The 113574-nt window shown below is 63.3% G+C and carries 109 protein-coding genes (1 of these 109 only partly in view); 41 read left to right on the top strand and 68 right to left on the bottom strand.

The features are described from left to right. Together C266_RS16285 and C266_RS16280 are read right to left on the bottom strand one after the other, a co-directional pair. Positions 1–882: the 5' portion of an ABC transporter permease gene (locus C266_RS16285; protein WP_010807180.1), read on the bottom strand. The gene continues 27 nt to the left of window position 1, outside the view; 882 of the gene's 909 nt are visible here — the first part of the coding sequence; its start codon is at positions 880–882; its stop codon lies off the left edge, out of view. A gap of 10 nt (positions 883–892) precedes the next feature. Further along, positions 893–1693 carry an ABC transporter ATP-binding protein gene (locus C266_RS16280; protein ID WP_010807179.1) on the bottom strand — a complete coding sequence of 267 codons (801 nt, stop codon included), beginning with the start codon at positions 1691–1693 and terminating at the stop codon, positions 893–895. A 227-nt stretch (positions 1694–1920) separates the two neighbouring features. On the opposite strand from C266_RS16280, the gene C266_RS16275 reads away from it, so the two are divergent. Both C266_RS16275 and C266_RS16270 read left to right on the top strand, forming a co-directional pair. Then, positions 1921–2583: a response regulator transcription factor gene (locus tag C266_RS16275; RefSeq protein ID WP_010807178.1), complete on the top strand. Its 663-nt coding sequence runs from the start codon at positions 1921–1923 to the stop codon at positions 2581–2583. Further along, positions 2580–3947 carry a sensor histidine kinase gene (locus tag C266_RS16270; RefSeq protein ID WP_010807177.1) on the top strand — a complete coding sequence of 456 codons (1368 nt, stop codon included), beginning with the start codon at positions 2580–2582 and terminating at the stop codon, positions 3945–3947. Before C266_RS16275 ends, C266_RS16270 begins: the two co-directional genes overlap by 4 nt. Before the next feature lie 56 nt (positions 3948–4003). On the opposite strand, the gene panB is transcribed toward C266_RS16270, so the two are convergent. The 6 genes from panB to hda are packed head-to-tail and all read right to left on the bottom strand — an operon-like array spanning position 4004 to position 8989. Continuing rightward, positions 4004–4822 (bottom strand): 3-methyl-2-oxobutanoate hydroxymethyltransferase, encoded by an 819-nt coding sequence (gene panB / locus C266_RS16265; protein ID WP_010807176.1) that lies wholly within the window; start codon positions 4820–4822, stop codon positions 4004–4006. Positions 4823–4875: 53 nt separating this feature from the next. Further along, positions 4876–5532: a deoxynucleoside kinase gene (locus C266_RS16260; protein WP_010807175.1), complete on the bottom strand. Its 657-nt coding sequence runs from the start codon at positions 5530–5532 to the stop codon at positions 4876–4878. Beyond that, entirely contained in the window at positions 5529–6041 is a 513-nt protein-coding gene (gene folK, locus C266_RS16255; RefSeq protein WP_010807174.1) for a 2-amino-4-hydroxy-6-hydroxymethyldihydropteridine diphosphokinase, read from the bottom strand. Before folK ends, C266_RS16260 begins: the two co-directional genes overlap by 4 nt. Further along, entirely contained in the window at positions 6038–7570 is a 1533-nt protein-coding gene (pcnB, locus tag C266_RS16250; protein ID WP_010807173.1) for a polynucleotide adenylyltransferase PcnB, read from the bottom strand. Before pcnB ends, folK begins: the two co-directional genes overlap by 4 nt. After that, positions 7567–8247 (bottom strand): HAD family phosphatase, encoded by a 681-nt coding sequence (locus C266_RS16245; protein ID WP_010807172.1) that lies wholly within the window; start codon positions 8245–8247, stop codon positions 7567–7569. Before C266_RS16245 ends, pcnB begins: the two co-directional genes overlap by 4 nt. A 31-nt stretch (positions 8248–8278) precedes the next feature. Further along, positions 8279–8989, bottom strand: coding sequence for a DnaA regulatory inactivator Hda (gene hda / locus C266_RS16240; protein WP_036663352.1), 711 nt, complete (start codon positions 8987–8989; stop codon positions 8279–8281). A 146-nt stretch (positions 8990–9135) separates the two neighbouring features. Here hda and purM point away from each other — a divergent pair, with 146 nt between their 5' ends. Continuing rightward, entirely contained in the window at positions 9136–10182 is a 1047-nt protein-coding gene (gene purM / locus C266_RS16235; protein ID WP_010807170.1) for a phosphoribosylformylglycinamidine cyclo-ligase, read from the top strand. Positions 10183–10279: 97 nt separating this feature from the next. Here the strand turns inward: purM and C266_RS16230 are convergent, their stop codons facing one another. Continuing rightward, complete coding sequence (locus tag C266_RS16230; RefSeq protein ID WP_010807169.1) at positions 10280–11857, bottom strand: MFS transporter; 1578 nt, start codon at positions 11855–11857, stop codon at positions 10280–10282. Positions 11858–12039: 182 nt separating this feature from the next. On the opposite strand from C266_RS16230, the gene C266_RS16225 reads away from it, so the two are divergent. Continuing rightward, complete coding sequence (locus tag C266_RS16225; RefSeq protein ID WP_010807168.1) at positions 12040–12921, top strand: LysR family transcriptional regulator; 882 nt, start codon at positions 12040–12042, stop codon at positions 12919–12921. 21 nt (positions 12922–12942) lie between these two features. Here the strand turns inward: C266_RS16225 and C266_RS16220 are convergent, their stop codons facing one another. The 9 genes from C266_RS16220 to mutL all read right to left on the bottom strand — a co-directional run bounded on the left by C266_RS16220 (position 12943) and on the right by mutL (position 23818). Then, positions 12943–13857, bottom strand: a complete 915-nt coding sequence (locus tag C266_RS16220) for a LysR substrate-binding domain-containing protein (RefSeq protein WP_010807167.1) — start codon at positions 13855–13857, stop codon at positions 12943–12945. Between the two features lie 52 nt (positions 13858–13909). Next, positions 13910–15151, bottom strand: a complete 1242-nt coding sequence (locus C266_RS16215; RefSeq protein ID WP_010807166.1) for an amidohydrolase family protein — start codon at positions 15149–15151, stop codon at positions 13910–13912. A gap of 74 nt (positions 15152–15225) precedes the next feature. Next, on the bottom strand, positions 15226–16422 hold the full coding sequence (locus C266_RS16210; protein ID WP_010807165.1) for a Xaa-Pro peptidase family protein: 1197 nt from the start codon (positions 16420–16422) through the stop codon (positions 15226–15228). A gap of 121 nt (positions 16423–16543) precedes the next feature. Further along, entirely contained in the window at positions 16544–17455 is a 912-nt protein-coding gene (locus tag C266_RS16205) for an ABC transporter permease (RefSeq protein ID WP_246189869.1), read from the bottom strand. A 26-nt stretch (positions 17456–17481) separates the two neighbouring features. Then, positions 17482–18546 carry an extracellular solute-binding protein gene (locus C266_RS16200; RefSeq protein WP_010807163.1) on the bottom strand — a complete coding sequence of 355 codons (1065 nt, stop codon included), beginning with the start codon at positions 18544–18546 and terminating at the stop codon, positions 17482–17484. Between the two features lie 65 nt (positions 18547–18611). Further along, positions 18612–19664 (bottom strand): ABC transporter ATP-binding protein, encoded by a 1053-nt coding sequence (locus C266_RS16195; RefSeq protein WP_010807162.1) that lies wholly within the window; start codon positions 19662–19664, stop codon positions 18612–18614. A gap of 1 nt (position 19665) precedes the next feature. Continuing rightward, positions 19666–20526, bottom strand: a complete 861-nt coding sequence (locus C266_RS16190) for an ABC transporter permease (protein WP_371257108.1) — start codon at positions 20524–20526, stop codon at positions 19666–19668. 267 nt (positions 20527–20793) lie between these two features. Further along, the gene (miaA, locus tag C266_RS16185; RefSeq protein WP_010807160.1) at positions 20794–21741 is read right to left on the bottom strand and encodes a tRNA (adenosine(37)-N6)-dimethylallyltransferase MiaA; all 948 of its coding nucleotides are present in this window, start codon (positions 21739–21741) and stop codon (positions 20794–20796) included. A gap of 7 nt (positions 21742–21748) precedes the next feature. Further along, on the bottom strand, positions 21749–23818 hold the full coding sequence (mutL, locus tag C266_RS16180; protein WP_010807159.1) for a DNA mismatch repair endonuclease MutL: 2070 nt from the start codon (positions 23816–23818) through the stop codon (positions 21749–21751). A 241-nt stretch (positions 23819–24059) separates the two neighbouring features. Here mutL and C266_RS16175 point away from each other — a divergent pair, with 241 nt between their 5' ends. Beyond that, positions 24060–24728, top strand: coding sequence for a VTT domain-containing protein (locus tag C266_RS16175; protein ID WP_010807158.1), 669 nt, complete (start codon positions 24060–24062; stop codon positions 24726–24728). An 87-nt stretch (positions 24729–24815) separates the two neighbouring features. On the opposite strand, the gene C266_RS16170 is transcribed toward C266_RS16175, so the two are convergent. Then, positions 24816–26294: an N-acetylmuramoyl-L-alanine amidase gene (locus tag C266_RS16170; protein WP_036663250.1), complete on the bottom strand. Its 1479-nt coding sequence runs from the start codon at positions 26292–26294 to the stop codon at positions 24816–24818. After that, positions 26276–26800, bottom strand: coding sequence for a tRNA (adenosine(37)-N6)-threonylcarbamoyltransferase complex ATPase subunit type 1 TsaE (gene tsaE, locus C266_RS16165; protein WP_010807156.1), 525 nt, complete (start codon positions 26798–26800; stop codon positions 26276–26278). The genes C266_RS16170 and tsaE overlap by 19 nt, the downstream gene beginning before the upstream one ends. Positions 26801–26808: 8 nt before the next feature. Here tsaE and queG point away from each other — a divergent pair, with 8 nt between their 5' ends. Both queG and xerD read left to right on the top strand, forming a co-directional pair. Beyond that, positions 26809–28065, top strand: a complete 1257-nt coding sequence (gene queG / locus C266_RS16160; RefSeq protein WP_081636309.1) for a tRNA epoxyqueuosine(34) reductase QueG — start codon at positions 26809–26811, stop codon at positions 28063–28065. A gap of 200 nt (positions 28066–28265) precedes the next feature. After that, positions 28266–29153 (top strand): site-specific tyrosine recombinase XerD, encoded by an 888-nt coding sequence (xerD, locus tag C266_RS16155; RefSeq protein WP_051126374.1) that lies wholly within the window; start codon positions 28266–28268, stop codon positions 29151–29153. 27 nt (positions 29154–29180) lie between these two features. Here xerD and C266_RS16150 read toward each other — a convergent pair whose 3' ends face one another. Further along, a complete protein-coding gene (locus C266_RS16150) occupies positions 29181–30746 on the bottom strand; it encodes a class I adenylate-forming enzyme family protein (RefSeq protein WP_010807153.1) in 1566 nt (521 codons plus the stop codon). A 115-nt stretch (positions 30747–30861) separates the two neighbouring features. On the opposite strand from C266_RS16150, the gene ybaK reads away from it, so the two are divergent. Both ybaK and plsY read left to right on the top strand, forming a co-directional pair. Beyond that, the gene (ybaK, locus tag C266_RS16145; RefSeq protein WP_010807152.1) at positions 30862–31356 is read left to right on the top strand and encodes a Cys-tRNA(Pro) deacylase; all 495 of its coding nucleotides are present in this window, start codon (positions 30862–30864) and stop codon (positions 31354–31356) included. A 137-nt stretch (positions 31357–31493) separates the two neighbouring features. Further along, a complete protein-coding gene (gene plsY, locus C266_RS16140; protein WP_010807151.1) occupies positions 31494–32096 on the top strand; it encodes a glycerol-3-phosphate 1-O-acyltransferase PlsY in 603 nt (200 codons plus the stop codon). An 87-nt stretch (positions 32097–32183) separates the two neighbouring features. Here the strand turns inward: plsY and C266_RS16135 are convergent, their stop codons facing one another. Next, positions 32184–32669 (bottom strand): YajQ family cyclic di-GMP-binding protein, encoded by a 486-nt coding sequence (locus C266_RS16135; RefSeq protein ID WP_010807150.1) that lies wholly within the window; start codon positions 32667–32669, stop codon positions 32184–32186. A gap of 233 nt (positions 32670–32902) precedes the next feature. Between C266_RS16135 and murB the strand changes: the two genes are divergently transcribed. Continuing rightward, positions 32903–33919: a UDP-N-acetylmuramate dehydrogenase gene (murB, locus tag C266_RS16130; RefSeq protein WP_010807149.1), complete on the top strand. Its 1017-nt coding sequence runs from the start codon at positions 32903–32905 to the stop codon at positions 33917–33919. On the opposite strand, the gene C266_RS16125 is transcribed toward murB, so the two are convergent. The 3 genes from C266_RS16125 to argF all read right to left on the bottom strand — a co-directional run bounded on the left by C266_RS16125 (position 33909) and on the right by argF (position 36978). Beyond that, positions 33909–35261, bottom strand: coding sequence for a patatin-like phospholipase family protein (locus C266_RS16125; RefSeq protein WP_144265844.1), 1353 nt, complete (start codon positions 35259–35261; stop codon positions 33909–33911). The genes murB and C266_RS16125 overlap by 11 nt on opposite strands. Positions 35262–35348: 87 nt before the next feature. After that, on the bottom strand, positions 35349–35672 hold the full coding sequence (locus tag C266_RS16120; RefSeq protein ID WP_010807147.1) for a pyrimidine/purine nucleoside phosphorylase: 324 nt from the start codon (positions 35670–35672) through the stop codon (positions 35349–35351). A gap of 379 nt (positions 35673–36051) precedes the next feature. Beyond that, a complete protein-coding gene (gene argF, locus C266_RS16115; protein WP_010807146.1) occupies positions 36052–36978 on the bottom strand; it encodes an ornithine carbamoyltransferase in 927 nt (308 codons plus the stop codon). A 352-nt stretch (positions 36979–37330) separates the two neighbouring features. On the opposite strand from argF, the gene C266_RS16110 reads away from it, so the two are divergent. Further along, the gene (locus C266_RS16110) at positions 37331–37645 is read left to right on the top strand and encodes a DUF3579 domain-containing protein (RefSeq protein ID WP_010807145.1); all 315 of its coding nucleotides are present in this window, start codon (positions 37331–37333) and stop codon (positions 37643–37645) included. A 452-nt stretch (positions 37646–38097) separates the two neighbouring features. Here the strand turns inward: C266_RS16110 and rpsT are convergent, their stop codons facing one another. Beyond that, on the bottom strand, positions 38098–38370 hold the full coding sequence (gene rpsT, locus C266_RS16105; protein WP_010807144.1) for a 30S ribosomal protein S20: 273 nt from the start codon (positions 38368–38370) through the stop codon (positions 38098–38100). A 179-nt stretch (positions 38371–38549) separates the two neighbouring features. Between rpsT and murJ the strand changes: the two genes are divergently transcribed. After that, entirely contained in the window at positions 38550–40100 is a 1551-nt protein-coding gene (gene murJ / locus C266_RS16100; protein WP_010807143.1) for a murein biosynthesis integral membrane protein MurJ, read from the top strand. 46 nt (positions 40101–40146) lie between these two features. Continuing rightward, on the top strand, positions 40147–41013 hold the full coding sequence (locus C266_RS16095) for a SirB1 family protein (RefSeq protein ID WP_010807142.1): 867 nt from the start codon (positions 40147–40149) through the stop codon (positions 41011–41013). A 97-nt stretch (positions 41014–41110) separates the two neighbouring features. On the opposite strand, the gene C266_RS16090 is transcribed toward C266_RS16095, so the two are convergent. The 8 genes from C266_RS16090 to C266_RS16055 all read right to left on the bottom strand — a co-directional run bounded on the left by C266_RS16090 (position 41111) and on the right by C266_RS16055 (position 46771). Continuing rightward, positions 41111–41605, bottom strand: coding sequence for a DUF962 domain-containing protein (locus C266_RS16090; protein ID WP_010807141.1), 495 nt, complete (start codon positions 41603–41605; stop codon positions 41111–41113). A gap of 169 nt (positions 41606–41774) precedes the next feature. Further along, entirely contained in the window at positions 41775–42533 is a 759-nt protein-coding gene (locus tag C266_RS16085; protein ID WP_010807140.1) for an SDR family NAD(P)-dependent oxidoreductase, read from the bottom strand. A 130-nt stretch (positions 42534–42663) separates the two neighbouring features. Then, positions 42664–43329, bottom strand: coding sequence for an adenylate kinase (gene adk / locus C266_RS16080; protein WP_010807139.1), 666 nt, complete (start codon positions 43327–43329; stop codon positions 42664–42666). 305 nt (positions 43330–43634) lie between these two features. Continuing rightward, positions 43635–44426, bottom strand: coding sequence for a 3-deoxy-manno-octulosonate cytidylyltransferase (gene kdsB, locus C266_RS16075; RefSeq protein WP_010807138.1), 792 nt, complete (start codon positions 44424–44426; stop codon positions 43635–43637). Further along, a complete protein-coding gene (locus tag C266_RS16070) occupies positions 44423–44629 on the bottom strand; it encodes a Trm112 family protein (protein WP_010807137.1) in 207 nt (68 codons plus the stop codon). Before C266_RS16070 ends, kdsB begins: the two co-directional genes overlap by 4 nt. Then, a complete protein-coding gene (lpxK, locus tag C266_RS16065; protein WP_051126372.1) occupies positions 44610–45626 on the bottom strand; it encodes a tetraacyldisaccharide 4'-kinase in 1017 nt (338 codons plus the stop codon). Before lpxK ends, C266_RS16070 begins: the two co-directional genes overlap by 20 nt. A 53-nt stretch (positions 45627–45679) precedes the next feature. Further along, positions 45680–46141, bottom strand: coding sequence for a biopolymer transporter ExbD (locus C266_RS16060; protein WP_010807135.1), 462 nt, complete (start codon positions 46139–46141; stop codon positions 45680–45682). 15 nt (positions 46142–46156) lie between these two features. Then, the gene (locus C266_RS16055) at positions 46157–46771 is read right to left on the bottom strand and encodes a MotA/TolQ/ExbB proton channel family protein (RefSeq protein ID WP_010807134.1); all 615 of its coding nucleotides are present in this window, start codon (positions 46769–46771) and stop codon (positions 46157–46159) included. Between the two features lie 450 nt (positions 46772–47221). On the opposite strand from C266_RS16055, the gene xseA reads away from it, so the two are divergent. The 3 genes from xseA to C266_RS16040 all read left to right on the top strand — a co-directional run bounded on the left by xseA (position 47222) and on the right by C266_RS16040 (position 50350). Beyond that, positions 47222–48595 carry an exodeoxyribonuclease VII large subunit gene (gene xseA, locus C266_RS16050; RefSeq protein ID WP_010807133.1) on the top strand — a complete coding sequence of 458 codons (1374 nt, stop codon included), beginning with the start codon at positions 47222–47224 and terminating at the stop codon, positions 48593–48595. Positions 48596–48798: 203 nt separating this feature from the next. Next, positions 48799–49377 carry a superoxide dismutase [Fe] gene (gene sodB / locus C266_RS16045; protein WP_010807132.1) on the top strand — a complete coding sequence of 193 codons (579 nt, stop codon included), beginning with the start codon at positions 48799–48801 and terminating at the stop codon, positions 49375–49377. A gap of 241 nt (positions 49378–49618) precedes the next feature. Further along, positions 49619–50350, top strand: coding sequence for an HD-GYP domain-containing protein (locus C266_RS16040; RefSeq protein WP_010807131.1), 732 nt, complete (start codon positions 49619–49621; stop codon positions 50348–50350). Between the two features lie 24 nt (positions 50351–50374). Here the strand turns inward: C266_RS16040 and C266_RS16035 are convergent, their stop codons facing one another. The 4 genes from C266_RS16035 to C266_RS16020 all read right to left on the bottom strand — a co-directional run bounded on the left by C266_RS16035 (position 50375) and on the right by C266_RS16020 (position 52191). After that, on the bottom strand, positions 50375–50785 hold the full coding sequence (locus tag C266_RS16035) for a DUF192 domain-containing protein (protein WP_051126370.1): 411 nt from the start codon (positions 50783–50785) through the stop codon (positions 50375–50377). 204 nt (positions 50786–50989) lie between these two features. Continuing rightward, positions 50990–51196 carry a hypothetical protein gene (locus tag C266_RS16030; RefSeq protein WP_010807129.1) on the bottom strand — a complete coding sequence of 69 codons (207 nt, stop codon included), beginning with the start codon at positions 51194–51196 and terminating at the stop codon, positions 50990–50992. Between the two features lie 127 nt (positions 51197–51323). After that, entirely contained in the window at positions 51324–51548 is a 225-nt protein-coding gene (locus tag C266_RS16025) for a hypothetical protein (RefSeq protein ID WP_010807128.1), read from the bottom strand. Positions 51549–51600: 52 nt separating this feature from the next. Then, entirely contained in the window at positions 51601–52191 is a 591-nt protein-coding gene (locus tag C266_RS16020; RefSeq protein WP_010807127.1) for a pseudouridine synthase, read from the bottom strand. 277 nt (positions 52192–52468) lie between these two features. Between C266_RS16020 and icd the strand changes: the two genes are divergently transcribed. Further along, positions 52469–53722, top strand: a complete 1254-nt coding sequence (icd, locus tag C266_RS16015; protein ID WP_010807126.1) for an NADP-dependent isocitrate dehydrogenase — start codon at positions 52469–52471, stop codon at positions 53720–53722. Positions 53723–53821: 99 nt separating this feature from the next. On the opposite strand, the gene C266_RS16010 is transcribed toward icd, so the two are convergent. Together C266_RS16010 and C266_RS16005 are read right to left on the bottom strand one after the other, a co-directional pair. Beyond that, positions 53822–54250 carry a hypothetical protein gene (locus tag C266_RS16010; RefSeq protein ID WP_144265843.1) on the bottom strand — a complete coding sequence of 143 codons (429 nt, stop codon included), beginning with the start codon at positions 54248–54250 and terminating at the stop codon, positions 53822–53824. Positions 54251–54410: 160 nt separating this feature from the next. After that, positions 54411–55322, bottom strand: a complete 912-nt coding sequence (locus tag C266_RS16005; protein WP_010807124.1) for a LysR family transcriptional regulator — start codon at positions 55320–55322, stop codon at positions 54411–54413. 162 nt (positions 55323–55484) lie between these two features. On the opposite strand from C266_RS16005, the gene C266_RS16000 reads away from it, so the two are divergent. From C266_RS16000 to C266_RS15985, 4 genes are all read left to right on the top strand, one after another. Next, positions 55485–56498, top strand: a complete 1014-nt coding sequence (locus C266_RS16000; protein WP_010807123.1) for a 2Fe-2S iron-sulfur cluster-binding protein — start codon at positions 55485–55487, stop codon at positions 56496–56498. A 174-nt stretch (positions 56499–56672) separates the two neighbouring features. Further along, positions 56673–57869: an aromatic ring-hydroxylating dioxygenase subunit alpha gene (locus tag C266_RS15995; protein WP_051126368.1), complete on the top strand. Its 1197-nt coding sequence runs from the start codon at positions 56673–56675 to the stop codon at positions 57867–57869. Positions 57870–57881: 12 nt separating this feature from the next. Next, positions 57882–58355 carry an aromatic-ring-hydroxylating dioxygenase subunit beta gene (locus C266_RS15990; protein WP_010807121.1) on the top strand — a complete coding sequence of 158 codons (474 nt, stop codon included), beginning with the start codon at positions 57882–57884 and terminating at the stop codon, positions 58353–58355. A gap of 13 nt (positions 58356–58368) precedes the next feature. Next, positions 58369–58683 (top strand): non-heme iron oxygenase ferredoxin subunit, encoded by a 315-nt coding sequence (locus C266_RS15985; protein WP_010807120.1) that lies wholly within the window; start codon positions 58369–58371, stop codon positions 58681–58683. Positions 58684–59261: 578 nt separating this feature from the next. On the opposite strand, the gene cspD is transcribed toward C266_RS15985, so the two are convergent. Then, positions 59262–59468: a cold shock domain-containing protein CspD gene (gene cspD / locus C266_RS15980; RefSeq protein WP_010807119.1), complete on the bottom strand. Its 207-nt coding sequence runs from the start codon at positions 59466–59468 to the stop codon at positions 59262–59264. A gap of 441 nt (positions 59469–59909) precedes the next feature. On the opposite strand from cspD, the gene clpS reads away from it, so the two are divergent. After that, on the top strand, positions 59910–60224 hold the full coding sequence (gene clpS / locus C266_RS15975) for an ATP-dependent Clp protease adapter ClpS (protein ID WP_010807118.1): 315 nt from the start codon (positions 59910–59912) through the stop codon (positions 60222–60224). Further along, the gene (clpA, locus tag C266_RS15970) at positions 60221–62518 is read left to right on the top strand and encodes an ATP-dependent Clp protease ATP-binding subunit ClpA (protein WP_010807117.1); all 2298 of its coding nucleotides are present in this window, start codon (positions 60221–60223) and stop codon (positions 62516–62518) included. Before clpS ends, clpA begins: the two co-directional genes overlap by 4 nt. Before the next feature lie 89 nt (positions 62519–62607). On the opposite strand, the gene dut is transcribed toward clpA, so the two are convergent. From dut to C266_RS15935, 7 genes are all read right to left on the bottom strand, one after another. Beyond that, positions 62608–63054 (bottom strand): dUTP diphosphatase, encoded by a 447-nt coding sequence (gene dut, locus C266_RS15965; RefSeq protein ID WP_010807116.1) that lies wholly within the window; start codon positions 63052–63054, stop codon positions 62608–62610. Positions 63055–63125: 71 nt separating this feature from the next. Continuing rightward, on the bottom strand, positions 63126–64166 hold the full coding sequence (locus C266_RS15960) for an LLM class flavin-dependent oxidoreductase (RefSeq protein WP_010807115.1): 1041 nt from the start codon (positions 64164–64166) through the stop codon (positions 63126–63128). 54 nt (positions 64167–64220) lie between these two features. Next, a complete protein-coding gene (locus C266_RS15955) occupies positions 64221–65441 on the bottom strand; it encodes an MFS transporter (protein WP_081636307.1) in 1221 nt (406 codons plus the stop codon). Positions 65442–65636: 195 nt separating this feature from the next. After that, positions 65637–66848, bottom strand: a complete 1212-nt coding sequence (gene coaBC, locus C266_RS15950; protein ID WP_010807113.1) for a bifunctional phosphopantothenoylcysteine decarboxylase/phosphopantothenate--cysteine ligase CoaBC — start codon at positions 66846–66848, stop codon at positions 65637–65639. Positions 66849–66983: 135 nt separating this feature from the next. Next, positions 66984–67526 (bottom strand): signal peptidase II, encoded by a 543-nt coding sequence (gene lspA / locus C266_RS15945; protein ID WP_010807112.1) that lies wholly within the window; start codon positions 67524–67526, stop codon positions 66984–66986. Next, the gene (ileS, locus tag C266_RS15940; RefSeq protein WP_010807111.1) at positions 67526–70363 is read right to left on the bottom strand and encodes an isoleucine--tRNA ligase; all 2838 of its coding nucleotides are present in this window, start codon (positions 70361–70363) and stop codon (positions 67526–67528) included. Before ileS ends, lspA begins: the two co-directional genes overlap by 1 nt. 158 nt (positions 70364–70521) lie before the next feature. After that, positions 70522–71514, bottom strand: coding sequence for a bifunctional riboflavin kinase/FAD synthetase (locus C266_RS15935; protein ID WP_036663243.1), 993 nt, complete (start codon positions 71512–71514; stop codon positions 70522–70524). A gap of 222 nt (positions 71515–71736) precedes the next feature. On the opposite strand from C266_RS15935, the gene purN reads away from it, so the two are divergent. From purN to nadC, 6 genes are all read left to right on the top strand, one after another. After that, positions 71737–72387: a phosphoribosylglycinamide formyltransferase gene (gene purN / locus C266_RS15930; protein ID WP_010807109.1), complete on the top strand. Its 651-nt coding sequence runs from the start codon at positions 71737–71739 to the stop codon at positions 72385–72387. A gap of 194 nt (positions 72388–72581) precedes the next feature. Then, complete coding sequence (locus C266_RS15925; protein WP_051126366.1) at positions 72582–73853, top strand: RsmB/NOP family class I SAM-dependent RNA methyltransferase; 1272 nt, start codon at positions 72582–72584, stop codon at positions 73851–73853. A gap of 49 nt (positions 73854–73902) precedes the next feature. Further along, positions 73903–75297, top strand: coding sequence for a mechanosensitive ion channel family protein (locus C266_RS15920; protein ID WP_010807107.1), 1395 nt, complete (start codon positions 73903–73905; stop codon positions 75295–75297). A gap of 304 nt (positions 75298–75601) precedes the next feature. Further along, entirely contained in the window at positions 75602–76798 is a 1197-nt protein-coding gene (locus C266_RS15915) for an acyl-CoA desaturase (RefSeq protein ID WP_010807106.1), read from the top strand. Between the two features lie 93 nt (positions 76799–76891). Further along, on the top strand, positions 76892–78025 hold the full coding sequence (gene nadA / locus C266_RS15910; RefSeq protein WP_010807105.1) for a quinolinate synthase NadA: 1134 nt from the start codon (positions 76892–76894) through the stop codon (positions 78023–78025). 14 nt (positions 78026–78039) lie between these two features. Continuing rightward, positions 78040–78927 carry a carboxylating nicotinate-nucleotide diphosphorylase gene (gene nadC, locus C266_RS15905; protein ID WP_010807104.1) on the top strand — a complete coding sequence of 296 codons (888 nt, stop codon included), beginning with the start codon at positions 78040–78042 and terminating at the stop codon, positions 78925–78927. A 90-nt stretch (positions 78928–79017) separates the two neighbouring features. On the opposite strand, the gene nadB is transcribed toward nadC, so the two are convergent. The 4 genes from nadB to radC form a co-directional block, all read right to left on the bottom strand. Then, complete coding sequence (nadB, locus tag C266_RS15900) at positions 79018–80622, bottom strand: L-aspartate oxidase (RefSeq protein WP_010807103.1); 1605 nt, start codon at positions 80620–80622, stop codon at positions 79018–79020. Between the two features lie 242 nt (positions 80623–80864). Next, positions 80865–81032 (bottom strand): 50S ribosomal protein L33, encoded by a 168-nt coding sequence (gene rpmG, locus C266_RS15895; protein ID WP_010807102.1) that lies wholly within the window; start codon positions 81030–81032, stop codon positions 80865–80867. Between the two features lie 15 nt (positions 81033–81047). Further along, the gene (gene rpmB, locus C266_RS15890; RefSeq protein WP_010807101.1) at positions 81048–81281 is read right to left on the bottom strand and encodes a 50S ribosomal protein L28; all 234 of its coding nucleotides are present in this window, start codon (positions 81279–81281) and stop codon (positions 81048–81050) included. A gap of 222 nt (positions 81282–81503) precedes the next feature. Then, positions 81504–82178 carry a DNA repair protein RadC gene (gene radC, locus C266_RS15885; RefSeq protein WP_010807100.1) on the bottom strand — a complete coding sequence of 225 codons (675 nt, stop codon included), beginning with the start codon at positions 82176–82178 and terminating at the stop codon, positions 81504–81506. Between the two features lie 164 nt (positions 82179–82342). Between radC and C266_RS15880 the strand changes: the two genes are divergently transcribed. The 7 genes from C266_RS15880 to C266_RS15850 all read left to right on the top strand — a co-directional run bounded on the left by C266_RS15880 (position 82343) and on the right by C266_RS15850 (position 89533). Beyond that, entirely contained in the window at positions 82343–82798 is a 456-nt protein-coding gene (locus C266_RS15880; protein WP_036663241.1) for a peptidylprolyl isomerase, read from the top strand. Positions 82799–82806: 8 nt separating this feature from the next. Then, the gene (gene ispH, locus C266_RS15875) at positions 82807–83781 is read left to right on the top strand and encodes a 4-hydroxy-3-methylbut-2-enyl diphosphate reductase (protein ID WP_010807098.1); all 975 of its coding nucleotides are present in this window, start codon (positions 82807–82809) and stop codon (positions 83779–83781) included. A gap of 721 nt (positions 83782–84502) precedes the next feature. Continuing rightward, positions 84503–85711: a branched-chain amino acid ABC transporter substrate-binding protein gene (locus C266_RS15870; RefSeq protein ID WP_010807097.1), complete on the top strand. Its 1209-nt coding sequence runs from the start codon at positions 84503–84505 to the stop codon at positions 85709–85711. Between the two features lie 211 nt (positions 85712–85922). Further along, the gene (locus C266_RS15865; protein ID WP_010807096.1) at positions 85923–86873 is read left to right on the top strand and encodes a branched-chain amino acid ABC transporter permease; all 951 of its coding nucleotides are present in this window, start codon (positions 85923–85925) and stop codon (positions 86871–86873) included. Between the two features lie 18 nt (positions 86874–86891). Beyond that, positions 86892–88025: a branched-chain amino acid ABC transporter permease gene (locus C266_RS15860; protein ID WP_010807095.1), complete on the top strand. Its 1134-nt coding sequence runs from the start codon at positions 86892–86894 to the stop codon at positions 88023–88025. A gap of 21 nt (positions 88026–88046) precedes the next feature. Beyond that, positions 88047–88820, top strand: a complete 774-nt coding sequence (locus C266_RS15855; protein WP_010807094.1) for an ABC transporter ATP-binding protein — start codon at positions 88047–88049, stop codon at positions 88818–88820. Next, complete coding sequence (locus C266_RS15850) at positions 88820–89533, top strand: ABC transporter ATP-binding protein (protein ID WP_036663236.1); 714 nt, start codon at positions 88820–88822, stop codon at positions 89531–89533. The genes C266_RS15855 and C266_RS15850 overlap by 1 nt, the downstream gene beginning before the upstream one ends. Positions 89534–89629: 96 nt before the next feature. On the opposite strand, the gene C266_RS15845 is transcribed toward C266_RS15850, so the two are convergent. The 4 genes from C266_RS15845 to C266_RS15830 form a co-directional block, all read right to left on the bottom strand. Beyond that, a complete protein-coding gene (locus C266_RS15845) occupies positions 89630–90109 on the bottom strand; it encodes a GNAT family acetyltransferase (RefSeq protein WP_010807092.1) in 480 nt (159 codons plus the stop codon). Further along, positions 90106–90603, bottom strand: coding sequence for a GNAT family N-acetyltransferase (locus C266_RS15840; RefSeq protein WP_010807091.1), 498 nt, complete (start codon positions 90601–90603; stop codon positions 90106–90108). The genes C266_RS15845 and C266_RS15840 overlap by 4 nt, the downstream gene beginning before the upstream one ends. A gap of 106 nt (positions 90604–90709) precedes the next feature. Continuing rightward, entirely contained in the window at positions 90710–91978 is a 1269-nt protein-coding gene (locus tag C266_RS15835; RefSeq protein WP_010807090.1) for an acetylornithine transaminase, read from the bottom strand. 274 nt (positions 91979–92252) lie between these two features. After that, entirely contained in the window at positions 92253–93287 is a 1035-nt protein-coding gene (locus C266_RS15830) for a CDP-6-deoxy-delta-3,4-glucoseen reductase (protein ID WP_010807089.1), read from the bottom strand. Between the two features lie 15 nt (positions 93288–93302). Here C266_RS15830 and C266_RS15825 point away from each other — a divergent pair, with 15 nt between their 5' ends. Continuing rightward, positions 93303–94397 (top strand): epimerase, encoded by a 1095-nt coding sequence (locus tag C266_RS15825; RefSeq protein ID WP_010807088.1) that lies wholly within the window; start codon positions 93303–93305, stop codon positions 94395–94397. 22 nt (positions 94398–94419) lie between these two features. Here C266_RS15825 and C266_RS15820 read toward each other — a convergent pair whose 3' ends face one another. The 4 genes from C266_RS15820 to C266_RS15805 form a co-directional block, all read right to left on the bottom strand. Further along, positions 94420–95913: an efflux transporter outer membrane subunit gene (locus C266_RS15820; RefSeq protein ID WP_010807087.1), complete on the bottom strand. Its 1494-nt coding sequence runs from the start codon at positions 95911–95913 to the stop codon at positions 94420–94422. A gap of 101 nt (positions 95914–96014) precedes the next feature. After that, positions 96015–98042 carry a MacB family efflux pump subunit gene (locus C266_RS15815; RefSeq protein WP_010807086.1) on the bottom strand — a complete coding sequence of 676 codons (2028 nt, stop codon included), beginning with the start codon at positions 98040–98042 and terminating at the stop codon, positions 96015–96017. Then, positions 98039–99193, bottom strand: coding sequence for a macrolide transporter subunit MacA (gene macA / locus C266_RS15810; protein ID WP_010807085.1), 1155 nt, complete (start codon positions 99191–99193; stop codon positions 98039–98041). The genes C266_RS15815 and macA overlap by 4 nt, the downstream gene beginning before the upstream one ends. A 124-nt stretch (positions 99194–99317) precedes the next feature. Further along, positions 99318–99950: a hypothetical protein gene (locus C266_RS15805; protein ID WP_010807084.1), complete on the bottom strand. Its 633-nt coding sequence runs from the start codon at positions 99948–99950 to the stop codon at positions 99318–99320. A gap of 279 nt (positions 99951–100229) precedes the next feature. Here C266_RS15805 and C266_RS15800 point away from each other — a divergent pair, with 279 nt between their 5' ends. Continuing rightward, positions 100230–101087: a response regulator gene (locus C266_RS15800; RefSeq protein ID WP_010807083.1), complete on the top strand. Its 858-nt coding sequence runs from the start codon at positions 100230–100232 to the stop codon at positions 101085–101087. Between the two features lie 130 nt (positions 101088–101217). Here C266_RS15800 and ppk2 read toward each other — a convergent pair whose 3' ends face one another. After that, positions 101218–102138, bottom strand: coding sequence for a polyphosphate kinase 2 (gene ppk2, locus C266_RS15795; RefSeq protein WP_010807082.1), 921 nt, complete (start codon positions 102136–102138; stop codon positions 101218–101220). Between the two features lie 324 nt (positions 102139–102462). Here ppk2 and C266_RS15790 point away from each other — a divergent pair, with 324 nt between their 5' ends. Beyond that, a complete protein-coding gene (locus tag C266_RS15790) occupies positions 102463–103479 on the top strand; it encodes a transporter (protein WP_010807081.1) in 1017 nt (338 codons plus the stop codon). 84 nt (positions 103480–103563) lie between these two features. On the opposite strand, the gene C266_RS15785 is transcribed toward C266_RS15790, so the two are convergent. Next, positions 103564–104427 carry a helix-turn-helix transcriptional regulator gene (locus C266_RS15785; RefSeq protein ID WP_010807080.1) on the bottom strand — a complete coding sequence of 288 codons (864 nt, stop codon included), beginning with the start codon at positions 104425–104427 and terminating at the stop codon, positions 103564–103566. 98 nt (positions 104428–104525) lie between these two features. Between C266_RS15785 and C266_RS15780 the strand changes: the two genes are divergently transcribed. Then, complete coding sequence (locus C266_RS15780) at positions 104526–105416, top strand: SDR family oxidoreductase (RefSeq protein ID WP_010807079.1); 891 nt, start codon at positions 104526–104528, stop codon at positions 105414–105416. Here the strand turns inward: C266_RS15780 and C266_RS15775 are convergent. Together C266_RS15775 and C266_RS15770 are read right to left on the bottom strand one after the other, a co-directional pair. After that, the gene (locus tag C266_RS15775) at positions 105413–106690 is read right to left on the bottom strand and encodes an autotransporter strand-loop-strand O-heptosyltransferase (RefSeq protein WP_010807078.1); all 1278 of its coding nucleotides are present in this window, start codon (positions 106688–106690) and stop codon (positions 105413–105415) included. The genes C266_RS15780 and C266_RS15775 overlap by 4 nt on opposite strands. 131 nt (positions 106691–106821) lie before the next feature. After that, a complete protein-coding gene (locus C266_RS15770; RefSeq protein WP_036663308.1) occupies positions 106822–107784 on the bottom strand; it encodes a LysR substrate-binding domain-containing protein in 963 nt (320 codons plus the stop codon). 204 nt (positions 107785–107988) lie between these two features. Here C266_RS15770 and C266_RS15765 point away from each other — a divergent pair, with 204 nt between their 5' ends. Further along, the gene (locus tag C266_RS15765; protein ID WP_010807076.1) at positions 107989–110277 is read left to right on the top strand and encodes an NADP-dependent malic enzyme; all 2289 of its coding nucleotides are present in this window, start codon (positions 107989–107991) and stop codon (positions 110275–110277) included. Here the strand turns inward: C266_RS15765 and C266_RS15760 are convergent. The 4 genes from C266_RS15760 to C266_RS15745 all read right to left on the bottom strand — a co-directional run bounded on the left by C266_RS15760 (position 110255) and on the right by C266_RS15745 (position 113446). Next, entirely contained in the window at positions 110255–111115 is an 861-nt protein-coding gene (locus C266_RS15760; RefSeq protein ID WP_010807075.1) for an amino acid ABC transporter permease, read from the bottom strand. The genes C266_RS15765 and C266_RS15760 overlap by 23 nt on opposite strands. A gap of 34 nt (positions 111116–111149) precedes the next feature. After that, positions 111150–111872, bottom strand: a complete 723-nt coding sequence (locus C266_RS15755) for an amino acid ABC transporter permease (protein WP_010807074.1) — start codon at positions 111870–111872, stop codon at positions 111150–111152. Between the two features lie 78 nt (positions 111873–111950). After that, positions 111951–112796 carry an ABC transporter substrate-binding protein gene (locus C266_RS15750; protein ID WP_010807073.1) on the bottom strand — a complete coding sequence of 282 codons (846 nt, stop codon included), beginning with the start codon at positions 112794–112796 and terminating at the stop codon, positions 111951–111953. Positions 112797–113017: 221 nt separating this feature from the next. Further along, positions 113018–113446: a YXWGXW repeat-containing protein gene (locus C266_RS15745; RefSeq protein WP_010807072.1), complete on the bottom strand. Its 429-nt coding sequence runs from the start codon at positions 113444–113446 to the stop codon at positions 113018–113020. Positions 113447–113574: the final 128 nt, after the last annotated feature.

Here is a 113574-nt window from a genome sequence, read left to right as displayed (position 1 = left end):
TGTGCGTTTCTCGATGCGGGCGAACAGCAGGTTCTCGACCGCGAGCCCGATCAGGATCACGAAGAACAGCCCGGCGAAGACGTTGGCCGTCTCCAGCGAATTGCGGTTCTCGAAGATGTACCAGCCGAGGCCGCCCGATCCCGAGGACACACCGAACACGAGTTCTGCGGCAATCAACGTGCGCCACGCAAACGCCCAGCCCACCTTCAGCCCGGTGAGAATGCTCGGGAACGCGGCCGGAATGAGCACATGCCGCACCAGCGCGAAACGCTTGAGTCCATAGTTCTGACCGACCATGCGCAGCGTTTTCGATACGCCGCGAAAGCCGCTGTGCGTGTTCAGTGCCACGGCCCACAGCACCGAGTGCACGAGCACGAAGATCACGCTGCCGTTGCCGAGCCCGAACCAGATCAGTGCGAGCGGCAGCAGCGCGATGGCCGGCAGCGGATTGAACATGGCGGTGAGCGTCTCAAGCAGGTCGTTGCCGATCTTGGAACTGATGGCGACGGTGGTGAGCACGGCGGCAAGCGCAATGCCGATGCCGTAGCCGACGAGCAGTGTCTTGAGCGAGATCGCGGCGCGCAACAGCAGCACGCCGCTCGTCAGACCGCTCGCGAACGCGCCGAGGGTGTCGGTGAAGCTCGGAAAGAGCAGTGCGTTGTCGAGCCAGCGGCCGTAGATTTCCCAGATGATGGCGAGCACGCACAGGATCACGGTCTTGCGCAGCCAGCTCAGGCGGTAGAGGGTCTCGAAGGTGGAGAGCGGGCGCTGAATCGAGGACAACTCGGCCGGCGTCGGCTCCAGCACGATTTCGGGCCGGTACACCGGTTCGATGGGCGCTTGCGCGGACGACGTGGGGTGTTGCGAGGCGATGGCGTTCATGAGCGTCTCCTCAGTGGGCCGCGAACAGCAGTTGATCGATGCGCGTCTCGAGCGCGCTCTGGTGCGCCGTGCCGAGTTGCTCGGGCGCGATGCTGTTGAGTTCGGCCTTGACCTGACCGGGGTGCGGCGAGAGCAGCAGAATGCGCGTGCCGATGCGAATCGCTTCGTCGATGCCGTGCGTGACGAACAGCACCGTGAAGCGTGTGTCGTCCCACAAGCGCAGCAGTTCGTCCTGCATCTTGCGGCGGGTGAGGGCATCCAGCGCGGCGAAGGGTTCGTCCATGAGCAGGACGTCGGGCTCCATTGCCATGCCGCGCGCGATGGACACCCGCTGCTTCATGCCGCCGGAGAGCGTGTGCGGATAACTGTCGATGAATTTCGCCAGACCGACTTTTTCGATGTAATACGCCGCCCGCTCGGTGGCGTCACGCCCCTTCAGGCGGCCGCTCGCGGTGAGTGCGAATTCCACGTTCTGGCGCACGGTCTTCCACGGCAGCAGTTGGTCGAACTCCTGGAACACCATCATGCGATCGGGGCCGGGTTCGGTGATCGTGCGGCCTTTGAGGCGAATCTCGCCATGCACCGGGGGCAAATAGCCGCCAATCGCCTTGAGCAACGTCGATTTGCCGCAGCCGGACGGCCCAAGCAGCACGAACCGGTCGCCGGGGTAGACGTTGAAGCTCACTTGCTGCGCGGCGGTGACGAGGTAGTCGTCGGTCTTGTATTGCAGCGTGACGTGATCGATTTCCAGCAATGGCGGCACCGCGGGCGCAATCGTCCCGGCGGCGCCCGCAAGGGGGGCGTCATGCATTGCGTGTCTCCTGAAGGATGCTTTTATAATCGGCTCGATACTAAGCAGCGAAGCTGTAGCGAAGCTGACATACCGGGCAGGGGGCGCCCGAATTCAGGGGAAACACCGAGGAAGTTGCCGGCGAATTCCGAGAGAATCGCGGGCATACGCCGGGAGATTCACGGCGGCACGGCGTTCGGGAAGACTTCTCGCGCCCGGCGATACAAAAAGAAGGAGACTCAGGAACCATGCGCATCATGCTGGTGGAAGACACTGCCGATGTCGCCGAAGCGATTGCCACCCAGTTGCGCAAGCTTGGCCATGCGCTCGATTGCGAGTCGGACGGCGCGGCCGCAGCGGCGCGTATCGGCGACGACTACGACCTGCTGATCCTCGACGTCATGCTGCCGCACGTCGATGGTTTCGAACTGCTCAAGCGAGTTCGCGAACGCGGCTTGTCCACCCGGGTGCTGATGCTCACCGCTTGTGCCGAGATCGAAGAGCGGGTGCGTGCCCTCGATCTCGGGGCCGACGATTACCTCACCAAACCCTTCGATTTTCGCGAGCTGGAAGCGCGCGTGCGAGCCCTCATGCGCCGCACCGGGCAGGACGCCACGAACCGGTTGACGTGTGCGAATCTCTCGCTCGATCGCAAGCGCCGCGGCGTGGAGATCGATGGGCTGCCGATCGAGCTTACGCGCCGCGAAGTGACGTTGCTTGAAATCCTCGCGGCGCGTCCGGGACGCATCTTCGGCAAGGACGAACTCATGGATCGCCTGTACGGCGACGAGCCCGCCCCGAATGCGAACGCCATCGAGCAATACGTCGCCCGCTTGCGCAAGAAGCTGGCGACGGCGCAATTCCAGATTCGCACGTTGCGCGGACTGGGCTACCAACTCGTGCTGTCATGATCGTTCCCGGCCGGTCACTGTATCTGCGGCTGGTGGTGCGCATGGGCGCCGTACTGGCGCTCGCGGTGGCGGCGGTGTTGCTCGGTATCTGGTTCTCGACCCGCGCTGCCGTCGACCGTGCGTATGACCGCTGGCTGCTTGGCAGCGCACTGCAAGTGGCCGAGAACACCTGGTATCAGAACGGCGAAGTGAATGTCGACGTACCGCTCGCCGCCTTTTCCGCGCTTGCGCCGGGTGATCAGATCTTCTACACCGTGCTCGATCCGAATGGCCGTTCCGTGGCCGGAGATTCCGAGTTCCATCCGGCCATTCCGTGGGACAAACTGGCCGATGGCCCCATCGTTGTCGACGGCACCTATCAGGAGATGCCGATCCGCATCGCGATCGTCGGGCGCCGCATGCCGGTGGCTGCCCCCCATCCGTGGGCGGTAGTGGCGTTGGCGCATACGCAGAATGCCCGGGTGCGATTCACACGCGGGCTGGCGGACAACACGCTGCTCATCACCATCGCAACAGGGGTGCTGACGATGCTCGCCGCCCTATGGACCTTGCGTCAGGCGCTCTTGCCGCTCAAGCAGATCGAGGCGGCGATTCGGGCGCGCGATTCGAACGACCTCAAGCCATTGGCGGTGACCGTACCCGCCGAGACGCTGGCGCTCGTGGGCGCGATCAACGACTTCATGCGACGGCTCGCGACATCGCGTGCGCTGATGCGACGCGTGATCGGTGACGCGGCGCATCAATTGCGCACACCGGTGACGGCGCTCACGGCGCAGGCGGAATTGCTCACGCAGACACAGGACGCCGCCGCGCGCCAGACGCACATCGCACGCATTCAGAAGCAGGCACGCGGACTGGGCGGACTCATCCACCAACTGATCAATCACGCGATGGTGCAGCATCGGGCCGACAGCGTGGCGCCGGTGCCTGTCGAGCTGAACGAGTTATTGCAGACGGCTATGCGCGAGACGCTCTCTTATGCCACGCGCGACATCGACGTTGCGCTTCAGGCGCCGGAGACACCTTGCATGATCCTTGGTGACCCGCTGAGCCTGCGCGAAGCGATCAAGAACGTGCTGGTCAATGCATTGGCCTACGGTGCGCCGCATCGGCTTCATGTCGACGTGACCGGCACGCAAGATCAATGGCGTTTGCGCTTCTTCGACGACGGGCCGGGTATCCCGGAGGCGGAGTGGCAGCGCGTGCGCACGCCATTCTCTTCGCGCGCGGATGGCCGCGAAGGGGCAAGTCTGGGACTGGCGATGGTTGCCGAAGTGATTCAGGCACACGGCGGGCAGATGACCTTCGAGCGGGTGGAAGGCGAGGGCTTTGCGGTGGTGCTGACGTTGCCGATGACGGCATGAAAAAATCGGCTCGTCTCCGAACCGATTTTTCTACCACGCAGCGGCGAGGCCGACGCTCAGAAGGAATGCTCTTGCGTCGGGAACGTGCCGTGCTTCACCGCCTGCACATACGCTTCGATGGCCGCTGCGATGCTCGGCTGGCCATCCATGAAATTCATCGAGAACTTCGGCGACTTGCCGGGGAACACGCCCAGCATGTCCTGCAGCACGAGCACTTGCCCGTCGCAGTCGGGGCCGGCACCGATGCCGATGGTCGGCATTGTCGGCAACTCCGGCGTGACACGCGCCGCCACGGCGGCCGGAATCGCTTCCAGCACGACCAATTGCGCACCTGCTGCCTGCAACGCGCGGGCATCGTCGAGCAAACGTGCCTGAGCGGCATCTTCGCGCGCCTGCACCTTGAAACCGCCGAAGGCGTGCACCGACTGCGGCGTCAGCCCCAGATGGGCACACACCGGAATGCTGCGCTCGACCAGGAAGCGGACTGTCTCGGCAAGCCATTCGCCGCCTTCGATCTTCACCATCTGCGCACCGGCCTGCATGACGGACACCGCGCTCTGATACGCCTGTTCCTTCGTGCCATACGTGCCGAACGGCAGATCGGCCAGCACCACGGCCTTGTTGACGCTGCGCGCCACACACTCGGTGTGATAGCAGATGTCGCGCAACGTGACGGGCAGCGTCGTGCGCTGGCCCTGAATCACGTTGCCCAGCGAGTCGCCAACGAGAATGGCATCCACGCCCACGCGGTCGAGCAGCGCGGCAAAACTCGCGTCGTAAGCCGTGAGCATGGCGATCTTCTCACCACGTTCGCGCATCTGGGCCAGTCCGGGAACGGTCACGGCCTTGCGGTTGGATTCTTGCAGATAACTCATGTCAGCCTCGGTTCAGGAGGGGTCGCTGGCGCGACGCTCGGGTCTGGAGACGCTCAGGGACGAGCGCCCTTGACGAAGACTTCCTTGCGCCCGCGCATCTGATCGATGCGTTCGACCAGCAGGGCGAAGTCATTGTCATCGTGGGCCGGGTCGAATTGTTCCGTATCGACAGTCAATACCGGCGCAGCGGCGTAATGATAGAAGAATTCGCCGTAGATGTCGCACAACGCGCGAAGATAGGTGTCCGGAATTTGCTGTTCCATCGGAATCGCGCGCTTCTGAATGCGCGCGAACAGCGTCTCGGGACTCGCTTGCAGATGAATGACGAGATCCGGCGCCCGGTGCGGCCGCTCGATATGCGCGACGAGCTTGCGGTACAGCTCAAGTTCGTCGGCGGCGAGTGTGAGCCGCGCGAACAGGCCATCTTTCTCGGGAAGGAAGTCGGTGAAGATCGGCTTGCCGTCGATATCGCGCCGCGCAATTTCCGTCGCTTCGTCCACACGTTGCAGACAGAAGGACAATTGCGCAGGCAGTGCATGCCGTGCACTGTCGCGATAGAAGCGTTCGAGAAAGGGATTGAGCGCAGGCTGTTCGAGCATCACATCGGCACCGGCGGTATCGGCGAGTCGCCGCGCCAGCGACGTCTTGCCAACCGCGATGGGGCCTTCGACGGCCAGATAGCGAAAACGCCCGAGGACGGCCGATCTCATGATGCGTAGGCTCGTTTCGTCGGGCAGCAGCACTGCTCGACGCGCTCGATGCGCTGGTCTGCGACATTCGCCAGCAGGGCGCTCACGCGCCCCACGCCGGGAATGTCGAGTTCGGGTGCCAGATCCGCGAGCGGGCGCAGCACAAAGGCGCGTAGCGCGAGGCGCGGATGCGGCACGATCAGATCGGGCTCTGCAATGCGCTCGTCGCCGTACAACAGCAGATCGAGATCGAGCGTGCGTGGCGCGTTCTTGTACGGCCGCTCACGCCCGAAATGCAGTTCGATCTTCAGACACATCGTGAGCAATTGGCGGGCGGTCAGGCTTGTCTCGACGGCGACGGCGCAGTTGAGATAGTCGTCACCGCTCGACTCGATGGGAGCGGTGCGATACAGGTCGGACTTGGCCGTGATGGTGATGCCAATCTGCTGTGCAAGACAGATGATGGCGTCCTTGATCGCTTGGCGGGCGTCGCCGAGATTCGCACCGAGCCCGATATAGGCAACAGTCATGAAGCACCTTCGGAACCATGCTGTGGCGATGATACCCGCTTGCCATGATTTTCGCTGGCAGCATTCTCAGCGCCGCCACCGCCGTCTCCACGATCGCCGCCCGAGCCCTCGCCACCCCCGCCACCCGACGGTTTGCGACGGCGGCGGCGACGCTTTGCCGCCGGCGCCGTACTTCCCGATCCGCTGCCCTGAGCGAGCAACGCGTCGCGCGTCGCGGCGTCGCCTTCGAGGAAGTCCGTCCACCACTGACCGGCTTCGGCAGGGACTTCACCCGACTCGCAACGCAGCAGCAGGAAGTCGTAACCGGCGCGCAGACGCGGATGCTCGAGCAGTCGCAGCGGCGTGCGGCCCACCCGCTTGTCCAGACGCACCTGCAAGCCCCAGATTTCCTTCATGTCGGCGACGAAACGGCGCTGGATCGCCAGCTTGCCGGTTTGCGCGTCGAGTACATCGTCCATGGCCAGATGCAACGCCGGAATCGGATATTCGCCTGCACTCTGATAGGCCTGCCACTTTTCGAGCACGAGGTGCCACAGGAGTGCGGCGAACAGGAAGCCCGGCGAGACCGGTTTGCCCGCGCGAATGCGCGCGTCGGTGTTGGCAAGCGCCAGCGCGACGAACTTCTCGCCCAGCGGCTGCTCCAGCACGACATCGAGCAACGGCAGCAAGCCGTGATGCAGCCCTTGCGTGCGCAGTTGCTGCACGCATGCCCAGGCATGCCCCGAGAGCAGCAGCTTGAGCATCTCGTCGAACAGACGCGCCGCCGGCACGTTGTCGATGAGCGGGGCCAGGTGCGGAATCGGTGCGGCCGTGGCTTCGTCGATCTTGAAGCCGAGCTTGGCCGCGAATCGAACCACGCGCAGCATGCGCACGGGGTCTTCACGGTAGCGCGTGGCGGGGTCGCCGATCATGCGCAGCACGCGCTTCTGAATGTCTTCCCAGCCGTGGTGATAGTCGTGCACCGTCTGAGCCGCCGGGTCGTAATACATGGCGTTGACGGTGAAGTCGCGCCGCGCGGCGTCTTCATCCTGCTCGCCCCAGACGTTGTCGCGCAGCACGCGGCCCGATTCGTCGGTGACGTGCGTCTTGCGGTCCAGTTCGCCTTTTTTCGGACGACGCGTACCGATCTGCTCGCTGTCGACGGCATCGACCAACGCCCGGAACGTGGAGGTCTCGATGATCTCCTGCCCGAACTGCACATGCACGATCTGGAAGCGGCGGCCGATGATGCGCGCACGTCGGAACAGGCGTTGAACCTGTTCGGGCGTGGCGCTCGTGGCGACGTCGAAGTCCTTGGGGGCGATGCCCAGCAGCAGATCGCGCACGGCGCCGCCGACGATGAACGCCTTGAAACCGGCTTGCTGCAACGTGTCGGTCACGCGTACGGCATTCTTCGAGAGCAGGCTCGGATCGATACCGTGGACCGAGGCCGGGATGACGACCGGCAGGCCGGCGGCGGGCGGGTCGCCTGCGACGCCGGCGCTCTGGCTGTCTTTGCCTAACAGTTTCTTGATGAGTTTGCGGATCACTGGAACAACTCGAGAATGGGCCAGCGACGCGCCAGCGCAATGCCGCGCAGCGCCTCATCGGGGTTCGTTGCCACCGGATGGTTCACTTTCTCCATCAGGGGGACGTCGTTGGCGGAATCGCTATAGAAAAATGCGTGGTCGAAATCGCTCCACGTCTTGCCCAGGCTCGCGAGCCAGGCTTCGGTGCGTGCGATCTTGCCCTCGCGGAAGCTCGGTGTACCGACATATTCGCCGGTATAACGCGCATTCGGATCGTCACCCGCAGTCGCCGGCTCGGTGCCGATCAGATGATCGATGCCGAACGCCTTGGCGATCGGCCGCGTGACGAACGTGTTGGTGGCCGTCACGATAGCGCACAGGTCGCCCGCGTTGCGGTGCACGTCGAGCAGTTCGAGCGCTTCGGGACGGATATGCGGCAGGATCGACTCTTCCATGTACTGTGTGTGCCATGCGTCGAGCTGGTCACGCGGATAGCGTGCGAGCGGCGCGAGGCAGAAACGCAGATAGGCCGGCATATCGAGCCGGCCTGCGCGGTAGTCCTGATAGAAGGCCTCGTTGGCCTGCGCGTACGAGTCACGCTCGACCGCGCCCTGGCGCACAAGGAAACGACCCCACTCTTTGTCGCTGTCGGTTGGCAGCAGGGTGTGGTCGAGATCGAAGAGAGCTAAATTGGTCATTGCGCGAATTTTACCTGAAGCTAGGGTCTGCCTAGTTTTTACCGTCGGGGGTGACGGGGTCGGTGTGGGTGAGCATCTGGCGCAGTAACGGTAAGGTCACCGCGCGTTTCTGTTCCATCGAAAAACGATCCAGGCGATCGAGCAAAGCCATCAGGCTCGACATATCGCGCTGGAAATGAGTGAGCAGGTAGGCGGGCACGTCGGCTGCCAACTGCAAACCGCGCTCACGGGCGGCATTCTGTAACGCTTGTTTCTTGCCGTCATCGTCGAGTCCCACAATGTGAAAAACGAGGCCCCAACCGAGACGGGTGCGCAGATCTTCGCGCAACGGCATGTCGACTGGCGGCTGCGAACCTGCTGCCACGAAGGCGCAATGCGGACGGGCGCGCGTCTCGTTGAACAGATTGAAAGCCGCAATCTGTTGGGTGGGCGAGAGGTTGTCGCAGTCGTCGACGCAATAGACCGTGCTCTGGTCGTCGAACGTGAAGGCCGCCAGCGGGCTGTTCGGGCGCAGATAGCGTGCGCTCGGGCCGACGGCATGGCACAGCGCCTCCATCAGGTGGGTGCGGCCGGACCCGGCAGCCCCCCAGAGGTAGATGCCGCGGTCGCGTGCCGTGCCGGCCGAGAGTTCGGCATTCAGGCCGGCGAGCATCAACGCCGGCTCGCGATTGGGCCCGACAATGAAATTGTCGAACGTAGCGGGCGGCGGTGTGCCGAGGTCGAGATACAGTTGCTGGATCACGAACGAAGAAAGCCGGCGGAAGGCCGGCACAGTACGGTTTGCAGGGCACGACGGCCTTCGCCGGCGTCCGATATCCGGTTTGCGTGCCGAAAGGACACGCGCATCGGGTAAAATCGCATTTTACCGAACCTTGATGCATTCCCGTCATGTCACACCCTAACGAAACTTCCGGCCTTTCCTATCGCGACGCTGGCGTCGACATCGAAGCGGGCGACGCATTGGTCGAAGCGATCAAGCCGTTTGCCAAGAAAACCCTGCGCGACGGCGTGCTGGGCGGCATCGGCGGCTTTGGCGCGCTGTTCGAAGTGCCCAAGCGCTACAAGGAGCCGGTACTCGTTTCGGGGACCGACGGCGTGGGCACCAAGCTCAAGCTGGCCTTCACGCTGAACAAGCACGACACGGTTGGCCAGGATCTGGTCGCCATGAGCGTGAACGACATTCTGGTGCAGGGCGCCGAACCGCTGTTCTTCCTCGACTACTTTGCCTGCGGCAAGCTGGACGTGGCCACGGCTGCGACCGTCGTCAAGGGCATCGCCCAGGGCTGCGAACTGGCCGGTTGCGCGCTGATCGGCGGCGAGACGGCGGAAATGCCGAGCATGTACCCGGACGGCGAGTACGATCTGGCCGGTTTTGCGGTCGGCGCGGTCGAGAAGAGCAAGATCATCGACGGCACGACCATCGTGCCGGGCGACGTGGTGCTGGGCCTGGCTTCGTCGGGCGCGCACTCGAACGGCTATTCGCTGGTTCGCAAGATCATCGAAGTCGCCAAGCCGGATCTGGACGCCGACTTCCACGGCCAACCGTTGCGCGACGTGCTGATGGCGCCCACGCGTATTTACGTCAAGCCGCTGCTGGCGCTGATGCAGACGCTGCCGGTCAAGGGCATGGCCCACATCACGGGCGGCGGTATCGTCGAGAACATCCCGCGCGTACTGCAAGACAATCTGACGGCCGACATCTCGAAGGACGCGTGGACGCTACCGCCGCTGTTCCAGTGGCTGCAAGCCCACGGCAAGGTGGCCGACGCCGAAATGCACCGCGTCTTCAACTGCGGCATCGGTATGGCGGTCATCGTTTCGGCGGCCGATGCCGATGCGGCCGTCAAGCACCTCGAAGCGTCGGGCGAGACGGTCTACCGTTTGGGCACGATCCGCGAGCGCAAGGAAGGCGAGGCGCAAACGATCGTGTCGTAAGACATAGGGAGGGCGATGCCCTTCCGGCATTAGGAATGCACTGAAAGCCCGCCGGGGACTGCCTCGGCGGGCTTTTCTTTTTGACGCGCAAGCGAGGTCAACGCAGGGCCGTGTCGGCCGACTCATCCAGATCGGCGGCGTGGGTGCGCGGTTTGCCGCTGAGGCAGGCCAACACGACGGCGGCGCACAGCAGGGTGACGATCGCGAGCCCGTCGAGCAAGGTCGCGAAAGCGCGTTCGTAAGCACTACGTAATGCTGCCTCGCCCCAAGCCGGGACGCTTGTCGCTGCCCCATGCAGATCCCCCGCGACGAGTCGATTGATGGCCGCACGTGCTACGTCGGACGTCACCGTGCCATGCAGGTCGGGCAGTTGTGTGCCGATCATGGCAATCAACACGGCGCCCACGATGGCGAGCGCCACGCCTTCACTGGCCACACGCGTCGTATTGAAAATGCCCATGGCCATGCCTGCGCGATCCGTCGGCACGACACTCACCGACAGCCCGTCCATCAGGCCCCACGGTATCGCGCTTCCGGCGCCGATCAGCAGCATAGGCCACAGAGAGGGACTCAACACGCCCGCCTCCGGCGAGCCGGCCGTGCGTGCCAGCCACGCCAGACCCGCTGCGGCCAGCACCAACCCCGTACTGCACAGCACGCCTGCGGGCATGCGTCGCGCCAACTGCGTGGCGATGAAGGGCACCACGAGCACCGGCAGCGACAAGGCCATCATGCGCAAGCCGGCCACGACCTCGCTGTCGCCATGCACGCCGATGAAGCGCAGAGGAAGCAACACCAGCAGCACGATGTAGCAACAGCACGTGGCGATGGGCAGCATCTGCACGCCGATGAAACGCACGTAGCGAAAGAGCGACAGGTCGAGCATCGGATGCGCCACGCGCCGTTCGATGACGACGAACGCGAAGGCCAACATCACCGCGAGCACAAGCGCGGCGACGACCTCCGGCGCCGTTGCCCCGAGCGCAGGCGCCTGAATCGCGCCGTAGGTGAAGCACGAGAGCGCACCGGTGAAGGACAGCGTTCCGGGCCAGTCGAGCCCTGCTGCTGACGCATCGCGCGATTCGCGCACGCCGCACATGCCGATGCCCAGCGCGAGCGTTGCGACGGCTGCGGTGGCGATAAACACCCCTTGCCAGCCGAAGTGCGCGATGAGCGTCCCGGCGAGTAACGGCCCGAAAGCCAGACCCGCACCGAAGGTCGTGCCCAGCAGACCGTAGGCGCGCGCACGGGCGTGTCCGTCGAAATCCTGCGCCAGCGAGGCGCCACCGCCTGCGAGCGTTGCCGCCGCCGCCACGCCTTGCAATGCGCGGAGCCAGTCGACACCGAGCGCAGTGCGGGACGTGGCGAGCGCCAGTGATGTGAGCAGCAAGCACCCCACACCCAGCAGGAAGATGCGTTTGCGCCCAAACGCATCGGCGCACGCGCCGGCGGCCATCAGACAGCCGCCGAACGCCAGCATGAAGGCGCTGGTGATCCAGCGCATCTCGAGCGCGCTGCCATGCAATGCTGCACCGATGGCCGGTGTGGCAACCGCACCGCCCGAGAAGCTCATGGGCAGGAGTACTGCGGCGAGACACACGGAAAAGAGGCCCAGCAGACGGCGGCGCAACGAGGCGCCCGCGTGCGGCGGGAGCCGGGAAGCCTTGTTCGACATGGAAAAAGTCCTGATGAAGACGCGCTGACGCGTGTCGGAAGTGGAAAGGGAACGTTGGCCGACGTCGCGTCATACATGCTAAAAAATCGTCAATGCAAAATAAAGAGCCGATGGGTTCGTAGATTAAGGAATAAAATTCCGTAATTGATGATGGGCGGCGAACTGCACAGGAGCGCGTGACGATGGACAATCTGGCGGAAATCTCTGCGTTCGTGAGCGCGGCCGAGGCGTTGAGTTTCGTGGCGGCGGGGCGGGCGATGGGGGTGTCGGCGTCGGCGATCGGCAAGCAGATTGCACGGCTCGAAGCGACACTCGGTGTGCGGCTTTTCCAGCGCAGTACGCGACGCGTGAATCTGACGGAGGCGGGCCAACTGTATTACGAGCGCTGCCGGCGAGTGCTCGACGAACTGGCCGACGCGCGCGCCATGCTCTCGCAGGTATCGCAGACGCCGCGCGGCAAATTGCGCGTCGGGCTGCCTGTCACGGCTTACCGGTTTGTGATGCCGTTGCTGCCGGCGTTCACCGAAAAGTACCCGGACGTCGAGCTCGATCTGGATTTCGACGACCGCATCGTCGATCTGATCGAAGGCGGTCTGGACGTAGTCATTCGCAGTGGCGACTTACCGGACTCGACGCTCATGTCGCGTCGTGCGGGGCCGTTTCGTTTCGTGCTGAGTGCGTCGCCCGCCTATCTCGCGCGGCATGGCACGCCGCAAACCCCAAGCGATCTCGAAACGCACGCATGCATCCGCTTTCGGTTTCCGACGTCGGGAAAGTTGCAGCCTTGGGCGTTCGTGTCCGAGGTGACGCGCGAGCCCAAGCTGCACACCCACCTCACATGCAACAACATGGAAGCGTTATTGAGTGCAACGACGCACGGGCTGGGCATCGCGTACATGCCTGACTTTCTCGCGCGCGACGGGCTTGCCGCAGGCGACCTTCAGGTGTTTCTCGGCGACTATCTGGAAAACCCCGGCCAGTTCTGGATGCTGTGGCCGTCGAGCCGTCACCTCTCGCCCAAGCTGCGGGTGTTCGTCGACTTCATGTGCGACCGGATGCTGTAGGGAGAAGGCGCTGGCCTTGCGTCAGCGCTTCATGCGGGCTTCGACGGCACGCATGACATCCTCGAGCGTGGTCTCCATCATCCGCACGAGGTCGTCGAGTTGCGCGTTGGGGGCGGCGGCGCGCGGCGTGATGCGCAGCGTGTGAAACGGCATCGACGGCTCGAAGCGGCGCAACACGAGATCGGAGTCGAGAAAATCATAGGCGGACACCGGGTGCAGCAAGCCGATGCCGACGTTCTCTTTGACCATCGTGCCGATATTGACGGAATAACGCGCCGTGGCGACGACCTGCTGATGGAGGTTGCCGTCCGCGAAGAGCTGATCCATGCCCCAGCGCACCATGTCGGTCGGCTCGTACGACAGAATCGGCTGCCCTTTCAGATCGGCCAGACGGATCACTTTCTTGCGGGCGAGCGCATGGCCCGATGGCAGGGCGCAAATCGCGTCGAGCTTGGCGAACGAGACGGCGTCGGTTGCGGCGACATCGATGGTGTTGGTCACGAGACCTAGCGCGAGTTGGTGCGCGACGACCTGATCGCGAATGAGATCCGACGCGCCCGTGGTCAGCGCGAGTTGCACGCTCGGATGCAGCGCCCGGTAGCCGGCCATCACGCGCGCGAAGAAGCCGAGGCCGAACGACAGCACGGACCCCACGCGAATGACGGCCTTATCGGGGTTGCGCAGATTGAGCGCGAATTCACGGATGTTATCGAGCCCGGCGTAGCGGCGCTCGACTTCCTCGAAGAGCGCGAATGCTTTGGCCGTGGGCTCGAGCCGGCCGCGCGCGCGATCGAACAGCGTGAGACGCGTCGAGCGTTCGAGATCGGCCACGAGACGGCTGACCGCAGACTGCGACGTGCCGAGCACCTGTGCCGCTTTGGTGGTCGTGCGCGTGAGCATCAGCGCCCGAAAGGCGTCGATGTGCCGGAAATCCATCGATTCTCCACGGAAGGTTTGCGCTTGTGCCGCACCGCGTGCGGCACTCGCCTTACAGCGCGAAAGCGTGGATTCTACCGCCCTTCATTACCATCGGAATCCGCTCCCCCTGACCGAGCAGGCAGTCCAGCGACGCAAGCGGATTGCCGTCGACGATCAGCACATCGGCGTGCGCACCGGGCACGATCTCGCCCAACTGCCCGGACTGGCCGAGCACCTCGGCGCCGACGACCGTGGCGCTTCGCAGAATCTCCGCCGGGGAGAGCACCTCGGCGCGCAAACGGAATTCGTCGCTTTGCAGACGCTGCGACTCGCCCAGCAGATCCGAGCCGTACCCCATCTTCACACCCGCTTCGCGGAAGATCTCCAGCGAGCGCAGCCCGGCCGCATGCACATCGGCGATCTTCGCCACGCTATCGTCCGGCAGACCGAGCGACTTGCCTTCGTTGGCGAGGGCGTCGTAGGTCACCAGCGTGGGCACCACGTAAGCGCCCTGGCTGGCCATGTAGCGCGCAGTCGGGGCATCGACGAGATTGCCGTGCTCGATGGTGCGCACGCCGCAACGCACGGCGCGCTCGATGGCTTGCGCCGTGTAGGCGTGTGCGAGCACATAGGTGCCCCGTGCGCGCGCTTCGGCGACGATGGCGCGAATCTCGTCTTCGGAATAGCCCCACGCCCCGACGGGATCGGTGGGCGACGCCACGCCGCCCGAGGCCATGATCTTGATCTGGTCGGCCCCCATCTGAAGTTCTTCGCGCACGGCACGGCGCACTTCATCGACGCCGTCGGCCACGCGCGACAGGGCGCCCACGCGCACGCAGCACGGGCAGGGGCCGTCGGTGCCGATGTAGTCGGTGCGTGGGCGTCCGTCGCCGTGTCCGCCGGTCTGACTGATCGCGCGGCCCGACACGAACAGGCGCGGTCCTTCGGCCAGACCGCTGTCGACCGCTTGTTTGATGGCGTACCCCGCACCGCCCGCATCGCGCACGGTAGTGAAGCCGCGACGCAACATGCCTTGCAGTATCGGCACCGACTTGAGCGTGACGAGCACGTTCGGAAGATGCGCTTGCGCAGCGAGATTGAGTTGCGTGGCGTGAACGTGCACATGCAGATCGATCAGGCCCGGCATGACGGTGCGTCCGTGCGCGTCGATCTCGCGCGCGGACTGGGCGCGAATCGGTTTGTCGGACACTTCCTTGATGCGGCCGTCCTCGATCAGAACAGCGTGGTCTTCGCGCAGCTCGCCCTTGACCGGGTCGAGCAACGCGCAATTCGACAACAGAATCGACTCCATGACCTCTCCTCCGGGATGATGTGTCTGGTCTGCCACTCAGGCCACTCGGCCTGGCCAGCAAACGTGTCTTATGCTCAATCGATCGTGGCGTGGGCGAGCGTGCGCGGCGTGTTGGTCAGCATCACGGGGGTGTCGCCTGTGACGACCGAGTCGTCCAGGCGGAAGCCGCCGAGGCCGTAGACATAGATGCCCGGCTCTGCCGAATAGACTTCGTTGTCCAGCAGCGGACGATGATTGAACGCCATGTCGTCCGGGTACTCGTGGCCGATGATGCCCATGCCGTGTCCTGTGCGATGACGGATGTACTCGCCGCAACCGGCCTTCTCGATGACGGCCTGCGCGGCGGCGTCGATGCCGGACACGGGTTTTCCGGTCACGGCGGCGTTCACGGCGGCTTCATTGGCCGCACGCGCGACCTCATAGAAACGTGCCTGCTCGCTCGACGGCTTGCCGCAGAACCATGTGCGTTCGTTCTCGATGACGAGACCGTTCAGGCGCGGGATCACGATGTTGACCATGCCGTCGCCCGCGCCGATGCGCGCGCCGCACGATGCGCCGTCGCCGTGCGGCGAGGCCGAGGCAGGGCCGGAGAGTGTCCAGCAGCGCATGACTTCGAGGTTTTCGCCGGGAAAGCGCTTCGCGCCTTCGGTGACCATCAGTGCGGCCATCGCATAATCGAGTTCCTGCACGAGACGCCCCGGACGAATGTTTTCGCGATAGCGGTCTTGCACCCAGTCGGCCAGTTCGGCAGCCGCGCGCATGACGGCGATTTCCTCTTCGTGCTTGACCCAGCGCAGCGCGCGCATCTCGGCGAGCATCGGCACGAGTTTCGCGTCGGGCAGCAACGCACCGGCGCGCCCGAGCGGACCACCGGCCGCGTCGACACCGATGCGCGAGCCGGCGAGACCGGCAGCACGCAGCGTATCGGCGATCAGGGCGGGAACGTCGGCGAGCAGCGGCTGGCGTTGTGTCACACGCGGATGCTCGGCGTAGAGCGTGACGAGATCGAGATCGAGCCAGAGATGGCCGCGTTCGCGGGCCATCATCAGGTGGTGCGTGGACAGTTCGTTCATTACCGCGAAAGGCTCGCCGTTACGCGGCACGCAAATGGCAATCGGGCGCTCCCATGTCTGCACGTCCACGTGAAAGTTCGTGGCCCACTGGAAGAAGTCTGCGGCGGTAAACACGAGCGCATCGACGCGAGTGCGGTCCATCAACTCGTTCATCAGACTGCGACGGTACTGGCGTGTGGCGTGAGAGAGTGTCGGCATGGCGAAATCCTTGTCTGCAAAATGTTGCGCAATGTCAGGGAGCGCAGGCGCGACGCACGGCGCGGGCGAGATGCGAGCGGGGCCGGCTGGGCGCACGGGGCGGCAAGCGCAGTCGGGGAACTCAGGTCATCATCGTCTTCGCATAACGGCGGTGGATGACCCAGTGCGAGGCGATGGCCAGTGCGAACGTCACGACCATCGACACGATGGAGAGCACCGCGCCGAACGGCCAGTTGTTCGCCTTCGCGATCTGGTCGTAGATCGAGGGCGTCATCATCGTGATGCCGGTGCCGCCGAGCAGCACGGGCGTGGCATAGGCATTCATGCAGAGAATGAACACGAGCATGGTGCCCGCCGCGATGCCCGGCGCCGCCATCGGCAGAATCACGCGCGTGAGCGTCTGCCGGAATGTCGCCCCCAGATTGCGCGCGGCTTCCTCGACGGAAAAGTCCATGCCTTCGAGCACGCTCTGCAACGTGAGGATCATGTAGGGCAGCACCACGGCCGTGGTGCCTACGACAACCGCGAACGGGGTGTAGAGCAGGCGAATCGGTTGCGGCACGATGCCCAACGACACGAGCAACGAGTTGATGAATCCGGCGTTGCCGAGCATGACCATCCACCCGGCCGCGCGCACCACGTTGCCCACAAGCAGCGGGAAGACCAGCAGCATCACGAGCAGGCTCTTGAAGCGGCTTTGCGTGCGGGCGAGCACGTACGCGACGGGAAAGCCGAACACGAGCGCGAGCGCGGTACATAGCGAGGCGACCTTGATCGTCGTCCACAACACCGACAGGTAGTACGGATCGGTGAAGAACTTGAGATAGTTCGCGCCGGTCAGTGCCGCCTGCATCATGTCGACGGGATCGAACCGGTTGAAGCTGTAGCGCACCAGTTGCAGGCCGGGCAACACGATGACGAGCAACACGACAAGCGTGGCCGGCGCGGCGAGCGAGCCGCCCGTGAATGCACCGCGCACCGCGCGTGCGGTGGCGGCCTGGGCGGCTCGGGAGGACGGCGGATGCGAGGTCATCGCGGGCTCGGGAGTGTCGGCAACGTTCACAGCCCCACCTTGAATTCCTTGTTCCAGAAGTCGAGCAGCGCGGGCTTGTCGGCGGTGAATTTCGCATAGTCGAGCTTGACCATCCGGTCGAGTTCGGCATTCGTGAAGCCCACGCTCTGTTGCAGCGACGGCGGCAGATTCGCGTTCTTCACGGTAGGCGCGTAGCCCATCGTCTCCGCGAAACCGATCTGCGCGCGCGGGTCGAGCATCGCGTTCAGGTAGTTGAAGCCGCACGGCTTGGACTGCGAGTTCTTGGGCACAGCGGCTTCGAACGTCACCGGCACCGCGCCTTCCTTGGGAACGACATAATCGATGGGCACGCCGGCCTTCTTCCATTGCAGTGCGCGGGCCTTCCACATGCAGGTGAACCAGATGTCGCCGCTCTTGAGCGCAGAGGCCACCGCTTCGTTCGACGGATAGACCTTCGGTTGCTGCGACTTGCGCAACTCGCGCAAGAACTGCATGCCCCCGGCGGTATCGCCGTCTTTATGGCCTGCGGCGAGCGAACTGCTCACCACGTTGAAGTTGTAGAGAATGTCGGAGAAGCCGACCTTACCCTTGAGTTTGGGGTCGAGCGCAGCCATGAACGAGTCGGGCTTCGTGCCGAGCTTTTCCGGGTTGTACACGATCACCATTGCGCTGAAGATATGCGGAATCGAGTACGGACGGCGCAGCGTTTCGAGCGTGTTGGCAAGGTTCGGCACGAGCTTCGCATCGACGGGTTCGAGAATGCCCGAGCGGTTGATGTCGTACATATCGAGATCGGCCAGACACGCCACGTCGAGCGAGCCGCGACGCGAGGCTTTCTCGGCGCGCAGCTTGGTCATGCGCGCGACCTGATCGGCCGAGTCGTAAGTGACCTTGCCGCCTGCGGCTTCGATGATCGGCTTGCCGATGTTTTGCTCAAGCAGATTCAGATAGTCGCCGCCCCAGGTGCCGACGACCACGTTCGGGCACGCGTCGGCCGCCTGCGCCGAGAGCGCGTCGAGGCCTAGCGCGGGAGCGATCACCAGACCGGAAGCGGTCTTCAGAAACGTGCGGCGATTCAGGGCGTGCGTCATGTCGTCATCCTTCAAAACGTTGGCCAGTTCATAGGCCGAGGCAAGGGGTGAGTGAGGCGGTGTCGTCAGGCGTTGAAAAATAGGCAGTCGGTACTTGCGAAACAGGCTTTGAGCGCACGGCCGGGGGCATAACGGCCCGCGTCGTCGCGTGCGGTGTTTTGCACATGTGCCACGAGCATCTCGCCTTGGGGGCTCTTCAGACGCAGTTCGAGCGTGGAGCCCAGGTAGATCGTCTGATCGACCGTGACCGGCAAGGCCGTTTCGTCCGGCGCGGGCGTGTCGGTCAGGCGCAGGCGTTCGGGACGGATGCCGAGGGTGGTGGCATCCGGCGAGGCGGCCGCCAACGCCAGGTGTTCCCCCTTCGCGGTCACAAAGTGGCCATCCGTCATCCGGCCCGCGAGAAAATTCATCTTGCCGAGGAAGTTCGCCACGAAGGGATTGGCCGGACGTTCATAGAGCGCGTCGGCGGTGCCGATCTGCTGCACGCAGCCGTCGTGCATGACGGCCAGACGATCGGCAATCGCCAGGGCTTCTTCCTGATCGTGTGTCACGAAGATCGTCGTGAGTCCCAGCCGGCGTTGCAATGCGCGGATCTCTTCGCGGACTTCGGTGCGCAGCTTGGCGTCGAGATTGGAGAGCGGTTCGTCGAGCAAGAAGACATCGGGACGGATGGCGAGGGCTCGCGCGATCGCCACACGTTGCTGCTGACCGCCGGAGAGCTGGCGCGGGTAGCGATCCGCCAGCGGCGTGAGACGCACCATGTCGAGCGCTTCACGAATGCGCGTGGTGCGCTCTGCGCTCGACACGTGTCGCATCTCGAGCCCGAACGCCACGTTCTCGGCCACCGTCATGTGGGGGAAAAGCGCGTAACGCTGGAATACCATGCCGGTGTTGCGGCGATTCGGCGGCAGGCGCGAGACCTCTTTGCCGCCGATCCAGATCTCGCCGGCCGTCGGCTCGACGAAGCCTGCAACCATGCGCAGCGTCGTGGTCTTGCCGCAGCCGCTCGGGCCGAGGAACGCGACGAGTTCGCCTTCGGCAATCTCCAGCGAGAAGTCCGCCACGGCAGCGGCATTGCCGTATTGCTTGCGCAGTCCGCGAAGGGAAACGTTGGCCATGTCAGATCACCTGGCTGAGTTTGACGAAGCGATCGGTGATCAGCATGACGATGCCGAGCAACACGATCTGCGCGGCGGAGACCGCTGCAATCGTCGGGTCGAGGTTGAATTCGAGGTATTGCATGATCGCGATGGGCAGCGTGGTTTTACCGGGCCCGACGAGCGGCAGTGTGAGTTCGAGGTTCTCGAATGACACGATGAAGCTGAACAACACGGACGCCACGATGGCCGGTCGCAACATCGGCAGCGTGACGCGCCAGAACGTGCGCCACGGACCGGCGCCGAGGTTGCGGGCGGCTTCTTCGATGGTGTCGTCGATCTGCGCGAGACTCGCGCCCACGAGGCGCATCGTCCACGGAATGGTCAGGCAGATGTGCGCGACCACAAGGCCGCCGAAGGTGCCGACGATGTCCACGTCGAGGGTATTCTCCGCGCGCAGATAGAAGAGGTAAGTGGCAATGCCCGCGACGATGCCCGGCACCACGAGCGGCAACAGCAACACATTGCCCAGCGTGCGGCGGCCCGGAAAGCGATATCGCGCGAGGGCGAGAGAGGCGGCCACACCGAGGATCACACCCCCAACGGCGGCGCAGGCAGCGAGTTGCAGCGACAGCAGGAAACCGTTGGCGAACGCGGCGTTGCGCCACGCATTCAGATACCACGACACCGTATAGCCGCTCGGCGGGAACGTGATGATCGCGTCCTTGAAGAAGCTCAGCCAGACGACGAAGATCAGCGGGCTGAGCATGAACAGGTAGATCAGCGTGACCCCTGCGCGCACCGCCCATTTCGCGACCGGCAAGCGCCGTGATCCGCCTGCCGGCAGCCTCAGCACATCACCCGTCACCCCACTCGGCTCCATCGACGTCTGCGTCATTGGCGTTCATTCCGGTATCGTGGATTCGATGCAAATTTGCATTGGTCGAAACGTTGATATGCAAATTAGCATATCAAAATCATCGTGCAAACCGAAAAGCTGTCAGGGTTTCAACGGAGGCGGGTGCGCGTTGGGGGCGCGTTCGACGCATGCTCGGCGCAGGTTTCGACTGGTGCGAGGCGGGCGCGACGTGTGTGATGAAGCGTGGATGGACGCTTCGCCGCTGCGGCAGCGAAGCATCGATGGCGGTGCTCAGGGGCGCCAGAGGGCGCGCACCGTGGCGAGGGCACGTTGCGCGGCGTCGGTGGCAGTGCAGTCGACGATGTGGCGCTCGGGCATCGAGCGCAGCCATGTGAGCTGACGCTTGCACAACTGACGCGTGGCGAAGATGCCCTTGTCGCGCATGGTGTCGTAGTCGATCTCGCCGTCGAGGTATTCCCACACCTGGCGATAGCCGACGCAGCGCATCGACGGCAACCCTGGATCGAGATCGCCGCGCGCGCGCAGGCGTTCGACTTCTTCGACGAAACCGGCCGCGAGCATCAGACGAAAGCGTTCGGCAATGCGCGCGTGGAGCACTGAACGGTCGCCCGGCTCCAGTGCCACCGGCACGAACGTGTGGGCCGAAGGCGTGTCGGGTGTCTGCGCCTGTTCGGCCAGCCACTGCGACATGGGTTTGCCCGACAGTTCGAAAATCTCCAGCGCGCGCTGAATGCGTTGCGAGTCGTTCGGCGCGAGGCGCGCGGCCGTCACGGGGTCAACGCCGGCGAGCCGTTCATGCATCGCGGGCCAGCCTTCGCGGGCGGCGTCTTCGTCCAGTCTGGCGCGCACTTCGGCGTTGGCCGACGGCAACGGCGAGAGGCCTTGCGTGAGCGCCTTGTAGTACAGCATTGTGCCGCCGACGAGCAGCGGACGATGGCCGCGTGCGGCGATTTCATCGACAAGCCGCAGCGTGTCTTCGCGGAATTGTGCGGCGGAATAGGCGTCGCGCGGATCGATGATATCGATCAGGTGATGCGGCACGGTGGCCCGCTCGGCGGCGCTCGGCTTGGCCGTGCCGATATCCATCTCGCGATAGACGAGGGCGGAGTCGACGCTGATGATCTCAAGCGGTGTGTCTTGCGCCAGCGCGAGGGCGGCGGCCGTCTTGCCGGATGCCGTCGGGCCCAGCAGACAGACGATCGGGGGATTTGCCTTCATGAACCGCTCAACGTCCGCGCATGAACAACTTGTCGAGGTCGCCGAGCGTGAGCTGGTACCAGGTGGGGCGGCCGTGGTTACATTGATCGGCGCGTTCGGTGGCTTCCATCTGTCGCAGCAGGGCGTTCATTTCCTCGTGGGTGAGACGCCGGTTGGCACGCACGGCCGTGTGGCACGCGAGCGTGCCCAGCAATTCGTGCTGGCGCTCCGTGAGCACGCGCGAGCCACCGTACTGACGCAGGTCGGCCAGCACGGCACGCGCGAGCGCTTGCGCATCGGCACCGTCGAGCAGCGCGGGAATGGCGCGCACGGCGAGCGTGGTCGGCGACACGGCGGCGAGGTCGAAGCCGAGTGCGGTGAGCGTCTCCTGATGCTCTTCGGTCGTGCCGATTTCCACCGGGTCGGCGAAGAACGTCACCGGAATGAGCAGCGGCTGCACCGGCACGCTGCGCTCTACCAGGGCCTGCTTGAAGCGTTCGTACAGAATGCGCTCGTGCGCCGCGTGCATATCGACCAGCACGAGACCGTGAGCGTTCTGCGAGAGGATGTAGATGCCGTGCAACTGACCGAGCGCGAAGCCGAGCGGATGCTCCAGCGACATGGCGTCGGGGGTGGCGCCGGCGCTCGCAGGCAATGCCTCGGGCCCGCCGCCCGGCGCCGCGCCGTCTTGCGTCGCACCGGCGGTGCCGTAAGGGGGCGAGGGCGCATCGGTGACGCCCGGCTGACCATACGGACGCGGCGCGGGCGGTGCGGCACGCCCGAACAGGGTGTCGTAGACGGACAGCGGTTGCGCCATCGGCAGAGAACCCTGCTGCATGCGCGGATTCCAACTGCTACCGCCCGGTGTGCCGAAGCCGGCCGCCGGACGCGCGGCCATGAAGCCACTTCCGCTGCCGCCACCGGCGGCACCCGGCCCGGCGGCGAGACCGCCGCCTTCGCTCAGATGCGCCGCGTGCGTTGTGCCACCGCTGCCCGCCGCGCGCGCCAGTGCACGTTGCACGGCGTGGAACACGAACTGGTGGACGCTGCGCGCATCGCGAAATCGCACTTCGATCTTCGACGGGTGAACGTTCACGTCGACCAACTGCGGTGGCAATTCGAAATACAGCACGTAAGCAGGATAGCGGTCGCCGTGAAGCACGTCCTCGTACGCGGCGCGCACCGCGTGAGTGAGCAGCTTGTCGCGAACGAAGCGGCCGTTCACGAAGAAGAACTGCTGGTCGGCGCGGCCCCGGCTGGCCGTCGGCAGACCGACGAAACCGGACAGGCGCAACTCGGCCGCGCCTTCGTCGAGCGCGAGGTGGGCATCGGCGAAATCGTTGCCGAGCACGCGCGAGACACGCGTGGCGGCGCCCGAGGCGTTCCAGTGCTCTACCGCCCGGTTGTTGTGCAGGATCGAGAAGCCGACGTCCGGCCGCGCCAGGGCGCTGCGTCGAATGACGTCCATGCAATGGCCGAATTCGGTTTGCTCGGTCTTCAGGAATTTGCGACGTGCAGGGGTATTGAAGTACAGGTCGCGCACGTCGACCGTTGTGCCCACGGGGCCGGCTGCGGGCGTCAGCGCGCCCGTATTGCCGTCGATAGCGGTCGCATGCGGGGCATCGGTCTGGCGGCTCGACAGGGTGAGCTGAGCGACCGACGCGATCGAGGCGAGCGCTTCCCCCCGAAAACCGAGCGTGAGCACCGATTCCAGTTCGTCGAGCGTGCGAATCTTGCTGGTCGCGTGACGGGTGAGCGCGAGCGGCAATTGCTCGGCGGACATGCCGCCGCCGTCGTCGGTAATCGCGATGCGGCGCACGCCGCCTTCCTCCAGCTTGATCTGGAGGGCTCGCGCGCCCGCGTCGAGTGCGTTTTCGAGCAATTCCTTGACGACAGACGCCGGGCGCTCCACCACCTCGCCAGCGGCGATCTGGCTGATCAACTGATCGGGGAGGACACGGATGGCGCGAGCCGGTGCGAGGCCCGCCGGCATGGGGCCGGGGCGGCGCACGGGGGCGTCGGTGCTGGCGTCGCCGGGCGCGGCGCCCAGGTCTTGCGCCGCAGAGGCGGAGGTCGGAGTGGCAGACATGGGAACCATTATAAAGGTTGCCCTCAAAGACATAAGTCGATCGACGTTTCAGCCTGCAATACCCATCAAAATGCGATTGTCTCCCATCATGGGAATGGTCAAGGGCGCAGGGCGGGCGATCGGCGCGCCCTTGGCAGGTCGAGGCCGGCTGTCACGGGGACTTAACGACGCCCGACGTCTGCGCTGGTATGATGCGATTCGTCGTGCGCCCGCGGGGACGGGCCGGCGTCCTTTATCTTGAGGAATCGTCTTGGATACTCTGTTGCAATTGCTGGAGATGGTGCTCCACATCGATAAACACCTGGGGGTGTTCATCGATCAGTACGGAAACTGGGTGTATCTGTTCCTGTTCACGATTGTGTTCGTGGAAACAGGATTGGTGCTCTTTCCGTTCCTCCCGGGCGATTCCCTGCTGTTCATCGGCGGCGCCTTCGCCGCCACCGGTGCAATGGATCCGTGGCTGCTCGGCGTGCTGCTCTTTATCGCCGCCGTGAGCGGTAATACGCTGAACTTCTGGATCGGCTCGAAGATCGGGCCGCGCGTGTACGAGAAGAACTGGCGTTTTCTCGATCGCGACGCGCTGCGCAAGACGCATGACTTCTATGAGCACCACGGCGGCAAGACCATCGTGATGGCACGCTTCGTGCCGGTCGTGCGCACGTTCGCCCCGTTCGTGGCGGGCGTGTCGGCCATGTCGTGGACGCGCTTCCAACTCTATAACCTGGTCGGTGCACTGATCTGGGTGGTGATGCTCGTGGGGGGCGGCTACCTGTTCGGCAACCTGCCGGTCGTCAAGCAGTATCTGAACATCATCGTGCTGGTCGGAATCTCGGCGGCTGTGGTGCCAATTGCCCTCGGCGCCCTCTGGAAGCTCTTCACGCGCGGTCGCCGCGGCGTGGCGCCGGGCCAGAGCGAGTAAGCTCGACCCCGCCGGGGTCAATAAAAATGGCGCGTCCCGTTACCGGGTCGCGCCATTTTCATTTGGGGCGTGGTTTGTGGCCGACGATCAGGCCGTACGATTTTTCGCGATGGGCGGATTCTTGGCGAAGTAAGCCTTGATGCCCTTGAGGAGTGCGTTGGCGAGCCGTTCCTGATACGCGGGGTCGTTCAGATATTGCTCTTCCTTGGGGTTGCTGATGAAGGCTGTCTCGACCAGCACCGAGGGGATATCCGGCGCCTTGAGCACCGCGAAGGAAGCCTGTTCGACGTTCTTGCTGTGCAGCCGGTCCGCAACCGTGCCGATCTCGGCGAGTAATGCCGAACCGAACACCTTGCTGTCGCGAATCTGCGCGGTCGTCGACATATCGAGCAGCGCGTGCGCCACGGCGCGGTCGTTGGTCTTGATGTTGACGCCGCCGATCAGGTCCGACGCGTTTTGCGTCTTTTCCAGCAGACGTGCCGTCGCACTCGTCGCGCCGCGCTCGGACAGCGCGAATACCGACGCACCGTTCGCGGATGGCGACGTGAACGCGTCGGCATGAATCGACATGAACAGATCGGCGTCCACCCGGCGGGCCTTCTGCACGCGCACGCCCAGCGGCACGAAAAAGTCCGCATCGCGGGTCATCATCGCGCGCATGTTGGGCTGAGCGTCGATCTTCTCGCGCAGCCGCTTTGCGATCTGCAACACCACCACTTTTTCGTACGTGCCGCTGCCGCCGATGGCACCCGGGTCTTCCCCGCCGTGACCGGGGTCGAGGGCGATGGTAAGCAGGCGCGCCGTTTTCGGGCCACGCGACGGCAGCGGCGTGGACAGACCGTCGTCATCGTCGTCCTTGCGCTGGGCGAGCGGCGGTGTCTTGTCCGGTGCCGGCGTGGGCGCCGTGCGCGAAGGGCGTGGCCCTTGTTCGCGCTGTGCATAACGCTGGAAGAACGCTTCGCTTTCTTCCGTACTCGGTGTGCCTGCACCCGATGAGCGCGGTGCGGACGAGGCGGGAGGCGTGTTTTGCGCCAAGGCTTCGGCCTTGTGGCCGGACTTGGCGAGCAGTTCCATGAGCGGATCGGGTTCGACGGCCGGATACAGATCGAACACGGTGCGGTACTTGTAGCCCGCGACCGGCGGCAACGTGAAGGACTGCGGTTTCACGCCGGCCTTCAGGTCGAAGACCATACGCACGACGCCGGGTTTGAACTGCCCCACGCGCACCTGCATGATTTGCGGGTCGTTCGGCTGAATCTTCGAGACGAGGTCGCGCAGCGCCGGATTCAGATCCACTTCGTCGAGATCGATGACGAAGCGGTTCGGACTCTCCATCAGTTGCTGCTGGAACTTGACCGGGTTGTCGGTCTCGAGCGTGACGCGTGTGTAGTCCCTGGCCGGCCAGACACGTACCGCCACGATGGCATTGGCGAACGCGAGGCGGGGGCCGGTGAGGGCGAGAATCAGTGTCGATGCGCCGGCGCGCAGTGCGCGGCGGCGGCCGGCATTGGGCGATGAAGCGTCGTCGGTACGGGCGAAGCGTTTGATCAGCATGAGTTCAGACAAGCAAGACCGGCTGGCGTATAGGCGCTCGTTGTCAGACGGCGGCTATTGCCAACAGGTTCCAGCCAAAGGCTCAAATCGGGGGTGCCCAGGAGACCTTCGGCTTTCTCCGGCCACTCGACGAGGCACAGGGCGTCGCCTGCAAAGTGCTCGCGAAAGCCCGTGTCATGCCATTCGGCCGGATCGGCGAAGCGGTATAGATCGAAATGATAGACCGGCAGCACGCCTTGTGGTGTGTCGATGTTGTATGGTTCACACAGCGCGTACGTGGGGCTTTTGACGCGACCCGTGTGGCCCAGCGCACGCAGTAGCGCACGTACGAGTGTGGTTTTTCCCGCGCCGAGATCGCCCGAGAGCTGCACATGCAGGCCCGCGTGCGCGGTGTCGGTGTGTGCCATGCGCGCCAAAACGGCGCGCGCAAGCGCCGCAGCGAAGGCCTCGGTGGCGGCTTCGTCCGGCAGCGCGAAGACGCGCTCGCCCAGCGGTGACGGCGTCGATGGATCGGGCATTGCGTAAAATGGAGTCAATGAAAGCTTCCGTGATTTTCCCCGCTACCGCCGCACAAGTCGAGCTATCGGCGCTTCCGACTCCCTCGGAAGTGTCTCCCTCGCGCGACAATGCGACGCCTCAGGCGCTCGATGCCGAGCGCCTGAACGCCCTTGCCAACCAGATTCGTGCGTGGGCGGGCGAGCTCGGTTTCGGCAAGGTCGGCATCACGGACACCGACCTCGTGCATGCCGAAGCGGGCCTGCAACAGTGGCTCGACGACGGCTGTCACGGCGATATGGACTACATGGCCGCGCATGGCATGAAGCGCGCTCGGCCTGCCGAACTGGTTCCCGGCACGGTGCGCGTCATCAGCGCGCGCATGAACTATCTCCCAAGCGATACCGATACGGCGAGTTGGCGTCAGCGCGAAGCGGCGCGTGCGGCAATGCCCGCCGAGGCGGTCGTCTCGGTCTACGCTCGCGGACGCGACTATCACAAGGTCATGCGCAACCGGCTGCAACAACTGGCCGATCGCATTGCGCAGGCCGTTGGGCCGTTCGGCTACCGCGCGTTCACCGATTCGGCGCCGGTGCTTGAAGTCGAACTCGCGCAGAAGGCAGGGCTAGGCTGGCGCGGCAAGCACACGCTGCTGCTTTCGCGCGACGCCGGTTCGCTCTTCTTTCTCGGCGAAATCTTTGTCGACATCCCCTTGCCGGTGGATGTCGATGACGCGATGGCGCCGAACGAAGGCGAGCGCGGCATGCAACGCGGCGAACACTGCGGGCAGTGTCAGCGATGCCGGGATGTCTGCCCGACAGGCGCAATTACCGAAGCGTTCCGTGTCGATGCGCGCTTGTGCATCTCGTATCTGACCATTGAGCACAAGGGCGCGATTCCCGAGGGCCTGCGAGCGAAGATGGGCAATCGCATCTACGGGTGCGACGATTGCCAACTCTACTGCCCGTGGAACAAGTTTGCCCAGCCGTCGCCGCTGACCGATTTCGCCCCCCGCAACCGGCTCGACTGCGCCTCGCTCGTCGAACTCTTTGCGTGGAGCGAAACGGATTTCATGGATAAGCTGGCGGGCAGCCCGATTCGTCGCATCGGTCATGAACGATGGCTGCGCAATCTGGCCGTCGGGCTCGGCAACGCGTTGCGCGAGACGGCGGACATCGGCGAGCGCATCCCCCTGCGCGACGCCTTGCTGGCCCGGCGTGATCACCCCTCTGCGCTCGTGCGCGAACATGTCGAATGGGCGCTGGCCCAGGAAGGAGTCACGGTTTGAGCACGCGAGCACGCCAATCGGCCGGTACCGTCGCAACGAGCGACGAGATCGACAACGTGAACGATCGCGCGAGCGATGCCGGTTTCGACACGTTCGACGACGCCGACGAACCATTCGAACAGGCGGCGCTCGACGCCGCTCACGGCCGTGCCGGCGCCCCGTCATCCCCGCTCGAATTCGATCCCGACAGCGCCGCGTTCGTGCGCAGCATCGCGCTCATCGACCCGTTTTGCGACACGATCTGGCTCGAAGATGGGCTCTCGCGCAATACGCTCGATGCCTACCGCCGTGATCTGCGTCTCTTCGCAGAGTGGCTGGCGGCCAAGCGCGAGACCGCACTCGATGGCGTGGACGAGGCGGCGCTCTCCGCCTATCTGGCGTGGCGCCGCGATAGTCTGGCGAGCAGCATGAACCGCCGTCTGTCGGTCTTCAAGCGCTTCTATCAGTGGGCCTTGCGCGAACACATCGTGCAGCAGGACCCGTGCTTGCGCATCGCGTCGGCCAAGCGCGCGCAGCGACTGCCCTCGACGTTATCCGAAGCACAGGTCGAAGCCCTGCTGGCTGCGCCCGATCTGACGCAGCCGCTCGGGTTGCGCGATCGCGCCATGCTCGAGTTGATGTACGCGAGCGGTCTGCGCGTGTCGGAGCTGGTCTCGCTCAAGACCATCGAAGTGGGATTGAACGAAGGGGTGCTGCGCATTTTCGGCAAGGGGGCGAAGGAGCGGCTGGTGCCGTTCGGCGAAGAGGCCAATGGCTGGCTCACGCGCTATCTGGCCGAGAGCCGTGGTGTGCTGCTGGGCGGCCGCGCCTGCGACACGTTGTTCGTCACGCAACGCGGCGAGGGCATGACACGGCAGGCGTTTTGGTATCTGATCAAACGTTATGCGTCGCAGGCCGATATTCGTGCACCGCTCTCACCGCACACGCTTCGGCACGCATTTGCGACCCATCTGATCAATCACGGCGCCGATCTGCGCGTGGTGCAGTTGCTGCTCGGGCACTCCGATATTTCCACCACGCAGATTTATACGCACGTCGCGCGCGAGCGCCTCAAATCGCTGCACGCGCAGCATCATCCGAGAGGGTGATCGTCCTGCGCGGGGGATGCCGCGCCATCAAAACAGCGCTTTGAGCTTGTGCTTGAGCACCTTGCCCGTTGACGCTGCGGGCAGGGTGTCCAGCACACGAATCTGCGCCGGACGCTTGTACGGGGCAAGGCGCGTCGCAGCCCATGCGGCCAGCGATGCCACGTCGATGGTATGGCTCGGGCGCGCTTCCACAAACGCAATGATCTGCTCGTTACCTTCTTCGGGGCGGCCGAGCACTGCGGCCTGAAGCACATCCGGATGGCTCGCCAGCGCCTGCTCGACTTCGAGCGGGTAGACGTTGAACCCGGAGTGGATGATGATTTCCTTGGCGCGTCCGACGAGGAAGAGCGCACCGTCGGCGGCGCGACGGGCAAGATCGCCGGTACGCAACCAGCCGTCTGCCGTCACGGTCGCGGCCGTGAGTTCCGGCGCGCGGTAGTAGCCGAGCATCACGTTCGGGCCGCGTACCCAGAGTTCGCCCACTTCGCCGTCGGACAGATCCTGACCGTCATGACCCACGATGCGTACCGTCACACCGGGGATCGCGGGGCCAACTGCACAATCGTCGCGCGGGGCATCGAGCAGCGTTTGCGAGACGGTCGGACTGCATTCGGTCAGCCCGTAGCCGTTGTGAATCGGCAGGCCGTAGAACGCTTCGACACGCGCCTTGAGCGCGGCGTCCAGCGGTGAGCCCCCCGAGTAGACGAAGCGCAGACGCGGCGCGATGAGCGAGGCGCCTTGCATTGCCACGTAGGCCATCAGGCGGGCGTGCATGGCGGGCACGCCTTGCAGGATCGTCAGTCCATCGTGAGCGAGCGAGTCGAGCACGGCCTCGGGGGTGAAGCGCGCAGCAAGGCGCAGCGTGCCGCCGGCGTACAGCGTGCCGAGACACACCGACGTCAGGCCATAGACGTGCGAGATCGGCAGCACACCGTAAGCGATATCGTCGGCACCGACGCGTCGCAGCGTGCTGGATACTGCCGCGATAAACATCAGATTGCGATGCGAGAGGCGAACGCCCTTGGGCGTGCCCGTCGTGCCCGTGGTGTAGATGAGCGCCGCGCATTGCGCCGCCGGGTCGGCTTGCACCGGTTCGGCGAGACTGTCGGAATTGACGTCGGACGCCGCTATGGCTCCCAGTGCGAGTTCGGTCCAGACGACCTTGGCGGCATCCGCCCGGGCGTGAGCGGCAGCGTCGGGGGACGCGTCGATCGTGTAGACGGTGCAGCGCGGGCGCGCGTGATCGCGGATCACGCTCAACTCCGTCGGCGAGAGCCGCGCGTTGCTCAGCAGCGGCCAGGCGTCAAGCGATGCGACGGCGAGCAGCAGTACCACGTAGGCGATGCCGTTCTCACCGACGATCATCACGCGGTCGCCGCCCCGCACGCCATGCGCGCGCAGACGCTCGGCGCTGGCGGCAACCGCGCTCGCCAGTTCGCCGTAGGTCAGACGACGGAAGTCGTCGATCAGGGCGATGCGGCCGGGCGTTTGCGCGGCAATGCGCGCGGGCAGGGTGTCGATGCGTGCGGGCAGATTCGCGAGCAGCGTGGCCGCGAAGGTGTCCTGAAGCGGGGTGTCGAGAGGGGTAGACATGACCGCATTGTAATGCGGGGGCCGTCATGAGGCCGCGCAGGGGGGGGCTGGCTCGTGACGCGCCGCGCGTATTCCGGGACCGCAGCGCCGGTGCGTTTCATTACAATAGGCGCCCATGAGCAAGACCAAACACGTCTCGGAAACGCCGGCCACGCAGTTTCTGAAGCAAAAGAAAGTGGCTTTCACGGAACATGTCTACGAGTACGTCGATCATGGAGGCACCGGTGAATCGGCGCGTCAGTTGGGCGTTGCCGAGCATATCGTCGTCAAGACCCTCGTCATGGAAGACGAAAAAGCCCGGCCGTTGATCGTGCTCATGCACGGCGACCGGACGGTCTCGACGAAGAATCTCGCGCGCCAGATCGGCGCCAAGCGTGTCGAGCCCTGCAAGCCGGAGGTCGCTCAGCGTCATTCCGGCTATCAGGTGGGGGGTACGTCGCCGTTCGGCACCAGGCGGGCGATGGCGGTGTACGTCGAGGCATCGATTCTCGATCTGCCGCAGATTTTCATCAATGGCGGGCGGCGGGGATATCTCATCGGTATTGCCCCGTCCGTGTTGCTCAATACGCTGGCGGCCAAGCCGGTGTCGTGCGCATTGCGCGACGAGTGACCCCCTAAAACCCTTATCGGACGGCCGCCAGCCCGGCACTTTGCGCCTCGGCGCAACCCCGTGTTTGCCAGAATGGGGTGACCGGGCCGCTCAAGTAGAATGGCGGCCAAGACAAATTCTGCTCACTAACGAAGTTCATGGCCACACTGGTTTTTATCGTTCTCGCGTATCTGATCGGCTCGATGCCGTTTGCGGTGATCGTCAGCCGCACGATGGGGCTTGCCGATCCGCGCAGCTACGGCTCGGGTAATCCGGGCGCCACGAACGTGCTGCGCTCCGGCAACAAGAAGGCCGCGGTGCTCACGCTGATCGGCGACGCCTTCAAGGGCTGGTTTGCCGTGTTCCTCGCGGAACGCTGTGCCGACGCCTGGGGTGTGGGTGACTTCGGTCTGGCGGCCGTGGCCCTCGCGGTCTTCGTCGGCCATCTGTACCCGATCTTCCTGCGCTTCGCGGGCGGCAAGGGGGTGGCGACGGCGGCGGGCGTGCTGCTCGCCATCGATCCGATTCTGGGTCTGGCGGTGATCGCCACGTGGCTCATCATCGCGATCTTCTTCCGCTATTCGTCGCTCGCCGCGCTGGTGGCCGCCGTATTCGCGCCGCTGTACTACGTGTTCATGTTCGGCTTAGGGCCTTATGCGCCGGCAGTGATCGTCATGGCGATTCTGTTGATCTACCGGCATCGCGCGAACATCGGCAAGCTGATGGCGGGCAAGGAAAGCCGCATCGGTCAGAAGAAGTAAGACCGGTATTCCGGCCCGATGCGGGCCGGTTTCGGACAATAAAAAACCCGCAGCGAGTCTGCGGGTTTTTTGTGCCTGCCGCGCGTGTCAGTCGCGGAAGTTGTTGAAGTCGAGCGGGGTGTCCGTCACGTCGCGGCGCAGCAGCGCCATGGCGCTTTGCAGGTCGTCGCGCTTGGCACCCGAGACACGAACGCTGTCGCCCTGGATGCTTGCCTGTACCTTCATCTTGCTGTCCTTGATCAGACGCACGATCTTCTTGGCCAGGTCACCTTCGACGCCTTTCTTCACCTTGACGACCTGCTTGACCTTGTCGCCGCTGATCTTCTCGACCTTGCCATAGTCGAGGAAACGCACGTCCACGTTGCGCTTGGCCATCTTGCTGACGAGCACCTGTGTGACTTGTTCGAGCTTGAAGTTGTCGTCGGCGAAGAGCGTGAGTTCCTGCTCCTTGTGCTCGACACGCGAGTCCGATCCCTTGAAGTCGAATCGCGTCGAGATTTCCTTGTTGGCCTGCTCGATGGCGTTCTTGACCTCTACCATGTTGGCTTCGCTAACCACGTCAAACGATGGCATCTGGCTCTCCTGAAATGCAAAGGGTTCGTGAAAACGGCACGCCGGGCGTGCCGGGATGATACGGCGGCGGTGGCGTGTCCGTCCGGGGGCGCCGAACGGCGCGGGGCACGGCCGCGCGGCCGGTATAATGATGCGCAAAATTCTTTCGCCCGACATTGTAATTCAGCCGTCGGTCCCGCGTCCCTTCCGGACGATGTCCGGCACGGCGGCGCCCACTGGCTTCTCCCTATTCCATGCTCCAGTTGCAACGCGACGTCAGTCTGCGCGAACTCAATACCTTTGGCCTGCCGGCTACCGCCCGCTTCGTCGTGACCATCGACAGCGAGGCGGCGCTTGTCGAGGCACTCGCCATGCCCGAACTGGCAGGCTTGCCGCGTCTGGTACTGGGCGGCGGCAGCAATGTGGTGCTCACGCGTGACTTCGATGGCGTTGTCTTGCGGATGGCCATTCGCGGGCGCGAACGGCTTGCCGATGATGCCCACGCGCGCTACGTACGTGGCGGCGCGGGCGAGGTCTGGCACGAATTCGTCGACTGGACGCTCACGCAGGACTGTCCCGGTCTGGAAAACCTCGCGCTGATTCCCGGCACGCTCGGCGCGGCGCCGATTCAGAACATCGGGGCCTACGGGTTGGAGCTGGCCGAACGCTTGGCTGAAGTGCGCGCGCTTGATACCGCTACGGGGTTGTTCGTCAGGCTTACTCGCGAGGCATGCGCGTTCGGCTATCGCGACTCACTGTTCAAACGCGAACCGGGGCGTTACATCATCGTTGGCGTGACGCTGCGGCTACCGCAGCCATGGCAGCCTGTCACGGGCTATGCGGATGTGTCGCGCACGCTTGCCGAGGCGGGTATCGATCGGCCGGATGCCCGGCAGATCTTCGATGCGGTGGCGGACATTCGCCGTCGCAAACTGCCCGATCCGCTCGAACTCGGCAACGCGGGCAGCTTTTTCAAGAACCCTGTCGTGGATGCGGCGACGTTTGCCGCACTGCGTGAGCGCTTTCCGCAGACGGTCGGCTATGCCCAGCCTGACGGCACGTGGAAGGTCGCGGCGGGCTGGCTGATCGACCAATGCGGATGGCGAGGCAAGTCACTCGGCCAGGCCGGCGTGCATGAACGTCAGGCGCTGGTGCTCGTCAATCGCGGCGGCGCGACGGGGGCCGATATCGTGGCGCTCGCGCGTGCCGTGCAAGCCAGCGTGCAGGAGCGCTTCGGCGTCGCGCTCGAGCCCGAACCGCTCATGCTTTGATGGCGGTGGCGTCGGGAAGACGCTGTAGATAGTCGCGCCGCAAGTCGACGGTGGAGCGCACGCCTACGTCTGCGAAGTGCGCCTCCAGCCATCGGCTCGCCGCCTCACGGCCGCGGTCTCGCAGCGTCGTGAGGAAATTCCAGTCGGTGACGAATTTCGTCGATGAGGACAGGTCGTACAGCTCCTTGTCCGCTCGAATCGAGTGAATCAGCGGGTACTTCAGACGCTTGCGGAACTCCGGCTTGAGCCATCCTTCGTCGAGCAGTTTGTGCACGAACGAGATGGCGCGGAATTCGCGCTGAAGCGACGCGTTGAACGTGATTTCATTCACGCGGTTCATGATCTGCCCCGGCAACACCGGCTTCTCTTTGCGCTCGATCGGGTTGATGTGCACGATCAGAATGTCGCTCGTGACCGTCTCGTAATAGAACGGATACAGCGGGGGGTTGCCGAGATAGCCGCCGTCCCAATAAAAGTCCTCGTCGATCTTCACCGGTTTGAATAGCCACGGCAGACAGGCCGACGCCATCGCAACGTCGAGCGTAATTTCGTGTGTGCGGAAGATGCGAATGTTACCGGTGCGGATGTTGGTCGCGGAGACAAACAGGTGCGTCTCCGTACTTTCGCGCAAACGATCGAAATCGACCTGCGCTTCGAGCACGGTACGCAGCGGGTTGATTTCGGCCGTGGGCTGCGAGAACGGCAGCATCCACTGCTGCATGCTCTGCATCCAGTCGTGCCAGACCGGGTACTCGGTCGGACGGCCGTTGAGCCAACTGAAGACGGTTTGCGCCCACGCCGTGGCCGACGAGCCGGCTTGGGACACGCCGAGCCAGAAACTGTGCAGCGATTCACGCGCTTTCTCGCGCGGATCGACGCCCGGGCGGTCGAGCAGACCGTGCGCGAGCACGACGGCGTTCATCGTCCCGGCGGATGCGCCGCTGATGCCTTCGAACTCGAGACGCCCGTCTTCGAGCAATTTGTCGAGCACGCCCCATGTGTACGCGCCGTGAGCGCCACCCCCTTGCAGACCCAGATCGATGCCTTTTCGCTTCGGGCTGTCGCGGCGGCTGCGCGCGGATTTCGTGGATTTGGCGGGGGCGCCGGCCTGCGTGGCATCGGACGTTTCTGCGCTGCCTCGGGTGGCGATGGTGTCGCCGGTGCCGTCAGGGGGAAGCAGCGGGACATCCGTCGGCTCGAGGTCCGTGCTCGTGCCGTTCGCCGGCGCGGCAACGGCGTCGGCCGTCAGAGAGGGCTGGAATGACGCCTGCGTATCGGCAGGCATTGCAGAAGACTTGTCACCGGCAGCATCGTCGGCGGATTCGGGGGGAAGACGCGACATAGTGAGTAGCGGCGCCGGGCCGCGCTGAACCGGCCGAGAGGGCGATGGCGCGAGAAGTTGCGCGCCATCGCGATGCTGGCCAGTCGGTTAGCCGTAGTGGCAGACGTAATCGAGCGTCTCGACGACCTCGATATCGAACTTGCTATTGCCCGGCACGGAGAACTGCTGACCGGCGGCATATTCCTGCCACTCGGTTTGACCGGCCAGACGGATGTGGCAACGACCGCCCGTGACTTCCATGATTTCCGGTGCATCGGTACCGAACTGGAGCGTGGCCGGGAAGATCACGCCCAGCGTCTTGCGCGTACCGTCCGGGAACAGCACGGTGTGGGAAACACACTTGCCGTCGAAATAAATGTTGGCGCGCTTGATTACGGAAACGTTGTCGAATTGCGTTGCGTTTTGCGTCATGACCGAATGCGGTGTCGAATGCGATGGAAAGTCGCGATGGAAGGTCGATAGGCTTGCCCTGCTGGGACAAGCGTGAATTCATGCTAGCACGTTTCGAACGTCCACTCGTCGCACTTTTGTGCATTGCACAACGAATTTGCCCCGTTGTGGTGCAAATTGCGAAATGTTCTGACGGATGGCCCGAACTGTGTCGCGCTGCCATGAAACGCGCGTCCATGAAGGACGCTGGCGCGTCAGCGATGATAGCGGAACGTCAATCGCGATGGGGGACGGCGGTGTTTCGGGCAGGGAAAGCAGAACGATGGAGGCGAGCGAGGAGGGAGGACGTCTGAGGCTGCCCGGACGACATTGCGTCGCCCGGGCGAGGGCGCGATGGCGATTACACGCGGCCCAGCATCAGGTACTCCATGAGCGCCTTCTGCACATGCAGACGGTTCTCGGCTTCGTCCCAGACGACGCTTTGCGCACCGTCGATGACGTCGGCCGAGACTTCCTCGCCCCGGTGAGCGGGCAGGCAGTGCATGAACAGGGCGTCGGCCTTGGCCTGCTGCATGAGATCGGCATTCACGCACCATTGAGCGAAAGCTGCCTTCCGCACTTCGTTTTCGGCTTCGTAGCCCATGCTCGTCCACACGTCGGTCGACACGAGGTCGGCACCTTCGCAGGCTTTGCGGGGGTCGTCGAACTCACGTACGAACGGACGGCTCGATTCGGCCACCATCGCCTGATCGAGGCGATAGCCTGGCGGCGTCGAGATGTTGAACTGGAAGCCGAAGATCTCGGCGGCCTGAATCCATGTGTACGACATGTTGTTCGCGTCGCCAATCCAGGTCACGGTCTTGCCCTTGATCGGGCCGCGATGCTCGTAGTACGTGAAAATGTCGGCCAGTACCTGACACGGGTGGTATTCGTTGGTCAGACCGTTGATCACGGGCACGCGCGAGTGCTGCGCGAAGCGCTCGATGATCTCCTGACCGAAGGTACGGATCATGATGATGTCGGTCATGCGCGAGATCACCTGAGCGGCATCCTCGATCGGCTCGCCGCGGCCGAGCTGCGTGTCACGCGTGTTCAGGAACACGGCGTGGCCGCCCAACTGGTGAATCCCGGCCTCGAACGACAGGCGCGTGCGCGTCGAGCTTTTCTCGAAAATCATCGCCAGCGTGCGGTCGTGCAGCGGGTGGTAGGTTTCGTAGTTCTTGAATTTCTTCTTGAGGATGCGAGTGCGCTCGAGCACGTAGTCATACTCGTCGAGCGTCAGATCCGAGAATTGAAGGTAATGCTTGATGGGTTTGGCGGTGGTCATTTGGATGTTCTGCTGGAGGCCGATATTGCGGGAATTCGAAGGGAACTCGCTCGCTTACGGCACGACGAACAAGCCTTGAGGCCTGTCCCCCGGGCAGGCTCGTGAAGGTGTTCTACCGGATGCTGGCTTCAGGGGAACAGCCCCTAGTCTACCAAATCGTTTTGCCGTCACACGAAAAGCGTATGATCGAGCCCGCTGCTGCACAGCCGAAAACGGCTGGCAAGACCGAAAAAAACATCTGCAGCAATGGAGGGGGACGGGTTTGAGTCTTATATAAGATATAATACTGTCTCTGTCGGCTGCGCTACCCGCGGTATGGCCGTCCAGGTGTTTTTTGAGGTGATTGAGCGATATGACCGACCAGGTTTCCGCGCGCGAGTATTTCATCCAGGGGCTCACCCGGGGTGGCAAGAAGTTCCGGCCGAGTGACTGGGCGGAGCGTCTGTGCGGCGCCGTGTCGTTCTGCGGCCGGAGTGATACTGGCCCGAACGCATACATGCAGTACTCCCCCTATGTGCGTCCGATTATGGTGGGTGACATCAAATGCGTCGTCGTTGACGAGCGGTTGCGCGACATCGAGCCGATGGCTTTCGATTTCGTGATGAACTTCGCGCGTGACAACGATTTGCAACTGACTGAAGCCTGCTTCGTCCCCGACGTCAAGTAATTCCCCTCGATCGTTTTTCGGCCAGACGTGAGTGCCGGGCCTTAGGCCCTGACTCACCGTCTGGCGCTCGGCCTGCTCCCGTACCCTCCCAAAGTTCTCCCCCCGCCGCCTTTCCAGATTCGCGAATGTGTTACAGGCGTTGATGGCTATGGCGATTTGGGTGCCAACGTTGCGCGGGCGAGCGGTGGCAAGCTGTCGGGCGGGAACTGGACGAAGACGGCAGACAACGTGAGTTTGCCCTCGGCGTTCAAGGCGCGTCCGGCCGTGGGAGTAATCCGCCGAAGCGTGGGGAATCAGCAATGCGCAGGCAGGTCGTGGTCGGTCTCGTCTACGCGTTTTGATCAATTGGTGCACAGACAAAAGAAAAAAGCCCGCATAAAGCGGGCTTTTTAGTGTCCCGACCGTAGTCGGAACCGGCAAGCAACTTGTTCTGCTTTGCAGCTTGCGCTGTCTTAGGCAGCAGCCGACATCGCCTTGATGGCGGCCGACAGGCGGCTCTTTTGACGAGCAGCGGTGTTCTTGTGAACGATCTTCTTGTCAGCGATGATGTCGATCGTCTTGGCCGACGTGCGCAGGACTTCCTTCGCAGCAGCTTGGTCGCCAGTGGCGATAGCCTTGCGGACAGCCTTCACAGCCGTGCGCAGGCGCGAACGCAGTGCCGAGTTGTGGGCGTTGATCTTAACGGTTTGACGCGCGCGCTTGCGTGCTTGTGCGGTATTTGCCATGTTCGGTGAATTCCTTGAATTGCTCCGCCTGATGCGGCTTCTATGCAGTTTGGCTCGGCTCCCTGGGAGACACGGTGGCCAGGAAGCAATCCATTGACTTCGAAACCGTCGATTATAGCCGAAGGTCAACGGAAATTGCAACTTCTTTGCTGCAACGCTGTGCGTATAATACGCGCAACATGAATTTGCTCAAAGCTCTCGCTACGGTCAGCGGTTTCACGATGCTTTCGCGCATCACCGGTCTGGTCCGTGAAATTCTTATCGCGCGCATGTTTGGTGCCGGTCCCATGACCGACGCCTACAACGTCGCGTTCCGCATTCCCAATCTGCTGCGCCGCTTGTCCGCTGAAGGGGCGTTTTCGCAGGCATTCGTGCCGATTCTGGCCGAATTCAAATCGCAGCGTAGTGAAGAAGAGACGAAAACCCTCGTCGATTCGGTCACGACGGTGCTGTTCTGGGTACTGCTGTCGATCACCATTGCCGGGGTGCTTGGCGCGTCGGGCGTTGTCTACGCGGTAGCCACGGGTCTCGCGCACGAGAACGGTACGTTCGACGCCGCTGTCTTCATGACCCGCGTGATGTTCCCATACATCACCCTTATTTCGATCACGACACTTGCCGCCGGGGTGCTCAATACCTGGCGTCAGTTCTCGATGCCCGCGTTTGCGCCGGTACTGCTCAACGTCAGTTCGATCATCGCATCGCTGTGGGTCGCCCCGCATCTGGAGACACCGGTCTACGCGCTGGCCTACGCGGTGATCGTCGGGGGCGTGCTGCAACTGGTGATCCAACTCCCGGCGCTCGCGCGTATCGGCATGGTGCCGCGAATCACCCTCAACGTGGCAGCGGCCCTGCGCAACGCCGGGGTGAAGCGGGTGCTGGCGAAGATGGTGCCGGCAACGCTGGCGGTATCGGTGGCCCAGATCAGCCTGATCATCAATACGAACATCGCGTCGCGTCTCGCGCAGGGCAGTGTGTCGTGGCTGGCTTACGCCGACCGGCTGATGGAGTTCCCGACAGCGCTGCTGGGCGTGGCGCTGGGCACGATCCTGCTGCCGAGTCTGTCGCGCGCTCATGCCGACGGCGACGCCGCAGAGTATTCCGCGCTGCTGGACTGGGGGCTGCGCCTGACGTTCCTGCTCGCGATGCCGAGCGCTGTGGGACTCTTCGTCTATGCCGAACCGCTGACCGCTACGCTTTACCAATATGGCCGTTTCGACGCGACCGACGTCACGATGACGGCGCATGCGCTCACGGCCTATGGCGTGGGGCTGGTCGGCCTGATTCTCATCAAGATTCTGGCACCGGGGTTCTACGCCAAGCAGGACATCAAGACGCCGGTGAAGATCGCCGTTGTCGTGCTCATCGCCACGCAGCTCTCGAACCTGCTTTTCGTGCGCTGGTTCGCTCATGCCGGGCTGTCGCTGTCGATTGGTGTCGGCGCATGCATGAATGCTGCGCTGCTCTTCGCCGGACTCCGCAAACGCGGCATTTACCGACCGGCGCCGGGCTGGCGGCTGTTCTTCGTGCAATTGCTCGCCGCCTGCCTGATTCTGGCCGGCGTGCTGTTGTGGTTCACCCAGAGTTTCGACTGGGTCGCGCTCGGGGCTCGGCCGCTCTCGCGCATTGCGCTGCTTGGCGCCAGTCTGGTTCTATGCGCCGTGGTGTATTTCGGGGCATTATTCCTCATGGGTTTCAATTTCTCGTTCTTCCGCCGACGCACTCGCTAATGCCGCATTAGCGGGCCGCTGAAACGGCAGAATCCACGGATACCGCATGGCAAATCGAATTCTCGAGTATTTTGCTGCGCTGGTTGCGTCCGACGACGGTCTGCCGCTTACCGAAGCGGCCATCGCAATCGCGCAAGACGTTTATCCGGATCTCGACGTGCAGGACACGCTGACCCAGATCGATGCGCTTGCCGCGCGTCTGGCCAAGCGTCTGCCGCCGGATGCCGGGCCGCTGCAAAAGCTCCAACTGCTCGACCATTATTTCTTCCGCGAACTCGGGTTCGCGGTCAACCAGAACGACTACTATGACCCGGACAACAGCCACTTGCATGTTGTGCTGGATCGTCGCCGTGGCATCCCCATCTCGTTGGCCGTGCTCTGCATGGAGATCGGTCACCAGATCGGCTTGCCTTTGCGTGGCCTGTCGTTCCCGGGGCATTTCCTGCTGCGGCTTGCCGTGCCGGCTGGCGACGTGGTCATCGACCCGCTCTCGGGCAATTCGCTCTCGCCGCAACGGCTGCTCGAGATGGTCGAGCCGTATCTGAAGCACTATCGCGACGAAAGCGCCGAGCCGATTCAGGAATTGGCGTTGTGGGCGCTGCTGCACCCGTTTCTGGAGCCTGCGACCCCGCGCGAAATCCTCGCCCGGATGCTGCGTAATCTGCGAGCGATCTACACGCAGAGCGAACGATGGGAGCGTTTGCTCGCCGTGCAGGAGCGCATGGTGCTGGTCTTGCCCGACCAGCCTGTCGAGAAGCGGGATCGCGGGTTGGCTTATGCGCGTCTCGGACTGGTACGTCCGGCACAGGACGATCTCGAACACTATCTGGGCAAGCGTCCCGATGCAGACGACGCCGAAGCCATCCGTCAGGTGCTCGACGACCTGAGCCGTCGTCCGGGAAGCCACGGGTAGCGCTCGAGCGCTCCGTTTTCGTGCGTCGGATGAAGAACGCCAGCCTGACCGGCTGGCGTTTCGCTTTTTCACATCGATGATCGAGGTGTTTGGCTTTTCACACCGACTGCGCCGCGAGTTCCTGAACTCGCCGCTGCAATCCCGGTTTGTAACCGAAATGGAAGAACACTTCGGCCATCAGGAACATCGGTGCGATAAATATCTGAAAGAGGTTGTCGAGCAAGGCAGGCTTACGGCCCTCGAAATGGTGCCCGATCAGTTGGATGATCCAGCCGCCGACGAACAGCACGCCAAAGACGGTCAGCGCCCAAGGCCACGGCAGTCGGGCCAGATGTTGCGTGAGCGCCAGCAGCACGGCGAAAAAAGCGGTCATGGCTAGTGCCAGCGGGACATCGAGCAGGAAGTAATACATCAGCAGCACCAGCACGATCACATGCGTGGCGTTCAGGCCGCTCGGGCCGAGCGGCACCCACGAGAACGCCTGCATCACAGCAAGAATAATCATGGGAACGCCGAAGAAATGGGTAAGACGATTCTTGGGACTGCGGTGATAGCGCTGATAAAACGACATCTGTTGCGCCAGTGATTTCATGCCAGCCTCCTGCCTCGGGGACGGGGACACTGCAAGGGCGCCAGCGATGGAACCGGCGTCTAAGCCGACCGCAAGATGCGGTCGGCATTCCATTGTAGTCACAGTCGAAACGATATTTTGCTGCGCCGCGGCAAAGTGACTCGGATGCCGCGTGCCGGCATTTCCGATCCTATTTCGGCTGCATGCGGATCGCGCCGTCGAGCCGAATGACTTCGCCGTTGAGCATCGGATTGCGCACGATCTGCTCCACGAGCATCGCGTATTCTGCCGGTTTGCCCAGCCGGGGCGGGAACGGCACCATTTGGCCGAGCGACGCCTGCACTTCGGCCGGCATGGCGAGCATCATGGGGGTTTCGAAAATGCCCGGTGCGATAGTCATCACGCGGATTCCGCTGCGCGACAGATCGCGCGCCACCGGCAACGTCAGGCTTGCCACGCCACCTTTGGAGGCCGCATACGCGGCCTGCCCCATCTGACCGTCGAAAGCGGCGACCGAGGCGGTATTGACGATCACGCCGCGTTCGCCTTCGCCGTTCGGTTCGCTCTGACTCATCGCGGTGGCGGCGAGCCGAATCATGTTGAACGTGCCGATCAGGTTGATCTGGATGACGCGGGAGAAAGTGTCGAGCGGGTGGGGGCCGTCGCGGCCGACGGTCTTGCCGCCAATTGCGATACCCGCGCAATTGACGAGGCCGCGCAGTGTGCCGAGAGCGCTAGCTGCTGCCACTGCCGCCTTGCCGTCGTCTTCGCGCGTGACATCGCATTTGACGAACTTGCCGCCGAGCTTCTCCGCGAGCGCTTCACCCTCATCGACGTTTACGTCGGCGAGTACGACCTTTGCGCCGAGTCCGGCAAGCCAGCGCGCGGCGGCCGCACCCAGGCCCGAGGCGCCACCGGTGATCAGAAACACATTGCCCTGAATTTCCATGCGTCATCCTCCTTTGGCAAAAAAGGCGGCACAGTGTGAACTGGCCGCCTTTTTCTAAAGCGTCATTGAGGCTCACCCGACCGGGCGCGCCAAGTGTCGCACCGGGTCATGCGGGGCGGCGCCGACGTGCTTACTTCAGTGCATCGAACACGCGCGCGCGGATGTCGTCCACGCTGCCCTGGCCCGAGATCTTGCGATATTGCGGTGCCTCGACAATCGAGCCAGGGCTGCCATGCTTCGCCCAATCCGAATAGTAGGCGACGAGCGGTTTGGTTTGCGATTCGTAGACGGCGAGGCGCTTCTTGACGGTGTCTTCCTTGTCGTCTTCGCGCTGCACGAGCGGTTCGCCGGTCACGTCGTCCTTGCCTTCCACCTTGGGCGGGTTGAAGGTGACGTGATACGTGCGGCCCGATGCCGGGTGCGTACGACGGCCGCTCATGCGGGTAATGATCTCGTCGAACGGCACGTCGATTTCGAGCACGAAGTCGATGGCGACGCCGGCTTCCTTCATGGCTTCCGCCTGCGCGATCGTGCGCGGGAAACCGTCGAACAGATAGCCGTTCTTGCAATCGTCGGCAGTCAGGCGCTCACGCACCATGCCGATGATGACGCCATCCGGCACGAGGTCGCCTGCGTCCATGAAGCGCTTGGCTTCGAGGCCGAGTTGGGTGCCTTCCTTGATCGCCGCGCGCAGCATGTCGCCGGTCGAGATTTGCGGAATGCCGAATTTTTCCTTGATGAATGTTGCTTGGGTGCCCTTGCCGGCCCCGGGTGCCCCCAACAAAATCAGACGCATTGATGACTCCTGAAAGTTTGTGATTTGTGAATGCTTTGCGTGCGGCAGGCCGGTGCGTCTCCGGCGATCTGCGGCGGTGGCGGGTCCTGTGACCGGCCAGCCGCGCTGCGCGCAGACGCCGCGCTCGGCGGGGCGCGGCGCGCGCGACCGGGGGTCTGCTCGCGAGAATTAGAGCGATTATGCCACGACGCGCCCGCCCGTCGGCGTTTTGCCGCGTCGTGGAAGTCCTGCCGGTGCGATTTCCGGGACACCTGCGTGCGTTTCGCGCCGGTGCGGCAACCCCGAAATTCGCACGAGATCGGACTTCAGTTTTGCAGCAGTGCGCGAACGCGTTCGAGATCTTCGGCGGTGTCGACGCCCGGTAGCGGCGCATCGTCGGTCACCAGCACCGCAATGCGTTCGCCATGCCAGAGCGCCCGAAGTTGCTCGAGCGACTCGGCGGTCTCGATCGGCGCTTGCGGCAGGCTCGGATAGCTGCGCAGAAACTTGGCGCGATAGGCGTAAAGCCCGATGTGACGAAAGATGGGCGTGGTCGCCGCCGGCAGGCTTGCCGCATGGGTAAGCCCGGCGGACCATGCGTCGCGCGACCAGGGAATGGGCGCGCGAGAAAAGTAGAGTGCCCGGCCGTGCACGTCGAGCACGACCTTGACGACGTTCGGAGAGAAAATCTCCGCGTTGTCGGTAATCGGGTGCGCGGCGGTCGAAAGCGCACATTCCGGATGCTCCGCCAGATGCGCGGCCACCGCATGAATCAGCCGCGGATCGACGAGCGGCTCGTCACCCTGCACGTTGACGACGATGGTGTCGTCGGACCACCCCTGCTGAACGGCCACCTCGGCAAGACGATCGGTTCCCGTGGGGTGATCGGCGCGCGTCAGCACCACGTCGAAGCCATGCGCCGAGACGGCATCGACCACGCGTTGAGCGTCGGTGGCGACGACGACCTGGCACGCGCCCGACTCACGCGCGCGCTCTGCCACGCGCACGACCATTGGCTTGCCGCCAATATCCGCGAGCGGTTTGTTGGGCAGACGTGTCGATGCGAGGCGCGCCGGCACCACAGCGACGAAGTCGACGGTGTTGATCGAATCGCTCACGATGCAGACTTGTCGTCGTTCAGGGGAACGGGGGTACCCTCGACTGACTGGCGTGCTTCATCGGCCAGCATGACGGGAATGCCGTCGCGAATCGGATAGGCGAGCTTGTCTGCGTGGCAAATCAGCTCCTGGGCTTTCTTGTCGTACTCCAGGGGGCCCTTGCACAACGGGCAGACGAGAATCTCAAACAGTCGGTTGTCCACGCAATTTCTCCACTACCAGTGATACGAGGCGCGCATCGAGCGAGGCCTCGGCAGGTACGGCCCACACCCGCGGGTCGGACCAGGTGACGCATTTTACTGCATCCTTTTCGGTGATCAGGATGGCGTCGGCGGCCACGCCGTCGAACGGATTCGACGCAAAATCGTAATGATCGGGCAACGCGAGCGTCTCGATTTGCAGGCCGGCGGTCCGCAGCGCGGCGAAGAAGCGCTCAGGCGCGCCGATGCCGGCCGTAGCCAGCACGCGTTTACCTGCGAAGTGCGAAAGCGCCCGGGTGAGCCCAGGCTGGCTCACACACCATGCGTCGCCCAGCGTGAGCGTGAGGCGCCACGTGTGCGGCCATTCGGGCAGCGTTCGGCCGTAGGGATCGTTGATGAGATTGGCATCGCGCTGACGCGACAGCGGTTCGCGCAGCGGTCCGGCGGGCAGCAGGAAACCGTTGCCGCCCAGGCGATGGTCGAAGACGGCGATCTCGACGTCGCGTGCCAGTGCGTAATGCTGTAGGCCATCGTCGCAAACGATGACGTCACACGCCGGATGCGCGGCGAGCAACGCACGGCCACCTTCGACCCGCGACGGCCACACCCACACGGGTGCGCCGGTGCGCTTGGCAATCAGCAGCGGTTCGTCGCCGACGTCTTCGGGCCGTGCCGTCACGCCGACTTCGGTCGGATGAGACAGTGTTGCTCCGTATCCGCGAGAGAGTATCCCCGGCGTATAACCGTGCGCACGCAGCGCGCCGACGAGCGCGATGACGGTCGGGGTCTTGCCCGTACCGCCGACGGTCAGATTACCGACCACGACGACAGGCACGGGCAGCCGCGTCGACGTCCTCCAGCCCTGTCGAAAGCTCAGGCGCCGCCATGCCGCCATGGCGCCGAAAACCCACGACACGGGCCACAATAGCCAGGCAACAAGTCCCCGTCGTTGCCATTGCGCGCTCACCCAATGCACAAGCGAGCCCGACAGGCGCGGCACCAATGCACGCGAACGCGTGCCGTTGGTCTGGCCTGAGGGGGATAGCGGCGTGGTCATCGGGAGCGGGAGGGTGCCTCGCCGCGGGCGGCAGTCGAGCGCGCGGCGAAGGTCAGTCGCGACAGACCGGCCTCGCGGGCAGCTTCCATCACGTTGATGACCGACTGATGGGTGCTCTTGGCGTCGGCGTTAATGATGATGACCGGTGATTCTGCACTGCTATTCGCGGGGCCTGCCGCCTGGCGCAGCGCAGCCGTGAGGCTGGCGACATCGCGCTGCCCGAGCGGGTGCCGGTCGATGGCGTAACTGCCGTCGGCACCGATCGATACCACGATCTGACGCGGCGGCACGACAGCCTTTTCTGCATCGGCTGTCGGCAGATTGACCTTGAGCGCCGTGTATCGCGTATAGGTCGTAGTGACCATCAGGAAGATCAGGATGACGAGCAGCACATCGATGAGCGGGATCAGATTGATCTCCGGCTCGTCGCGCGTGGAGAGACCTCGACGGAAATTCATCGCGTGTCTCTCGGATCAGTGCCGCGGCAGCGTGGCATCGAGAAAATGGACGGCTTGCGTCTCGAGTTCGACCAGAAACGCATCGACGCGAGTGCGGTAGTAACGATAGAAGATCATCGCCGGAATCGCGATCATCAGACCGAAGCCGGTGTTGTACAGGGCCACCGAAATGCCGTGTGCCAGTTGCGCCGGGTCGGTGCCCGTGGCGTCTTGCGCGCCGAAGATCTCGATCATGCCGATGACCGTGCCGAACAGCCCCATCAAAGGTGCGACCGAGGCAATGGTGCCCAGCGCGGGCAGGAAGCGTTCGAGTTCATGCGCGACTGCACGCCCGGTCTCTTCCAGCGCCTCCTTGGCGCTTTCGCGCGGCCCTTGCGGGTTGTGTGCGACGAAACGAACACCGGTGGCTAATACGCGCCCGAGCATCGAGCCGCGCGCCAACGCTTCGGTGGCATCCTGTTTGGCCGAACCGCGGCGGGCAAGGGTGATCGCGTTTTCGAGCACCCCGCTTGGCAGTACGCGCGCGCGGCGCAGCGACAGGGCGCGCTCGACGATCAGGGCAAGGGCGATGACGGAAGCGATGAGAAGTGGCCAGATGGGCCAGCCGGCGGCCTGGATAACGGCGAACAAAGACGACCTCTTGCTTGGTGCGGGGGATGGGGCAAACGAGTCCGAACTGTAGCGTGCAGGGTGGGGATGGGCAAGCACCGTTTTCCACATCATCCGAGCACAAGGATGTGGACAACCTTGGGATACGTTCGGCAACTCTTTGACCCGACTGTACTTTTTAGTTCGTGATTAAAGAATGGGCAGCAATTTGTTTCAGAAATGAACACTGCCGCAAGCTCACGATTCCCAAGAAATGGCGTGCAGCCTGTGGATAACTATGTGCACATGTCGCCTCCTCAGCCTATATCTTGGCGATCCTCCCGGAATGACCTCACGGCATCACGGTAAAGGCGACCGCACAGCCCGATAAATCAAGGGTTTGGCGTCGCGATGCAGGAAATATCGGGCATGTGGGCGCGAAAACCCTTAAATTAGCGGGCCTGTGGACAGCTTTTTTGTCAGCGAATACGTATGAACCCATCTTTCGACGACGCCCGGCCCATTAGTGGTGCGGATCGCGTGCTAAGTGTTTCGGATTTGAACAAAGCCGTGGCCGGCGTGCTGGAGCGGAGCTTTCCGCTGGCATGGGTCAGCGGCGAAATTTCGAACTTCACGCGTGCGGCGAGCGGCCACTGGTATTTCTCGATCAAGGACGCGCAAGCGCAAATGCGCTGTGTGATGTTCCGCGGCCGCGCGCAGCACGCCGACTTCTCGCCGAAAGAGGGCGATCGCGTCGAGGTTCGTGCGCTGCTCTCCATGTACGTGCCACGCGGAGAGGTCCAGCTCAATGTCGAGGCGATCCGCCGCGCAGGGCAGGGCAATCTGTATGAGGCGTTTCTGAAACTCAAGGAGAAGCTCGCCGCCGCAGGGTTGTTCGACGCCCAGCGCAAGCGTGCTTTGCCGAGGTATGCCCGCCGGGTAGGCGTTGTCACGTCGTTGCAGGCCGCCGCGTTGCGCGACGTGCTGACGACGCTCGCCCGGCGTGCCCCCCACGTTGCGGTGGTGGTCTATCCGGCGCCCGTGCAAGGGGCGGATGCGGCGACACGGCTGGCGGCGGCGCTCGATACGGCCAACGCCCGCCGCGAGGTCGACGCCCTGTTGCTGTGCCGTGGCGGTGGTTCCATCGAAGACCTGTGGGCGTTCAACGAGGAAGTGCTCGCCCACGCCATTGCGCGCAGCGAGCTACCCGTTGTCTCCGGTGTGGGGCACGAGACCGATTTCACGATCGCGGATTTCGTGGCCGACGTGCGTGCGCCAACCCCGACGGCGGCTACCGAACTGATTAGTGCGGCCCGTGACGAATGCCTGCGCGAGATCGACCGGGAACGCCAGCGGCTGACCCGGGCGATGTGGCGCATGCTGGAACAGCGTGGCCAGCAGCTCGACAGTTTGTCTCGCGGGCTGGTGTCGCCTCGTGAGCGTCTGGCACGTCAGCGCGGCGAACTGGCGCACTTGAGCGACCGGATGCGACACGCGTTGGAACGTCCGCTGGCCCAGCGCCGTGGCCGTTTCGAGATGTTGCGCCTTCGCCTGACGCGTGCGGTACCCGATGTCGCGCCCCAGCACGAGCGTGTCTCGTTACTCTTGCAGCGCCTGCAAAACACAATGTCGCGCCGGGAAGAGCGCGCTGCCCAACGACTCGCCGATGCCACAGCGCAGCTCGAGTTACTCAATCCGCGCCGCACGCTACAGCGCGGCTATGCCGCCGTGCTCGATGGGAAGGGCCAGCCGGTTCGCGATCCGAGAAAATTGCATCGGGGCCAGCAAGTGACGATGCACTTGGCCGATGGTGCCGCCGACGTCGGCATTGGTGATGTTCAGGTCAGGCTAGACGATACTTTTTAGCGGGACCCGGTTCGACAATACTGACAAATCGCAGCCATCGTGCGTCGATTAGCCGGGATTGGCAAACAATCGTCACAGAGATATCGCATAGTGGGGTAAATCAAGTAACCGTGCGGTTTGCGGGGTTTTCGCATCTGCCCTAGAATCGATGGCTCCGGATAATGCAAAATCGGGTTCCCCTCAGAGCACAAAGGACAATTGCCATGGAACACAAGCTCCCTGAACTGCCGTACGCCATCGATGCACTGGCGCCGACCATCTCCAAGGAAACGATGGAGTATCACTACGGCAAGCATCACCAAGCCTATGTGACCAACTTGAACAACCTGATCAAGGGCACCGAGTTCGAAAACGCCAGCCTCGAAGACATCATCAAGAAGTCGTCGGGCGGCGTGTTCAACAACGCAGCACAGGTGTGGAACCACACCTTCTTCTGGAGCACCCTGTCGCCCAAGGGCGGCGGTGCACCGTCGGGCGATCTGGCCAAGGCCATCGACGCCAAGTTCGGTTCGTATGACGCCTTCAAGGAAGCCTTCTCGAAGTCGGCCGTGGGCAACTTCGGTTCGGGCTGGACGTGGCTCGTGAAGAAGGCCGACGGTTCGGTCGACATCGTCAACACCAGCAACGCCGCCACACCGCTGACCGGCGCCGACAAGCCGCTGATCACCATCGACGTGTGGGAACACGCCTACTACATCGACTACCGCAATGCCCGTCCGAAGTTTGTCGAGGCATTCTGGAATCTGGTCAACTGGGACTTCGCCGCGAAGAATTTCGCGTAATCGAGCCTCCCGGACTTTGCCGGCCGATACAATCCACTTCAGTGAAACTCGCTGAAGGGAACGTCAGGCGCCCAACCCGAGCGTCTGGCGTTGGCGGCGAAACGAAAACCCACCGCTTGCGGTGGGTTTTTTGTTTTCAGCGGTCACAGGATTACCGTCTCGTGCGTTTTGCTTGACCGCCATCAAGATTTGCGTATGTCGCCGTCGTTAGAGTAAACACTTCAAACAGAACGGACAACGTATGCCTGACCCTGCGCCAGCGCGCGACATCTGCGCCACCACTCTTTCGCTCGCCCCTGACGCCTCGCGCGACACCTGTCGCCCCGAATCCCGTAACAACGATCCCCATCATCGCTACTGGCTCGCCGACGCCCGGCTCATGAGCAGCCTGCCGCCAGCCACATGGACACTCTTCCGTCTGGCCGAACAAAAGCGGGGTAGCACTGCCACGCATATGTGGCGCGTCGGCGCGCTGGCCTGGCGTTTCGCGCAAGCGCTCGGCATGCCTGCCGTTAAAGCGCAGGCCCTCGGGCTGGCAGCGGCGCTGCACGACACCGGCAAGCTTTGCATTTCAAACGCGATACTGGAAAAGCCGGGCAGGCTGACGCCCGATGAGATGGATGTGATGCGTATGCATCCGCAATTGGGGGCCGATATGTTGGGCGCTATCGGCGGTGCGGCATGCACGTTGGCGGCAACCGTCGCTCGCACGCATCATGAACGCTATGACGGCGGCGGTTATCCGTATGGTCTGTCGGGGAATCGTATTCCGTTGGCGGGACGGATCGTCGCGTTGGTCGACGTATTCGACGCGCTGGCGAGTCACCGGCCGTATCGATCGGCACTGCGTCCGGCCCAGATTGTTGCGGCGATGCTCGCCGAGCGGGGGCGTCACTTCGATCCGTGGCTGCTGGATCGATTTCTCGAGCGTTCGCTTGGGTCCGCGTTGGAGATATCGGGCGGCGCCCGTTGAGCGCGCGCCGTCGAATGCACGGGGTCAGCGCGGCAAGCCCGAAATCTTCGCGCCCGGGCCGAGATTCTTGCTCTTGAACCAGCCCAGATTCATTTCCAGCGCATAGCGCACCGCCGCACGCGGGCAGTGATTGTCTTCGGTCTGTGGCGCCATGTCTTCGATGTTCACGATCGTGCCATCGTCGGCAAGAAATGCGATGGACAACGGCAGATTGGTATTTTTCATCCAGAAGCAATGACCGGCGCGTTGTTCGAACACGAACAGCATGCCGGCGTTGGCGGGCATTGTCGTGCGATACATCAGGCCTTGTTCGCGGTCTGCCTCATTGGCGGCGACTTCGGCCTTGATGAGGTACATGCCGGCAGAGAGCTGAACGGTCGGGAACTGCCCGGGCTGCTTGATTTGCGCGGCGGCGCTCACTGGCGCGAGTGCCATGACGGCAGCGGTGGTGGCAAACGTGGCGCTGGCGGCGAGCGCGGCCAGTTGACGCGAAATCCGGATCACAAACGGCTCCTGGGACGATCGGGGGAACGTCAGATACGTGGCGGATCATTGTAGCCGCCGGACGAAAAAAAAGCAGGTTGCATAAGCAACCTGCTTATTACCGTACGTTGCGCGGCAAGCCGCGCAGCGCGGTACTTACTTGCTGGCAGCAGCCGGAGCTTCAGCAGCGGCAGCCTTCTTAGCCGACTTCTTGGTCGACTTCTTGTGCGACGACTTCTTCTTGGCAGCCGGCTTGCTAGCAGCGGCCGGAGCAGCAGCAGCGTCAGTGGCCGGAGCCGATGCTTGGGCGAAAACGCCAGTTGCGAAAAGGCCAGCGACCAGGGCAGCGATCAGTTTTTTCATGACATTCCTCGTTGAAGCTCGATGTTGGGGTGGTGTACTCGTTGACCCGCGAAGTGAGTCATTTCCTTTAACGTCCGTTCAGGACATCGGTTGACAACTCACCTGCGGATTTTTTCAAAAACTAGTATTACGGCTTGTTACCGACGGGCGGCTGGGTCATCGCCTTCTTGCCCGACTTCTTGTGATGATGCTTCTTGTGTGTGGCCTTCTTCGCCGGGGCAGCCTGATCAGCAGGCGCTGCTGCTGCAGGCGCCGCCGGGGCGACAGGCGCCGTAGCCGGCGCCGATTGTTGGGCCATCGCGGCGCCGGACACAATCAGGCCGGCGGTCAGTGCGAGCAGCAGTTTGTTCATGACTTGGTTTCCTCGTTTCAGTTAGTGGTGCGTATGTTGCGCACCTGTTCCCTCAACGAGATGAACGACTGCGAGGTTGACCGGAAAGTGTAAGTATTTGTTGCGGTAGTTCGCACCATTGGCCCGGCGCGAGGTTCAATGCAAAGACGTCGACCGGACCGATGGCGACGCGGACCAGCCGCAGGGTCGGTTTGCCGACGGCGGCGGTCATGCGTCTGACCTGACGGTTCTTGCCTTCCACGAGCGTGATCTCCAGCCAATGCGTCGGGATGTTTGCCCGATAGCGGATCGGTGGATGACGCGGCCATAGACTGGCTGGCTCAGGGATTTCCCGCGCCTGGCACGGCAGTGTGACGAAGTCACCCAGATCGAGACCGCCACGCAGCCGCGCAACGGCCGCTTCGTCGTACGCACCTTCCACCTGCGCCCAATAGGTCTTTGGGAGCTTGCGTTCCGGCTCGGCGATGCGTGCTTGCAGGCGGCCGTCGTCGGTGAGCAGCAGGAGTCCTTCGCTGTCGGCATCCAGGCGTCCCGCCGGATAGACCCCCGGACGTGTCACACATTCGGCGAGCGTGGAACGCGTCGGGTGCGGCGAAAACTGGCAAATCGTACCGAAGGGCTTGTTGAGCGCGAGAAGTGTCATACCGGGGGAAGAAAATCGGAAATTGCCGAGACAGCGATGTGCGATATTGCATGGCGTCTCCGAATACCCGAACGCATGACGCGATGACTCGCTCCTCTGGTCAGCCCCGACATGTTAATGCATAATCGAAAACATAAGTCTTATATCTTATATAAGACTTGATCTGCGTCACATGCATTCACTGGCGCTATGACTACAATAGGGCGGAGATGCGTCGAGCGGTCACTCCTCATCCGGTTCGATGCGCGCAGTCCGATCCATCAATTGGAGCCCCACCATGTCGTATCAGCACATCAAGGTCCCGGCAGGCGAGAAGATCACGGTCAACAAGGATTTCTCACTGAACGTGCCGGACAATCCGATCATCCCGTACATCGAGGGCGACGGCACGGGCGTGGATATTACGCCGGTAATGCTCAAGGTTGTCGATGCCGCCGTGGAGAAGGCATACGGCGGCAAGCGCAAGATCCGTTGGATGGAAATCTATGCGGGCGAAAAGTCGACGCGTATCTATGGCCCGGACGTGTGGTTGCCCGACGAGACGCTTCAGGCCGTGAAGGACTATGTCGTGTCGATCAAGGGGCCGCTGACGACGCCGGTGGGGGGCGGTATCCGTTCGCTCAACGTGGCAATGCGTCAGCAACTCGACCTGTACGTGTGTCTGCGCCCTGTGCAGTACTTCAAAGGGGTGCCGTCGCCGGTGCGCCACCCCGAGAAGATCAACATGGTGATCTTCCGTGAGAACTCCGAAGACATCTATGCGGGAATCGAATGGGAAGCGGAGTCGGCCGAGGCGAAGAAGCTGATCGCGTTCCTGCAAAGTGAAATGGGGGTGAGCAAGATCCGCTTTCCGCAGACCTCGGGCATCGGCATCAAGCCGGTGTCGCGCGAAGGCACGGAACGATTGGTGCGCAAGGCCATTCAGTACGCGATCGACAACAATCGCGACACGGTCACGCTCGTGCACAAGGGCAACATCATGAAGTTCACGGAAGGGGCGTTCCGCGATTGGGGCTACGCACTTGCCAAAAAGGAATTCGGTGCGACGGAGATCGACGGTGGCCCGTGGTGCAAAGTGAAAAACACCAAGACGGGCAAAGACATCATCATCAAGGACTCGATTGCCGACGCCTTCTTGCAACAGATTCTGCTGCGTCCGGCCGAGTACGACGTGATCGCCACGCTCAACCTGAACGGTGACTACATCTCCGACGCACTTGCGGCGCAGGTGGGCGGCATCGGTATCGCACCGGGTGCGAATCTGTCCGATTCGGTCGCGATGTTCGAAGCGACGCACGGCACGGCGCCGAAGTATGCGGGCAAGGACTACGTGAATCCGGGGTCGGAGATCCTCTCGGCAGAAATGATGCTGCGGCATATGGGCTGGACGGAAGCGGCGGATCTGATCATCGCGTCCATGGAAAAGTCGATCCTGTCGAAGAAGGTGACCTACGACTTCGCTCGCCTGATGGAAGGCGCGACGCAAGTGTCGTGCTCGGGATTTGGCAGCGTGATGATCGAGAATATGTGACGCGTTGCGGGCCTTGTGCCTAACGCGTTAACCCTCGGAAAACCCGGTGTAGCGATGCTTGCCGGGTTTTTTTATTGTCACCCTGAGAGGGGCTGCCCGCTATCGCACGACGATGGTGGTAGTTACGCGATGATCACCCGAGCTGGGCACACGGCTGGTGAATTCACGCGGGAATCCGACGGTCCAGACAACGACGTCCGTGCCTGGCACCTGCCCAGCCTGATACCAGACGATCAGGCCGGGAAAACGCATGGTCTCGCAACGCCGCCCGTCGGGCACCGTGTAGTCGACCCATTCCGGCAAGACTTCACCGAGCGTTGGTGTCGAATCGAGTTGGAATGTCGGCTGGCCAAGAGAGCGGCACAGCACGCTGTAGTTGGGCTGTATCCAGATCGCGATCTTCTGGCCAACGGCAACGCTGACCTCAAGGGTTGGCGGAGGGTATGCCGCTTGCGCCTGCACCGCGCTCGCGCTCAACACGCACGCGATGAACGCCATCGTGCGCAACGTCATTCCTGTGGTGTCCATGGTGGACCTCCCACCCCCTCTGCGGCCGACACGTAGACCTCTTCTCTTGGCCTCTACCAACCATCGGCACGACGCTTTTATTACAGTGCATGCGTGCATGCAACGCAAGGAGCGGATGCGCTAGGTCAGCGTGCCAGGCTTCTCGCGTGTTTTCCATACGTCACTCCGAAAACAGATCGAATAGCAGCGTACGCATCCACTGACTCGCCGGTTCCTGGTGATAGCGTGCATGCCAGAGCAGGTTGATCTGCACTTCCGGCAAATCCAGCGGATGGTCGACGTAACGCAAGCCGAAGTGCCGCGCGCTGCGCTGCGCGAACTTTTCCGTGACGGTCGCGATGAGATCCGTGGCATGCAGGATGTCGGCGAGCGCGACGAAATGCGGCACGCGCAGCCGGATGTTGCGTTGCACGTGGGCGCGCGCCATGAGGTCGTCGACCTGCCCGTGCCCCGTACCAGCGGCGATCACCATGACCTGTTCCGCCCGCTCGAAATCCTCCCGCGCCATGCGTGTCCTTTTCGGTTTGTCGAGCGGATGCCCCGGACGAAACATACACACATACTTCTGCCGGAACAGGCGCCGCTGGAAGAACTCGGCCGTGAGATCGGGCAGATGCCCCACGGCGAGATCCACCTGACCTGCCGCCATCTCTTCGCGCAAATTGACGGCCGTGTTGCGCACCGTGCTGACCGTGATGCCAGGCGCCCGCTCACCGAGCGCGTGCATGAGCTTCGGCAGAAAGTGCACTTCGCCGATGTCCGTCATGGCGATCTGAAACGCGCGCTGACTCGTTGCCGGATCGAAGGCTGGCTGGCGGTTGAAGACACCATGCAACGCGTCCAGCGCGGTTGCCACCGGAGCGGCCAGTTCGATCGCCATCGGCGTTGGCAGCATGCCCCGCGAAGTACGGATGAATAGCTCGTCGTTGAACAACTTGCGTAGCCGCGCGAGCGAATTGCTGACCGCAGGTTGCGTAACGCCAAGGGCTTCCGCGACGCGGGAAACGCGTCTCGCGTTGTACAGATGCTGGAAGACCACCAGCAGGTTCAGGTCGACGGAATGCAGGTCCATGGGGCGACATGTCTCGGCGAGCAGTGAAATCACTGAAATTTATGGGCGATATAAACGAGATTCTATTGGCTTATATCGCGGGTTGCGCGATGCTTCCTGAAAACGGCGTTTGAACGCCAGATGCGGCGCCCGGCGAGCGCTGTCATAACGGAGACAATCCCCATGCAAGTACACGTGCAGCCGCTTGGCGAGCGCCTTGACGTCGCGCCCGGCGACAACCTGCTGAAAGCGCTTACCGATCGTCAGATCCCGATTTCGTACAGTTGTTTGTCCGGGCGCTGCGGCACTTGCCGCTGCCGGGTGATCTCGGGGGACGTGCAGGAAGCCAAAGGCGTTGAATACCGTCACCACGACGACAATGCGGACCCGGCGCGGTATGTGCTGGCTTGTCAGTCCACCTTGCATGGCGATTGCGAGATCGAGTTGCCGGAGGTGGACGAAGTCGTCGTGCATCCCGCCAGGATCCTCAAGGCGACGGTGCTCGCCGTCGAACCGCTGACGCACGACATCAGGCGTCTGGTGCTCAAGCCCGCGAAGCCGCTCAGTTTCTCGCCCGGTCAGTACGCCACGCTGCAATTCACGCCCGCGCATATCCGCCCTTACTCGATGGCCGGACTCGACGCCGACGACACGCTCGAATTCCACATTCGCCGGGTGCCTGGCGGTGCCGTCACCGGCTACGTAGACGAGCAACTCAAGGTGGGCGATGCCGTGCGGGTGTCGGGGCCGCTTGGGACTTCGTATCTGCGTACGCGTCACGACGGCCCGATGCTCTGCGTTGCCGGGGGCACCGGGCTTGCGCCTGTGCTGTCGATCGTGCGTGGCGCGCTCGCGCGTGGCATGACCAACCGCATCGAAATCTATGTCGGTGCGCGCTCGCTGGCAGACGTGTACGGCCTCGCGTGGCTGCATGAACTCGCGTCGCAACACGACGGCATTCGTCTGCATGTCGTGACGACTACCGGTACGCCGGGGCAAGCGGATCACGCGTTCCGTCTGGGGCATGTCACCGACGCGCTCGCGGCCGACTACACCGCACCCGATGCGCTGGCCGGCTGGCGTGCGTACCTCTGCGGTGCACCACCGATGGTCGACGCCGCCACGCGGCTTCTGCGCAAGCGCGGCATCGATGGTGCACATATCTATGCCGACGCGTTCTACGCGAAGGTGGCATGACGGAGCGGGCATTTCCCGCAGGTTCATGTGCCTCCCGTTCCCTTGTATTGCCCGCATTCCCCGCATCCCCCTCAGGAGACGATCGTGAGTACAACACCGCAGACCGGGTTCGACCCGGCGCAGTCCGCCGGCGCTGAGCCTTCGGATCTCTGGCCTGCCGAGGGCTCGAGCCGCATTCCCTTTCGCGTCTACACCGACGCGCAACTCTATCGGCGCGAGCTGGACGAGTGCTTCTATCGCAATCACTGGAACTACGTTGCTCTGGAAGCCGAAGTGCCGAATCCGGGCGATTTCAAACGCACGGTGATTGGCGAGCGCTCCGTCATCGTGACGCGCGACGCGTCGGGTGAGGTCAACGTCGTGGAAAACATCTGTGCGCATCGCGGTATGAAGTTCTGCCGCGAAAAACGGGGTAATCGCACGGACTTTCATTGTCCGTATCACCAGTGGAACTACGACCTGAAGGGCAATCTGCAAGGTGTGCCGTTCCGGCGCGGCGTGAAGCAGGACGGCAAGGTCAACGGCGGCATGCCGAAGGACTTCAGGCCGGAAGATCACGGCCTTACCAAACTGAAGGTCGCCACGCGTGGTGGCGTGATTTTCGCGTCGTTCGATCACGACGTGGAATCGCTCGAAGATTTTCTCGGCCCGGATATCTGCGCGTACTTCGACCGTCTGTTCGATGGCAGGAAGCTGAAACTCCTCGGCTACAACAAGCAGCGAATTCCGGGGAACTGGAAGCTGATGCAGGAGAACATCAAAGATCCGTATCACCCGGGCCTTCTGCACACATGGTTTGTGACGTTCGGCTTGTGGCGTGCGGATAACAAGTCGCGTTTGGTGATGGACGAACACGGACGGCACGCCGCAATGATCTCCACGCGCGGGCAGGGCGGTGGCGGCGAGGTGACATCGGGGGTGTCGAGCTTCAAGGCGTCGATGTCGCTCAACGACATGCGCTTTCTCGACATCGTGCAGGAAGACTGGTGGAAGGGGCCGACGGCAGTGCTCATGACACTCTTTCCCGGCGTGATCCTGCAACAGCAGGTCAACTCGGTGTCGACGCGTCATATCCAGCCGCGCGGACCCGATGCATTCGATTTCGTCTGGACGCATTTCGGCTTCGAAGACGACACCGAGGAAATGACGCAGCGCCGTTTGCGTCAGGCAAATCTGTTCGGGCCGGCCGGCTTCGTGTCGGCCGACGACGGCGAGGCGATCGAGTGCTCGCAGGAGGGCTTCGCGCAAAAGCCATGGCATCGCGCGATCGCCGAATTGGGCGGCACCGGTGTGGAGAACACCGACCACATGGTCACGGAAACCCTGATTCGCGGCATGTACGCCTATTGGCGCCGCGTCATGGGCGTTTGAGGAGGCGACACGATGGTGGACTTTGCAACGTTTCAGGCCGTGATCGAACTCAATGCCGCCTATGCGGCGGCGCTCGATGCGCAGCAATGGGATGCCTGGCCCGACTTCTTTCTCGACGACTGCGTGTACCGCATTCAGCCGCGCGAGAACTTCGACATGGGGTTGCCGCTGGCCACGCTGTCGTTCGAGAGCAAGGGGATGCTGCGCGATCGCATCTACGGCATTCGCGACACGCTGTTTCACGACCCGTACTACCAGCGTCACGTGATCGGACTGCCCGCCATCCGGCAGCTTGATGACGACACGCTGCGCGTCGAAGCCAACTACGCGGTGTTTCGCACGAAGCCGGATCAACTCACCGACATCCTGTCGGTCGGGCGCTATCTGGATGTGCTCAAACGAACCGGCGACGGATGGAAGTTCGCGTCGCGCCAATGCATATTTGACAGCGAGATGATTCCTAACTCGCTGATCTACCCCATTTGAAGCGAGGAACATCATGAGCGGTAACTGGATCGAGGCGGCGTCGCGTGACGCGATTCCCGAGGACGATGTGATCGGCGTGATCGTGGCGGGGCGGGACGTTGCCCTGTACGGGGTAGACGGCGAAGTGTTCGCAACCGATAACGTGTGCACTCACGGAAACGCGCGTCTGTGTGATGGGTTTCTGGAGGGGCATGAGATCGAGTGCCCGCTGCATCAAGGGAAATTCGACGTGCGGACCGGCGCAGCCATGTGCGCGCCGCTCACTGAGGCCGTGAAAACCTATCCGATTCGGATCGAGGCCGACAAGGTCTACGTCGATCTGGGCTGACGGGACTGCCGTCGCTGGGCTGGCGTCGTGTCCACATTAGTGGAAGCCGTCCAAACGGGGCGCCTGCGGGCGGCCCGTCGCATTTGCACGACGGGAGGCGGCCGTCTGTGGGGGCGGCCTGATGCGTGTCCGGGCAGGAGGATTCGGCTGGATCATTTGTGCCATATGTGAAACAAACGGTCAGTCTTGCCGTGCCCCCGGCCGCTGCCGGTTTCGCTTTGGGTGTCGTTATAAAGACGATTTCTTCGCGGTGCCCGGTGTATGACTTCATGAAACCGGTTGAGCATGCGACTGCGTAGGAATACTTAGTCGGTCCGGCGAATTGCGTAATTGATTTCCGCAACTCAGGAGTGCCGGGCATTATTTTAATAACGGAGTGGAATATTGCGGTTAATGAAAATTTATAAGAGATTAAACGCAGTTAAATTTCGAGAAGTTCAGGGGGCGGAGCGGAAAGTTGCGTTCTATTTTGCATCCAAAAACGGATCCAAAATGTTTCACCATGGTGCGTGCATTGTTGCGATGCAATAAAAAACCCGGCCGAAGCCGGGTTTCTAATGCATCGAACGGCGCTACTCTCAGGCAGCCGCCTGGATGTTCGAAGCCTGCTTGCCCTTCGGGCCTTGGACGACCTCGAACTGCACCTTCTGACCTTCCTTGAGGGTCTTGAAACCATTCATCTGGATCGCCGAGAAGTGAGCGAACAGATCTTCGCCACCCTCATCCGGCGTGATGAAACCAAAACCCTTGGCGTCGTTAAACCATTTGACCGTACCGGTTGCCATACAAACTTCCCCTAAACAATTACGACTACTACATATCACCGCAACAACGAGCACATCTGAAAAACCCGCCGGCTGGCGGCGGCTTCTTAGGCTCACCCAGGCATCTTTTCTTTTAAAACACTTATAGAGGAAAAGCGCCACGATGATTGTTTTCGCTAACTGCCAATAGTGTCAAGCCCTTTTTGAACGATAGAAGTTGTGTTCGATCAGGTTTTACCCTTATGCCTGGGCGTGTATATAGCGTGCAGAGACACGCCCTTGAAATTTGGGTTAAGCTGACTCATATGGGTGTGGCACCCCCGATGGTCGGGGCTGCGGCGCCTTGCTGGACAACGCGCGCGCCGATCGGCGAGTGTTGGCATTCCGGTGGACTACCGGACGGCAGGCGGCAATAGGGGCTCCGATTGCTTCCTGCGCCCGGGAGTTGTTTAGAATCCACGTATGGCAACCTTACCGACAACGCATGACGACACCGTACAGGAGCGGCAAGAGCAGCAGCTCAAGCCGCCATCGATGTACAAGGTGGTACTGTTGAATGACGATTTCACCCCGATGGAATTCGTGGTGATGGTCATTCAGGAATATTTTAATAAGGACCGGGAGTCTGCAACGCAGATCATGCTCAAGGTTCACCGTGAGGGCAGGGGAGTTTGTGGGGTCTTTACGCGCGACGTCGCGGCGACCAAAGTTGAGCAAGTTGTTAGCCATGCAAGGCAGTCCGGGCACCCGCTGCAGTGCGTGATGGAGGAAGCATGATTGCCCAGGAATTGGAAGTCAGCCTGCACATGGCGTTTATGGAAGCGCGCCAGGCACGACACGAATTCATTACGGTCGAGCACCTGTTGCTTGCCCTCTTGGATAACCCGACCGCTGCCGAAGTGTTGCGCGCCTGCGCGGCAAATCTCGACGATTTGCGGCAGAACCTGCGCAACTTCATCGCCGACAATACGCCGACGGTGCCGGGTAGCGATGAGGTCGACACACAGCCCACGCTTGGTTTCCAGCGCGTGATTCAACGCGCCATCATGCACGTGCAATCCACTTCCAACGGTAAGAAGGAAGTCACGGGTGCGAACGTGCTGGTCGCCATCTTCGGTGAAAAGGACTCCCATGCCGTCTACTACCTGCAACAGCAGGGCGTGACGCGTCTGGACGTCGTCAATTTCATCTCCCACGGCATTACCAAGACCGGCGCGTCCGGCGAGTCGGCCAAAGCCGGCGAAGGGAGTGCCGAGGGTGAAGAGGGCGCCAACACCAAGGAAAGCCCGCTCGCGCAGTACACCCAGAACCTTAACCAGATGGCGCGCGACGGCAAGATCGATCCGCTCATCGGCCGCGAACCGGAAGTCGAGCGCGTGGTGCAGGTACTGTGCCGCCGCCGCAAGAATAATCCGCTGCTCGTCGGCGAAGCCGGTGTAGGCAAGACGGCCATCGCCGAGGGCCTCGCCTGGCGCGTGACGCGCGGCGAAGTGCCCGAGATTCTGCAGGACGCCACCGTCTACTCGCTGGACATGGGCGCGCTGCTCGCCGGCACCAAGTATCGCGGTGACTTCGAGCAACGCCTGAAGGCCGTGCTCAAGGAACTCAAGGAGCGCAACAATGCGATCCTGTTCATCGACGAAATTCACACGCTGATCGGTGCGGGCGCTGCATCGGGCGGCACGCTCGATGCCTCGAACCTGCTCAAGCCGGCGTTGTCGTCCGGGCAGCTCAAGTGCATCGGTGCGACGACCTTTACCGAATATCGCGGCATCTTCGAAAAGGACGCGGCACTGTCGCGCCGTTTCCAGAAGATCGACGTGAACGAGCCGACCGTCGAACAGACCGTGCAGATTCTGCGTGGGCTGAAGTCGCGTTTCGAAGAGCACCACGGCGTGAAGTACTCGTCGAGTGCGCTTTCGGCGGCTGCCGAGTTGTCCGCCAAGTTCATTACCGACCGTCACCTGCCTGACAAGGCCATCGACGTGATCGACGAAGCCGGTGCCGCTCAGCGCATTCTGCCGAAGTCCAAGCAGAAGAAGACGATCGGCAAGGGCGAGATCGAAGAGATCGTCTCGAAGATTGCGCGTATTCCGGCGCAGAGCGTGTCGGCGGATGACCGCGGCAAGCTCCAGACGCTCGACCGCGACCTGAAGAGCGTGGTGTTCGGTCAGGACCCGGCCATCGACGCCTTGTCCGCCGCGATCAAGATGTCGCGTGCCGGGCTGGGCAAGACGGATAAGCCGATCGGCGCCTTCCTGTTCTCGGGTCCGACCGGTGTGGGCAAGACCGAAGTCGCCAAGCAACTCGCGTTCACGCTGGGCATCGAACTGATTCGCTTCGACATGTCGGAGTACATGGAGCGTCACGCGGTGAGCCGTTTGATTGGCGCGCCGCCGGGCTATGTCGGTTTCGATCAGGGCGGCTTGCTGACCGAGGCGATCACGAAGAAGCCGCACTGCGTGCTGTTGCTCGACGAAATCGAGAAGGCGCATCCGGACATCTTCAACGTGCTGCTTCAGGTGATGGATCACGGCACGCTGACGGACAACAATGGTCGCAAGGCAGATTTCCGCAACGTCATCATCATCATGACGACCAACGCGGGCGCCGAGACGATCAACCGGGCGAGCATCGGCTTCACGAACGAGCGTCAGGCCGGCGACGAAATGGCCGATATCAAGCGCATGTTCACGCCGGAGTTCCGTAACCGTCTGGACGCGATCATCAGCTTCAAGCCGCTCGATGAGCAGATCATCCTGCGCGTGGTCGACAAGTTCCTCATCCAGTTGGAGGACCAACTGCACGAGAAGAAGGTCGAAGTGGTCTTCAGCGACAAGCTGCGGGCTTTCCTCGCGAAGAAGGGCTTCGATCCGCTCATGGGGGCGCGTCCGATGCAGCGTCTGATTCAGGACACGATCCGTCGCGCACTGGCCGACGAATTGCTGTTCGGGCGTCTGACCAGCGGTGGCCGGGTCACGGTGGATCTGGACGAGCACGATCAGGTGCAACTGTCCTTCCCCGAGGACGGCAACACCCGTGCACAGCCGGAAGCTGCCGAAGTCGAGTAATCCTCAACGCTATTTGCAGCAAAAAAAGCGCCGCTTCATGCGGCGCTTTTCTTTTTGTGACGGCGTGCGGTTGACGCAGCGGCGTGACGTCAGTGCTTGCCGGTGCTGCCGAAGCCACCGGCACCGCGATCGCTCTCGGGAAATTCATCCACGATATTGAATTCGGCCTGTACGACCGGCACGATCACGAGTTGCGCCAGACGCTCGAACGGATTGAGCACGAAGGGCTCGTTGCCGCGGTTCCAGGTCGAGACCATCAACTGGCCTTGGTAATCCGAGTCGATCAGCCCGACCAGATTGCCAAGCACGATGCCATGCTTATGGCCGAGGCCCGAGCGAGGGAGAATCAGCGCGGCATAGCCCGAATCGGCCAGATGGATCGCCAGCCCGGTGGGCACGAGCACGGTCTGTCCGGGGGCGATGGTCAGCGGCGCGTCGAGGCAGGCACGCAGATCAAGCCCGGCGCTGCCCGGCGTGGCATAGGCGGGCAACTGCGAGCGCAGGCGTTCGTCGAGAATCTTGACGTCGAGTTTCATGGCGTTATGGCGTTGGAAAAGGCGTAATCGGTCGAAAATTCGTTCGGGGAGGCGGCGCGCTCAGAGGGCGCTCAATCGCCATCGGGCGCGCGCAGCGAGAACGCTTGCGCGAGTAATTCGTGAGAACGCAGGCGGGCACGGTAGCTACCGGCCACGGTCAACACGACGATCTCGTCGGCCTCGAACTGTTCCTGCAATTCCATCACGCGCGCGGTGACGCGCTCCGGGGTGCCGATGATACTACGCGGCTTCTCACGCGCGATGACGGACAACTCCCGGTCACGATATTGCGGTTTCGCTTCGGCACCCTGTTCGATGCTCGGAATCGGCTCGTTCATGCCGTACGCCATCTGCACGCGACGCAGATCGACACCGGCTTCCAGTGCTTCGGCCTCTGCGTCGGTATCGGCGCAGATGACAAAGAGCGCCACTGAGCAGTAGGGTTTTTCAAGTTGTCCCGGCGTGAAGCGTTCGCGATACGCCTGTGTCACGCGATGGCCGTAGTGCGCGTTGATGAAGTGCGCGAAGCAGTATCGCAGGCCAAGCTGTGCGGCGAGCAGGCCGCCGAATTCGCTCGATCCGAGCACCCACAACTCGGGGCGCGTTTCTATCGCCGGTTGCAGCAGTACCCCACGGTAAGGATGATCGTCGGCCAGTGTGCCGCCGAACAAGCCCGCCAGCTCGGCGACCTGTTGCGGGAAGTTCTCGCCTGCATCGTAAGGCCCTTTCGCGACGGCGCGCGCCGTGCGCATGTCGCCACCGGGCGCGCGTCCTACACCCAGGTCGATTCGATTCGGGAACAGCGCCTCCAGCATCAGAAATTGTTCGGCCAGCTTGAACGGGCTGTAGTACGGCAGCATGACACCGCCGGAGCCGACCCGAAGGCGCTTCGTCACGCTGGCCAGCCGCGCGATCATGACTTCCGGCGCCGGGTTTGCAACACCGCGCAGGCCATGATGCTCGGCGCACCAGTAGCGTGTGTAGCCGAGGTCGTCGGCGGCTTGTGCCAGTTCGACGGTCGCCGCGATGGCATCCGCCACGCTATGGCCGTGAATCACAGGTGTCTGGTCGAGGATCGACAGCTTGATACGTGCAGAAGTCGTTGGTGTCATGAGTTCGATGCTCCAGGTCGACGGCACCCGCACGTCGACACCTAGTCGTGAAAATCAGTGACCGCTCCCGGCGGACGCGTCCACCGGTGCCGTGCCGGGGCCTGCATGCGGCAGGCGCGCAATCATCACAATCGCCACGATCCCGCCGAGTGCGCCGCACAGGAAGATCGAGGCATAGCCGAAATAGTTGGCGACAAGGCCGGCCATCGGCCCGATCAGGCCGAGGGCCAGATCGAAGAACGCCGAGTAAGCCGCCAGCGCCGCACCACGATTTTGCGGCGGCACCTGTCGCAAGGCTTCCACGCCCAAGGCGGGGAAGACCAGCGAGAAGCCCACCCCCGTCAGCCCTGCCCCCAGGAGGGCCATATTCGGGCTCACCGCACCCCACAGCAGGAACTGGCCGAGGGCACTGAACACGAGCGAGCCCATGGCGACGCGGCGTCCGCCGAAGCGATCGACCGCGTGCGCTAGCAGAATGCGCATGCCGATAAAGCAGGCGCTGTAGAGCGTCAGCGCGTAGGCGGCCCCGGACCAAGCGTGGCTCGCATAGTACAGCGTGATGAACGCGGCGATGACAGCGTAGCCGATACTCCCCAGCGTCATGGCCAGACCCGGACGCCACACGAGGCCCACGACGCGCAGGAACGGCAGGCGGTGCCCACCGACAGGGGCGGCGGCCGGCAGACGCAGCGCGATGAGGAACGCGACGGCGGGCAGGGCGATATTCACGAGAGAGACCACGGTGAAGCCCGCCGCCTGTAGCAGGTAAGCCCCGAACGGCGCGCCGATGGCGAGCGCCGTGTACATCGACACCCCTTGCCACGAAATGGCCTTGCTCGCGTGAGCCGCACCCAGCAGACCGATGCCCCACGACATGCCACCGGTCAGGATCAGGCTCTCGCCGAAGCCCAGCATCACGCGTCCGGCGATGAGGATGCCCAGCGCGAGCGCGGGGTCCGGCACGATCGACGCGACGAGATACAGCACGCCCGCTGCGGCGCACCCGCACAGGCCGGTGAGCACCGCGCGGCGCGGGCCACGGGTGTCGACCGTGCGTCCGGCGTAAGAGCGCAACAGCAGCGTGACGACCGACTGAATGCCGATGGTCACACCGACAACGAACGAGCCGTAGCCGAGCGTTTCATGGACGTAGACCGGCAGCACGGGCAGCGGCATGCCGATCGTCATGAAGCCGAAGAACATGATCGCGGCGAGCATGCTCAGTGTTCCGTAGACACTGACAACCGGCCGCGCGGTCGTGGGAGGTTGCGTCATTTTGATTGTTATCGTGTGCAATGGCCCGAGGGCCGAAATGCTGAAGGCGTCAGGTCCTGATGCCGTGATGCTGTGGTGCCGTGATGCGCTGATTCGGTAAAGCCGTGAGCCGGACGTTCCCGGCAGTCTGCCAGCGTCGCCGGACAACGACGATGACAGACGGAAAAGCGGGAGAGCGGTGCGATGGTGCGCGCGTCAATCGGGCGTGCGCGAGGGCAGGCGCGCGGCGATTTCGGCGATCAGGCTGCGCGCGAGCGACTGCTTGTCGGCGCGCGGCAGGCGTTTCTGCCCGGCGTCGTCGAAGAGAATGACTTCGTTGTCGTCCTGCCCGAACGTGGCGGGACCGAGATTGCCGACGAGCAGCGGCACCTGCTTGCGTTTGCGCTTTTGCGCGCCGTGCGTTTCCAGATCGCCCGATTCGGCGGCGAAGCCCACACAATACGGCGGCTTCGGCAACTGCGCCACCGCCGCGAGAATGTCGGGGTTCTGGACGAATTCGAGCGTCGGCACATCGGCATCGCCAGTCTTCTTGATCTTGTCGTGCGCCACTTCGCGCACACGCCAGTCGGCCACGGCGGCCACGGCGATGAAGAGGTCGCGATGCGCCACGTCGGCCATCACGGCGTCGTACATCTGCTGCGCCGTTTGCACGTTGCTGCGCGTGACACCGTAGGGCGTCGCCAGCGTGGTCGGGCCGGCGATCAGATGCACGTCGGCGCCCGCCTGCGCGGCGGCACGCGCGAGCGCGAAGCCCATCTTGCCGCTGGACAGGTTGGTCAGGCCGCGCACCGGATCGATGGGTTCGAAGGTCGGGCCGGCGGTGATCAGCACGCGGCGTCCGGCAAGGCGTTTCGGTTGAAAGAAACCGACGAGTGCCTCGAACAGGTCTTCCGGTTCGAGCATGCGTCCGTCGCCGATTTCGCCACATGCCTGATCGCCGCTGCCGGGACCGAGAATCGTGACGCCATCGCCGCGCAGTGTCACGGCATTGCGCTGGGTTGCCGGGTTGGCCCACATCTGGCGATTCATCGCCGGCGCGACCAGCAGCGGGCAGTCGCGCGCCACACACAGCGTCGAGAGCAGATCGTCGGCCATGCCGTGCGCAAGCTTGGCGAGGAAGTCGGTGGAGGCGGGCGCGACGATAATGGCGTCGGCCTCGCGCGAGAGGTCGATGTGCGCCATGTTGTTATCGACGCGGTTGTCCCACTGGCTGGTGAAGACCGGGCGCCCCGAGAGCGCCTGCATCGTGAGCGGCGTGATGAATTGCGTGGCGGCTTCGGTCATGACGACCTGCACCGTTGCGCCGGCCTTGATGAGCAGCCGGGCGAGTTCGGCCGACTTGTAGCAGGCGATGCCGCCCGTCAGGCCGAGAACGATGGTTTTGCCCGCAAGTTCACCGCGTTCCATAGGGAAATGCCTCCTCCAAAGTGCCGCGCGGCGCCTCCGGGGCGCCGCGACGGTGTTTGCTTCGAATCCGCAACACGTGCCGTGGCAGCGTGAGCGAATCGCACCGCAGACGCTGCGGTGCCTATGCCAGGTGCACTACTTGCCGCGCCGCACGCGTCGCAACTCGTCGATCACCAGCAGCACTGCGCCCACGCAAATGGCCGAGTCGGCCACGTTGAACGCCGGCCAGTGCCAGCCGCCGACGTGAAAGTCCAGAAAGTCCACCACATGACCATAAATCACGCGATCGATCACGTTGCCCAGCGCGCCGCCGAGAATCAGCGAGAGCGACAGACAGAACATCTTCTGGCCGTTATGACGCTTGAGCAGCCAGATGATGACCGTTGCCGCGACGATGCCGAGCAGCGTGAAGAACCAGCGCTGCCAGCCGCCTGCGGTCGCCAGAAAGTTGAACGCCGCGCCCTTGTTGTACACCAGCACCAGATTGAAGAACGAGGTCAGAGGACGGAATTCGCCGTACTGGAACGTCTTCAGAATGGTGAGCTTGGTGACCTGATCGAGCAGGATTGCAACGATCGCGATCCCGAGCCACGGGGCCAGGCCGTACGTGGCGCCCCCGCGGGCGCCACCGTTGTTGCTACGTCGTGCGCCCGTACGAGCGCCTGCTTTGCCTGCCATTATGCCGCGCTCCGGTGTTCGCCGCTGCCGAAGAGATTCGACACGCAGCGCCCGCAAAGGGTCGGGTGAGCGGCGTCTGCCCCCACGTCTTCACGATAGTGCCAGCAACGCTCGCACTTCTGATGCGACGACGGCGTGACGAGCACGCCTTCCTCGGCCTCGGTGGCAACCTGCGTGACGGCCGCCGCCGACGTGATCAGCACGAAGCGCAGATCGTCGCCGAGGCTCGCCAGCACTTCGAACTTGCGGCCCGAGACGCGCACGTCCACTTCCGCTTGCAGCGACGAGCCGATCTGCTCGGCCGCGCGGGCTTCTTCGAGCGCCTTGGTGACGTCGCCGCGCACCGCGCGCAGCAGATACCACTTCTCGAGCAGGCGCGTGCCTTCCGCGACTTCCGGATAAGCGTAGTACGTCTCGGTGAAGATCGTGTCGTTGCCCGGCTGGAACACTTGCCACGCTTCTTCCGCCGTGAACGACAGGAACGGCGCCATGAGTTTGAGCAGGCCGTGCGTGATGTGGTACAGCGCGTTCTGGGCGGCGCGGCGTGCCGGGGCGTCCGGTGCGCTCGTGTACAGACGATCCTTCAGGATGTCGAGGTAGAAGCCGCCGAGATCCTCCGAGCAGAACGTCTGGAGCTTGGCCACGACCGGGTGGAATTCGTAGCGGTCGTAGTGGCTCAGCACTTCGGTTTGCAGCGACTGCGCCAATGCCACGGCGTAGCGGTCGATTTCCAGCCATTGGTCGGCCGGCAGCGCGTGCTTCGCGTGGTCGTAATCGGCCAGATTCGAGAGCAGGAAGCGCAGCGTGTTGCGGATACGGCGATACCCTTCGGTCACGCGCTTGAGGATTTCATCCGAGATCGACAGCTCGCCCGAGTAATCGGTCGACGCCACCCACAGGCGGATGATTTCGGCGCCGAGCTTGTCTGCGATGTCTTGCGGCAGAATCGTGTTGCCGATCGATTTCGACATCTTGCGGCCCTGACCGTCGACCGTGAAGCCGTGCGTGAGCAGCGCCTTGTACGGCGGGCGGCCATCGATCATCGAGGCCGTGAGCAGCGACGAATGGAACCAGCCGCGGTGCTGATCCGAGCCTTCCAGATACAGATCGGCTGGGAAGCCCAGCTCATGCGCGTGCGAGCCGCGCAGCACGTGCCAGTGCGTCGTGCCCGAGTCGAACCACACGTCGAGCGTGTCGCGGTTCTTCACGTAATCCTTGGCCTCGTCGCCGAGCAGTTCCACCGGGTCGAGCGTTTGCCACGCTTCGATGCCTTCGGTTTCCACGCGCTTGGCCACCGCTTCGAGCAGTTCCGGGGTGCGCGGGTGCAGCGCACCGGTTTCCCTGTGCACGAAGAAGGCCATCGGCACGCCCCATTGGCGCTGGCGGGAGAGCGTCCAGTCCGGGCGGTGCGCGATCATGTTGTGCAGACGCTGCTTGCCCCACGCTGGGAAGAACTCGGTGGCCTCGATGCCGGCGAGCGCGATCTCGCGCAGGGTCTGTCCCTCACCCGGTGCGCCGTCGGCCGGCTTCACGTCCATGCCGGCGAACCACTGGTTGGTGGCGCGGTAGATGATCGGGGACTTGTGACGCCAGCAGTGCATGTAGCTGTGCGTGTACTTGAACGAGTGGAACAGCGTACCGGCTTCGCGCAGGGCTTCGACGATCTGCGGGTTGGCGTCCCAGATCGACTGGCCGCCGAACAGCGGCAGGCTGTCCTGATAGCGTCCGTCGCCCAGCACCGGCATGCGGATATCCGCGTCGGACATGCCATGCGCCTTGCACGACACGAAGTCTTCCACGCCATAGGCGGGGGCCGAGTGGACGATGCCCGTACCCGTCTCGGTCGTCACGTAGTCGCCGAGATAGACCGGCGAGGTGCGCTCGTAGCCGGCGTCGGCCGTCGACAACGGATGACGGAAGCGGATCAGCGAGAGCGCTTCGCCCTTCGTGCGGGCGATGATGTCGCCGTGCAGGCCGTAAGTCTTCAGGCAGTCTTCAACGCGTTCGCTTGCCAGAATCAGCAGACCGCGCTCGGTCGAGACCAGCGCGTATTCGACTTCCGGGTGAACGTTGAGCGCCTGGTTCGACGGGATCGTCCACGGGGTGGTCGTCCAGATGACGATGTGGCCGGCTTCGTGCGGCAGCTTCGGCAGGCCGAAGGCCTTTGCGACTTTCTCCGGCTCGGCGAAGGCAAAGCCGACATCGATGGCCAGATCGGTCTTGTCCTTGTACTCGACTTCCGCTTCGGCGAGTGCCGAGCCGCAGTCGAAGCACCAGTTCACCGGCTTCAGTCCACGGTAGACGTAGCCGTTCTCCATGATCTTCGCGAGCGCACGAAGCTCGTTCGCTTCGTTCGAGAAGTTCATGGTCTTGTACGGATTGTCCCAGTCGCCGAGCACGCCCAGACGCTTGAAGTTGGGCTTCTGGCGTTCGATCTGTTCCGCCGCGTAGGCGCGCGCCTTTTCCTGCACTTCGCGCACCGGCAGGTGCTTGCCGAACTGCTTTTCGATCTGGATTTCGATCGGCATGCCGTGGCAATCCCAGCCCGGCACATAGGCGGCGTCGAATCCCGCCAGGCTGCGTGCTTTGACGATCATGTCCTTGAGGATCTTGTTGACCGCGTGGCCGAGGTGGATGTCGCCGTTGGCATACGGCGGGCCGTCATGCAGGATGAACTTCGGACGGCCTTTGCTTGCGCGGCGGATCTTGTCGTAGATCTTCTTGTCCTGCCATTGCTTGACCCACTGAGGCTCGCGCTTGGGCAGATCGCCGCGCATCGGGAACGGCGTGTCCAGCAGGTTGACAGGATATTTGCTCGGGGCTTTCTTTTCGCTCATGGTGAGTCGCTAGGAATTTGGAATGTCGGGTGTAGGGCGCTCGCGCCGGTGGCGTCAACGTCAGGCCTTGTGGGCCGGGGGGGCAACGCTCGGGCAGGTGCCAGTGGCGCACGCGGGCCGCGCGCGAGGCGCTGGGCGCCGGCGCACGCGGGCGAAGATCAACTAATTCGGTCGGTCGCCGAGGTGGCGAAGTCGCGCCGGGCACTCGGGCTGTTGGCGTCGAGGGCGTGTGCGAAGTAGGCGCGGGCCTCGCGCGTGTCTTGCGCGATGGCGGCTTCGAGTTCGGCCAGTCCGTCGAATTTGGCTTCGTCGCGCAGCTTTTGCAAAAACTCCACGCGCACCAGCTTGCCGTAGCAATCGCCCGAGAAGTCGAGCAAATGCACTTCGAGCAGTACGCGCCCGGAGTCGTCCACCGTCGGGCGCAGGCCCAGACTGGCGACGGCGGGCAGCGGTTTGTCCGCCAGACCGTGCACCTGCACCACGAAAATGCCCGTGAGGGCCGGATGCTTGTGGGCGATGCGCAGGTTGAGCGTCGGAAAGCCCAGCTTGCGGCCGAGCTTCATGCCATGCACGACGTGACCGGTAATGGCATACGGACGGCCAAGCAACGCGTGGGCGCGCTCGAAGTTGCCGTCTGCAAGCGCGGTGCGCACTTCCGAGCTGGAAATGCGTACGCCGTTGTGCGCGATGGTCGGCATCTGTTCGACGACGAAGTCGAAGCGGCGACCGGCCTCACGCAGATATTCGATGTCGCCCGCGCGTTTCGCGCCGAAGCGGAAATCGTCGCCGACGAGCAACCAGCGCGTGTGCAGGCCGTCGACGATGATGTTGCGAACGAAGTCTTCGGGGGACTGGCCCGCGAAATGCGCGTTGAAGTGTTCCACCACCAGACGGTCGACGCCTTGCGAGCGCAGCGCCTCGAACTTGTCGCGCAGATTCGAGATGCGCGCGGGCGCCCGGTCGGGCATGAAGTACTCGCGGGGATGCGGCTCGAACGTCATCACGCACACCGGCAGGCCGCGCGCGGCCGCTGCGGCGCGCACGCGCGCGAGCAGTGCCTGATGGCCCAGGTGCACGCCGTCGAAGTTGCCGATCGTCAGCACGCAGGGCGCTTTGCTTTGCGCGTTGGGTAGACCCCGGAAGACTCGCACGATAAAGGAAGCGTCAGTTCAGGACGTTGAGTGAGCGTTGGTGGAGGAACCGTGCGGCACAGTGGTGGGGGACCCGGTGGCCTGCGATGGCGGGCCGGGCCCGATGCGCAGGACGGCCGATCCGACATTGCGGCGCCGCAGAACGTTGAATTATAAACGCTTCGGGGCCATCGCGGCGTGGATCGGATGTCTGGTGCGCCGCGCCAATGATAAAATCCGGCGATGAAGAACATTGTCATCCTGATTTCCGGACGAGGCAGCAACATGCAAGCCATCGTCCGGGCTTGTACCGCAGAAGGCTGGCCGGCCCGCGTGGCCGCTGTCATCGCCAATCGCCCCGAGGCCGACGGTCTCGGATTCGCGCAGGAAAACGGTATCGCCACGGCCGTGGTGCCCAGCCGCGGCAAGACCCGCGAGGCATTCGACGCCGAACTGGCCGCGGAAATCGACCGTCACCAGCCCGATCTGGTCGTGCTCGCCGGCTTCATGCGCATTCTCACGCCGGAATTTACCGAACGTTACGCCGGCCGGCTCATCAACATCCACCCGTCGCTGCTGCCCGCCTTTCCTGGCCTGCAAACGCACGCCCGTGCCCTGGAAGCCGGCTGCAAGGTTGTCGGCGCCACGGTGCATTTCGTGACGGCCGAACTCGATCACGGCCCGTACGTGCTGCAAGCGGTCGTGCCGGTGCACGCAGGGGACACGCCCGAGACACTGGCCGAGCGCATCCTGCCGCTGGAACACATCATTTATCCGCGCGCCGTGCGCTGGTTCGTGGAAGACCGTCTGGTCGTGGCCGATGGCCGCGTGACGGTGACACCCGCGGCCGACGGCACGCCCGATCCGCAGTGGTTTTTTGGTGACGACGCATGAGCACACGCCCGACACAACGCCGCGATGGCGCGAATCAATCCGGTCACCGCTCCGGCGGCCGATCCTCCGATGCCCGTCAACCGTCCAAGGGGGGGCAGACGGGAGAGCGCCAGGAGCGTTACGTCCGCCCCGACCGCTACGACCGTTCGCGCAACGATCGCCGCCCGGAGGCCCCGCCCGCCGAGACGGCCCGCATGCGCGGCGAGCACCTGTCGCCCGCACTCTTCGAGCACACCCAACGCCTGCTCGGCAGCGTGCTGACGTTCAGCGGCCCGGCCGATACGCTGGTGAGCACGTACTTCCGCGCCAACGCCAAGCTGGGCCATCGCGAACGTGGTGTTCTGGCGGAGACGGTCTTCGCCATCCTGCGCCGCAAGCTCGAATTCGGGCAGCACGCGGGAAGCGGCTCCGGGCCGCTGGAACGCCGTCTGGCACTGCTCGGGCTGGCGTTCACGCGCGGTCTGGCATCGGTGCAACTGGTGGCAACACCCGATGAACTCGCGTGGCTCGAACACGTCGGTCAGATCGATCCGGCAAGCCTTTCCGCACGCGTACGCACCAATTTGCCGGAATGGCTCTACGACCGGCTGGCCAAGCGGTTCGACAGCACCGAACTCGAAGCGCTTGCCGCCGCGCTGAATCAACCCGCGCCGCTCGACTGCCGCGTGAATGTGATCAAGGCGAATCGCGACGACGTCCTCGCGAAGCTGCGTGAAGACGGCTTCTCGGCCGAAGCGACGCCGTTTGCGCCCAACGGCATCCGTCTGGCGGGCAAGCCCGCGTTGCAAAAACATCCGCTGTTCATCTCTGGCGCGATCGAAGTGCAGGACGAGGGCAGCCAGTTGCTGTGCCAGTTAGTCGCACCGCGTCGCGGCGAGATGATCGTCGACTTCTGTGCCGGGGCCGGCGGCAAGACGCTCGCCATCGGGGCGCAGATGCGCTCCACGGGGCGTCTGTATGCGTTCGACATTTCCGAGAAGCGTCTGGCCAAGCTCAAGCCGCGTCTGGCGCGCAGCGGCCTGTCGAACGTCTATCCGGTGATGATCGACAGCGAGAACGACAGCAAGATCAAGCGTCTGGCGGGCAAGATCGACCGCGTGCTGGTCGACGCCCCGTGCAGCGGGCTGGGCACGCTGCGCCGCAATCCGGATCTGAAGTGGCGTCAGTCGCCGCAATCGGTGCAGGAACTCACGCAGAAGCAGGCGTCGATCCTCGCGAGCGCTGCCCGTCTGGTGAAGCCGGGCGGGCGTCTCGTGTACGCCACGTGCAGTCTGCTGACCGAAGAGAACAGTGCCATTGCCGAGGCGTTTGCGGCCGCGCATCCCGATTTCGTCCTGTTGCCGGCGAACGAGTTGCTCGCCTCGCAGAAAATCGACCTCGACACGGGCAAGTACCTCGAATTGCTGCCGAACCGTAACGCGACCGACGGCTTTTTTGCCGCCGTGTTCGAGCGCCGTGCGGCGTAAGTCGATGCTGGGCCTCGGCTAACAACAAGAAACAAGAAGAGAGATCGCAATGCAGGAAAGTCCGGCTTTTGCGAGGTTGGTGCGCGACGTCGTTCGCGACTTCGGTGACCCGCAGATCATCTGGCAGTTCGTGGCGCTGGCGGGGGCGCTTGCCGTCGCCTTCGTGCTGCGGCACTGGATGATTGGCCGGCTCGAACGTCATTTCGAGCGTGTCGCGCCCTCGCGCCGGGCGGGCTCGTCAAGCCTGCGCCGTTCGTTCTTCCCGATGTTCGGCTGGATGTGTGTGGCGCTCACGCGCGTGGTGCTTCAGGAGTCCATGCGTGTCTCGCTGCTGAGGCTGGCCGAGGTGCCGCTGTTCGGCACCGCGCTGATCTATCTGGCGTTCTACGTCGCGCGACGACTGTTCGCGTCGTCGCCGCAAGCCTACGGGCTGTTGAGAGTCTTCGAGCGCGTGCTCACGACGTTCGCCTGGCTGTCGATGCTGGCCTACGTGCTGGGCGTGCACGACGACATCCTCGGTTGGCTGGGCAGCGTGCGCTTCGCGGTCGGCGCGAGCCATCTGACGTTGCTCTCGATGCTCTCCGGCTTGCTCTGGATTGGCGTGACGCTCCTGCTGGCGATGTGGGTCGGTTCGCTGATCGAAGACCGGATCATGCGCACGACCACGCTCGACGGCAATCTGAAAGTGGTGATGTCGCGGCTGGTCAAGGGCGTGCTGACGTTGATTGCCGTGCTCACGACGCTATCGTTCGTGGGCATCGATATCACCGTGCTCGGCGTGTTCGGTGGTGCGTTAGGCGTGGGGCTGGGCTTTGGTTTGCAAAAGATCGCCTCGAACCTCGTATCGGGCTTCATCATTTTGCTCGACCGTTCGGTGCGCATCGGCGACCTCATTACGATCAGCCCTTATCATGGCACCGTTTCGCAGATCAATACGCGCTATACGGTCGTTCGTGGGCTGGATGGCGTCGAAGCGCTGGTGCCGAACGAACAACTGGTGACGAATGTGGTGCAGAACCACTCGTTCACCGAGACTCGCGGGCGCGCCAAGGTCAATGTGCAGGTGGCCTACAGCGCCGATGTGGAATTGGCGATGTCGCTGATGCTGAAAGCGGCGCAGGACATTCCCAGGGTGCTGACGGACCCGCCGCCTTCGGCTTTGCTGCTTAACTTCGGCGCTGATGGGATGGATCTTGAAATGGGCTTTTGGGTGCAAGATCCGGCCCAGGGCACCGGAGGCATCCGATCGGCGATCAATATGCGCATTTGGCGCACTTTTCGCGAACACGGTATTGAAATTCCGTATGCGCAGCGCGAAATACGCATTTTGAATGACTGGGCTGATGGTGTTCCCGCTGCCAGCGTGAATCGTCCGGATTTGCCGGCCGATACGCCGAAACCCGCGCTACCACAGGCCGATGACGGCGAGAAGAAGCCGTCGTAGACCGTTTTGCCAAGGGCCGCGGGTTGACCTGCGACAAAATGCGTGGCGGGCAGGTTACACACGGGCAACAGTCCGTCAGGTAAAATGCCCGCCAAACCAATAACAAACCGACGTTCACCGGCACGTTTCCCGCCCATCTCGCCCCGGCATTCAGCAACTTGCCGAACTCCAGCGAATCCGAGCGTCAAGCGAGCGTAAGAACGAGACCTGACGCGACGGCCATCGATGCCGCATCGGCCCGACAAGACAAGACACGGCGGTGTTGCCGTGATTGCTACCGTATTGATTAGTTTGGAGTGATATTTTGCTGGACAGTCTGCTTGGATTTATCTCTAACGGCCTGCTCGACTGGAGCGGCTGGGAGATCACGTTGTTCACGCTGGCCGTCACCCATGTGACGATTGCCGCCGTGACGATCTATCTGCACCGTTGCCAGGCGCACCGCGCGCTCGACGTGCATCCGATCGTCGCCCACTTTTTCCGTTTCTGGCTGTGGATGACCACGGGTATGGTCACCAGCGAGTGGGCCGCCATTCACCGCAAGCACCACGCCAAGTGCGAAACGCCGGAAGATCCGCACAGCCCGCAAACGCGCGGTCTGTGGAAGGTTCTTGCCGAGGGTGCCGAGCTGTATCGCGCCGAAGCGAAGAATGAAGAAACGATTCGCAAGTTCAGCCACGGCACGCCGAACGACTGGCTCGAGAATCACGTCTACAGGCGTTATCCGATTCTCGGCGTGAGCTTCATGATGATCATCGATATCGCGCTGTTCGGCGCGATCGGTTTGACCGTGTGGGCCGTGCAGATGGTGTGGATTCCGTTCTGGGCCGCCGGCGTGGTCAATGGTCTGGGCCACTACTGGGGCTACCGCAACTTCAACTGTGCCGACGCGTCGACGAACCTGCTGCCGTGGGGCATCATCATCGGTGGCGAGGAACTGCACAACAATCACCACACGTACGCGACGTCGGCCAAGCTGTCGAACAAGTGGTACGAGTTCGATATCGGCTGGCTGTACATTCGCCTGCTGTCGATGGTGGGGCTGGCCAAGGTGAAGAAGATTGCGCCGACGCCGAAGCTCGCGAAAAACAAGGCTGCATGCGACGAGGATACGTTGCAGGCTGTGCTCTCGAATCGCTACGAAGTGATGGAGCGTTACGCCAAGACCTTCAAGCGTGCCTATGGCCAAGAGCTGGCGCGTTTCAAGGATAAGCATCAGCATGGCGAGTACCAGTTGTTCCGTGGCGCGCGCAAGTGGCTGCACAACGACGAAGCTTCGTTGCAAGAGCCGCAGAAGCAGCAACTGGGCGAGATCTTTGCGCACAGCAATGCCGTGAAGACGTACTATGAATTGCGTCGTGAACTGGCCGGTATCTGGGAGCGTTCGAACGCATCGCGCGAACAGCTTCTGAGCCAATTGCAGAATTGGTGCCACCGTGCCGAACAGAGCGGTATCCACGCGCTGCAGGAATTCGCTTCGCGTTTGCGCCGCTACGCGTGAACGGGGTAAGCCAGAAATCCATTTTTGACGCATAATCAAAACCCCGCCACGGCGGGGTTTTGTCATTCCCGGCCCCTCACGGGGCAAGCGAAAATGAATGCCTCACTCAAATCCGTAGAATTCGAGCGCCCCGCACCGAGCGGCGCCACGTGCGTTGCCCACGCTTGGGCGCGCGTCCCGGATGCGCCGTCGCAGGAGGAGCGGGCGGCGCTCAAGGCCCGGATCAAGCGCCTGCTCGTTGAGCAGGACGCCGTTCTGGTGGCCCATTACTACGTCGATGCCGATTTGCAGGACCTCGCCGAGGAGACCGGCGGTTGCGTGGCCGATTCGCTTGAAATGGCACGCTTTGGCCGGAATCACTCGGCCAAGACGCTAGTGGTGGCCGGCGTGCGGTTCATGGGCGAGACTTCTAAGATTCTCAGTCCCGAAAAACGCATTTTGATGCCGGATCTCGACGCGACCTGCTCGCTTGATCTTGGCTGCCCTGCCGACGAGTTCGCTGCATTTTGCGATGCGCACCCCGATCGCACGGTTGTTGTCTATGCGAATACCAGCGCTGCGGTAAAGGCACGGGCCGACTGGATGGTGACGTCGTCCATCGGGCTGGAAATCGTGGCTCATTTGCACGCGCAAGGGAAAAAGATCCTCTGGGCACCGGATCGCCATCTGGGCAGCTACGTCCAGAAGCAAACGGGTGCCGATATGTTGCTGTGGCAGGGCGCTTGCCTGGTGCACGACGAATTCAAGGGCACCGAGCTTGAGTTGCTGCGCCGCGAGTTTCCGAACGCCAAGGTGCTTGTGCACCCGGAGTCGCCCGCGTCCGTGGTCGAGCAGGCGGATGTGGTCGGTTCGACGTCGCAGATGATTGCGGCCGCCCAGACGATGGACGCGACGGAATTCATCGTCGCGACAGACAACGGCATTCTTCACAAGATGCGCGCGGCAGCACCGGGCAAGCGCTTCATCGAAGCGCCGACAGCCGGAAACAGCGCCACTTGCAAGAGCTGCGCGCATTGCCCGTGGATGGCGATGAACGGTCTGCAGAATCTGGCCGACGTGCTGGCGTCCGGGCGCAATGAGATTCACGTCGATGCGGAGATCAGCCGTCGCGCCCATACCTGTATCGACCGTATGCTGAAGTTCGCCGAAGCGCGCAAACAGAATGTGCGCGCCAGCGGCGATTTTGCGCGCGATGGCGCGCTGTTTGCCGGTGTAGGTCCCGCATGATGACGCAATCTAAAATGCTGAGCACCGACGAGGCGCTCTCCCCGGATTTCGCCGAGTTCGGCGAGCCGCTCGAGGCGGCGCTTTCGCGCAACGTCCGTGAGGCCCTTGCCGAAGACATCGGCAGCGGTGATTTGACGGGGCTGCTCGTACCGGCCGACGAAATGGCGCATGCGCGCGTCATCGTGCGCGAATCGGCGGTGCTATGCGGTGTGCGTTGGTTCGAGCGCTGTATGCAAGGCGTGAACTCGGAAGTTCGCGTGCAATGGCACTACCGCGAGGGGGAGCGCATGACGCCCGATTCGGCGGTGTGTGACATTTATGGACCCGCGCGCGCGCTGTTGACGGGCGAGCGCACATCGATGAACTTCCTCCAGTTGCTCTCCGGTGTGGCGACGACAGTGCGCCGCTACGCCGATATCGTCGAAGGGACGAAGGCGCGCGTGCTCGATACGCGCAAGACGCTGCCGGGGCTGCGTCTCGCGCAGAAGTTCGCGGTACGTGTGGGCGGCGGAGCGAACCAACGCCTTGCGCTCTACGACGGTATTCTCATCAAGGAAAATCACATCGCGGCGGCTGGCGGTATTCGTGAGGTGCTGGCGAATGCCCAACGTCTGGCGGATGGTGCGCCGGCACAGATCGAGGTGGAGTCGCTCGAGGAACTCGAGATGGCGCTTGAGTGCGGCGCGAAGTCGATCCTGCTCGACAACTTCACGCTGGAAATGATGCGCGAAGCCGCACGAGTCACCGATGGCCGTGCCGTGCTGGAAGCGTCGGGTGGCATCAATCTCGAAACGCTGCGTGCGATTGCCGAGACGGGGGTCGACCGAATTTCCATCGGCGGACTCACGAAAGACGTTCGTGCCACCGATTTCTCGATGCGGATTCTGGAGACAGTGGGCTAAGCATCCCGTTGTCATGACGGAAAATCAAAGGCCGCAAGGTAAAACCTGCGGCCTTTTGTTTGCCTTGGTCCCGGCGAGGCTGGCTTCGGATTAACGAACGCGTCGCGGTAATGCCGGCGACAGTACTGTCGGCAGGGCTTTGGGCAGGGTATCCGGAAAGTCCCGGGAAAAGTGCAGCCCCCGGCTCTCGTGACGGTCCAGCGCGCTGTCCACGATCAGCGATGCCACGTCCACCAGATTCCGAAGCTCGAGCAAATCGCGGCTCACGCGGAAATTCGCGTAGTACTCGGCAATTTCTTCGCGCAGCAGGGCAATTCGGTGCTGCGCCCGCTCCAGCCGCTTGGTCGTACGGACAATGCCGACGTAATTCCACATCATGCGGCGCAACTCGTCCCAGTTGTGCGCGACAACGACTTCCTCGTCGGCGTCCGAGACGCGGCTTTCGTCCCATGCGGGGACATCCGTTGCAGCAGCATGCGTCGATTCGCCGCGTTGGATATCCTCCGCCGCGGCTTTGCCAAGTACGAGGCATTCGAGCAGCGAGTTGCTGGCGAGGCGGTTGGCGCCGTGCAAGCCGGTATAGGTGGCTTCGCCAACGGCATAAAGTCCGGGCAGATCCGTGCGGCCGTGCATGTCGGTGACAATACCGCCGCACGTATAGTGCGCTGCCGGTACGACCGGGATGGGCTGCTTTGTGATGTCGATGCCCAGTTCGGCGCAGCGCGCCAGAATCGTGGGGAAATGCTCGCCCAGAAATTCCGGACTCTGATGGCTGATATCGAGATACACGCAGTCCAGGCCGTGTTTCTTCATCTCGAAGTCGATGGCGCGGGCGACGATGTCGCGCGGTGCGAGTTCGGCGCGCGGGTCGTGTTGCGGCATGAAGCGCGTGCCGTCCGGCAGTACCAGACGCCCACCTTCACCGCGCACCGCTTCCGTGATCAGGAATGATTTGGCGTAGGGATGATAGAGGCAGGTCGGGTGAAACTGAATGAACTCCATGTTCGCGATACGGCAGCCGGCACGCCAGGCCATGGCGATACCGTCGCCGGTCGCAGTGTCGGGGTTCGTGGTGTACAGGTAGACTTTGCCCGCCCCCCCGGTGGCCAGCACCGTGTGCCGTGACGTCATGGCGTGCACTTCGCCGGTGCCCAGATCCTGAACATACAGACCTTGGCAATGACGCCCGGCCGTCGGTGCCGAGTCGGCTCGGTCTGACGTAATCAGGTCGACCGCGAAATGATTTTCAAAGAGGGTGATATTCGGATGCTGGCGCACGCGTTCGGTGAGCGTGGCGATCACGGCGTGTCCGGTGGCGTCGGCGGCATGGATGATGCGTCGATGGCTGTGGCCGCCTTCGCGCGTCAGATGGAAACCGAGTTCGGCAGCGTCGTCGCGCGTGAAAGGCACACCTTGAGCGATGAGCCACTCGATGGCTTCGCGGCTGTGTTCGACGATGAATCGCGTAGCTGCCTCGTCGCACAGGCCGGCACCGGCAATGAGGGTATCGGCGACATGCTCGCCGACACTGTCGGTCGAGTCGAGTACGGCGGCGATGCCCCCTTGTGCCCAGTCGCTCGCCCCTTCGGGCATCGGGCGTTTTGCGACCAGTGCTACGCGGCAGGTGCTGGCCAGATGCAGGGCGACGGACTGGCCGGCGAGCCCGCTGCCGACGATGACGACATCGAAATTCATGATACGCGCAGTCTCTGGAATCGACGCCACGGCGGCGGTGCGATCCTCGTTATGGGAAGTAAGCCAGTATAGCGAGTGAATACGCGCTTGACATATGACCCTATGCGCACTTCGATGAAATTGTGCCTTGCGTAACTACGCATAGCGTAGTGTTGCAGATTTCGGGACATCCAAATGAAAAACCCCGCCAATGGCGGGGTATCGAACGCAGCAGAGCACTGCTGCGAGAAAACCTGTTGATCTTATTTGATCTTGGTTTCCTTGTAGGGCACGTGCTTACGAGCCACCGGATCGAACTTGCTGATTTCCATCTTTTCCGGATGGGTACGCTTGTTCTTGGTGGTCGTGTAGAAATGACCCGTACCTGCGGTCGATTCCAGCTTGATCTTGTCGCGAGCGCCTTTTGCCATGATGAGCTCCTAAACTTAGACTGCGTTGCGCGAACGCAGATCTGCCAGAACGGCGTCGATACCGTTCTTGTCGATCAGGCGCAGGCCAGCTCGCGAAATACGAAGACGAACAAAGCGGTTTTCACTTTCAACCCAGAACCGGCGATTTTGCAAGTTCGGAAGAAAACGGCGCTTGGTTTTGTTATTGGCGTGGGAAACGTTGTTGCCGACCATCGGCGCTTTCCCGGTCACTTGACATACGCGTGCCATGAAGCACTCCTAACCCAGAATTCTGTGTAAAAAAAGGTGAGTCGAAAAGACAGACCGCGATGATACCACAAAAATCCCAGACAAATCAATCGCTTTAGTGATTAGGATGCGAGTCCCTGGCGGGAAACGTCTGTCGGAGATTCGGGGAAGGGACGGATTATAGCGTAAGCGCCACGAGAACGCGACCCGAATGCCAAAATCTTGGGCAAATGTTGTAGCGAATCACAACTCGCCGTGCTCTGCGAGCGAGTACACGCTGTCGCCAGCCACGATGAAATGATCCAGCAGACGGATCTCGAGCAAGGCCAGCGCGTCGCCCAACTGGCGGGTCAGCGCCAGATCTGCCGCGCTCGGGGTGGGCACGCCCGACGGGTGATTGTGCGCGACGATGACGGCTGCGGCGTGGACCTCAAGCGCAGCGCGTACCACCTCCCGTGGATACGCGCACGTTTGCGTCAGCATGCCTTCGAACATCACACGGGTGCTGACGAGCCGGTGTGCCGCGTCGAGAAACAGGCAGGCGAAGCGCTCACGCGAGCGATCCTGCAGCGTGAGGCGAAGATAGTCGCGCACGCGGGTTGGGGAATCGAGCAGGCTGCCCGACTGCATCCCTTCGCCCAACATTCTGCGCGCCACTTCAAGCGCGGCCTGGAACTGCAGGCATTTGGCCTGCCCCAGTCCGGGGATCTGGCGCAAACTCTCGAAGGGCATGGAGAGCAGACGGGTGAGCGATCCGCTGCGAGCGAGCAATTCGCGCCCGAGATCGACGGCATTGCGTCCTTGCGAGCCGGTGCGCAGCAGAATCGCGAGCAATTCGGCATCGGAAAGCGCATTGGCGCCTCGGGCCAGCATTTTTTCACGGGGACGCTCGGCAAGCGGCCATTGAGCGATGGACATGACGACTCCAGAGGCGGACACGTTCGCGCGCATGATCGCGGGTGTCACCTACTAATATGGAACGCAGCCGCCGACGGGAAAAAATCGGGGCTGCTTTGCTGGGGAGCCGGACGCGCAACGCGACGTCATTTACAATAATAGCTTGACCTTGCTGTGAGACCCTCATGAGTTCTGTTGCAACCCCCGTGGTTCAAGACGATTCCTATCTGACGCTCCACTACCGGATCGCCGCGCCCGACGGTGCGGACATCGTCAACACCTTTGAAGGCACGCCGGCGACGCTACAGCTCGGTGGCGGCCAGATGGCCCCGACGCTGGAGCAGGCGTTGCTGGGAATGTCAGTGGGGGAGCGGCGCCAGATCGGGTTGGCACCCGAGCAGGCTTTCGGCCCGCGCAATCCGGAACTGCTGCAACGCGTCTCGATGAAGACGCTGCAGGAAAACAGCAACTTTGGCGAAGAATATAGCGTTGGCGATCTGGTCGAGTTCAACGCGCCGAGCGGTGGCCGCTATGCGGGCATCCTGCGCGAACTGGGCGACGGCTGGGCATTGTTCGACTTCAACCATCCGCTGGCCGGCCAGCCGATCGTGTTCGAAGTCCAGATTATCGGCATTCTGTAGGAATCGAAATGAGCGCCACCCAAGTCGTAGCACCGACGTTGTCGGATGCGGAAATCCTGCTGGCCCAGCCGCGCGGCTTTTGCGCGGGTGTCGACCGCGCCATTGAGATCGTCGAGCGCGCGCTTGCGATGTACGGTGCGCCGATTTACGTGCGCCACGAGATCGTGCACAACGCGTATGTCGTCGAAAACCTGCGCAAGAAGGGCGCGATTTTCGTCGAGGAACTGACGGACGTGCCGTCGGGCAACACGCTGATCTTCAGCGCGCATGGCGTGTCGCAAGCCGTGCGTACAGAAGCGGAAGCGCGCGGTCTGCGCATCTTCGACGCGACATGTCCGCTCGTCACGAAGGTGCATGTCGAAGTGGCGAAGATGCGCGGCCAGGGGCTCGAGATCATCATGATCGGCCATAAGGGACACCCCGAAGTGGAAGGCACGATGGGCCAATCGGGCGAGGGCATGTTCCTCGTCGAGACGATTGAAGACGTGCTGGCGCTGCAGGTGGCGAACGAAGACAAGCTCGCGTACGTGACGCAGACTACGCTGTCTGTCGACGATGCCGCCGAGGTCATCAACGCACTCAAGAAGCGCTTCCCTTTGATTACCGAGCCGAAGAAGCAGGATATTTGCTACGCGACGCAGAATCGTCAGGACGCTGTGAAATTCATGGCGCCCCAGTGCGACGTGGTCGTGGTTGTCGGCAGCCCGAACAGTTCCAATTCGAACCGCCTGCGCGAAGTGGCCGAAAAGATGGGCGTGCCCGCCTATATGGTTGATTCGCCCGATCAGCTCAAGCCGGAATGGTTCGATGGCAAGCGCCGTATCGGTGTGACGGCAGGCGCCTCGGCGCCGGAAGTGCTGGCGCAATCGATCGTGACGCGCCTGCGCGAATTGGGCGTCAATCAGGTCAAGGTGCTCGACGGCGTGGAAGAAAACATCGCATTCCCGCTGCCCAAGGGCCTCGCGCAGGTCGCCGCCGGCTAAGCGCCGTCCGCGCAACCAGACCAAACGGCCAGCGGCAACGCCGCATGGCTCGCAAACCGGGTGTCGCATCCTGCGGCCCCGGTTTTTTTGTGCCCCCTTCCTCGCTTCCCCCTTCCCCGTATAAGACCTCCGTCGGCGGCCAGCCTCAGGCCACCTGACCGCGATGAGCATCCGGCCATTCTCCCTGTCACGCACACAGGGAATTCGGCTGCGGCATTTTTGCATCGACGTCACTAATTCTGCAAAAACTCCGCGCAATGAGTTTCACGCTTTTCCGCGTCTTGTCAGCCAAAACCAATTACACCAATTGCTAATTCAACGAATAAAGAATTGGCGTAGACGGATGATTTCTGATTTTCCGGAATCTAATTATTTATATATTCACTTAATTAGAATGAAGGTTCCAATTGTGATAGGCATGCTAATTGCTTATTAGCTTGATGTGGCGGTCTAGCCCATCAATGGTGCATGAGTTGCACCATGAAGCCGCCCGGGCCGGTGCGGACGGGTGCGTAAAACTTTTAACAAATCCGGGGTTGCGCTTTTGAAAAAATAGGGTTGCACAAGTTGGTATAAACCTTAGTCCTCCATTATGGAAAACCCTGTGGCGGCGGGCGTCGCAGCCGCAAAGAATGGAGTTACAATGCGCGCGTTTCGCATACGAAACATTGAATTGGCGTTTTTGGCGTTATTGAACCGCCGACAATCAGGAGATAATCAAATGCAACTCAAGTTCGCGAAGGTACTGCCCGTCGTCGCCGCAGTGACGCTGTTGGCGGCATGCGGTCAGAAGGAAGAAAAGCAGGCCGATTCGGGTGCCGCTTCTGCACCTGCCGCGACGACAGCCGCCAGCGGGGGCGGCGATGCGGTTGTTATCAAGATCGGTCACGTTGCACCGCTAACGGGCCAAATTGCTCACTTGGGCAAAGATAACGAAAATGGTGCACGCCTGGCTGTCGAAGAAGCCAACAAGGCTGGCCTGACCATCGATGGCAAACCGGTCAAGCTGGAACTGGTAGCCGAAGACGACGCAGCCGATCCGAAGACCGCCACCCAGGTTGCCCAGAAGCTTGTCGACGAGAAGGTCGTCGCCGTAGTGGGGCACTTGAATTCAGGTACGACGATTCCGGCCTCGAAGATCTATAGCGATGCAGGCATCGTGCAGATCTCGCCGTCGGCAACCAACCCGGCCTATACCCTGCAGGGCTTCAAGACCGCCTATCGTGTGGTCGCGACCGACGCTCAGCAGGGCCCGGCACTGGCCAACTACGCCACCAAGGCGCTGGGTGCCAAGTCGGTGGCCATCGTCGACGACGCGACGGCCTACGGCAAGGGCTTGGCCGACGAGTTCGAGAAGACTGCCAAGGCCAATGGCCTGAAGGTGCTCTCGCACGATGCGACCAACGACAAGGCCACGGACTTCCGCGCCATTCTGACGAAGATCAAGGGTGAGCGTCCGGACATCATCATGTACGGCGGTATGGATGCCACTGGCGGCCCGTTCGCCAAGCAGTCGAAGGAACTGGGTATCGGTGCCAAGGTGCTGGCCGGCGACGGTGTGTGTACCGACAAGGTGGCCGAACTGGCCGGCGATGCCATCGACAACATCGTGTGCTCGGAAGCGGGCATGGCGCTGTCGAAAATGGAAGGCGGTGCAGACTTCGCGAAGCGCTACGAAGCCCGTTTCAGCCAGCCGATCCAGATCTACGCCCCGTTCACGTATGACGCCGTCAACGTGATCGTCGACGCCATGAAGCGTGCCAACTCGACCGATCCGGCGAAGATCCTCGCGGCGATGCCGGCGACGGACTACAAGGGGGTTATCGGTCACATCGCTTTCGACAGCAAGGGCGACATGAAGGAACCGGTCATCACGCTTTACAACTACAAGGACAAGAAGAAGAGCGTGCTCGACGTGGTGAAGATGTAACTCCCGGGCGCTTGCGCCATGAAACGGCACCGGTGCCTACCCGTTCGGTGCCGTTTCTCTATCTGCGGAACGATGCCGTGCCCGCATGACGGGCACGGCCCTCCTCCTGACACAGGATTACGCCTCATTACCCGCAGTTCTCTCGACCCCCTCGTGCGCCCTATCGGGCAAGCGTGTCGAGAGCCCGTTTTCGGGACAAGGAGTTAGCTTCATGGATATTTTTATCCAACAAATCTTGAACGGCCTCGTGCTTGGTAGCGTCTACGCGATCATTGCGCTGGGCTATACGATGGTCTACGGCATTCTGGGCATCATCAACTTTGCCCACGCCGATGTGATGATGATCGGCGCGATGGTCGCGCTATCCACCATCAACCTGTTGTTGAAAGTGGCGCCGAACATGCATCCGGCGCTCATGCTGGCCATCGCCACACTCGTGTGTATGCCCACGTGCGCCCTGGCCAACTTCGTGATCGAGCGCGTGGCTTACCGGCCGTTGCGCAATGCGCCGCGTCTTGCGCCGCTGATCACGGCCATTGGCGTGTCGCTGCTGTTGCAGACGATCGCCATGCTGATCTGGTCGCGCAATCCGCTCTCGTTCCCGCAACTGCTGCCTACCGACGCCATGACGATCATCCCGCAACGCGGCGATCATCCGGGCGCCGTGACCAACGGCACCGGTATCGTGATCGTGGTGGTCGCGTTCCTCGTGATGTTCGGCCTCACGCAGCTCGTGAACCGCACCAAGCTGGGCCGCGCCATGCGTGCGACGGCGGAGAACCGCAACGTCGCCGGTCTCATGGGCGTGAACCCGAACTTCGTGATCTCGGCCACGTTCGCGCTGGGCGGTGCGCTCGCAGCGCTCGCGGGCGTCATGATGGCCTCGAACTATGGCAACGCCCACTTCTACATGGGCTTCATTCCCGGCATGAAAGCGTTCACGGCGGCGGTGCTCGGCGGTATCGGCAACCTGCAAGGCGCCATGGTCGGCGGCGTGCTGCTGGGCCTGATCGAAGCGCTGGGCGCGGGCTACATCGGCGATCTGACCGGTGGGGTGTTCGGCAGTAACTATCAGGACGTATTCGCTTTTGTCGTTCTGATCATCGTGCTGGTGTTCCGTCCGAGCGGTCTGCTCGGCGAGCGCGTGGCCGATCGTGCATAAGCGGGGAGGAGCCACACGATGAATCAACCTGTGCAAACCTCCACGCCGGCCACGCAGATTTCTGCGGCGGCTGCCACCCGCAAGGCCTATCGCGGCCTGGCGATCTTCCTGATCGGCGCCATCGTCGCCCCCGTGCTGGTGGGCTACGCGGGCGGCAACTACTGGGTGCGCGTGCTCGACTTCGCGCTGCTCTACATCATGCTCGCGCTGGGCCTGAATATCGTGGTGGGCTTTGCCGGCCTGCTCGACTTGGGTTACATCGCGTTCTATGCGGTGGGCGCGTACGTCACGGCGTTCCTCAGCTCTCCCCACCTCACGACGCAGTTCGAGTGGATCGCGCATCTGTTCCCGGCCGGGCTGCATGTGCCGGTGTGGTTCACGATACCGATAGGGGCGGCGGTCGCGGCGATCTTCGGCATCTTGCTGGGCGCGCCGACGCTGCGTCTGCGCGGCGATTACCTGGCTATCGTGACGCTGGGCTTCGGCGAGATCATCCGTATCTTCATGAACAACCTCGACCGGCCGGTGAACATCACCAACGGCCCGAAGGGGATCACCGGCATTCAACCTGCATCGCTGTTCGGCTTTGATTTCTCGAAGGCGCACGAACTCTTCGGATTCAAGGTCAACTCGGTGTACATGTACTACTACCTGTTCGTGTTCCTGGCGCTGCTCATCGCGTTCATCTGTGTGCGCCTGCAACACTCGCGCATCGGACGTGCGTGGGTCGCCATTCGTGAAGACGAGATCGCCGCCAAGGCGATGGGCATCAACACGCGCAACATCAAGCTGCTCGCGTTTGCCATGGGCGCGTCGTTCGGCGGCGTGGCCGGGGGCATGTTCTCGGCGTTTCAGGGCTTTGTCTCGCCCGAGTCGTTCACCTTCTGGGAGTCGATCGTTGTGCTCTCGATGGTGGTGCTCGGCGGCATGGGCCACATTCCGGGTGTGATTCTGGGCGGTGTGCTGCTCTCGGCGTTCCCCGAGATTCTGCGCTCGACCATGGGCCCGTTGCAGATGAAATTGTTCGGCAGCGTTATCGTCGATCCCGAAGTGATCCGGCAGTTGCTGTACGGTCTGGCCATGATTCTGATCATGCTGTACCGTCCGGCCGGCCTGTGGCCGTCGCCGCGTCCGGAAGAGCGGACTCTGTAAGCCGAGGGAGACGACCTGATTATGAGCGAACAAATTCTTCTGTCCGTCAAGGGCGTGAACAAGCGCTTCGGCGGTCTGCAGGCCCTCACCGATGTGGGCCTGGAGATCAAGCCGGGGCAAATCTATGGACTGATCGGCCCGAACGGCGCTGGCAAGACCACGTTCTTCAACGTGATCACCGGGCTTTACACGCCGGATTCCGGCGAATTCACGCTGGACGGCAGCACCTACAAGCCGACCGCTGTACATGAGGTGGCCAAGGCGGGCATTGCCCGCACGTTCCAGAACATCCGCCTGTTTGGCGGCATGACGGTGGTCGAGAACGTGATGGTGGGCCGCCACGTGCGCACGAAGATGGGAGTGATCGGAGCGATCGTGCGTTACCCCGGTGCGAAGGCCGAGGAGCGTGCCATTCGCGATCGTGCGATGGAACTGCTCGAGTATGTGGGCGTAGCGAAGTACGCCAACTACACGGCGGCCAATCTCTCGTACGGCCACCAGCGCCGTCTGGAGATTGCGCGCGCGCTGGCGACCGATCCGAAGCTGTTGGCACTCGACGAACCGGCGGCCGGCATGAACGCCACCGAGAAGGTGGAGTTGCGCGGCTTGCTCGACAAGATCCGCAGCGACGGCAAGACGATCCTGCTCATCGAGCACGACGTGAAGCTGGTGATGGGCTTGTGCAACCGCATGACGGTGCTCGATTACGGCAAAGTGATTGCCGAAGGTTTGCCGCAGGATGTGCAGAAAAATCCGGCGGTGATTGAAGCGTATCTCGGTGCAGGAGGCCATTGATGAGCGCAATGTTGACGATCAAGGGCCTGAAAGTCGCTTACGGCGGGATCAAGGCGGTCAAGGGGATCGACTTGCATATCGAGCCGGGCGAACTGGTCACGCTAATCGGCGCGAACGGTGCGGGCAAGACGACCACGATGAAGGCGATCACGGGGCTGCTGCCGTGGGCCGATGGCGACATCGAGTATCTGGGCAAGTCGATTCGCGGCGTGAAGGCGTTCGATCTGCTCAAGCAGGGTCTCGCGATGGTGCCGGAGGGGCGTGGCATTTTCACGCGCATGACCATCCTCGAGAACATGCAGATGGGCGCTTATCTGCGCAACGACAACGCGGGCATCAAGCAGGACGTCGACAAGATGTTCGGCATTTTCCCGCGTCTGAAGGAGCGCAAAGACCAACTCGCGGGCACGCTCTCGGGCGGTGAGCAGCAGATGCTGGCGATGGCGCGTGCGCTGATGAGCCAGCCAAAGCTGTTGCTGCTCGACGAGCCGTCGATGGGTCTCTCGCCGATCATGGTCGAGAAGATCTTCGAAGTCGTGCGTACGGTGTCGGGCGAAGGCGTGACGGTGCTGCTGGTGGAGCAGAACGCGCGCCTGGCACTGCAAGCCGCACACCGTGGCTATGTGATGGACAGCGGACTCGTCACCATGACAGGGGACGCGAAAGACATGCTCGACGACCCGAAGGTGCGCGCCGCGTATCTCGGCGAGTAAGAACCAGGCGGGCATGAACGTCTGACACAAGCCGGACGATAAGCAAAGGGCGCCGAAGGCAACTCCGGCGCCCTTTGTGTTTTTCGTCGACCGGCGTTACTGCGACATCGGCACGTTGGCGGACGTAACGGGGGGCAGCCGCTTGCCGAGACTCACGACATTGTCTGCGGCATAGCCGTGCGCGGTGTAGAACGCCAGCGCTTCGCGCGATTGCGTGAGCACTTGCAGATTGAGCTTGAGGCACCCGCGCCGGGCCAGTGCGATTTCGGCGTGACGCAGCAACGCGCTCGCCACGCCGCGACGCCGCAGCATATGCGCGACCGCCAGCGAGTAGACCCAGCCGCGATGGCCGTCGTACCCGGCCATGACTGTACCCACGATCTTGTTGTCGCGCACTGCGACGAAGAACAACCCGTCGCGCATGGCCACCTTGTTCGCAATCGAGCGGCGTGGTTCGCGATGCGGCTTGTCCGCCGCGTTGTATTCGGGGAACGCCTCGCGCCAAAGCGCGATCACGGCCTCGGTATCCGCGTTGTCGAACGTTCGGATGTGGATGTTGGTGGGCGTGGCGATCATGGCGCTTCCTGTTTGCCTGTGTAGATGTCGGGCCGATGAATCTGCATCATCTTGTTCACGGGGCCGAGCGGTTCGAAGCCGTACCGGGCATAGAGACCTGCTGCGTCGGTGGTGGCGAGCAGAAAGCGCCGCAGTTGCTGCAGCGCAGGGTGCACCAGTACGCTCTCGCACAGACGCTTACCGATGCCGAGCCCGCGCATCGATGGGTCGACGAACACGTCGGCCAGATAGGCGAACGTTGCGCGGTCGGTGATCACGCGTGCGAAACCCACCTGCTTCGCGGGGCCACCTTCAACCTGTGTCGCATAGGCGCCGAAGCACAGCGAATGGGAGATGGCGCGCACGAGCGTGTCCCTGGGAATGTCCTTGGCCCAATGGGTTTGCGTCGAGAGTGCGTGATGGATGAAGCCGATATCGAGCCGTGCCGGATCGGCGGAAATCTCGACGATGGCGTCGGCGGGCGGTGTGGGGTGCCCGTGACTCAGGTCGTTCATGGAAAGGGTCTCCTTTGCGATGGCACACGCACCGCGTCGCCCGGGATTGGCCGGGTGCGCGGCAGGCGTATGTCCGGCGTGCGTGCCGGACGTCGTCATGTCTTCGTCAGACGTGTTTGGCGAGGAGCGTGTCGAGCATCGACAGCATCTGGTCGATCTCGTCGCGGCTCACGTTCAGCGCGGGCATGAAGCGCAGCAGGTTCGGACGCGCGGAGTTGAGCAACAACCCGTCCGGCGTCATGTCGCGGGCGGCTTCGACCAGTTGCGGACCGATGTCGCGGCCGAGCAGCAGCGCGCGCAGCAAGCCGGCGCCACGCTCGCCCTCGCCGCCGTAACGCGACGACAGATGCTGCAACCCGGCGCTCAGATAGTCCGCCTGCGCGCGCACGAACTCGAGGAAGCCCGGGGCGCTGACCGTCCGCATGACTGCGAGCCCGACGGCACACATGAGCGGGTTACCGTTATATGTGCCGCCCTGATCGCCCGGTTGGAATACGGCGAACTCGTCGCCGCACAGCATTGCGGCCAGCGGCACGCCGCCGCCGATTCCCTTGCCGAGCGTCATGATGTCGGGGACGATGCCTGCCTGCTGATGCGAGAAGAGGGTGCCCGTGCGTCCGCAGCCTGTTTGCACCTCATCTAGGATTAGCAGGAGCCCGCGCGCTTTCGTGAGCGCGCGCAGTTCCTTCAGGAATGCTTCGGTGGCCGGCACGACACCGGCTTCGCCCTGAATCGGTTCGAGCATCACGGCGACGGTATCGGGGCCGATAAGGGCCTCGACCGACGCGATATCGTTCAGGTCGGCCTTCGGAAAGCCCGGCACTTGCGGGGCGAAGATCGTGTCCCATCCCGGCTTGCCGCTGGCGGACATGGTGGCGAGCGTGCGGCCGTGGAAGGCATTCTTGAACGTGATGATCTCGAAGCGCGCACCGCCCGAGGCGTTCGGATGCAACTGGCCCCACTTGCGCGCGAGCTTGATGGCGCTCTCGTTGGCCTCGGCGCCGCTGTTGGCGAAGAAGACCTTGCCGAGCCCCGAGAGCCTGGCGAGCAGGTCAGCCAGCTCGATCATCGGCACGTTGTAGTACGCGGGGCTGGGGTTGAGCAGCATCCCGCTTTGCGTGGCGAGTGCGTCGCGCATGACGGGATGGCAGTGGCCCAGGCTGTTGACGGCCCAGCCCTGAATGAAGTCGAGATATCGCTTGCCGTCGTGGTCGTACAGCCAGCCGCCCTTGCCGTGCGTGAACACGAGGTCGGGGCGCGAGGTGATAGGCAGCAACGCCTGCGTGGAGAACTCGGCGAACTTGGCGTTGCGGGCCCCCTTGGGCGAGGGGATGGCGGACGAGGTGGACGCGGCGGACGAATGGGCAAGCGACATAACGGTCTCCGAAGGGCAAGGGTGAGAGAGACGGGAAATAAAAAAAGCCACGGGGGTTGCCCGTGGCTTCGCTGTGCTTGAGAACTTGCGTGTTATCGCAGTCGATAGCGTGCCGCGCGGCATCCCGGTTGGGGCAGCGTACGGCGACGTCGGATCGAGGCGATGGCAATCAGGTTCATGTCGGCAAGCATAAGGTGATGATGCGGCGCTTGTCAAAGGGTACGCGTGCACTGTGGCGTGCGTGCATCTCTGCGGGCGGCTCGCGTCGTCCGGTTCACTGACCCCCGCCGGGGTTGTCGGCTTCGGTGGTGAATGCATCGGCGAAGAACGCGTCCTCCGGCAGATGGTGATGCGCGACGAAGTCGCGGCGTGCCGACTCCACCATCACGGGTGCGCCGCAGGCGTAGACTTCGTACCCCGACATATCCGGCAGGTCTTCCGCCACGGCGCGATGCACGAAGCCCGTGCGGCCTTGCCACCGATCTTCCGGCGCGGGCTCGGAGAGTACCGGCACGAAACGGAAGCCCGGAATGTCGCGCGCCCACTGTTCGGCCAGTTCGCGCAGGTAGATGTCTTTCAACCGGCGCGCGCCCCAATACAGCGTCATCGGCCGGTCGAGGCCCTTGTGAACGGCGTGCTCGACGATCGCCTTGATCGGCGCGAAGCCGGTGCCCGAGGCGAGCAGCACGATGGGTTTGTTCGAATCTTCGCGCAGGAAGAACGTGCCCAGCGGCCCTTCGAAGCGCAGGATCTCGCGCTCCTTCATGTGATTGAAGACGTGATCGGTGAACACGCCGCCGGGCATGTGACGCAGATGAAGCTCGAGGATGCCTTCTTCGTGCGGCGCGGTCGCCATCGAATAGCTGCGACGCCTGCCGTCCTTCAGGATGAACTCGATGTACTGGCCGGCGAGGTACTGGAAACGCTCGTTGGCAGGCAATTGCAGACGCATCACGATGACGTCGTCGGCGCGCCGCTCGAGTGCGTTCACGCGGCACGGCAGGCGCTTGACCGGAATGTCGCCGATGCCTTTGACTTCGCGCGATTCGACGACGAGGTCGCCTTTGGCGTGGGCGCAGCACAGCAATGCGAAGCCGCGTGTTTCTTCCTCTTTGGTGAGTGCAGAGCTGGAGTGCGCGCCGTGCTCGACGCTGCCTTCGACCAGCTTGGCCTTGCACGAACCGCAACCGCCATTCTTGCAGCCGTAAGGCAAACCGATGCCCTGACGCAACGCTGCGGAGAGCACGGCCTCGCCGTCTTCGATCTGGAACTCGCGCCCGCTCGGCACGAGGGTAACGTTGTAAGCCATACTACAATCCAAAAAATGAAAAATCCGTCGAAATCCTTCGGTCGCCCGCGCCTGTTGATCGTGGGCTGCGGCGACGTCGGCATGCGCGCGCTGCCGGCCCTCGTCAAACGCTTTCGCGTCTTTGCCGTGACCTCCAGCGATGCCCGTCATGCGGCATTGCGCGCAGCGAGCGCCATACCCGTCGTCGCGAATCTGGACGACGCGGCGAGCCTGCGTCGCATTGGCCGTCTGGCCCCGCGCGTACTGCATCTCGCTCCGCCTGCCGGGGCCGCCGGCAGTGGCTCGCTGGATCTGCGCACGCGCCGTTTGCGCGCGGCGCTGACCCGTCCGCCGAAGCCGGTTATTGTACCTGAGGGGGGCGCTCGCGCCTTGTCGCGCCCGCCCCGGCCATCCCGCCGCCTGCTGGTCTACGCGAGCACCAGCGGCGTCTACGGCGACTGTGGCGGCGCTTACGTGGACGAGACCCGCGCGCCGCAGCCGCGATCGCCGCGCGGACAGCGTCGTGTCGACGCGGAGAGGACGATACGCTCGCTTGGCCGCCCGTCGGCGCATGCTCGCCACCGCCGCCGTGTGCTGAGCGCAGGCCCGGCCCGCGCGAGGGTGCCAGCGGTGGCGGGCGCGCGTGCGGCATGGCGCCATGCCGAGCGCGCCCGAGCCCCCTGGCGGGCCTCTATCGTGCGTATTCCGGGCATATATGCGGCAGACCGTCTTCCCGTTGTGCGTTTGCAGCGTGGCACGCCGGCGTTGCAGGTGTCCGATGACGTTTTCACCAACCATATTCATGCCGACGATCTGGCCGCGATCCTGATTCGCGCGATGTGGCGCGGCAAGGCGCAGCGGGTCGTGCACGCGAGCGACGACACCGAGTGGCGTATGGGGGAGTATTTCGACCATGTGGCCGACGCGCTGGGCCTTGCCCGGCCGCCGCGCATTTCGCGCGACGAGGCGGCCCGTGTGCTGGCGCCGACGCTGCTGTCGTTCATGTCGGAGTCGCGGCGTCTGGACAACACTCGGCTCAAGCGCGAGTTGCGTTATCGGTTGACGTACCCCGACGTGGCGGCGCTGCTCGCCACGTTGCCGCCACCGTCACCATCGAGCGAAGCCGCCTGAGTCTCGTCGTGCCGCTCGCGTTTCAGCCGGCGGGTTCCAACGTACCGCCCAGCGCCTTGACGAGCGAGAGCATCGCGTCGATCTGATCGAGGCGTGTCTGTGCGGCATTGCGCCGGGCCTGACGGGCGAGCCGCTGTGCGTCGAGCCAGCTTTGCAGATCGACATCCCCTGCGCGATAGCGCGCACCGGATAAATCCGCCGCACGCTGCGCCAACGCCGCCGCGCGGGCGAGCGACGCGTATTGCGATGTGGTGCGCTCGCGCGCTGAGAGCGCGTCTTCGACTTCGGTCAGCGCGGTGAGCAGGGTGCTGCGGAACGTGGCGACCGATTGCTCGTAGTCGTTTCGGGCGAGCGCGGTGCTGAAACGTGCCGTCTGTACTTGCAAGAACGGCATGGCGATGGTGGCAGCGAGCGTGCCTACGGGATTGGCCAGCAGCCGCGAGAGCGAATCGCTGCTGGTCGCGGCCGTGCCGTTGAGGGTGATCGACGGATAGAACGAGAGCCGCGCGGCATCGACATCGGCCAATCGCGCCCGCACGCGGGTCTCGGCGGCGGCGAGATCGGGGCGCCGCGCGAGCAGCGACGCGGGCAGGCCTGGCGCGACGTCCGGCAGATAGACCGGGGCGAGCGAGGGGCTTTCGGCAAAGCGCGTCTGCGCAGGCAGGCCCAATGCGTTGGCGAGCGAGTGCCGCGCGATGTCGCGCCGCCGTTCCCAGTCTGCCAGTGCGCCGGCCACGGCGTCGCGATCCTGCTGCGCCTGCACCGGATCGATCGCCGAGACGGCCCCGGCGCGCCGGCGCGCATCGACTAGCGCCACGGTCCGCTCGGCAGCTGCCAGATCCTCGGTGGCGCTGCGCACGTTCTCGTTCAGATACGCCACGCGCCAATAGAGCGACGCCACCTGGCTCGACAGCGAGAGCGCGGCAGCGCGTCGATCCCATGCGCTGGCGGTGGCCTGCCAATGCGCGGCATCGCGTTGCGCGGCGAGTTTGTTCCACAGATCGATCTCGTAGCTGATACCGAGGGCGGCGCCGGAGGCCGTCTGCGTCTGGCCGTTGTAGGCAATCGCAGCCTTGCCGCCATCGAGCGCGCGCGACTTGGCGCCGGTCACGGAACCGGTGAACTGCGGCCAGCGATTCGCGCCGGTCAGACCGGCTTGCAGCGCGTCGCGATCTGCCTGCAACGCTTTGAGGGCGAGTCCGGGGTTAGCCTCCAGTGCTTGCCGGACAAGCGTGTCGAGCTGCGGCTCGCGGAACGCTTGCCACCACGGATCGATGACGTCGCCGGCACGCTGCGATGGGCTCGCGGCGGTGTTTTGAGCGCCATCGAGTGGCGTGTGAAATTGTGCGGGAACGGTCAACGCGGGGCGCTCATAGGCAGTGCGTGTGAGGCTGCATCCGGCGAGCAATACGGCGACGGCGATCGCGCAGAGCGGCGGCAAGATCGGCCGTTGCGCCGGCGTTGGCAGCGTCGGTGCCGCGCAGCGCGTGTGAAGAGATCTGGAAGCGCGAATCATCGAATCTTTCAAAAAGACCCCCGCGCGCGACACCGAATCGCGCGCGGGGTATAAAGCCGTCCCGAGCCATAGGGGGGCACTGCGGGACGGTGGGAGGCGAATCATTCGCGAGCCAGGGCATCGACCGGATCGAGCCGTGCGGCGCTGCGCGCAGGCCACCAGCCACTCACGACACCGATGACGCACGCGCACGCGACAGCGGCCGTGAACGTATGGGCGGAAAACACGACGGCGACCTGCGGCACGAAGGTCGCAACGAGCCAGCCGATGGCATACGACAGCGCCACACCGACGGCGCCGCCCATCAGGCAGACGAGCACCGCTTCGATCAGGAACTGCCGGAGAATGTCTTGACGCCGCGCGCCGATGGCGCGTCGAATGCCGATCTCGCGTGTGCGTTCCGTGACCGAGACCAGCATGATGTTCATCACGCCGATGCCGCCGACCACGAGCGAGATCAGCGCCACGAACGAGAGCAGCAGCGTGAGCATCTGACTGGTGCGCGAGATCGACTTCACGATGGTGTCCATGTTGAACGTGAAGAAGTCCTTCTGACCGTGCGCGCGCGTGAGCACGCGGATAATGCCCGCCTCGGCCGCCGCAGGAGGATGCCCATCGAGAATGCGCACCGTGATCGACTCCAGATGCTGCTGTCCTGCCAGACGGCTCGCCACCGTCGTCCACGGGACATAGACGTTGAGCGAGCGGCTCACGAACATCGATGAACGATCGCGCACCACGCCGATGATTCGCAGTGGAAGCGACCCCGCGAGCACGATCTGACCGACCGGATCGCCGCCGTTCGGCATCAGCTTCTTGAGGGTGTTCTCGCCGAGCAGCGCAACCTGCGCCTGACGTTCGACTTCCGAGGCATCGAAGCTGCGTCCGCGGGCGAGATTCAGACCGTTGGCGCGCATGAAATCGGCGCCTTCCCCATGCACTTGCGCATCGGTGTCCAGGCGCCCGAAGCGCATGCGCGCCGTGCGCGGGCCGAGCTGCGGCGTCACGCTGTCGGTGTACGGCTGGGCGGCGAGCAGGGCGGCGTCGCGCGGCAGCAGGGTGCGAATCTCGGCGGCCTTGTCGTCGTTGAAGTCCTTGCCGCGCAGCACGGTGATCGTGTTCGGCGCGATGTTGCCGATGTCGTTGAGCACGCGCCGCTTCGTGCCTTCGCCGATGGCCGAGAGCGACACGACCGACGTGATGCCGATGATGATGCCGAGCATCGTCAGCCCGGTGCGCAAGCGATGCGACGCCAGTGCGTGCCACGCCATCGACAGGCTTTCGGAGAACGTCGGCCAACCGCTCATCCAGCCGGTCGAGCTGCGGTGGGGCTCGGTTGCGGCGGCGACTGGCGTCCGGTCGTCGAGGTTATCGTTGTGCGACGGCGCGCGTTGCGCCGTTGCCGCTGCATCGGGCAGCGTCGCTTGAGGCGTATCGTTCACGCGATCGCGCACGATGCGTCCGTCGGCAATCTCGATGACGCGTTGCGCCCATGCCGCCACACCGGGATCGTGCGTCACGAGAATGATCGTGTGCCCGCGTGCGTGCAATTCGCGCAGGATCTGCATGACTTCGAGCCCGCTGCGGCTGTCGAGTGCGCCGGTCGGCTCATCGGCGAGGATGATGTCGCCACCGTTCATCAGCGCCCGCGCGATGCTCACGCGCTGTTGCTGTCCACCGGACATTTGCGACGGCCGGTGCGATAAATGCTTGCCAAGTCCGAGGCGCTCGAGCAAGGCTGCCGAGCGCGACGCGCGGATCGCCTTCGGTGTGCCTGCGTATACGGCGGGCACTTCGACATTGCCCTGCGCCGTGAGATGCCCCATCAGGTGATACCGCTGGAAGATGAAGCCGAAGGACTCGCGCCGCCGAGCGGCGAGCGCATCGTCCGAGAGCGAGGCGACGTCCTGCCCGTCGATTTCATAGCGTCCGCCGCTTGCCCGGTCGAGGCAGCCGAGCACGTTCATCAGTGTCGACTTGCCCGAGCCGGACGGCCCCATGATCGCGACCATCTCGCCGCGCCCGATCTCGAGTTCGACGTCGCGCAGTACGGTGACGGTACCCACGCCCTCGCCGAAGGTGCGCGAGACGCCCGTCAGGCGAAGCAGCGGTGCGGCGGCGCTTGTCACAGCAGGGCTCCGGTATCGTTGCTGCCGGGGGGCGGCGCGTCGGTCGGGTCGGCAGTCACGACCCGATCGCCTTCGGACAAGCCGTCGAGCGCCTGGGCCATGAGTCGATTGTCGAGCCCGACTTTCACCCAGCGCACTTGCGCATCGCCCTTCTTGTCGAGCACGCGCACGCGATAGCGGCCGTCGGCACGTTTTTCGCCGAGGGCGGCGGACGGAAACGTCAGTGCGTTTTCGATGTGTGCGCGCACGATCGAGACCTGCGCGGTCATGTCGGGACGCAGCTCACCGGTCGGGTTCGGCACGTCGAAGAGCGCGTTGAAGAAGATCGCGTTGTTGATCTTCTCGGGCGACGGTTGAATAACACGCAGCTTGCCTTCGTAACGGGTCTCGGCCGAACCGAGAATCGTGAAGTACACATGCAGGCCCTCGCGAATCCGCACGACGTCCGCTTCGGAGACTTGCGCGCGAACCGTCATCATCGACAGGTCGGCAACTTTCAGAATGGTGGGGATCTGGTAGATCGCCGTGACCGTCTGACCTTCCTGTGTGGTGATCGACGTGACCGTGCCCGTGATCGGCGAGGTGATGCGCGTGTACGACTGGTTCGTGCGAGCCTTGTCGACCTTCACGTTCTGCTGACTGATCTGCGAATCGAGCGAGGCGAGTTCGGCGCTCAGTGCGTCGGACTCGGTACGAGCCTTTTCCAGATCGCGCGGCGACGTCGCGTCGTCGCGCGCCAACTGTCGTTGACGTGCCAGCTCGCGTTCGGCTTGCGCGTGACGAATCGCCTTGGCGCGACGATCTGCCGCCAGCGTGGTGAGTCCGGCATTCGCCTCACGCAGGTCGTTATCGCTCGACGTCGGATCGATTTCCGCGAGCAACTGCCCCTTGGTGACGCGATCGCCGAGCACCACCTTGAGCGAGCGCAACTGACCGTTGGCCTGCGAGCCCACTTCCACTTGTTTGATGGGCTGGAGCACACCCGTGGCGAGCACGGCGTCTTCGAGATCGCTGCGCGTGACTTTTGCGCTGAGATACGCAGGCGGCTTCGGGCGCGGCCACTGCCAGATGGCGAGGCCGCAAAGCACAACGAGAACCGCCGCGCCGATCTTGCGGCGGCGCGTGAGAGGGAACGGGGAAAAGCGCTTCATCGATCAGGGAATAGGCCAATAGCTGCCGCAATGCGCGGACCTGTGGCGATCCTAATCAAATGCGGTGTCGCAAACTGTTTTCAGTTGTTGGCACTTTGTGAACAGAGTTGACCGGCCCGTGGCGTCAGGGCAGTGCGTGCGCCCCGGCGGGCAGGTCGGGGTGCGCCGGTGTCGGGTAAGTCAGGCGCGGCATGGGCGCGCCGGCACGGCGCACAACGACCTGATCGACCACGGCTTCCACGTCGGCCGTCTCGCCCAGCGCCTTGAGAAATTTCGAAAGGGCGAAACCGGGGGCGACACACCCTTGCACAACGATGATGCGCCGCTGAAACGTGAGCCAGAGCGACGTCTGCGCAGCCCATGGAATATCGGTGGCAATGGCCGAGAGACGCCGTTGGGCGGATTCAGCGATCTCCACGTCGTAGCGATAGCTGTTCGACAACCGGCAGCGCCCTTCCAGCCAGCAATGGTTGCCTTTTTCGATCCGGTGATGGGCATCGGCGAGCCAGTCGGATTCGCGCATGGCGGGGCCGAGCGGCGTGGGGCAGTCGGCAATGGCGGTGGAAATGTGGAGGAAGGGATCGTGACCGAAATTCTGCACGATTGCCGGGGCGGGGGCACCCGAAACGGCGCTGGACGAGGCCTCAGCCTCGCCAGACAAGGCGTTCGGGGCGGCCAGGGCGGAGGCGCTCAGCGAGAGCGCCGTCGCCAGGGTCGCCGTCGAGCGGCTGCACAGTGTGAAGATTGCGCGGCACATGCTGCCTCCCATGCCCCTCGCGGGCGATGTGGACAACGTTGTGGTGTCGGCGGGCACGCGGAAAAATGAAGGCAAATGTGCGCTATGCCGCCTAACGTCGCTTAAATATCGCTCTCATGGACGCTTGGCGGACTGCCGTACCGACGTCTGGCGTCGATCTGTCTTACCTATCCTTTCTGAAATAAGGATTAGGCGCCATTCTATAAGATGCTTCGGCTAACGCGACACTGGACGGGCGCGCAAACTGCCGTGTATCTCTTTCATGACCGGGAAATTTTCATGAGTCTGCATGTTCTTCTGGTCGACGACGATCCTGTCGCTCGTGACCTGTTGCGCGAATTGCTGCACGCCAATGGGATGCAGGTCTCGGCACTTCACAACGGCGCGTTGCTGCTGCGCCGTCTCGAACTCGAGCGGCCGTCGGTGATTCTGCTCGACACCATGATGCCGGAGCGCGATGGCCTGCGTGCGTTGCAGGATTTGCGCGCGACCGGTGACGACATCCCGGTCATCATGCTGTCGGCGCGTGGCGGCTCGCTCGACCGGGCGCTCGGGTTGGAGCTGGGCGCGGACGATTACCTCACCAAGCCGTTCGATCCGCGTGAGTTGCTTGCCCGCATTCACGCGGTGCTGCGCCGTCGCGGACCGGTGGCGGCCAGCGCGCCCGATGCACGCGCTCCCTACCGCTTCGGCCCGTTTGCGCTGGATTTCTCGCTACGCACGTTGCAACGTGAGGGCGAGCGTCTGCCGCTGCGCGATACGGAATTCGCCATGCTCAAGGCGTTCACGCAACATCCGATGCAGGTGCTGCCGCGCGTGAAGCTGCACGCCATGCTCTACGGCGACGGCATCGCATTCCGTGACCGCAGTCTGGATGTGCCGGTGTGGCGTTTGCGGCGTCTCATCGAAACCGACCCGTCGGTGCCGCGTTACATCCAGACGATTCGCGGTACGGGCTACGTCTTCGTGCCGGGTGGCGAATTGCCAGAGGGCGCGACGGCCGGTGTGCGGGAGCGATCCGGTGGCATTGACGGCAGCGACGATGCATTGTCGCTCACCTCGTCGGCATCGGTTGGCATCGGTCGGCAAGCGCATGGTGCGCGCATGGCGGGAGTCGGTTGCGTGAATCGGCGCTGACTGCCGCGCGACTCGTGGTTCGCGCGACGGATTCGCGGGCGAGACCGGGCGCAGGGCGGCGTGCTTCGGATCACGCTGCGCCTGCCGCCGAGCGCGGCAGGCGGACTTGCAGGTGTTCGAGCCCGCGTAGTCAGTAAATCTCCGGCACGATCATCTCATCTGCCACCGGATGGCGAATGTAGTCCTCGCTGCGCGCCCGCTCGGGCAGCACAACGGGCGAGCGCTCCACGTCATGATACGGCACTTGCGCGAGCAGGTGATGAATGCAATTCAGACGCGCGCGCTTCTTGTCGTCGGCCTGCACTACCCACCACGGCGCTTCCGGAATGTGCGTGCGTTCGATCATGACTTCCTTGGCGCGCGTGTAGCTTTCCCAGCGACGACGGCTTTCGAGATCCATCGGGCTGAGTTTCCACTGCTTGAGCGGGTCTTGAATACGTGCGAGGAAGCGCGCTTCCTGCTCGTCGTCAGAGATCGAGAACCAGTATTTGATGATCTGGACGCCGCTGCGCACAAGCATCTTCTCGAATTCGGGTACCGAGCGGAAGAACTCTTCGTACTCGCTCTGCGTGCAGAAGCCCATGACATGCTCCACGCCCGCGCGGTTGTACCAGCTACGGTCGAACAGCACGATTTCGCCAGCGGCGGGCAGATGCTGCACGTAGCGCTGAAAATACCATTGCGTGCGCTCGCGATCGTTGGGCGCGGGCAGGGCCGCCACGCGGCACACACGAGGATTCAGGCGCTGCGTGATGCGCTTGATCGCGCCGCCTTTGCCGGCGGCGTCGCGGCCTTCGAAGATCACCACGAGCCGGTGACGGCTGCGCATGACCCAATCTTGCAACTTGACGAGTTCGCCTTGCAGGCGGAACAACTCGCGGAAATACTGCAGACGGTCCCCGCGCGCGGTGTCGCTCAGGTCGTTCAGGCCGAGCAGGCGAAGATCGTCAATCTCCATCTCGATCTCTTCGTCGTAGCTGTCGATCAGATCATCTTGGAGACGACGCGTAAGCGAGGCGTCGTGGTCGGCGTCGGAATCGAATTGGGTCATGGCGACGATCTCTTTCGGGCCAGAAAACACAAAGGGCACCCGTATAACGTGGGTGACGACAGGCAGACGCTGCGCGATACCGCGCGCAAGGCGCGCCCAGGAGTGGAATCCCGAGTATGCGACGATTTTATGACACCTGCGTGGCGTTGGCGAACACTGCTGCGGCGCGTTCTCCTGGGTGGCCCGCCTGGCGGGCGTGAGCGGCGCTGGCGGCGTGGGATTTTTCTGTCACGAAAATGAAATGTGACATTGTCATGATGGTCGATCCCACCGTGCTGCGGCGCGATTCAAGTCATTGCTCACGTCCGTTCAGACTCCGCGCGCATGTTTGCCGATCTAGTTCACAACGCTTACGGCTGCGATCAGGCTGGCCTGATCTACGGCTACCGCTTTACCGACGGTGCACCGCCCGAACCCATCGATTCGGCCGAGGCGCTCGAGTGGCTGGCGCAAGGCGAGCGTGCGGAAGGTTTTGTGTGGCTGCATTTCAACTTTGCGCACGCCGCGTGCGAGAAGTGGCTGCAACAGCATCTGAGCTTGCCCCACGAGTTCTACGAGAGTCTGAGCGAAGGCTCGCGTTCCACGCGCATCGAACATTCCGACGATTGGCTGCTTGCCGTCATCAACGACGTGATTTTCGCGTTCGACATTGCGCAGTCGGAAATATCGACGCTGCGTGTGGCTGCCAATGCCCGGCTATTGGTGACCGGACGTGTGAAGCCGCTCAGATCGATCGACAAGTTACGGGCATCGGTCAAGCGTGGCGACGCTTTCCGGTCGCCGCTCGCGCTGCTGGTGCATCTGCTGCGCGATCAGGCGGACGTGCTTGAGCGTATCGTGCGTGAAACGAGCCGCCGTGTGGATACCGTCGAGGACAGGTTGTTGCAGCAACGCATCGAGAGCAACCGAGCGGATTTGGGGTCTTTGCGCCGGGTGCTCGTGCGGTTGCAGCGCCTGCTGGCGCCGGAGCCGGCGGCGCTCTTTCGGCTGTTGAGCCGTCCTCCCGTGTGGGGACATGCCGAGGACGTGCAGGAATTCCGTCAGGCCACGGAAGAGTTTGCGGTGGTGCTCAGCGATCTGTCGGCGTTGCTCGAGCGGATCAAATTGCTGCAGGAAGAGATCGCGGCGATGGTCAGCGAGCGCACCGAGCGCACGATTTATACGCTGACGGTCGTGACGGTACTCGCGTTGCCCATCAATATCGTGGCGGGCTTTTTCGGCATGAACGTGGGCGGCATTCCGCTCTCGGACCATCCGCATGGCTTTTGGGTACTCGTGGCCATCGTGGCTACCGGGACCGCTGGTGCCGGCTGGTGGGCATTCCGCCGGCGTCCGGATTGAGTGCGCCGGGACGGCGCTCGGATCGCCGTCAATTCACACGATGGGGCGCGTGAGGCGGTTTGCAGTCCCCATCGCGGTGCCTCTCTATACCGTAGCGCTATCGGGCACGCTGCTATCGCGCCGATGTTGTGCGGCGAGCCTCCGGATTTGCTGCGCGACGTTGCTATCGAGCGGTGTATAGACGATCAGGCCCAGATCGGGCCGCCCATCGACGGAAAAGGCCGAGTATTCCAGCTCGACGGTTCCCAACACCGGATGCTTGATGTGCTTGATGCTGTGTCCTTCGTTGTAACCCAGCACCTCGTTTTCTTGCCATAGCGTGTCGAACTCTGCACTGACACTGCGCAGTTCTGCGACCAGTTCGCCGACTTCCGAGGCAAGTCCCGCACGCGCCGCATCCGCGCGGAAGGCGCCCACGACATAGCGGGCGACGCTTAGCCAATCATGCTGCTTCGCCCGCACGTCGGGATTACGGAATAGGAAGTGGAGAATATTGCGCTCGCCGGGCGGCAAGGTCTGATAGTCCGTCAGAACTACGGCGGCGGCGTGGTTCCAGGCGACGACATCCCAGGTCGCGGTTTTGATGATCGCCGGGCTGGCATCGAGCGAGTCGAGCAGCCGTTGCAGGCGCGGACTGACACTGTCGATGCGGCTGTAGCGGACTTCGGGCGGCCGTCCGAGCCCCAGCATGAATAAATGCTCACGCTCCGTATGCGTGAGCATCAATGCCCCGGAGATCCGGTCCAGCACTTCCGCAGAGGGGGCGCCTCCACGGCCTTGTTCGAGCCACGTGTACCACGTCGGGCTGATGCTCGCGCGCTGGGCCACCTCTTCGCGGCGCAGGCCCGGCGTGCGCCTGCGCCCGGTAAAGCCGAAGCTCGCCGGATCGAGTCGGGCGCGACGGCTTCGCAGGAAGTCGCCGAGCGATTTGGCGGTGTTGACTGACATGGTGAGCCTGTTAGTCGCTTTACTATGATGTGATCACTACTTTAACGGGATAGCGAATGATCGGATAGTAAGCGCCTGATGACCAAGGAGGTTTCACCATGCGTATCTTTCTGACAGGCGCGACCGGTTTCGTCGGCTCGGCGCTCATTCCCGAACTCATTGCCGCCGGTCACGAGGTGATTGGCCTGACGCGCTCGGACGCGGGAGCCCGCGCCCTCATCGAGGCGGGTGTCGAACCGTACCTTGGCACGCTGGAGGAACCCGTGAGCCTGGCGAACGGTGCCGCGAAGGCCGATAGCGTGATCCACACGGCGTTCGATCACGATTTCAGTCGATTCGTCGAGAATTGCGAGAAGGACAGGCGAGTGATCGCGGCCCTCGGTGCCGCTCTCGCGGGCTCCGGCCGTCCGCTCGTTATCACCTCGGGGGTCGGCATGGGCAACGGCCAGCACGGCGAACCGGCAACGGAAGACGTCTTCAATCTCGCCCATCGCAACCCGCGCATCGCCTCGGAACTTGCGATGCAGGACTTGCTGCAAGACGGTATCAACGTGTCAGTGGTGCGACTGCCGCAAGTCCACAATCTCTACCGGCAGGGCCTCGTTACGCCGCTCATTGGCGTGGCCCGTGAAAAAGGCGTCGTTGCCTATATCGAGGATGGCCGCAACCGCTGGTCGGCGGGCCACGTTTCGGATGTCGCGCGTCTCTATCGGCTCGCCGTCGAGGCCGGAGAAAAGGGCGCTCGCTACCACGCGGCCGGCGAGGCGGGCGTTACCAGCCGCGACATCGCCGAGTCGCTGGGGCGCGGCCTTGGCCTGCCGGTGACGTCAATCGCTCTGGAGGACGCTGACGCGCATTTCGGTTGGTTGTCGATGTTCGTGAGCCTGGACATGCCGGCGTCAAGCGCCTTGACGCAGGCGCGGCTGGGTTGGCATCCGACCGGGCCGACGCTGATCGCGGATCTCGACGAAGCGCGCTACAACGCTTAAGCGCGGTTTGTTGCGTTCTCCGCGATTCCCGGCACCCGATCCAACGCTGCCAACACATCTTCCGGGCGAATCTCTCGCGAGCATTCGAATGCCCGCGGGGTGCCCGTGTGCCGTGGGCACCAGTGAAAGTCGTCGTGGTCGTAGCGTAGCGCCGGGTCATGCCAGCAGCCGGTGCAGACGTCACGCGCGATCACACGGTACGGTGTGGCGAACTCATTGTGCGGCAGCGTGAAGCCCGAGATCAGCACCGTGGGAGTGCCCATCGTCCACGCCAGCCACGCCAGCCCGCTCGACAAGCCGATGAACGCGTTCGCGTGCATCAGCCAGCGCGCGCGTTCGGTCAGCGGCAGATTGCCCGTCGCATCGATGGCGCCTGCCGGGATCGACTGCCAGAAATCTCCTTTGCCGTGCCGTGCGTTCTGATCGATGCACACCACGTGTACGCCGCGCTCGCGCAGACCGGCCACGACCGTCTCCCATCCCTGCGGCCGGTTCCAGTACTTGCATTGCGCCGTGCTCTGCACCGCGATGCACACGTACGGCTCGGCCATCGGGCGAGACACGTCCGGCAATGCCGTCTTCGCAGGCGCCTCGGTGTCGTCGACGCCGAGAATGTGTGCCGCCGTACGATGCAACCCGGTCTCGCGGAAGTCGCGCGGCTGCTGGACGAGTTCGTGATCGTCGAAGAACAGGCCGACGTTGTACGTGGCGTAATACTTGCGCCGCTCGACCTTGTCTTGCGCCACAAAATCCACGTCGGGATAGGCGTCGCGAAAGAGCGCCGCTACCGCAGGTGTGACCACACAGGCCAGGCGGCAACCGTGGGTATTGGCGAAACGCAGCGCATAGGGCAGCCAGCCGAGTACGTCGCCCAGTGCCGCGAGCGGGAACTGCACGAGCACATCCTGATCGCGCGCCTCGTAGCGATGTTCGAAGACCACCACGTCGTTCAGCCAGATCGTGATGCCATACGGCACAAAGTACTTCGCCGGACTGCGCACGACCCCCGATGACAGCGAGACCTCGGTGAGCGTGGTGTCGTCGCGCAAATCGCTGATGCGCACGCGCCACGGCAGCGGTTGACCGAAGTCGGGAATGACCACGCGCGCGCCCTCGTTGAAGTCGAAGCGCAGGCCGGCCGGGCCGACTTGCGTGGGCAGCAGCGCGGGCGCCAGAAAGATCTGGTGCGGTGAGGGGATAAACGGCGTTACCACCGGGGCGTTGGCGGTGGTCGTCACGTCGGTTTGTGTGGGGGCAGGGACGGCATCGTTCATGCACGACACCTTACGCTGTACGTTGCACGATCAATCGCGTGGCAAACGAGCCGAAAGGGGTCTATTTCACGAAATTGCGCGGTATTGACGTCAGAAGCCCTTCCAGCGTCCTTCTGCAAGACGAAAAATGCTTACGTCCCGCCGGTCATCGCCTGGTATTGCGTGCGCAGTGCCTGCGTGAAGCGCAGATGTGTTTCGCGAGGGTTTTCGCGACGGGTGAACATCGCCACCGGCGGCAGCGTCCACGTGAGCGACCATGGCACGACGGCCACGCCCGCGACACGCACCAGTTCCTCTGCAATGTCGGCGGGCAGCAGCGATACCGCGCGCTCGCTGCTCGCGAGCAATTCGCCCGTCAGGCGCGACGAGAAACTCTCGACGACCGGCACCGGCGGCACCACGCCCGCGTGCAGGAACAGGTCGGATAACTGGTCGCGCATGGGCGTATTGGGTGCGCCCATGACCCAGTCTAGTTCGGCCAGTTGCGACCATACGGGCGCGCTGCGTCCGAGGCGGGCGGCCAGACGGCGGCTGGCCACCACGCGCGGCATTTGATGATGCAGGACTTCGAACTGCACCTGGGTGAGGTCGACATTGGCGGCGGCGCGTCCGATCACGACATCGAGCGTGTGATCGCGCAGTTGTGCCATCAGCGCTTCGCTGGTGCCTTCGTGCAGGGTGACGGTCAGCCGCTGGGGAATCTGGGCGAGCGTTTGCTGAATGGCGGCGGCGAGCGTCTTGCCTGAGATGTAGGGGATCACGCCCACCTGAAGCCTTGCGGCGTGCCCGGCCATCACCGCCTCGATGTCCCGGGTCAGATGATCCAGATCGTGCACCATCGCCTGCGCATGGGCGAGAACGACCGCGCCCAGCGGCGTCGGCGTCATGCCGCGCGGGGTCCGGTCGAACAGCGGGCCACCGAGCATGCTTTCCAGCTCCGCGAGGGAGCTTGTCACGGCCGGCTGGCTCGTCGCCATATGCTCCGCCACCCGGGTGAGCGAGCCGTGCTGCTGAATTTGCAGCAACAGCACGAGATGACGCATCTTGAGCCGGGTCGTCAGCCGCCGAACCGCCTCTCCCGTATCGAATGGCATCGCCCCCATCTGTCCTCAATCCCCTGAAACCCCCGATGTTCCGGGCTTATATCGAAAATATGATGCCCCCATAGTAATTCAGAATCGCCCCCCGCTGGCGGCTGCCTAGAATGGCCTGACACCCGATGCGCCAGGGCGGCAACCGTCTTCAGAACGGTCCGCGGCGCTTGGTATTGCCGAGACATTCACCGAGGACGACACGCCATGAGCAACAACAACGATCACCAGGCAGCCCTGGAATATCACCAGTTCCCAACGCCGGGCAAGATCTCCGTGACCGCCAGCAAGCCGCTCGTCACGCAACGCGATCTGGCGCTCGCCTACACCCCGGGCGTTGCCATCCCGTGCCAGGAGATCGCTGCCGATCCGGCGCAGTCGTTCAAGTACACGGCGCGCGGCAACCTGGTCGGTGTGATCACGAACGGCTCGGCCGTGCTCGGCCTGGGCAACATCGGCGCGCTCGCGTCCAAGCCGGTGATGGAAGGCAAGGCCGTCCTCTTCAAGAAATTCGCCGGAATCGATGTGTTCGACATCGAAATCACCGAGAGCGACCCGGACAAGCTCGTCGAAATCATTGCGAGCCTCGAAGCCACGTTCGGCGGTATCAACCTCGAAGACATCAAGGCGCCCGAGTGCTTCACCGTCGAGCGCAAGCTGCGCGAACGGATGAAAATCCCCGTCTTCCACGATGACCAGCACGGCACCGCCATCACGGTGAGCGCTGCGTTCATCAATGGCCTGAAGGTCGTGGGCAAGGACATTCGCGACGTGAAGGTGGTCACTTCGGGCGCCGGCGCTGCCGCACTCGCCTGTCTGGACCTGATGGTCGATCTTGGCCTGCCGGTCGAGAACGTCTGGGCGACGGACATCGATGGCGTGGTCTTCGAGGGCCGTGCCGTGAGCATGGATCCGGACAAGGCCCGTTTCGCGCAGAAGACCGACAAACGCACGCTCGCGGAAGTGATCGAGGGCGCCGACGTGTTCCTCGGCCTGTCCGCCGGCGGTGTGCTCAAGCCGGAAATGCTGGGGACGATGGCGTCGCGTCCGCTGATTCTGGCGCTCGCCAATCCGACGCCGGAAATCTTCCCGGAAGAGGCACGCGCCGCGCGCGAGGACGTGGTGCTTGCCACGGGGCGCTCCGACTTCCCGAATCAGGTCAACAACGTACTTTGCTTCCCGTACATCTTCCGTGGCGCGCTCGACGTGGGCGCCACCACGATCACGCGCCGCATGGAAATCGCCGCCGTCCACGCCATTGCCGGTCTGGCGCAGGAAGAGCCGAACGACTCCGTGGCCACCGCGTACGGCGCGTATGACCTGTCGTTCGGGCCGGAATACCTGATTCCGAAGCCGTTCGATTCGCGCCTGATCGTGCGTATCGCCCCGGCCGTGGCGCGCGCCGCCATGGAAGACGGTGTGGCTACCCGCCCGATCGCCGACTTCGACGCGTACGCCGAGCAGTTGCAGCAGTTCGTGTATCACTCGGGCGCGTTCATGAAGCCCATCTTCTCGGCGGCCAAGCAACTGGTGCGCGATGGTGGCAAGGCGCGCATCGTGTTCGCGGAAGGCGAGGAAGAGCGCGTGTTGCGTGCGGTGCAGGTGATTGTCGACGAGAAGCTGGCCCGTCCGATTCTCGTTGGCCGTCCGGAAGTGCTGCTCGCGCGCATCGAGAAGTTCGGTCTGCGTCTGCGTTTGGGCGAAGACGTCGAAGTCACCAATCCGTACTACGACGAGCGCTTCCATCAGTACTGGACGAACTACTGGGAGCTGCGCTGCCGCGACGGGATCACGAAGGAAATGGCGCGCGTCGAGATGCGCCGCCGTCTCACGCTGATCGGCGCGATGATGGTGCGTCTGGGCGACGCCGACGGCATGATCTGCGGCACCGTGGGTGCGTATCACGATCACCTGCGCCTCGTCGACGAAGTGATCGGCAAGCAACCGGGCGCGAACACCTATGCGGCGATGAACATCCTGCTGCTCGACAAGCGCACCGTGGCCCTCGTGGACACGCACGTCAACGACGACCCGACGGCCGAGCAGATCGCCGAGTTCACGCTGGCGGCGGCCAAGCAGATGACGTGGCTGAACCTCAATCCGAAGGTCGCGCTGCTCTCGCGCTCGAATTTCGGCTCGGGCAGTGCGGCGTCGGGCACGAAGATGCGTCGCGTGCTGGAGATGGTCACGGCACAGGCGCCGGGGCTGGAGATCGACGGCGAAATGCACGGCGACTGCGCGCTCGACGAAGGACTGCGCAGCCGCATCCTGCCGCATTCGCGTCTGAAGGGCGCGGCCAACCTGCTGGTGTGCCCGAACGTGGATTCGGGCAACATCGCCTACAATCTGCTCAAGACGGGCGCGGGCAGCAATGTGGCGGTGGGGCCGTTCCTGCTGGGCGTGGGCGCACCGGTCAACGTGCTCACATCCAGCTCGACAGTGCGACGCATCATCAACATGACGGCGCTTACCGTCATCCAGGCCAATCGTGACTGAAGTCCACACGGCGCTCACGCTCGGGTGACGTTCCCGGCGCGCGGCACCGGTCGCGGCGGCTCAGGCGGTTGAGACCGTTCGTAAGCCCCGGCAGGTTCGGCAGACGCATCGACGTGATGCGCCGCCAGCCGCGCCGGGGCTTTTCCGTGGTATCTGCCGCCGGTCGCAATGGCTTGCCGAGCCACTTCGTGCAGAGCCATTCGAGCGCGCTGCACATCACGAAGTAGATCAGCGCGACGAACGCGAACACCTCGGCCGGATAGACCATCAACCGGCTGTTGACCTGCGTGGCGACGAAGGACAATTCCGTCACGCCCACGATGTACGCGAGCGACGTGTCCTTGACCAGCGATACCCACTGATTGACGAATGATGGCGTCATGATGCGCAGCGCCTGTGGCAGTACGATATGGCGCAGCGTCTGCACGCGCGTGAGCCCGAGCGACATGCCCGCATGCCACTGTGCAGTGTCCACGCCGCGAATGCCCGCGTAGACCGTATGCGAGAGGTACGCACCACCGATCAGTGCGAGCGCACAGACGACCGTGGCGAGTCCGGGCACATTCACGTTGAACAGGATCGGCAACAGAAAGTATGTCCAGAAGATCAGCATCAGTACGGGAATCGCACGGAAGACGCCGATCACGAACGTGAGCCCCCAGCGGGCCGGGCCGCCGAGCATGGCGAGCGCGATGCCGCCCGCCAGTCCCAGCACCCCGGAGGCCAGCGCACTGATCGTGGCGAGCACGAGCGTGAGCGCAGCCCCCGAGAGGGGGCCATCGGGAAAGTCGCCCCACAGCAGATAGGGCAAGTTGTCGAATACGGCGGAGACATTCATGAGGCGCTTCCGGGAGGTTTCTCGGGCGGCTGTCTTAGCGCGACGGCGCGCCCGCGTGACGATGCGTGGTGGCGACGCTCACCGCCTCGATCAGTGCAATCGCGCCGACGTACAGCAGCGTGGCGATGCCGAACGCCTGAAACGTCTTGAACGTTTCGGTTTCCACCTGACGCGACGCGTACGACAACTCGGCCAGCCCGATGGCCATCGTCAGCGACGAGTTCTTCACGACATTCATGTATTGGCCGAAGAGCGGCGGCATGGCGATACGCACCGCCTGCGGCAGCACGACGTGACGGAAGACGGCTATGCGGTTGAGTCCCAGGGCAGCGGCGGCCTGTGTTTGCCCGGCGGGCACGCCACGGAGTCCGGCGCGAATTTCCTCGCCGATGAACGCCGTCGTGTAGACCGTGAGGCCGATGAACCCGGCGAGCGTCTCTAGCGCCGGCCAGCGAATGTCGAACAGCACGAGATGCCAACTGTGGGGTTGCGAGAGCCATAGCACGGCACTGGCCGGCACCAGAGCCGCCACGCCGAAATACCAGAAGAACAGTTGCACCAGCAGCGGGGTGTTGCGCATGAGCGCGACGAAGGCGATGGCGGGGCGCGCGAGCAGTGGGCTGCGGGAGTCTCGTGCGAGCGCCAGTCCGAAGCCAAGCCAGGTGGCGGCGGCGCTCACGGCAATCGCGAGTGCAAGCGTGACGCCGAAGCCCTGGAGTAGCCAGCCGACATATTTCGGGGCGAGCCAGTCGATCATGACGGGATTTCCAATGCGAAACACCGGGGCGTACGAGGTTGTCACCCCGTGCGCCCCGGTGAGGCCAGCGGGCAAGCGTCAGGCCTTGTCGCCGATCTTGAACAGACGCGGCAACGGCTGAGCCGTGTTCGGGCCGAACCAGCGGTCGTAAATGTTGGCGGCGGTGCCGTCTTTCTCGAGCCCGCGTAACGTGTCGTTCACAAACGCGCTCAGGCGCGCCTCACCCTTGGGAACGCCGACACCCATGTAGTCGTTCGAAATCGTGAACGCCGGGATCTCGTAGTTTTGCTTGTCCGGCACGTTGGCCAGCAGGCCGACGAGCTTCGGACCATCCTGCGTAATCGCCTGAACCGTGCCGGTGCGCAGTGCGGCGAACGCGAACGGTGTGTCGTCGAATGCCACGATCGTCGCTTTCGGGAATTTCTCGCGCAGCGTGATCTCGTTGGTCGTACCCTTGTCGGCCCCGATGCGCAGCGCGTTCAATTGATCTGGCGAGGACAGCGTGCCCTTTTTCGCGAGGAACTGCTGACCCGACGAGAAGTACGGAATGCTGAAGTCGATCTGCTTGGCGCGCTCGTCCGTGATGGTGAAGTTCGCCAACACGAGGTCGACCTTCTTCGACGTGAGGAACGGAATGCGGTTGGCCGGGTTCGTCGGCTGGATTTCGAGTTTCACGCCGAGCTTGTCGGCCAGCGCCTTCGCGTAGTCGACGTCGAGGCCGACGATCTTGTGCGATTTCGCGTCGACATAGCCGAACGGCGGATTGCTGTCGAACGTGGCGACGCGCAACACGCCGGCCTTCTTGATGTCGTCGAGTTTGTCGGCGTGAGCGGTAAGGGGGGCGAGGGCAGCGACCGACAGCAGCGCTGCGGCGAGGGAGAAAGCAGCGCGTTGTGGGCGTGGTTGGCGAATTGGTTTTTGCATGGCCTGTTGGGCTCCGTTATGCGTAGATCCGTCTCGGGTCCCGGTCTCGCCAACGCAAATGATGGACAGGCGTCGGCGGCGACCGGCTGCGGGTAGCAGCGAACGGGGTCTCTACGATAACGGCGCACCCACGTGCGCCCAACCAATCGATTTTTCTTAGCAAAACGCCGGCGCTGATAAGCGCCGGCGTCCCTCTCGATAAGCGGCGAGTGTGCGTCGGATCAGTCGTGGCGATCGTGGCCGTAGCCGTGACCGTGACCGTGACCGTGACCGTGGTCGCGGTCGTGGTCGTGGTGGTCGTCGTCATGACGATCCCGTCCCCGGTCGCGATCCCCGCGATCCCCGTGATCCCAGCCGCCACGGTTCAACTCCCAGCCGTGCGGACCCTGATGCCAGGCCGGTGCGCGATACGCATAGCCCGGGCGCTCACGTTCCCAATGACCGGCGCGCCACTCGTGGCGATGGCCATCCCAATCCCAGAAGCCCGGTGCCCACACGTATCCGACGCGCGGCGGCGGTACTGGCTCATAGCGCGGTTCCGGCGGTGCGCCAATGCTGATGGAAATACCCACCTGGGCATGGGCCGGAGCCGTGGCAATACCGCCGAGCGTGGCAGCAACGAGCGCAATGGTCAGCGTCAGTTTTTTCATATTCGTCTCCCCTTGGAAAGCGATGTTTTGGTACATCTTCATCGTATGAGGGAAACGGGGCAGTTATGAAGTAAATAGTCGTAAAAAAGTGTTGGAAGTGTTTCGTTCCATTCTCCGAAAGGCCGCCT

This window comes from Pandoraea sp. SD6-2 (genome assembly GCF_000389825.1).
In the GTDB taxonomy this organism is placed as follows: domain Bacteria; phylum Pseudomonadota; class Gammaproteobacteria; order Burkholderiales; family Burkholderiaceae; genus Pandoraea; species Pandoraea communis.
The sequence above is the reverse complement of the archived record's forward strand: the minus strand, read 5'-3'. Positions and strand labels throughout refer to the sequence as shown.

Bases quoted from the DNA above. Each gene is read 5' to 3' on its own strand.
- C266_RS15765 (WP_010807076.1), top strand. From the start codon at position 107,989: ATGAGCAACAACAACGATCACCAGGCAGCCCTGGAATATCACCAGTTC.
- C266_RS16275 (WP_010807178.1), top strand. From the start codon at position 1,921: ATGCGCATCATGCTGGTGGAAGACACTGCCGATGTCGCCGAAGCGATT.
- C266_RS16245 (WP_010807172.1), bottom strand. From the start codon at position 8,247: ATGACCAATTTAGCTCTCTTCGATCTCGACCACACCCTGCTGCCAACC.
- C266_RS15805 (WP_010807084.1), bottom strand. From the start codon at position 99,950: ATGTGCCGCGCAATCTTCACACTGTGCAGCCGCTCGACGGCGACCCTG.
- plsY (WP_010807151.1), top strand. From the start codon at position 31,494: ATGGCCACACTGGTTTTTATCGTTCTCGCGTATCTGATCGGCTCGATG.
- C266_RS15870 (WP_010807097.1), top strand. From the start codon at position 84,503: ATGCAACTCAAGTTCGCGAAGGTACTGCCCGTCGTCGCCGCAGTGACG.
- C266_RS15750 (WP_010807073.1), bottom strand. From the start codon at position 112,796: ATGCAAAAACCAATTCGCCAACCACGCCCACAACGCGCTGCTTTCTCC.
- C266_RS15745 (WP_010807072.1), bottom strand. From the start codon at position 113,446: ATGAAAAAACTGACGCTGACCATTGCGCTCGTTGCTGCCACGCTCGGC.
- dut (WP_010807116.1), bottom strand. From the start codon at position 63,054: ATGAAACTCGACGTCAAGATTCTCGACGAACGCCTGCGCTCGCAGTTG.
- C266_RS15840 (WP_010807091.1), bottom strand. From the start codon at position 90,603: ATGAACGACCTGAGTCACGGGCACCCCACACCGCCCGCCGACGCCATC.
- C266_RS15960 (WP_010807115.1), bottom strand. From the start codon at position 64,166: ATGACACCAACGACTTCTGCACGTATCAAGCTGTCGATCCTCGACCAG.
- C266_RS16205 (WP_246189869.1), bottom strand. From the start codon at position 17,455: ATGACCTCGCATCCGCCGTCCTCCCGAGCCGCCCAGGCCGCCACCGCA.
- C266_RS16225 (WP_010807168.1), top strand. From the start codon at position 12,040: ATGGACAATCTGGCGGAAATCTCTGCGTTCGTGAGCGCGGCCGAGGCG.
- C266_RS15855 (WP_010807094.1), top strand. From the start codon at position 88,047: ATGAGCGAACAAATTCTTCTGTCCGTCAAGGGCGTGAACAAGCGCTTC.
- murB (WP_010807149.1), top strand. From the start codon at position 32,903: ATGCTCCAGTTGCAACGCGACGTCAGTCTGCGCGAACTCAATACCTTT.
- C266_RS16030 (WP_010807129.1), bottom strand. From the start codon at position 51,196: ATGAAAAAACTGATCGCTGCCCTGGTCGCTGGCCTTTTCGCAACTGGC.
- C266_RS16200 (WP_010807163.1), bottom strand. From the start codon at position 18,546: ATGACGCACGCCCTGAATCGCCGCACGTTTCTGAAGACCGCTTCCGGT.
- C266_RS15790 (WP_010807081.1), top strand. From the start codon at position 102,463: ATGTTTGCCGATCTAGTTCACAACGCTTACGGCTGCGATCAGGCTGGC.
- C266_RS16005 (WP_010807124.1), bottom strand. From the start codon at position 55,322: ATGGACCTGCATTCCGTCGACCTGAACCTGCTGGTGGTCTTCCAGCAT.
- mutL (WP_010807159.1), bottom strand. From the start codon at position 23,818: ATGGTTCCCATGTCTGCCACTCCGACCTCCGCCTCTGCGGCGCAAGAC.
- C266_RS16035 (WP_051126370.1), bottom strand. From the start codon at position 50,785: ATGGCACTCGCGCCAGTGAGCGCCGCCGCGCAAATCAAGCAGCCCGGG.
- C266_RS16085 (WP_010807140.1), bottom strand. From the start codon at position 42,533: ATGGAAATTCAGGGCAATGTGTTTCTGATCACCGGTGGCGCCTCGGGC.
- C266_RS16020 (WP_010807127.1), bottom strand. From the start codon at position 52,191: ATGACACTTCTCGCGCTCAACAAGCCCTTCGGTACGATTTGCCAGTTT.
- sodB (WP_010807132.1), top strand. From the start codon at position 48,799: ATGGAACACAAGCTCCCTGAACTGCCGTACGCCATCGATGCACTGGCG.
- coaBC (WP_010807113.1), bottom strand. From the start codon at position 66,848: ATGGAACGCGGTGAACTTGCGGGCAAAACCATCGTTCTCGGCCTGACG.
- C266_RS16135 (WP_010807150.1), bottom strand. From the start codon at position 32,669: ATGCCATCGTTTGACGTGGTTAGCGAAGCCAACATGGTAGAGGTCAAG.
- C266_RS15860 (WP_010807095.1), top strand. From the start codon at position 86,892: ATGAATCAACCTGTGCAAACCTCCACGCCGGCCACGCAGATTTCTGCG.
- icd (WP_010807126.1), top strand. From the start codon at position 52,469: ATGTCGTATCAGCACATCAAGGTCCCGGCAGGCGAGAAGATCACGGTC.
- C266_RS16090 (WP_010807141.1), bottom strand. From the start codon at position 41,605: ATGAAATCACTGGCGCAACAGATGTCGTTTTATCAGCGCTATCACCGC.
- rpmG (WP_010807102.1), bottom strand. From the start codon at position 81,032: ATGGCAAAAGGCGCTCGCGACAAGATCAAGCTGGAATCGACCGCAGGT.
- argF (WP_010807146.1), bottom strand. From the start codon at position 36,978: ATGACCACCGCCAAACCCATCAAGCATTACCTTCAATTCTCGGATCTG.
- clpS (WP_010807118.1), top strand. From the start codon at position 59,910: ATGGCAACCTTACCGACAACGCATGACGACACCGTACAGGAGCGGCAA.
- C266_RS16110 (WP_010807145.1), top strand. From the start codon at position 37,331: ATGACCGACCAGGTTTCCGCGCGCGAGTATTTCATCCAGGGGCTCACC.
- panB (WP_010807176.1), bottom strand. From the start codon at position 4,822: ATGAGTTATCTGCAAGAATCCAACCGCAAGGCCGTGACCGTTCCCGGA.
- C266_RS16095 (WP_010807142.1), top strand. From the start codon at position 40,147: ATGGCAAATCGAATTCTCGAGTATTTTGCTGCGCTGGTTGCGTCCGAC.
- C266_RS16125 (WP_144265844.1), bottom strand. From the start codon at position 35,261: ATGTCGCGTCTTCCCCCCGAATCCGCCGACGATGCTGCCGGTGACAAG.
- C266_RS15925 (WP_051126366.1), top strand. From the start codon at position 72,582: ATGCGCGGCGAGCACCTGTCGCCCGCACTCTTCGAGCACACCCAACGC.
- C266_RS15780 (WP_010807079.1), top strand. From the start codon at position 104,526: ATGCGTATCTTTCTGACAGGCGCGACCGGTTTCGTCGGCTCGGCGCTC.
- purN (WP_010807109.1), top strand. From the start codon at position 71,737: ATGAAGAACATTGTCATCCTGATTTCCGGACGAGGCAGCAACATGCAA.
- cspD (WP_010807119.1), bottom strand. From the start codon at position 59,468: ATGGCAACCGGTACGGTCAAATGGTTTAACGACGCCAAGGGTTTTGGT.
- murJ (WP_010807143.1), top strand. From the start codon at position 38,550: ATGAATTTGCTCAAAGCTCTCGCTACGGTCAGCGGTTTCACGATGCTT.
- C266_RS15800 (WP_010807083.1), top strand. From the start codon at position 100,230: ATGAGTCTGCATGTTCTTCTGGTCGACGACGATCCTGTCGCTCGTGAC.
- C266_RS15835 (WP_010807090.1), bottom strand. From the start codon at position 91,978: ATGTCGCTTGCCCATTCGTCCGCCGCGTCCACCTCGTCCGCCATCCCC.
- C266_RS15825 (WP_010807088.1), top strand. From the start codon at position 93,303: ATGAAAAATCCGTCGAAATCCTTCGGTCGCCCGCGCCTGTTGATCGTG.
- C266_RS16000 (WP_010807123.1), top strand. From the start codon at position 55,485: ATGCAAGTACACGTGCAGCCGCTTGGCGAGCGCCTTGACGTCGCGCCC.
- xseA (WP_010807133.1), top strand. From the start codon at position 47,222: ATGAACCCATCTTTCGACGACGCCCGGCCCATTAGTGGTGCGGATCGC.
- macA (WP_010807085.1), bottom strand. From the start codon at position 99,193: ATGAAGCGCTTTTCCCCGTTCCCTCTCACGCGCCGCCGCAAGATCGGC.
- rpmB (WP_010807101.1), bottom strand. From the start codon at position 81,281: ATGGCACGCGTATGTCAAGTGACCGGGAAAGCGCCGATGGTCGGCAAC.
- C266_RS16150 (WP_010807153.1), bottom strand. From the start codon at position 30,746: ATGTCTACCCCTCTCGACACCCCGCTTCAGGACACCTTCGCGGCCACG.
- C266_RS16190 (WP_371257108.1), bottom strand. From the start codon at position 20,526: ATGGAGCCGAGTGGGGTGACGGGTGATGTGCTGAGGCTGCCGGCAGGC.
- C266_RS16010 (WP_144265843.1), bottom strand. From the start codon at position 54,250: ATGGACACCACAGGAATGACGTTGCGCACGATGGCGTTCATCGCGTGC.
- C266_RS15845 (WP_010807092.1), bottom strand. From the start codon at position 90,109: ATGATCGCCACGCCCACCAACATCCACATCCGAACGTTCGACAACGCG.
- C266_RS15755 (WP_010807074.1), bottom strand. From the start codon at position 111,872: ATGATCGACTGGCTCGCCCCGAAATATGTCGGCTGGCTACTCCAGGGC.
- C266_RS16210 (WP_010807165.1), bottom strand. From the start codon at position 16,422: ATGCCGACACTCTCTCACGCCACACGCCAGTACCGTCGCAGTCTGATG.
- C266_RS15955 (WP_081636307.1), bottom strand. From the start codon at position 65,441: ATGACGCAACCTCCCACGACCGCGCGGCCGGTTGTCAGTGTCTACGGA.
- ybaK (WP_010807152.1), top strand. From the start codon at position 30,862: ATGAGCAAGACCAAACACGTCTCGGAAACGCCGGCCACGCAGTTTCTG.
- nadC (WP_010807104.1), top strand. From the start codon at position 78,040: ATGCTGAGCACCGACGAGGCGCTCTCCCCGGATTTCGCCGAGTTCGGC.
- C266_RS16280 (WP_010807179.1), bottom strand. From the start codon at position 1,693: ATGCATGACGCCCCCCTTGCGGGCGCCGCCGGGACGATTGCGCCCGCG.
- C266_RS15820 (WP_010807087.1), bottom strand. From the start codon at position 95,913: ATGATTCGCGCTTCCAGATCTCTTCACACGCGCTGCGCGGCACCGACG.
- C266_RS15830 (WP_010807089.1), bottom strand. From the start codon at position 93,287: ATGGCTTACAACGTTACCCTCGTGCCGAGCGGGCGCGAGTTCCAGATC.
- miaA (WP_010807160.1), bottom strand. From the start codon at position 21,741: ATGAAGGCAAATCCCCCGATCGTCTGTCTGCTGGGCCCGACGGCATCC.
- adk (WP_010807139.1), bottom strand. From the start codon at position 43,329: ATGCGTCTGATTTTGTTGGGGGCACCCGGGGCCGGCAAGGGCACCCAA.
- C266_RS16230 (WP_010807169.1), bottom strand. From the start codon at position 11,857: ATGTCGAACAAGGCTTCCCGGCTCCCGCCGCACGCGGGCGCCTCGTTG.
- tsaE (WP_010807156.1), bottom strand. From the start codon at position 26,800: ATGCCCGATCCATCGACGCCGTCACCGCTGGGCGAGCGCGTCTTCGCG.
- C266_RS15920 (WP_010807107.1), top strand. From the start codon at position 73,903: ATGCAGGAAAGTCCGGCTTTTGCGAGGTTGGTGCGCGACGTCGTTCGC.
- C266_RS15760 (WP_010807075.1), bottom strand. From the start codon at position 111,115: ATGAATGTCTCCGCCGTATTCGACAACTTGCCCTATCTGCTGTGGGGC.
- ispH (WP_010807098.1), top strand. From the start codon at position 82,807: ATGAGCGCCACCCAAGTCGTAGCACCGACGTTGTCGGATGCGGAAATC.
- nadA (WP_010807105.1), top strand. From the start codon at position 76,892: ATGAATGCCTCACTCAAATCCGTAGAATTCGAGCGCCCCGCACCGAGC.
- C266_RS16025 (WP_010807128.1), bottom strand. From the start codon at position 51,548: ATGAACAAACTGCTGCTCGCACTGACCGCCGGCCTGATTGTGTCCGGC.
- C266_RS16120 (WP_010807147.1), bottom strand. From the start codon at position 35,672: ATGACGCAAAACGCAACGCAATTCGACAACGTTTCCGTAATCAAGCGC.
- lspA (WP_010807112.1), bottom strand. From the start codon at position 67,526: ATGGCAGGCAAAGCAGGCGCTCGTACGGGCGCACGACGTAGCAACAAC.
- folK (WP_010807174.1), bottom strand. From the start codon at position 6,041: ATGACTGTTGCCTATATCGGGCTCGGTGCGAATCTCGGCGACGCCCGC.
- C266_RS16260 (WP_010807175.1), bottom strand. From the start codon at position 5,532: ATGAGATCGGCCGTCCTCGGGCGTTTTCGCTATCTGGCCGTCGAAGGC.
- C266_RS16060 (WP_010807135.1), bottom strand. From the start codon at position 46,141: ATGAATTTCCGTCGAGGTCTCTCCACGCGCGACGAGCCGGAGATCAAT.
- clpA (WP_010807117.1), top strand. From the start codon at position 60,221: ATGATTGCCCAGGAATTGGAAGTCAGCCTGCACATGGCGTTTATGGAA.
- queG (WP_081636309.1), top strand. From the start codon at position 26,809: ATGGAGTCAATGAAAGCTTCCGTGATTTTCCCCGCTACCGCCGCACAA.
- C266_RS15770 (WP_036663308.1), bottom strand. From the start codon at position 107,784: ATGCCATTCGATACGGGAGAGGCGGTTCGGCGGCTGACGACCCGGCTC.
- purM (WP_010807170.1), top strand. From the start codon at position 9,136: ATGTCACACCCTAACGAAACTTCCGGCCTTTCCTATCGCGACGCTGGC.
- C266_RS16270 (WP_010807177.1), top strand. From the start codon at position 2,580: ATGATCGTTCCCGGCCGGTCACTGTATCTGCGGCTGGTGGTGCGCATG.
- C266_RS16195 (WP_010807162.1), bottom strand. From the start codon at position 19,664: ATGGCCAACGTTTCCCTTCGCGGACTGCGCAAGCAATACGGCAATGCC.
- C266_RS16215 (WP_010807166.1), bottom strand. From the start codon at position 15,151: ATGGAGTCGATTCTGTTGTCGAATTGCGCGTTGCTCGACCCGGTCAAG.
- C266_RS15785 (WP_010807080.1), bottom strand. From the start codon at position 104,427: ATGTCAGTCAACACCGCCAAATCGCTCGGCGACTTCCTGCGAAGCCGT.
- radC (WP_010807100.1), bottom strand. From the start codon at position 82,178: ATGTCCATCGCTCAATGGCCGCTTGCCGAGCGTCCCCGTGAAAAAATG.
- C266_RS15985 (WP_010807120.1), top strand. From the start codon at position 58,369: ATGAGCGGTAACTGGATCGAGGCGGCGTCGCGTGACGCGATTCCCGAG.
- C266_RS15865 (WP_010807096.1), top strand. From the start codon at position 85,923: ATGGATATTTTTATCCAACAAATCTTGAACGGCCTCGTGCTTGGTAGC.
- C266_RS15880 (WP_036663241.1), top strand. From the start codon at position 82,343: ATGAGTTCTGTTGCAACCCCCGTGGTTCAAGACGATTCCTATCTGACG.
- C266_RS15775 (WP_010807078.1), bottom strand. From the start codon at position 106,690: ATGAACGATGCCGTCCCTGCCCCCACACAAACCGACGTGACGACCACC.
- rpsT (WP_010807144.1), bottom strand. From the start codon at position 38,370: ATGGCAAATACCGCACAAGCACGCAAGCGCGCGCGTCAAACCGTTAAG.
- nadB (WP_010807103.1), bottom strand. From the start codon at position 80,622: ATGAATTTCGATGTCGTCATCGTCGGCAGCGGGCTCGCCGGCCAGTCC.
- C266_RS16220 (WP_010807167.1), bottom strand. From the start codon at position 13,857: ATGGATTTCCGGCACATCGACGCCTTTCGGGCGCTGATGCTCACGCGC.
- ppk2 (WP_010807082.1), bottom strand. From the start codon at position 102,138: ATGACCCAATTCGATTCCGACGCCGACCACGACGCCTCGCTTACGCGT.
- C266_RS15990 (WP_010807121.1), top strand. From the start codon at position 57,882: ATGGTGGACTTTGCAACGTTTCAGGCCGTGATCGAACTCAATGCCGCC.
- C266_RS16040 (WP_010807131.1), top strand. From the start codon at position 49,619: ATGCCTGACCCTGCGCCAGCGCGCGACATCTGCGCCACCACTCTTTCG.
- C266_RS15850 (WP_036663236.1), top strand. From the start codon at position 88,820: ATGAGCGCAATGTTGACGATCAAGGGCCTGAAAGTCGCTTACGGCGGG.
- ileS (WP_010807111.1), bottom strand. From the start codon at position 70,363: ATGAGCGAAAAGAAAGCCCCGAGCAAATATCCTGTCAACCTGCTGGAC.